Below are 82850 nucleotides of genomic sequence, written 5' to 3'. Positions count from 1 at the left end.
CCTTGCGCTACTCGGTTTAATTGAGGCCGTTGCTATAGAATGATCAGGCGATACCCCTTGCGCTACTCGGTTTAATTGAGGGCGTTGCTATAGAATGATCAGGCGAATATACTGATTGCTCTAGGCTGATAATAAAAACATAAAAAGCACTTGATACTGTGTAAATCAACAGTATACTTAGCCATGAGCACTGAGTGCATATACAGTTAAATAAAAGTACGATCACACAAATCTGGAGATAAAATGAGTCAGGATAAAAACAAAGATAAAGCATTAGCTGCAGCTCTTGGACAAATTGAAAAACAATTTGGTAAAGGCTCAATCATGCGTTTAGGTGATGATGCAGCATCGATGGAAATTGATTCTGTTTCAACTGGCTCATTAAGTTTGGATGTTGCGTTGGGTATAGGTGGTTTGCCCTACGGCCGTTGTGTTGAAGTTTATGGTCCGGAGAGTTCGGGTAAGACAACCCTAACCTTACAAGTTATTGCCGAAGCGCAAAAACAAGGTAAAACCTGTGCATTTATCGATGCCGAACATGCACTTGACCCGACCTATGCCAAAAAACTCGGCGTGGATGTTGACAACCTGCTTATTTCTCAGCCGGATACTGGTGAGCAGGCATTAGAAATCTGTGACATGCTGGTGCGCTCTGGCGCCGTAGGAGTGGTGGTTGTCGATTCCGTTGCTGCGTTAACACCTAAAGCTGAAATTGAAGGCGATATGGGTGATTCTCACATGGGACTTCAAGCTCGTTTAATGTCGCAAGCATTACGTAAATTAACCGGGAACATCAAACAGACCAATACTATGGTTATTTTCATTAACCAAATCCGCATGAAGATCGGCGTTATGTTCGGTAATCCGGAGACGACTACGGGTGGTAATGCACTTAAGTTCTATGCTTCAGTGCGTTTAGATATCCGCCGTATTGGCGCGATTAAAAACGGTGAAGAAATTATTGGTAATGAAACACGCGTAAAAGTGGTTAAAAATAAAGTCGCGCCACCCTTTAAGCAAGCAGAGTTTCAGATTCTATACGGTAAAGGTATTAACCATTTCGGTGAGTTGGTTGATTTGGGCGTTAAACAAGAATTTGTTGAAAAAGCGGGTTCTTGGTACTCGTACAATGGCGCTAAAATTGGTCAAGGTAAGAGCAATGCAAGCCAGTATTTAAAAGACAACCCGGCATCAGCCGAAGAGCTTGAAGCTAAAATTCGCGAAGCGTTAATGCCGAAAGCAGAAGTCATTGAAGAAAAAAAATCTGCTGAAGAGGTTTAATTCAGTAAATTAAACCTGTATTGATATTTTATAGGCTACAAAAAAGGCGTGATATTTCACGCCTTTTTTGATCGCCCTATCGCCGTTTGTGACGACTAAGGCGATATTCATATTAATGATAAAAAGCATAAGTCTTAGACAAATATTATCGAAGCCGCCATTAATAGAATCAATTTTATTTTGTTATTAGTCTCCTTTCTTAATGGCAGTTAATTCAATAAAGGCTGTGCTTGAGATAATGATTCACTTCCTAATAAGCGCTATGTAGATTTTTGGCTCCCATTTTGACTGTCCCGTCATACTCCCAAAAAACAGTTCAGGTTAAAAATAATAGTGACAGAAGCACAAATGCTTTCATTATTAATGTAAATTAAATTGATCGTTATACCAAGTGCATTAAAGTGGTGATCTTGTATTGCGCCGGAAAAATTAACGCTAGCAAGGCATTAGTTGCAGGAAGTAGTTATTCTCCTTTCACAAAATCGTATGGAACGATTTTGAACAGCTTTAGCTGGCCACGAAGTGGTGAGGGACAGGATGTTCTGAATACAAAATCGTATGGAACGATTTTGAACAGCTTTAGCTGGCCACGAAGTGGTGAGGAACAGAATGTTCCGAATAAAACTCATAATGCAGATAGCGTTAATTTTAACCAGCAAGACTGATTATATTTTTAATGCATTTGGTATTCGTTAGCTTCTTTGCCCTTTTCAAGTGACATGCTATATTAAACCTCATTTATTTTTAACTTATTTGACGTTTTTTTATTGATCCATAGAATAACGGAACAGATACTTCATATGGAATAACTCATGATCAAATCAACTAATGAAATTCGCCAGGGATTTCGCGACTTCTTCGTTAATAAAGGCCACCAAAGTGTCAGTAGTGGTTCACTTGTCCCTCACGATGATCCCACCTTGCTGTTCACCAATGCCGGCATGAATCAATTTAAAGATACCTATATTGGTACCGAAAAAAGGGCTTATACCAAAGCCACATCGAGTCAATGCTGTGTGCGCGCCGGAGGTAAGCATAACGATTTAGACAATGTGGGTTACACCGCACGTCATCATACTTTTTTTGAGATGTTAGGGAACTTTAGCTTTGGTGATTATTTTAAGCGTGAGGCGATTGGCTTTGCGTGGGAATATTTAACCGTTGAATTGGGGCTGCCAAAAGATAAGTTATGGATCACTGTCTTTGATGAAGATCTTGAAGCCGAAAAAATATGGATCGAAGAGATAGGTGTGGATCCTAAGTGCGTATCACGTATTGGTGCAAAAGATAACTTTTGGTCAATGGGAGATACCGGTCCGTGCGGTCCTTGCAGCGAAATATTTTATGATCATGGTGAAGATGTTTGGGGCGGTCCTCCAGGTACACCCGGAGAAGATGGCGATCGTTATATCGAGATCTGGAATATTGTCTTCATGCAATACAATCGTCATGCCGATGGCACCATGGAAAATTTACCTAAACCTTCTGTGGATACGGGGATGGGGCTTGAACGTATCTCTGCGATCATGCAGAACTGCCATTCAAACTATGAGATTGATATTTTTCAGAGTTTAATTAAAAAAGTTGCCGAAGTAACAGGGGCAAGCGATCTGGAAGACAAATCTTTACGTGTTGTGGCTGATCACATCCGCTCATGCGGTTTCTTAATTTGTGATGGTGTAATGCCTTCCAATGAAGGACGTGGTTATGTTTTGCGTCGAATTATTCGTCGTGCAGTACGTCACGGTCATAAATTGGGTGCGAAGGACATTTTCTTCTTCAAAATCTATGACGAATTAATTAATCAGATGGGTGACGCTTACCCTGAACTATCCAAGCAACGTTTATTTGTGGAAAAAATATTACGCCGGGAAGAAGAGCAGTTTGCAAAAACGCTGGATCGTGGTTTACAGATCTTAGACGGTGAACTGGATAATATTAAAGGTCAGGTGATCCCCGGTGATATTGTTTTTAAACTCTACGATACATTCGGCTTTCCTGCTGATTTGACTGCCGATATTGCCCGTGAACGCGGTTTGACAATTGACGAGGCTGGTTTTGATAAAGCTATGGCTGAGCAGCGTAAACGTGCGCAGCAAGCAAATAATTTTGGCATAGATTACAATAAAACCCTGATTATCGATCAAAAAACTGAATTTATTGGTTATGAAACACTGCAAGGTGCGGCGACGGTCACTCACTTAGTGGTGGAGGGGGCTTTTGTTGATTCATTAAAAGAAGGTCAAAGCGGACAAGTTATTCTATCAACAACGCCATTTTACGCTGAAGCTGGTGGTCAATGTGGTGATGCTGGTAAGTTAATACTTACTAATGGCATATTTGTGGTGACCGATACTAAAAAATCCGGTGATGCATTTGTGCATAGCGGTTATATCAGCATGGGATCACTGAAGGTTAATGATAAAGTGCATGCAGAAGTTGATCCAGCCCGCCGTCAGTCTATCGCGTTACATCATTCTGCTACCCATTTATTACATGCGGCGCTGCGTAAAACCCTAGGTGAACATGTTACCCAAAAGGGCTCCTTGGTCGATGCGGATAAATTACGCTTTGATTTTTCCCATTTTGAAGGGCTGTCTGCGGACATTTTGTCTGAAGTGACTTTTTTGGTCAATGAAGCAATTCGTAATAACCATGAAGTTGTGACTAAATTAATGGACATAGAAGAAGCTAAGGCTTCTAACGCTATGGCCCTATTTGGTGAAAAATACGATGAAATGGTACGTGTTGTACAGATGGGGGACTTCTCAACTGAGTTGTGTGGTGGTACTCATGCCAAGCGGACAGGTGATCTGGGATTGTTTTTGATTCGCTCTGAGTCGGGTATTGCTGCCGGTGTTCGTCGTATAGAAGCGACCGTTGGAGTCGCTGCGGATCAGGTGATTTCGGAGTTACTCGTCGAAGTTGATAAAGCTTGTGGTCTGGTTAAAGGGGATCAGTTTAATTTAGGCGACAAAATAGAACAGCTTGTGGATCGCAGCAAATTATTAGAAAAAGAGGTCGCAGAGCTTAAAGCAAAAATTGCCAGTGCAGCGGGCGCAAATCTGATTGATAATGCCATTGAAATACACGGCGTAAAGGTTGTTATTGCAAATATCGAAGGAATAGATCCTAAATTATTGCGTGATAGTGTTGATCAAATGAAAAATAAAATGCAATCGGGTATTGTTGTTTTAGCAACCGTCGCAGCCGATGATAAGGTCAGTTTAATTGCTGGTGTGACTAAAGATTTAATCAAAAAAGTGAAAGCCGGCGAGTTAGTTAATCTTGTTGCCGGTCCTGTTGGCGGAAAAGGGGGCGGTCGTCCGGATATGGCCATGGCAGGAGGTAACAATCCTGCTGCTTTAACTGATGCACTCGCATTAGTGGCACCCTGGTTAAGTGATCGCTTGTAATAGGCAGATTTGCTATGTAAATAGCTTGAAGATATGGGAAATAACGATGGCATTATTAGTTCAAAAATATGGTGGAACCTCGGTCGGTAACATTGAGCGCATAAAAAGCGTGGCTGAAAAAATCAAAAAAACCAAAGAAGACGGTCATGATGTTGTGGTTGTATTATCCGCCATGTCGGGTGAGACAAATCGTATGATAGCGCTCGCAAAAGAAATAACAGCAAACCCAAGTCCTCGTGAAATGGATGTGTTATTAACCACTGGCGAGCAAACTACCATTGCACTTTTATCAATGGCATTACACAGTTTAGGTCTTGATGCCGTCTCTATGACAGGTGATCAAATCCGTTTAAAGACAGATGCCTGTCACAGTAAGGCGCGTATTTTAGATGTTGAAACAAAAAATATTAAGGCGCATTTAAAACTTGGACGGGTGGTTGTCGTTGCAGGTTTTCAAGGTCGCTCGGAAGCTAATGATATTACTACGTTAGGCCGGGGAGGCTCGGATACGTCTGCGGTCGCCATTGCTGCTGCCTTAAAAGCGGATGAATGCCAAATTTACACCGATGTTGACGGTGTTTATACAACTGATCCGCGTGTTGAACCCAATGCTCGCCGTTTAGATAGTATTACCTTTGAAGAGATGCTTGAAATGGCAAGCTTAGGCGCTAAGGTTTTACAAATTCGCTCAGTCGAGTTCGCTGGAAAATATAATGTACCACTTCGTGTCCTATCAAGTTTTAAAGATGGTGGCGGCACGCTAATCTGTTATGAGGAAAATAAAATGGAATCTCCCGTCATTTCCGGTATTGCGTTTAATCGTGATGAAGCTCGTTTAACCTTATCGGGTGTACCAGATCAACCGACCGTTGCAGCACAAATTCTCTCGCCTATTGGTGATGCGAATATCGATGTGGATATGATAGTACAAAATACGCTCGGTAATGGGAAAACAGATTTCACTTTTACCGTGCACCGTGACGATTATGAGCAAACCAAGGAACTATTAGAGAAGGTATGTGTCTCATTACATGCTGATAATGTTCAGGGCAATAAGGAAATAGCAAAAGTTTCTGTGGTGGGCGTTGGCATGTGGAACCATCCGGGTGTTGCTAAAATAATGTTTGAAACACTGGGGCAAGAAGGTATTAATATGCACCAAATTGCAACGTCAGAAATAAAAATCTCAGTGTTGGTTGATAGTAAGTATCTCGAACTTGCTGTGCGCGCATTACATAAAGCCTTTAAACTTGCTGACGACCCGACAGAAGAAAAATAAATTTTGGGATATGGTGCAGTAAAAACACAGGCAAGATAGCCGGTGCTGGTCCATACTTGATTTCAATGGATAGATTAATCCTAACAGGAGCTGGGGCATGCTTATATTAACACGCCGAGTTGGTGAAACACTGATGATAGGCGATAATGTTACCGTGACCGTTTTGGGCGTAAAAGGTAATCAAGTAAGAATTGGTGTAAACGCACCGAAAGAAGTATCGGTTCACCGCGAAGAAATTTATATGCGGATTCAAGCCGAAAAAAGCGATGAATAATCAATAATAAGAAGCAATAAACATATTATTCTTTTTAAAGGGCCTTTAGGCCCTTTTTTTTTGATTTAAAATGATTTTTAACCCGTTATACCAATCCGCATAAATATCTGACCTATCTTACTTGTTAAAATTAACGCTAGCGTCGTTGTTTTCAATCCCAATAGCCAGCTATTGCTCAATCAAACGTCTTGCTATCATTATTTTTTCCTTCGCAATTTTAGAGCATTTACTTATGCGGATTGGTATTAGTTGGAAGGCGCTGTCCAATTCCATCATATTGTCGGCTTAATTTGAAAGAGGCTCATCCGTTTCTAACTCTATGTCCAGACCCTTATGGGGTATAAAAGCTCGGATTGGGAAGCTAATTAACCGATTTAGTGCAATAAATAAGCAAACAGAATTGAGTTGTCAAAAAGTGTTTGACTTGTTTTTAGAACGCCGTACTATGTGCCCCACAAGACGACGGTGGGGTGGCCGAGTGGCCGAAGGCGCTCCCCTGCTAAGGGAGTAACGGGTTTGTAGCCCGTTCGAGAGTTCGAATCTCTCCTCCACCGCCATTTCTTGTAGATTCTTAAAGCGGGTGTAGCTCAGCTGGATAGAGTACCTGGCTACGAACCAGGTGGTCAGGGGTTCGAATCCCTTCACCCGCACCATCTTTTTTTGCAGAAAGTGGTGAGCACTAAGAATCAAAAATTAAAAACAAAAGAATATCGCGGCGGGTGTAGCTCAGCTGGATAGAGTACCTGGCTACGAACCAGGTGGTCAGGGGTTCGAATCCCTTCACCCGCACCATTCTTTATAAACTTACCCATGTAAGTTTTTTTGTTTTTAAGGGCTTTATAATATTAAATCCATTAATATTATACACTATGCGGGTGTAGCTCAGCTGGATAGAGTACCTGGCTACGAACCAGGTGGTCAGGGGTTCGAATCCCTTCACCCGCACCACTTTTAAGCACTGCCTCTAACTCAATATTTACAATCTTAAATCCCCTGTAATCTTTATAATTCATTAAGTTACAATAAAAACAAATTACATTTAGATCATAAAATTATCACCAAAATATATTTATATTTTTTCTACATTACTTTTCTTTTTTGTGTTGCACCTCTCTTTTTATAAAGTCTATGCCTCTATAGCGCTACGGATATCTGATTTTATAGAGCATACTGATATATGCTTTTATGGAAATACTGAATGTTTAAACTAACGGTTATGAACTATTCACATTTGAGGTAAAAAAAAGTACACTTAATATGCTGTTAAGGTGCTGTTTAATGCACTCATGTATATTAGGTTAGCTTTATATCAAGGAGTTGATAGATAAAAAACATTATTTTTGAATATTTATTCATTGTAAGGCGTTTATTAAATGTATCGATTAGATCAGTGTAGAAAAGGATAGAAGAACTATGGATATCACTCAGTTACTGTTTACCGCGTTGCAATTGTTGGGTCTTGGGATGGGCTTCGTCTTTCTGTTTTTAGGTTTATTGATGGTTATTGTCATTTTGATGGCAAAATATATGCCAGCAGAGCAACCTAAAAAAACGACTCAGCAAAATTCAGCGAAAAAGAACTCTACAGAATCTACAATTAATCCTGCAATAATAGCCGCTATCACCACGGCTGTGCACCAATATCACAAAACTAAAACCGCATAATAGGAAATGAAAAATGAAGGATCAAGTAAATATGTCTAAGCCTCTTGGCATCACTGAAGTTGTCCTACGCGATGCGCATCAATCATTATTTGCAACACGCATGCGCACCGAGGATATGTTACCTATTGCGGAGAAGTTGGATAAAATTGGTTTCTGGTCATTGGAAACATGGGGTGGAGCTACGTTCGATTCCTGTATCCGTTTCCTAGGGGAAGATCCATGGGAGCGACTGCGTGCTTTAAAAGCTGCCATGCCTAATACGCCGCAGCAAATGTTATTACGCGGTCAAAACTTATTAGGTTACCGCCATTATGCCGATGATGTTGTTGAAAAATTTGTAGAGCGAGCCCATACCAATGGTGTGGATGTCTTCCGCATATTTGATGCAATGAATGATGTGCGCAATTTTGAAACTGCGGTTAAATCTGCGGTTAAAATTGGTGCGCATGCCCAGGGTGCTATTTCTTATACCACTAGCCCTGTGCATACGGTTGATAACTGGGTCGATATGGCAAAACGCCTTGAAGATATGGGATGTCATTCTTTATGCATTAAAGACATGGCGGGTTTATTAAAGCCTTATGTTGCAGAAGAATTGATTACAAAAATCAAGGCAAGCACCAATATTCCATTAGCATTACATTGTCATGCAACGACCGGGCTCAGTATCGCAACGCACCAGAAAGCGATTGATTCAGGTATTGATATTATTGATTCTGCCATTTCTTCTATGTCGATGACCTATGGACATACTCCCACTGAAACACTTGTTTCAATTGTTGAAGGTGAAGCGCGCGATACGGGGCTGGAACTGCCTAAACTCGCTGAGATATCCGCTTACTTTCGTGATGTCCGTAAAAAATATGTGAAATTTGAAGGCGAATTAAAAGGTGTTGATCCGCGCATCCTGATTGCCCAAGTACCTGGCGGCATGTTAACTAACATGGAAAGCCAGCTTAAAGAGCAGGGTGCTGCAAACAAGATGGATCAAGTGTTGGCGGAAATCACCGCCGTGCGTAAAGATCTTGGTTATATTCCGCTGGTTACCCCGACTTCTCAAATTGTTGGTACACAAGCTGTTATTAATGTATTGATGGGTGAGCGTTATAAAAATATAACTAAAGAAACTGCCGGCGTGTTAAAAGGAGAGTATGGTGCAACACCTGCCCCTGTTAATGCTGAACTGCAGGCGAAAGTATTAGATGGCGGAACTGCAATTACTTGTCGTCCTGCTGATAATATTGCACCTGAGATGAAAAGTATCCAAGCAGAATTTAAGAAACTTGCTACTGAAAAAGGCATTAAAATTGCGCAACATGAAACCGATGATGCATTGATTTATGCTTTATTCCCTGAAATTGGTCTTAAGTTTTTAGAAAACCGTAATAACCCCGATGCATTTGAGCCCGTACCCAGTGCTGATGATCTTAAGCCAGCGGCAGCCAAGGCGCAGCCAGGTGCTGCTGAAACTTATTCAGTGGCGGTTGATGGGCAATTATATACTGTCCAAGTTGGTCCTGAAGGCAGTGTCGAGGGGATCGCACCAGGATCGCCGAGCGCAACCTTATCAGCAGCAACGGAAACAACAACGACAGCGACAGCGACAGTGATGAGCGAAGAGTTACCTGCACCATTGGCGGGTAATATCTTTAAAGTGTTAGTCAGTGAAGGTGAAAAGGTTGAGGAAGGAGATGTGCTATTGATAATGGAAGCGATGAAAATGGAAACTGAGATTCGTGCACCAAAATCAGGCGTGATCCAAGGCGTTTTTGTCAAAGAAGGTTCTTCTGTTGCCGTGGGTGAAACCCTGTTTAAAATAGCTTAAGGAAGATAACGTGGATTCATTAGCAACACTTTGGGCAGATACGGGTATAGCACATTTTGCATTTCCTGATCTGGTCATGATTGCTGTAGGTATTTTATTATTATACCTCGCAATAGTACGTAAATTTGAGCCGTTGTTGTTATTACCAATTGGTTTTGGTGCAATATTAGCAAACATACCGAATGCTGGTTTTACTGAGCCGGGCGGCATACTTTATTATATCTACCATGTAGGTATTGAAACCGGGGTTTTCCCGTTAATTATCTTTATGGGTGTTGGAGCTCTCACGGATTTTGGTGCTTTAATTGCGAATCCTAAGACCTTGTTTTTAGGAGCTGCGGCTCAGTTTGGTATTTTTACTACATTATTTGGCGCTATTTTACTTAATTTAGTGCCTGGTTTTGAATTTAGCCTGCAGGATGCTTCTGCGATTGCGATTATTGGCGGTGCCGATGGCCCGACTGCTATTTTCTTAGCATCTAAGCTTGCGCCTGATTTGCTTGGACCGATTGCCGTTGCCGCTTATTCATATATGGCACTGGTACCGTTGATCCAGCCACCTATTATGCGTGCTTTAACGACTCAAGCTGAACGTGAAATCAAGATGGAACAGTTACGTCCTGTCAGTAAGAGGGAAAAAATTATTTTCCCGATGGCTGTATTATTAATGACTATTCTATTTTTACCGGCAGCGACACCGCTTGTTGGCATGTTCTGTTTAGGTAACTTGATGCGTGAGTCTGGTGTTGTTGAGCGTTTAAGCAATACCGCACAAAATGAGCTTATTAATATAGTCACTATCTTTTTAGGCTTGGGCGTTGGTTCAAAGTTATCGGCAGATAAATTCTTAAATCTGGAAACCTTAGGTATTTTAGGACTGGGCGCGATTGCCTTTTCTATCGGTACCGCATCAGGTGTGCTAATGGCAAAACTGATGGGCAAATTTTCCAAAGATAAAATCAACCCGTTAATAGGTGCGGCAGGGGTTTCGGCTGTTCCAATGGCTGCGCGAGTTGCAAATAAGGTTGGTTTAGAGGCAAACCCTCATAACTTCCTATTAATGCATGCGATGGGGCCCAATGTTGCGGGCGTACTTGGTAGTGCCGTTGCAGCGGGTGTGCTTTTAGCAATCGTCGGATAACTTAGCTCTTCTATTAAGTTTTTGTATAAAGGCCACTTATTGAGTGGCCTTTTTTATGGGTAAAGGGGTTTTATTTGTGGTCTGAATTAATGGTTTTGCTGGTCAGTAGTTTTGTTTCTGCTACTTTATTTCCCGGCGGATCTGAATTGTTACTGATTTATTATGTGAAAAATAATCCGAGTGATCTCTGGTGGTATTTTAGTGCTGTGACACTGGGTAACAGTTTAGGTGCACTGAGCAGCTATTTTTTGGGTTTTTATGTCTGCGGTGGAATGCAACAAGCGAAGTCTAAGTACTTAAAAACGTGGGTATTTTGCCAGAAATATGGCCTGTGGGCCTTATTGTTAAGCTGGTTGCCGGTTGTGGGGGATTTTATTCCCCTGGCGGCAGGGTGGCTAAAACTGCCCATCTTTCGCTCTATTTTATTGATAACATTAGGTAAAGCATTGCGTTACGCCGTTATTACATTGGCCACACTGTCATTAATCTAAGCCTTTTTTTATCTTTCTACCCTGAGCGACACCTATTTATATGTTGTTTGACGCTTATTATTTTTTTGAACTTGTAAATGGTATCTTTATTAAGGTACTCTGCTGAGACTTTTCGTTATTTCAAAGGGTAAGCTCTTGTCTCTCAATTTTAATCAGCGTTTAGCTGTTTTTGAACAACAATCAGAATCTCTTGAAGGTTTTGGCCGCGGTATTGAACGTGAAGCTTTGCGTGTGACGTCCGATGGGGGCTTATCACAAAATAGCCATCCCTATGCTTTTGGCAGTGCTTTATGCCACAGTACTATTACTACTGATTATGCTGAAGGTCTATTAGAGTTTATCACTCCCGTCGCTAAAGATGTCGATCAGCTATTTGCCTATTTAAATGATGTTCACCATTATGCTGCTAAAAATTTAGAAAATAATGAAACATTATGGCCTATCAGTATGCCCTGTTTTATTAATAATGAAGACTCAGTTGAACTTGCCCAGTTTGGTTCATCTAATGTTGGTAAAATGAAAACAGCCTATCGTCAAGGGTTAAAAAATCGTTACGGCAGTATGATGCAGGTCATTGCCGGAGTGCATTATAATTTTTCCTTCCCGGATGTTTTTTGGGAGTCTTGGGCTGAAATCAATCAATCACCCTTAACCGGAAAAGAGGCTCAGTCTGCCGGTTATATGGGGTTGATCCGGAATTACTTGCGCTTTGGCTGGGTTATTCCTTATCTGTTTGGGGCATCTCCGGCACTTTGTAAATCATTTTTACAGGGTAAAAAAACCGCCTTCGAATTTAAAGAAGCGTGCTCAGGAACGCTCTATTTACCCTATGCAACTTCGTTGCGTATGAGTGACTTAGGTTATACAAGTAGCGCTCAATCTTCACTTGATATTTGTTATAACAGCCTTGATAAGTATATCGGTTCAGTGCGCCAGGCGTTAACCCAAAAAAATCCGGAATTTGTTGAGCTAGGTATCAAAGAAAATGATAAATATATTCAACTAAATGACAATGTACTGCAAATTGAAAATGAGCTGTATGCTTCGATTCGTGCAAAACGGGTGCAGAAAGAGGGTGAAACACCTTTACAGGCATTAGATGCGCGCGGTATTGAGTATGTTGAAATCCGCTCTTTAGATGTAAATCCATTTTCTGAAGTAGGTATAACAGAAGAGCAGGTAAATTTCTTAGATCTGTTTCTTACCTGGTGTGCGATCACTCCCTCTGAAAATATTTCTAAATTACAATCGGAGCACTTTTCGACAAATTTAAATAAAGTGGTGACGGAAGGTCGCCAGCCTAATTTAATGCTGGAAATTGATGGAAAAGAGCAGAATGTAGCGGCCTGGGGGGATTGGTTAACGGGGCAGTTAAAAGATCTTGCTGTGGTAATGGATAAAGAAAGTGCTTCAGATCGATATCAGAATGCCATTGCCCATATTGCCCCTCGCTTTGCTGCGCCAGAACTAACCAGTTCTGCACGCATTTTAAAAATCATTAAAGAGGGTCATTTAGATAATGGCCGATTAGCATTAAATTTATCGAAAAGTTATAAAGAGCAGTTAATAGGGCATAACTACCAGGTTTGGTCTGATGCTTTCTTTGAAAATGAAAAAATAATCTCTGAGAAAAAACAGAGAGAGATAGAAGAAAGTGACAGTCTTGATTTTGATGGATACCTGCACAACTATTTTTTAAATGCACAAAAAAAATAGTGACGATAAGGTTATAAAAACTTAAGTTATGACCCAAATGACCGAAGATGCAGAAATCTGCATCTTCAAGTTGTTTGGGTATAGCGATGTGTAAAACTAACCGATCTGTTTGTAGATGCGCTGTTAACAGCGGCATAATTGGCGTTGCATGTTCACCAATAGATCCTAAGATTAAGCGGATTGCTGCTACTCAATATAATAGATTTTTATAGGTTGGTTAAGCGTATTTTTGAAAGGATATTTAATGAAAATTAAACATAAATTAATATATTTAATCAGCGTCCTGATATTAACGTCATGTGCCACCCCACCCCCTAATAATCCAGATAATGTTTGTGATATTTTCACTGAAAACAGAGATTGGTATAGTGCGTCTAAAGAGATGAATGAAAAATGGGGCACCCCAATTCATGTTCCTATTGCAATAATGTATCAGGAGAGCAGTTTTAAGCATAATGCAGCGCCACCAATGCAATACTTCTGGTTTATCCCCATTGGCAGAGCAAGTGATGCCTATGGTTATGCTCAGGCTAAGACAATGACTTGGGATGATTATCAGCGCGAAACCGGCAATAGCTGGGCGGATCGCGATGATTTTGATGATGCCATCGATTTTATGGGGTGGTTTACCTATAAAACCCAGAAAATAAATGGCGTGTCCAAATGGGACGCTTATGGGCAGTACCTCAATTATCATGAAGGCTGGGGTGGCTATCAGCGTGCCAGTTATAGAAAAAAAACTTGGTTAACACGGGTCGCTAAAAAAGTGGATAACCGTGCCAATCAATATGCAAGGCAATTAAAAACTTGTCAGGATAATTTAGATTCCAGCTGGTTATGGCGGTTATTTTTCACTTAACCGTTGATTAAAGATATTTTCAAAAAGGAGTTCCAATGCCATTATTAGATAGTTTTACCGTTGATCATACGGTTATGAATGCCCCTGCGGTGCGCATAGCGAAGACCATGCAAACCCCGAGTAAAGATACCATCACCGTCTTTGATTTGCGTTTTACAGTGCCCAATGAAGGTCTTCTGTCGGAAAAAGGGATCCATACCCTAGAGCATCTTTATGCGGGATTTATGCGCGATCACTTAAATAGCCCCGATGTCGAAATTATTGATATTTCGCCAATGGGTTGTCGAACTGGATTTTATATGAGTTTGATAGGGAGCCCAAGCGAGACCGAGGTTGCCAATGCCTGGTTAGCGGCGATGCGTGATGTGTTAGCTGTAGAGCGTCAGGAAGAGATTCCTGAGCTTAATAAGTTCCAATGCGGGACTTATGCGATGCACTCGCTTGCCGAGGCAAAAGAAATTGCTCAAGCCGTTATTGATGCCGGCGTTGGCACTAATAAAAATGCAGATATCGCCTTGTCGGATGAACAATTAAAGCAGCTATAATAATAACTGCTGGCAATTGAACAATACTAAGATAGCAATCTAGATTGCTATCTTAGTATAAAAAAGCAGTCCGCCTTTTATGATGGATTTATCAGGACAAACTGTCTCTGGTTTTTTTGTAAAGCTGCGGCATCACTCTGACCAGTTTAACCTTATTGTTTTCTACTTCTAATATTTCCATAGGATAACCGCAGATACGCGCACTGATATGCCCTTTAGGTATCTCTTCAAGATATTCTAAAATCAAACCATTCAAAGTACGAGGCCCATCCGTTGGCAACTTCCAGCCCATCTCTTTATTGATATCGCGAATACCCAGACTACCTTCAATAATATAAGAATTATCTTTTTGCTTGTAAATTTCCTGCGAGCTGTGCGGCTCCTGTGTAGTCGTAAAGTCACCCACGATCTCTTCTAAAATATCCGCCAGTGTGACTAACCCCTGAATATCCCCATATTCATCTACGACTAAACCGATACGTTCTTTATTATGCTGAAATTTAATCAGCTGGGTATTTAAAGCAGTGCCTTCGGGAATGAAATATAATCCTCTCACGCTGCGCAACAGGCTTGTTTTTGTGAAATCTCCTTTGAGGAGTATCAAGAGCGAATCGCGCGCATGCACAAAACCTATCGCATCATCAATGGTATCCCGATATAAAAGCGTCATAGTATGAGTACGATGCTGTAACTGTTTGAGAATAGTCTCCCAATCATCGTTAATATTGATTGCGGCAATCTCATTGCGCGGAATCATTATTTCGTCAACGGTGACCTGTTCCAGCTCTAATATGCTCAGTAACATCTGCTGGTGATGCGCAGGAATCATTGAGCCGGCCTCATGCACCACTGAGCGTAATTCATCGCTTGATAGTGCTTGATCATCCGTGTGGTTAACATTGACACCAAAAATGCGTAACAGGGTATTTGAAATACCATTGATTAACCACACCAACGGGCTGAGTAATTTTTGTAATGGGCGCAAAATAAATGAACTTGGAAAGGCAATTTTTTCCGGGTAAAGCACGGCTAAGGTCTTTGGGGTCACTTCGGCAAAGATCAAAATAATTAAAGTGAGTATGCCGGTCGCCATAGCAATACCGGCATCACCAAATAAACGTTGACCTATGATGGTGGCAATCGCTGACGCTAAAATATTAACTAAATTGTTACCTATTAAGATCAGGCCAATTAGTTTGTCCGGTTCTTTGAGTAAGTTTTCAACGCGTATTGCTACTTTGTTTTTACCCTTTGCAAGGTGCCGTAAACGATAGCGATTTAATGACATCATGCTGGTTTCTGAGCTAGAAAAATAAGCTGAAATAATAATTAAAATTCCAAGGGTGATCAGTAATCCACTAGTGGGTATGACGTCCAAATGTCCTCTCTTTGTATTCAATAAAAAATTAACGGGTTTTAGGTCTGCGATAGTAGCGAAAAAATGAGCATAAAACAAAAACGATTATTTTAATCGGCTAAAAAGAGTCATTGAACCGCTTTTTTACCTCATTTATCAGCCCTGAAGTTGATTCTTCTCACTGAGAGTAAAGTAAAAAAACTGGATGTTAGGTTTAGGACAGTAGCGAAAAAATGACCATAAAACAAAAACGATTATTTTAATCGGCTAAAAAGAGTCATTGAAGCGCTTTTTTACCTCATTTGTCAGCCCTGAAGTTGACTCTTCTCGCTGAGAGTAAAGTAAAAAAACCGGATGTTAGGTTTAGGATAGTAGCGAAAAAATGACCATAAAACAAAAACGAGTGTTGTTTAGTTCAGTATAATTTCACGGACAAATCGACTGCCAAAATAGGCAAGGGTTAATAAAGAAGAGGCAATGATAGTAGTATAAACAATCAATTGTCCTCGCCAGCCTTTTGTATAATGTCCCCATAATAAAATCGCATAAACTATCCATGCGATTATCGACAGGATAGCTTTATGGGCATTGCCCTGCGCAAACATATCATCCAGGAAAATAAACCCGGTTATTAGAGTACAACTTAATAGAATAAAGCCAATAAGAATAAACTGAAATAAGATTTTTTCGAGGGTCATTAAAGGCGGCATATTGGTCATGGTTAAGGGGCGTTTATGATTTTTTAAGCGATAATTTATGTAGGCAAGTTGTAACGCTAACAGGCTGGCAATGCTCAGAATTGCATAGGCTAGTAGCGCTAAAAGAATATGTGAACCAATGGCCGGGTGTATTTCTAAATGGGTAATAAAATGGCTTGGAAAATGTGCAACGGCAATAAAATTCATAATATTGAACCCAAATATTACCGGTAACAAAACCCCCGTATTAAGGCGCTTACTCATTATCGCTGACAGTAAGGCGATTAAGAATCCAATTAAAGACACCACATTTAAGATCGGCAGGCTTTGCCCGTTGATTAAGAATATATTTTGATATAACCAAATCACGTGAGTAGAAAGTGCGATGATGGTTGATCCAATAAGCCACTTGTGAAAAGGTCTTGCCCGATTAAATAATATATTGACCGCTAAGCCACCACCGATCAAATAAAAAGTAGCTACAATAAATGCCCAGTAATCCATATCAACCCACTCTTGTTATTTATATTGCTGTTATTATAGTAACCCATCAATTGGTTATCTTCTAGGGTAACAATTGGACCGGCGTTCGACTTTTCCGCTTTGTCATAAAATTATTAGATATCAACATATTGTACCTGATAGCTTATTGATTTAAGGCGACCTAATTTTACCCCCCTTATTGTACGCTCAGCTTTACGCTTAAAGTAGTGAAAATCTCTTCTTTATTAATTGCTTGAGGTGTTGGAAGTCTCCCTTAATATTATGGCACAGGGATCATAAGGAGATGATCACTGCAAACGCCAGATAATCGGCTGTCATCTACAAATTACTCCACCTAATTAGTCAAATTGCTATCAGCGCTGGCTAAGAATGCTTTGCCGATTCTAATTGCTTGTTATTGCACGCGCAGGTCACGGTGAATCTGCATATTCAGGTAGTATGGGTATTGATAAGTGCGTATAATAAATTTTATTTTTAGCAACGAGAGCTGAGTATGTTTGAGAATTTAACCGAACGACTGTCGAAAACCCTGAAAAATGTCAGTGGCAAAGGACGCTTAACCGAAGATAATATTAAAGATACCCTGCGTGAAGTGCGTATGGCTTTACTCGAAGCCGATGTTGCGTTACCTGTTGTTCGTGATTTTATACAAGCGATAAAGACACGTTCTGTTGGACAAGACGTTGCTAAAAGTTTAAGCCCCGGCCAAGCTTTCATTAAAATTGTTCAAAATGAGCTTGAATTGGCAATGGGGGAAGTTAACGAATCATTAGATCTTGCCACTCAACCTCCGGCTATTTTATTAATGGCGGGCTTGCAGGGGGCGGGTAAAACAACCTCCGTTGCTAAACTTGGCCGATTATTAAAAACCCGCGATAAAAAAAGTGTGTTAGTGGTCAGTGCCGATATTTATCGTCCTGCTGCAATCAAACAGCTGGAAACACTTGCCGCTGAAGTGGGTGTTGAATTCTTTCCCAGTGATATTACGCAAAAACCGATTGATATTGCTAATGCGGCGATCGCTTACGCTAAAAAGAAATTTATTGATGTTGTGATTGTCGATACTGCCGGTCGTTTGCATGTCGATGGCGAAATGATGGATGAGATTAAAGATCTTCATCAGGCCATTAAACCTATTGAAACACTTTTTGTTGTTGACGCTATGACCGGTCAAGATGCAGCCAATACCGCTAAATCTTTCAATGAAACATTACCCTTGACGGGCATTATATTAACTAAAGCCGATGGTGATGCGCGCGGTGGTGCAGCACTTTCTATCCGTCATATTACGGGTAAACCGATTAAATTTATCGGTATGGGCGAAAAAGTGGATGCGTTAGAGGCTTTTCATCCAGAGCGAATAGCCTCACGAATTTTAGGCATGGGTGATGTTCTTTCATTAATCGAAGAGCTTGAAACCAAGGTAGACAAAGAAAAAGCGGAAAAATTGGCGCGTAAAGTTAAAGCCGGTAAGGGTTTTGATTTAGAAGACTTTCGTGAGCAGTTAATACAGATGAAAAGTATGGGCGGCATGACGGGCATGATGGATAAATTGCCGGGCATGGGGAAACTGCCTAGCGGTGTTAAAAATCAAGTTAATGATAAAAGTACCGATCAGATGGAAGTGATCATTAATTCGATGACCAAAAAAGAGCGCGGCAAACCAGAAATAATTAAAGGTGGGCGTAAACGCCGGATCGCAGCGGGCTCTGGTACACAAATCCAAGATGTGAATAGATTATTAAAACAATTCATGCAAATGCAGAAAATGATGAAAAAAATGTCGGGTAAAGGCGGCATGCGCAAAATGATGAGCAGTATGCAGGGTATGATGCCGCCTGGTGCGGGTGCGCCTCCAGGACGGAGATGATTTAAAAAAGAATCAGCGCTTTAATCTTTTTTATAGTCTACTCAATAAGCCCAAGTTGATTGTTTTTATAGTCTTCTTGGGCTTTTTTGATTCGTTGGATTGTGACTTTAGTCGCTTAACTGCGGTGAAAGTGTGATTTATATTGTTCTTTTGCCTGATAAGAGTATAATTTTGCAGCTTTCTACAAAAGCAGGTGGTCAGAATATTCTGGCTTACGACGTTTAATAATTAATAGAGGACGATATGGTAACTATTCGTTTAACTCGTGGTGGCGTTAAAAAACGCCCATTCTACCAAGTGGTAGTAACTGATAGCCGTAGCCCGCGTGACGGTTGTTTCCTTGAAAAAGTAGGCTTCTTTAACCCTACAGCACAAGGTCAAGCAGAAAGATTACGTTTAGATACAGATCGCATCAACCATTGGGTTGGTCTTGGCGCACAGCTAAGTGATCGTGTTGCTAAACTTGTAAAAGATAACGCAGTAGCTGCTTAATTGCAGTTAGGTGAGGGGAGTTCGGTGAGCAAAAAAGCAGAACCAATTGTAATCGGCAAGTTTGGTGCGGTTCATGGTATCAAAGGCTGGTTGAAAGTTCACTCCTACACCGATGATCCTGAAAGCATTTTTGAATATAAGCCTTTGTTAATGAAATCAAAAGGGCAGTTTCAAGAAGTTAATATAGCGGATTGGAAATGTCACAGTAATGGTTTTGTTGCAAAAATAGTCGGATTTGATGTTAGAGAAGAAGCACAAGCCTTAGTCGGTTTAGAGCTGCTCGTTGACTCAGATAAGCTTCCTAATTTGGAAGAAGACTTCTATTGGCGTGATCTAATCGGGTGTCAGGTTAAAACTGACAATGGCTACGATCTGGGTGTTGTCACCGAGATCATGGAAACAGGCTCAAATGATGTGCTTGTTGTAAAAGCCAACTCGAACGATGCTTTCGGACACAAAGAACGATTAATCCCGTTCATCGAAAAGCAAGTAATTTCCAATGTGGATATTACGAGCAAATTAATTCAAGTTAATTGGGAACCTGATTTCTGAATACCCTAGGAGAAAAGTGATGTGGATAGGGGTTGTAAGCCTCTTCCCGGACATGTTCCGGGCCATTAGCGACAATGGGGTAACAGGTCGAGCGGTAAAAAATAAGCTGCTTTCTATTCAATGTTGGAATCCTCGTGATTTTACTCTGGATAAACATAGAACGGTTGATGATCGTCCCTATGGTGGTGGGCCTGGTATGTTAATGATGGTGGAACCTTTAAGGGATGCCATTTTAGCTGCCAAACAGGCTGCAAAGGAAGCAGGGCACGAGGCAAAGGTGATTTATCTTTCTCCTCAAGGCAAGCGTTTAGATCATTGTGGCGCGCAGTTATTATCAGGCTCTGATGCTTTGATATTAGTGGCGGGGCGTTATGAGGGTGTAGATGAGCGTTTAATAGAAAGCCTGGTTGACGAAGAATGGTCAGTCGGTGATTATGTTTTAAGTGGTGGTGAGTTGCCAGCCATGATTTTAATTGATGCTGTGGTGCGTTTTGTACCCGGTGTGTTAGGTCATGTGTTATCAGCCGAGCAGGACTCCTTCGCGGATGGATTGCTTGATTGCCCCCACTATACGCGACCTGAGGTGTTAGATGGAAAACAAGTGCCAAGTGTATTATTAAGCGGTGATCATGAAAAAATTCGTCTTTGGCGATTAAAACAAGCACTGCAACGCACGAAACAAAGAAGACCCGATTTATTAAATAACCTAGCTCTGACTGACGAGCAAGCTAAATTGCTTGCTGCACTGGAAAGTGACTCCGACTGACCAGCGATGTTATTGGCTAACTAGGTAATAAAGGTATTAAAATGAGCAATATTATACAAGCAATTGAAAAAGAACAAATGCGTAGCGATATGCCTAAATTTGCACCAGGTGATACTGTTATTGTACGTGTTCGCGTAAAAGAAGGTGAAAAAGAGCGTCTTCAAGCATTTGAAGGTGTTGTTATTGCTAAGCGTAACCGTGGTTTACACTCTGCATTTACCGTTCGTAAAATCTCGTCGAATGGTGAAGGTGTTGAGCGTGTATTCCAAACTCACAGCCCAATTGTAGGAAGCGTTGAAGTTAAACGTCGCGGTGTGGTTCGTCAAGCTAAGCTTTACTACTTACGTGAACTTACTGGTAAGAAAGCGCGTATCAAAGAGAAGCTTGGTAAGAAGTAATTTCTTGTCAAATTGTCATACAGCAAAGCCTGTTTAGATTGGCTTTAGCTTTAAAAGCTCGCAGATTGCGAGCTTTTTTTTGTTCTTAATTAACCTAAAACAGCAAAATGCATAAACAACTTTATCGTTATCTGGTCATTTTTATCGGCGGCCTGAGTATTTTACTGGGCTTGTTGGGTATTATTCTGCCACTCTTGCCGACTACCCCTTTTTTTATTTTGGCACTGAGCTGTTTTGCTCGTAGCTCCCCTTATTTCCATCAAAAGTTACTAAAGACTCCCTACCTGGGCGCAACTTTGCAAGATTGGGAAAAACATAAAAAAATTGATAAAAAGCGTAAATCACAGATCTATTTAGTGGTGCTAAGTAGTTTTATGCTCTCTATATTAGTCCTAAGAGAATCTCTTTTATTACAATTATTACTGCTTTTAATCATGTCTGTTTTGCTGTTTTTTATTCACCGCATTGATGAAAAATAATCCCTGATAGATACTCTTAGCTACATAATAAAGGTAAACGTTCACTTTCTATATTGGGGTTAAATACCGGCAGAGTAATAATAAAACGCGTAAATAAACCCAGCTGAGATTCAATTTCTATACTGCCATGGTGCTGCTTAATAATTTGCGTGCAAATAGTTAAGCCAATTCCCAGACCAAAGTGTCCTTCTCTTTTTGTGGTGTAATTCAGTTCAAATATTTTATCCAGATTATGTGCCGGTACCCCAGGCCCATTATCTTCGATAATAACTTGAATGCTGGGTGCTTCATCATAGGGCAGGTAGACAGTAGATATTCTTATCATCCCGGTGTCACCCGTTGCATCTATCGCATTTGATATTATATTTGTCCATACCTGTTCTAACTCTATTGGATGACACTCAATTTTAGGTAATTGCTGGTACTCTTTAATGACGCTGTAATGCTTTAATTTATTTTCAAAGATAATTAAAGTCTCTTCCAGCCCCTCATGAATATCAGCCAGCTCTGAGACCGGACTATCTTGGGCTGCATAATGTTTTAAACTTTTAACGAGATCTGCAATGCGTGAGGCGCAGGCATTACTACTGCGTAAAATACTACCAACTTGATAGAATTTATCTAATAATAAAATACTTTCCCGTAAATTCCGGTTATTTTCCAGCGGGATCTGCTGATCGTCTAAGTCCATGTTGATTAAACATTTGGCGAGCTTTTTATCCTTTATTTTAGGCAGTAATTGTTTCGTTCTTTGGCGAATTTCTAAGGTTGACAAAGGTACTAAGCTCAAACCCTGCTGCAGGGTTCGCCGTGCAAGTTGAGAAAAAGGGGTGTTATCATTACAACCGAGCAGGGTAAATATAAGTTCTTTTAATGAATCTGAGCCACGTAAAATGGCGGCGACGGGATTATTAAGTTCATGGGCAACACCGGTAACTAATTGCCCTAATACCACCATTTTTTCACTTTCGATAAGTTGATTGTAAGCAAGGTCTAAAGATTCCAGAGTTTCCTGCAGGGCAAGTTCAGTTGATATGCTATGTTGTAAACGGCGGTTGAAATTACGCAGTAATAAATTAGTGAAAGGGGCTAAAAGTGCTGTGTTTGATTGCATAATTTGTGAAAAAATAGTGTTATCAACTTTCAAAACTTCTGTTTCAACCAGAGTAATACCGGTACTAAAAGCAGGTTCTCCAGTTAAAAAGGACATACCACCCACCATAGTACCCGCCTGCATAATAGTAATATCCTGAATCTCTCCATGGGCATTACGCTTCTTAAGTAATACTTCTCCCTTGGTAATAAACCAAAGAAAACAATTTTTTTCACCTTCGCGAGTGAGTATATGATTTGTGCTGTAACGACGGCGAATTTTATACTGATCACCTGTTTCTAATACTTTATATAAGGATTTTATTACCAAATGGGATAGTTCAGAGTCTGAATAAAGAGAATAATCAAGAAATTTTTCTTTGAAACTTGAGGAATTAGACAGCTCAGGTTTATTCAATAAGCGGGTTGTATCAACAATACTGTTTTTGGGGAATAGCTGACGCTGCTGATGGTTTATTTTATAACGGCTTACCTGCTGTTGAATAACAGTGATCAGTTCCTGCGCTTGATAAGGTAAAGTTATAAAATAATCGATATGGCCCTGATTGATATAATCAATAAGCTCGGTGGCGCAAGGAGTCGTAGCATAAACAATTTTACCCATTGTGTTGGATTGCGATCGCTTTAAAATTGACATCGCATTGCCATCTGCAAATGTTTGCGCACAAAGTATTAACGCTATATTTTGCTTATTTTGTAAGATCAACTGCTCTGCTTGAAATAAGCTTGTCGCTTGCAGTAATGTTAAACGTGTCTTTAAGGGCTGAAGATCTTCAATGATTTGAGCAAGGCGCTGTGGATCACTATCTGCACATAGCATAGTTAACATAGGCACAGTCTCTAGAAGTAATATATTACTGAGTATATACCCATGATACTTCAAGATGTAAAGTCAGCAAGGAAAATGGTGCCGAGATGCTAGGCATAAAATTGAAGGTTAGTTATTCTACATAGAGATTTTATAACAAAGCAGATTGGTACAATTTTCCTTGCCCTACGGGGCGCTAGCTCGAAAACCAGCGCTGCGTTGCACCAATCGGAAAGGGAATAACCATTACCTCATGTTGCGTCTTGCTCTGATCGAAGACCTTGCGCCTGACAAAGCATCTTGAAGTAACATGGGTATATAACGATAGAGGTAAGAAATAAGCGTCTCAGCGTTTATTTTTGGCTGTTATAAAAATTAAATTTTTTGTAAATATGCTTTTGTGAGGATTATGATAAGCTTAATACTTTTATGTAAACAAATTGTCCAAAAATAAAGAGATCACATGAAAATAACATTACCTGAATATGACAAGGCGCAAGTATTAGTAGTTGGCGATGTCATGTTAGATCGATACTGGCATGGACCAACGGCTCGAATCTCCCCTGAAGCGCCAGTACCGGTGGTTAAAGTTGAGCAGATCGAAGAGCGTCCGGGGGGAGCTGCCAATGTGGCCTTAAATGTTGCCGCGCTGGGTGGTAAAGTCAATTTGATTGGTCTGGTTGGCATTGATGAAGCGGCCAATGTACTGGTAAAAAATCTTAAATCAGTCCATGTAAATACAGATTTTGTGAGCGTGCCTAATTTCCCGACTATTACTAAGTTAAGAGTATTAAGTCGTCATCAACAATTATTACGTTTAGATTTTGAAGAGGGATTTGAGGGCATAGACAGCACTGAGATTCTAGAAAAAATGCAAACGAGTCTAACACGCCAGCCAAGTGTGGTTATCCTATCTGATTATAATAAAGGCTCTTTGGCTGATATACAGACCATGATTCAGCTGGCCAAAAAATTCAATTCATTGGTGTTAGTGGATCCCAAAGGATCTGAATTTGAAAAATATCGTGGTGCGACCCTATTGACCCCAAACCTTGCCGAATTTGAAGCGGTTGTGGGTAAGTGTCATTCCGAGAAAGTCTTGGTTGAGCGTGGACTGGCATTGATTAAGGAATTGGATCTTGAGGCGTTACTCGTGACACGCAGTGAGCATGGCATGACGTTATTAAGAGAGGGACAAGCGCCATTGCATCTCCCAACGCAGGCGCAGGAGGTTTATGATGTTACCGGTGCGGGTGATACGGTTATTTCTGTTTTAGCTTCGTCATTGGCTGCAGGCAGTTCATTTGAACAGGCTTGTACCTTAGCAAATGCCGCTGCAGGCGTTGTGGTCGGTAAAATTGGTACTTCAACGGTTAATACTATTGAATTGGCGAATGCGGTTTATAGTCAGCAGGAGATTGGTTTTGGTGTGCTTTCAGAAGAACAACTAAAACTGGCTGTCAAACTTGCTCAGCATCGCGGTGAGAAAGTGGTGATGACCAACGGCTGCTTTGATATTCTTCATGCAGGTCATGTATCCTATTTAAATACGGCACGCGAACAGGGTAACCGTTTAATTGTTGCGGTAAACAGCGATCAATCGGTGCGCAACTTAAAAGGGCAAGGGCGTCCTGTGAATTCCGTTGATCGTCGTATGGCGGTATTAGCCGGATTGGGGGCAGTTGATTGGGTGATCGAATTTACTGAACAAACACCACAGCGCTTGATCGCTGAGATTTTGCCGGATCTGCTGGTTAAAGGCGGAGATTATCAACCGGAAGACATTGCCGGAGGAAAAGAAGTGATTGCTAACGGTGGCGAAGTGCGTGTTTTACAGTTTGAAGAGGGCTGTTCAACCTCTGAAATTATCAAAACGATTCGTAACAATCCGTAACAAGCCATAATCTCACAAGACGACAGCTAATAAAAAGGGAGACAGATTGTCTCCCTTTTTGATCCCACTTTTTGCTTAAATTTAATTTTTTAACGTTCAGTTCATTATACTAAGCAAATCTAGTGTGAATGAGTCGACATTAAGATTTTGCTGAGACGTCAATTAAACCGTTAGAAATATCGATAATATCTTGTTCGGCCAAAGTGCCTGCAGAAAACTTAAGCTGTAACATATTGATAATATAGTCATAACGCGCATTAGCTAATTGATTTTCAGATTCGTATAGCGCGCGCGTCGCATCTAACACATCAACGATAGTACGGGTACCCACTTCAAAGCCAGCTTCTGTTGCATCCAGGGCACTACGTGAAGAAAGTACTGTTTGCTCATAGGCACGAAGAGAGCTGATTGATGCGCTGACATTGTTATAACCTCTATTGATCTGTGCTTCTGTACTGCGGAAGGTTTGTACTAAATCTTCACTGGCATAAACATAATTATATTGTGCTTGTTTGACCTGCGAGCTGATACTGCCCCCGGTGTAAATCGGCACATTTAAGCTCAGCCCGATAGTGCCGTTGCTAATATCGGTATCACTATTAAAGTCTTTATCATAGGAGGTGTTGTTGTAACCTACTCCAGCGCTTAAATCTAAGGTGGGTTGATGACCTGTTTTGGCTAAATCAATTTGCATTTTAGCCAATTCTTTAACAATGCGTTTGCCATGCAGCTCCAAGTTAGACTCTAATGCTTTGTTGCGCCACAGAGACACATCACCTTCAATTTTAGCTGCGCTAAAGGTCTTGGTATTCAGGTAAGATACATTATGGACATCCGCACCGGTTAATTCGCGCAGCGCATAATAGGTATTCGCGAGGTTATTTTCTGCGATGATTTCATCGGCCGTCGTTCTGTCGTATTCGGCTTGCGCTTCATGCACATCGGTGATCGCAATTAAGCCTACTTCAAAACGTTGTTGAGTCTGCTCAAGCTGGCGTTCTACTGCGCGTTTATTCGCTTTAACTGATTTTACCGCTTCATTCGCACGCAAGACATTAAAGTAAGCCGTTGATGCTCTAAACAGTAAATCCTGTGCAGCCAAACCATAAATGCTGGCATATTGTGTTGCTTGTTTCTCAGCAATGCTTAATTGTTGCCAATATGAACCATTATAAAGTGATTGGCTTAATTCAACATTAGCCCCTAATTTTGAATTATTTAAGTTATTATTATTGTAATTGGTATAACCTGTGGTTAGTCCAAAGCCAATTTGCGGTAATAACGCTGCGTTTGTTTCTGTCACTTTTTCTAAATAGACATCATACTGCGCTTTGCTTTTCAGAATAACAGGATCTTTGATTTTGGCGGTTTGGTATACTTGTAATAAAGTATCAGCTTGAACAGAGTAACTGTAGCTGGTCAGGGCAAACAATGCCGCGAGAGTAAATTTTTTTATGGCCATGTTAATAAATCCTATGAGTGTGCTAGCTGCTTCAAATTTAGTGACAGATTAAGTGTAATATAAAACATTCAGGTTAGGTGTTTTTCTAAGGAATAAAAAAATGAACGTTCATTCAGGTGGAAGTGTATTTTATAATCAAGATGATGTACAAGTATTATCGAAAGAATCTTTATATAAAGGCTTTTTTGAATGTAATTTATATACATTAAAACATAAATTATTTGCAGGTGGCTGGAGCCCCGAGATAAAACTTGAGTTTTTTGAACGCGGTCATGCAGCTGTATTATTACCCTATGATGTAAAAAACGATACCGTGGTATTAATAGAGCAGTTCCGTTTTGGTGCAATGGCAGGTGACAAATCCCCGTGGTTATTCGAATTAGTGGCAGGGATCATTGAGCAGGATGAAGTGGCCGAACAAGTGGCTAAGCGTGAGGCCTTTGAAGAAGCGGGTTTAACCGTCAAATCATGCCAGTTTATGCTTAATTATTTAGTCAGTCCGGGCGGTACAACGGAACAGATCGATCTCTTTATCGCGAATGTAGATAGCACTGAGGTGGGAGGGTTATATGGGCTCGCGCATGAAGGAGAAGATATTCGCGCCCACGTTGTACCAAGAGAAACAGCCTATCAGTGGGTAAAAGAAGGGAAAATATATAATGCAGCGACTATTATTGGATTACAATGGCTCGAACTAAATAAAGACAATTTAACAATTTAATAATTTAACGCCTAAAAATGTAAAAATATAACGTAATTTCTGATTTATCCGTAATAATCCCGGTAGTTAGATCGCAAATTTACAAGTAAATAGCGCATAATCTCATTTTTTGAGCATTTTTTTTAAAAACCTAACTAAGCAAATGGTAAAATTATTCACTTAAGTTATAACGGCAATTATATTAAGGTCTGATCATGTGTATTAGCAAATATTGCAATCATTAACTCTGGGTGAAATTATGAACATTAACCAATCTTGCAATATCCATTAATCTACGAATGAAAGTTATGAGCATACAAGCCGCAAAATTAAGATCCGATCAGCAGGGTTGTTTACAACTTCTGCAAATCACAGATACCCATCTTTTTTCCGATCGGAACAAAGACCTGCTTGGTATAAAACCTGCTGAAAGTTATGAGGCTGTGATTAAACATGCAGCTCGTTACTCATCCAAGTGCCAGGCTGTTTTATCCACGGGAGATCTGTCTCAAGATCATTCCCAACAATCTTACCTTGATTTTACCAAGCAGATAAAAACCTTGAATTTACCCTGTTACTGGTTGCCCGGTAATCATGATATGCAATCGGTGATGTTGCCCAGCTTTTTGCAGGAGGGACTCGCGCAGAGCAAGCAAATTGTTAGTGATTTTTGGCAAATTATTTTACTGGATTCACAAGTTGAAGGTGCGCCCCATGGTTTTTTAACCGAGCAACAACTGAATTTTTTACAGCAAGCTTTGAGCGATCATCCCGACAAACATACTCTAATTTGTGTGCACCATCATGTTTTACCGGTTAAATCAGCATGGTTAGATCAGCATATTCTAAAAAATAACCAGCAGTTTTTAGAACTCATCAAGTTACATAAAAATGTACGTGCCGTGCTATCGGGACATGTTCATCAGGCGGGAGATATTGAGTTTAATCAGGTGCGCTTTCTAACCAGCCCATCCACCTGCCTGCAGTTTAAGCCCAATTCCGAGGATTTTGATGTTGATGATAGTGCGCCCGGTTACCGCTATTTAGCGTTACATAAAAATGGTACTCTTATGACTAAAGTTGAACGCATAGCACATGGAGCATTTAGCCCCAATAAAGAAGCTACAGGCTATTAATGCAGAAAATTTTATTATCCCTACACGGTTATCATAGTTCTCCCGGATCTTTAAAAGCGCGACAAATGTCCGCTTACTTAGCAGAGCACTTCCCCGAAATAAACTTTGTCTGCCCGCAACTCCCCTGTCAGCCTGCGCTGATGTGGGCGCTGATTGAGTCTGTTTTTGAGCAAGATAAGGGCATGGAAATCGCTATTATGGGCAGCTCATTGGGGGGCTATTTAGCCGCAAAAGTGAGTGAGCAATATGGGGTGAAAGCGGTGTTAATAAATCCGGCTGTTTTTCCTTATCGTTTACTGCGACAATACGCAGGAATGCAAACTCACCCTTATACGCAAGAGTCTTATCAAATAGATGAAAACTACCTGCAGCAGTTAAGAACATTAGCGGTAAAAGAGCAGAGAGATCCACAAAAATGTTGGGTTTTATTACAAAAAAAGGATGAAGTTTTAAATTACCGGGAAGCCTTCGATAAATTTCAACGCTGTAAAATAACCTGTGAAGAGGGGGGCGATCATAGTTTTATTGGTTTTGAACGTTTCTTACCTGATATAATTAAATTTTTATTTTAGTTATTAATCTCTTCAAATAACTCTCCCCGTTTTTCCAATATAGGCACAAGTATGAGCGACTCATACAATTCAGGTTTTATTTTAGTGTTTAACTTTTTAAAATAACTGCCTGTTTTTCCAATATAGGCACGAGCATGAGCGACCCATACAATTCAGATTTTATTTTGCTGATGAATTTTAAGTGATAATTGGTTAAAATGACTCCCCGTTTTTTCAATACGTTTTTTCAATACGTTTTTCAATATAGGTACAAGCATGAGCGACCAATACAATTCTGATTCCATTGAGGTCTTAAACGGTCTTGATCCCGTTCGCCACCGTCCAGGAATGTACACCGACACATCACGTCCGAATCATCTTGGTCAGGAAGTTATCGACAACAGTGTGGATGAAGCGTTAGCGGGGCATGCTGCGACTATCCAGGTGATTTTACATCAGGATCAATCCTTAGAAGTTATTGATGATGGACGTGGCATGCCGGTTGATATTCACCCTGAAGAGCGCATTTCAGGTGTTGAGCTTATTTTCTGTAAATTACATGCAGGTGGTAAATTTTCAGGTAAAAATTACGAAATCTCCGGCGGTCTTCACGGCGTTGGAATCTCCGTGGTTAATGCATTATCAAAACGTGTTGATGTGAGTATTCGTCGTGATGGTCAAGTTTATGAAATTGCCTTTGAAAATGGTGAAAAGGTTGAGGAATTACACGTAACGGGGACGTGCGGAAAACGTAATACAGGTACCACAGTACATTTTCATCCTGATCCCGCTTACTTTGACAGCGCCCGCTTTTCAGTGTCCCGTTTACTGCATCTGTTAAAAGCCAAAGCGGTTTTATGTGCGGGCCTTTCCATTAAATTTAAAGACAAAGTAAATAAAAATGACTATCAGTGGTGCTATCAAGATGGTTTAAATGATTATTTGCTGGAAGCTGTTGCAGACAATGAGTTATTACCACCTAAGCCCTTTACCGGTAATTTTTCCGCAAAAAGTGAAACAGTGAATTGGTCGGTAGTGTGGTTACCCGATGGCGGGCCTTCAATTTCAGAAAGTTACGTCAATTTAATACCGACAGTGCAGGGCGGTACGCACGTTAATGGTTTTAGGCAGGGGCTGCTGGATGCGATGCGTGAGTTCTGTGATATTCGTAACCTTCTACCGCGTGGTCTAAAATTAAGCCCGGAAGATATTTGGGACAGATGTGCCTATATCCTTTCGGTTAAAATCAAAGATCCGCAGTTTGCCGGGCAAATAAAAGAACGACTCTCATCAAGGCAGTGCGCCGCTTTTGTTTCCGGTGTGGTAAAAGATGCCTTTAGTCTATGGCTCAATGCGCATGTTAATGAGGCCGAGTTACTGGCTGAATTTTGCATTAATAATGCCCAGACCCGAACACGTAAAAGTAAAAAAATTGCCCGTAAAAAAATCACTCAAGGCCCAGCTCTTCCCGGTAAACTGACCGATTGCTCAACTCAGGAACCGATGCGCGGGGAGATTTTTTTAGTAGAAGGTGATTCGGCTGGTGGCTCTGCAAAACAAGCGCGGGATCGCGAGTTTCAAGCTATTATGCCGTTACGGGGGAAAATCAAAAACACCTGGGAAGACGACTCTGACATTATTTTAAATTCTGAAGAAATCCATAATATATCGATAGCGATAGGGATTGACCCTGCTTCTTCGAATTTATCCGGTTTACGTTATGGAAAAATCTGTATTCTTGCCGATGCCGACTCCGATGGCCTGCACATCGCGACGCTTATCTGCGCCCTGTTCGTTCGTCATTTTAGAGCTGTCGTTGATGCCGGGCATCTGTTTGTTGCGATGCCGCCATTATACCGAATCGATGTCGGTAAAGAGGTTTATTATGCCTTAGATGAAGCAGAAAAAAACGGGGTGTTGGATCGTATCGAAGCGGAGAAAAAACGCGGTAAAGTCAATGTTCAGCGCTTTAAAGGTTTGGGTGAAATGAACCCTCTGCAGTTACGTGAAACGACGATGGATCCTAATACCCGTCGTTTAGTTCAGTTGACCACCGAAGGCGCTGAGGAAATGTTAGAAATGATGGATATGTTACTGGCGAAAAAGCGCGCAGGAGATCGTAAGGTCTGGCTTGAAGATAAAGGTGATATGGCATCGGTTGATTAAATGACCCGCGCTCACTACAAATTAATCGTGTAAAAACAGGCGTGTTTATCATTGGCTTATCTTGATTGATAGGTTGCTGATAATGAGCATATTTGAATTTTAAATAAATGATTCACCCTGTTACAGAGTGAATCATTTATTTTTTTAGCGGGTTTTAAGCCATTAAAGAGTGACGGCTAGACTGCGGCTAATTGTGCATTGCTGCGCTGGCAGATAGCGCCGCTGCGGGTAACGGCATTAAGTACCGCCTGCAAAGAGGCGGTGACTATATCGTGGCACTTGGCCGCTGCACAGTAACGCGCGCCTTGAACGCTAAGTTGCACATAGGCGATCGCTTCGGCCTGTGCATTTTCAGCCCCTTTTCTGCTTGGCAGGGCATGCTCGCTATAATCGATTAATACAATATCACTTCCGATTGACGCACTTAGCCCTTTGACAAAAGCATCTAGAACCCCTTTACCCTGACCATTAATAGTCACTGCACCGTTATTAGTATCGAGTATCTGCGCCTCTAAACTGTCTGCGTTACTTTGACGGTTAAGCTGGTAGTTGTCGATACTGGCGGTTTTCTGTGCGGCTAAATAAGTACTGGAAAAAATATCGTGAATGATCGTCGCTGAAACTTCACTTTCTGAGCGTTCGGCATGCTGTTGTACATGCGGACTAAAGTCAACCTGCATCCAGCGCGGCATTTGTATACCGTAGTCCTGCTCCAGTATATAGGCGACTCCACCTTTTCCTGACTGGCTATTGATGCGAATAACCTGCTGATAAGTTCGCCCTAAATCGCGCGGATCAATCGGCAGATAAGCCACTTGCCATTGTGTTTCTGGTTTCTCTATTCGCTGCATTGCATCAATCGCCATACATTTGTTAATCGCATCCTGATGGCTGCCAGAAAATGCGGCAAAAACTAATTCACCGGCGTAGGGATGACGAGGGTGTACGGCTAATTGTGTGCAGCGCTCAATGGTTGCAATAATACGGTCCATATCAGAAAAATCGAGTTGCGGATCAATGCCCTGACTATATATATTCATCGCCATCGTCACTATATCCATATTACCCGTGCGTTCACCGTTGCCAAGTAATGTTCCTTCGATACGATCAGCACCGGCCAGTACACCGAGCTCAGCGGCAGCGACACCGCAGCCGCGATCATTGTGAGTATGTAAACTGATGGAAACTGATTCACGGTGGCTGATATTGTCGCAGATCCATTCAATTTGATCTGCGTAGACGTTAGGCGTTGATGTCTCAACCGTCGAGGGTAAATTAATAATTACCTTGTTTTCGAGTGTTGGCTGCCAAACATTAATGACTGCATCACAGACCTCTAAGGCATAATCCCTTTCGGTGCCGGTAAAGCTCTCGGGCGAGTATTGAAACGACCACTTGGTCTCGGATTGAGCGGCCGCAAAATCCTGCATCCATCGCGCACCTTGTATGGCAAGGGTTTTAATTTCATCGCGAGATTTTTTAAATACCTGTTCTCGCTGCACCGTTGAGGTTGAGTTATATAAGTGCACTATGGCTTTTTTTGCGCCTTTTAAAGCGGCAAAACTGCGTGCTATTAAAGGCTCGCGTGCCTGCGTTAATACTTGGATCGTGACGTCGTCAGGAATTAAATTCTGTTCAATTAACTGCCGGACAAAATCAAAATCAGGTGCCGATGCTGCGGGAAAACCAACTTCAATTTCTTTAAAGCCGACATCAACTAACAGTTTAAACATATCAAGCTTCTGGCTTGGGCTCATCGGTTCAATCAGAGCTTGATTGCCATCGCGTAAATCAACACTACACCACAGAGGTGCTGTTTTGATACTTTGATCTGGCCAGCGTCTATCGGTTTTTGGAATGGATGGATAGGCGCGATATTTTTTATGGTTAAAGCTAGCGTTGATATTCGACACGAGTCATTTCCTTGTAATCATTGGCAGTAAAGAGATGAATTTGCGAGTTGGTGCACCTTGGTAAGGTGTTAACCGCCCGTTTCCGGTAAGAAACTTCGCTCGCTATCCATGTGTTAATACCAAATCCATTAATTTTATGTTCATTTATGCTGGTTAAAACACATGCTAGCTGCGTGATTGATTTGATTCATAACATCCTGTTATTCCCCACTTCGTGGCCAGCTAAAGCTGTTCAAAATCTGTTCCAGACGATTTTGTATAATTAGAACAACTAGTTACTGCAATCAATGCCTTGCTTTCATGCGTTTTTCCTGCGCCTAAACAGATCACTTAATTAGTGGAATTGGTATAATTTTAGAGCGAGTTGGTGCACCTTGGTAAGGTTATAACCGCCCGTTTCCGGTAAGAAACTTTGCTCGCTGTTCATGTACTAACTATAGAGTGAATAGTGTAGTGAGTGGTTGCAAAGTAACTCTTATTTTTAACTTATTGTGCAATAAATCACTAGTTAATATGCTATTGTTAGATAAAAACTCTACGTAGGTGAAATTTTATGCAGGAACGTATTAAGTTAGACCGTATTGACAAGCATATTCTCAGACTGATGCAGGGAAATGCTCGCATTAGTAATCTGGAATTAGCTGATCGGGTTGGCTTATCACCAACGCCCTGTTCACGTCGTGTGAAACGTCTGGAGGAATCGGGAATCATCGATAAACATGTCACTTTATTAAAACCCTCGGTACTGGGTTTAAACTTGATTGCTATGATTGGTATCTCAATGGATCGCCATACACCGGATCGTTTTGATAACTTTGAACGTGCGATTGTCACGCTACCCGAAGTACTGGAGTGTTTAATTGTAACCGGGCAGTCTGCTGATTTTTTGTTAAAAGTAGTCGTACGCGATATGCAGCATTATGAACAGTTTTTACTCGGGCAATTAACTAAGCTCGAAGGTGTTACCGGTGTACATTCAAGTTTTGTATTAAGAGAAGTGGTCAAAAAGACTGAATTGCCACTGGATTAAGTTATTTTTCGCGACTAGTGCTATCGGACCTAAGTTTGCATTATATATTCATGATCTAATTTCATCATCCCGTTCAATAGAAAAGGGTTGGACAATTAGATTATTTACGCGGACTTATATCGGCGTCTTTACTCTGTGTGGCGCTGCCCTCTGTGGGGTGCGCTCCGCGCACCAATTGCCAATGCTTGCGGTGCATAGAATGCACCCTACAACTATTTTAGCCTTTACTCTGTGTTCTCTGTGGTAGTGCTTTTAAGTTTGTTACAAAAATCACCACGCACACTTGATCATAAATACGAACATTCATTTTGATGCGTGGTGCATTTTTTGTAACAAACTTAAGTCCGAAGACACTAGCGCTTTAGTCATCGGAGTATATTGATTAAATTTAACTTTTCCATCTGCAAAACTTAAATATCCTGCCGGTTAAACAACATTAGAAAAACAGGTGCGTCTTATTTAAGTAATGATATGATGGGCATTTAGACGTCTAAACGTCCATTTTGCAGTTGGTATGGAGAATGTTATGAAGCAATATAAAAGAGTAAATCAATGGGTATTCGTTATCTTTCTTTTCATTGGCTTAACGGCTTGTAGTCAAGAAAACAGTGCAATATTAAAGGTCGGTGCGACGGTAGGCCCTCATGCTCAAGTGGTTGAAGCTGTCGCTAAGGAAGCGGCAAAACAAGGGCTAACAGTTGAAGTCATCGAATTTTCAGATTATATCACCCCCAATTCAGCATTAGCTGGCGGTAGTTTAGATATTAATAGTTTTCAGCATCAACCTTTTTTAGATAGCTACAATAGTAATAATGATACGCATCTGGTTCCTATCGGAAAATCTATTCTTATGCGCATGGGGCTCTACTCGGCTAAATATCATTCCCTTACGGATCTTCCTGATAATGCTCTCATTGCAATTCCTAACGACCCGACTAACGGAGGAAGAGGTCTCCTTCTTTTAGCTGATTCAAAACTAATTACACTAAAACCCAATGTCGGTTATGAAGCGAGCATTAAGGATATAGTTGAGAATCCAAAGCATCTCGAATTTGTTGAACTTGAAGCGGCGCAATTACCAAGAAGTTTAGACGATGTGGATGCAGCAGCAATCACTATGAATTACGTCATGTCAGCCGGCTTAAATCCTCAAAAAGAAGGCATTTTTCTTGAGCCGCAAGATGCACCGTTAGCCTTAATGGTGATTACCGTAAGAGCCGAAGACAAAAACAATGCCAGTTACAAAAAGTTTGTAGAAATTTATCAGTCTCAAGCGATTCGTGATTTTATAGAAAAGACCTTTAAAGGTACTATAGAACTGGCTATTTAATGCTGATTGTCTATTAAAAAAAATAACTTAAATTGTAGTGTGAAATATTAACAAGGCCGCAGTCTTCTTTGTGAATGGAAAAGAGTAATACTCTAATTTATTGTCCAGCATAACGAAGATCGCGCGTTAATGCCGGTCAGCAGCCGCGTATTTTCTAGTAAGCCGAGTTTTACAATTTAAGACCCTGAGCCAGATCCTTGTACTGCCCGAAAAAAGTTTTTAAATAATCAATTAATAAGCGCAATTTTTTAGATTCCGCGCCACCGGATGGAAATACACCATAAAGATCAATATCATTAAGTTGGTATTCACCAAGCACTGATTCCAGAGTGCCTGCCTGTATTTTTGGCCAGGCATCATAGATTGGAATACGGCCTAACCCATGCCCGCCTTCAACAAAAGCGGTGCGTGCGGCGGCATTATTAGTACTGATCCCCCCTTTGACTTTGATACTAAATGAGCGATTACCTTTGCTTAACTCGATCGTACTGGAGGTGAGTTTGTAGATAACCCACTCATGGGCAGTTAAATGAGCAGGGGTGGTCGGATAACCGTGCTTTTTAAAATACGCGGGTGCGCCACATAAACAGGTGCTTAGACTGAAAAGTTTACTGGCCTGCAAACCCGAATCCGGTAAGGGGGCACCGCGAACAGCAAGATCGATCCCCTCCTTAATAACATTCACGACTTCATCGGTGAGTTTCAAATCCAGATCGATTTTAGGGTAAAGCGTTCGAAAAGCATTTAATGCCGGAACGATGATCTGCAGACCCAAATTGACCGGACAGGTTATTTTTAACAAGCCTTCTGGTTCATTTTTTAAATTTTCAATCTGCTGCTGGGCGGCCGATGCCTGCTCGGCAATCACCCTGCAGCGTTGGTAATATTGTGAACCCGCTTCCGTTAAGGTAATAGATCGCGTGGAGCGATTAAGCAGCTTAATAGCTAAATGGGTTTCAAGCTTTTTAATGTGGTAACTCACCACAGCACGCGATAAACCGATATGTTTGGCCGCGGCACTTAAACTGCCTTGCTCTACTACTCGGGCAAAAACAATCATACTTTTGAGTTGCTCAAATGAAATGTCCATCATTTCTCTTCAGTGCTAATAAAGAAGGGTATTGTATCAATAATTGAAACAATGATGTCAATTATGTCTGCATTGTTAAAATTACTACACGGGCATACACTGTTCAGGTCAATTAATCACACACAATCTATTTAAGATTACATAAAAGGATTAAAAATATGAATGCTAAGAAAATATTAATGGTATTAACTTCACACTCTGAACTGGGCAATACGGGCAATAAAACTGGGTTTTGGATAGAAGAGTTTGCCGCACCTTATTATATTTTTAAAGATGCAGGGGTCGAAATTACTCTGGCTTCACCAGCTGGTGGACAGCCACCTATCGATCCAAACAGTGATACCGAAGATTTTCAAAGTGACTCAACTCGCCGTTTTGCCAAAGACAGCGACGCGCAGCTGCAATTAAAGAACACTAAAGTGTTAGCAGATATTAATGCAGCGGATTATGACACTGTTTTCTACCCTGGTGGTCACGGCCCATTATGGGACTTGACGGAAAATGCTGATTCAATTAGCTTGATTGAATCATTTTTAACCGCTAACAAACCTGTTGCTGCCGTCTGTCATGCGACTGCTGCGTTGCTTAATGTTAAAAGCCCTGACGGCGAGTTTGCAGTTAAAGGTAAAGTCGTTTCAGGTTTTACCAATAGCGAAGAAGAAGCCGTACAGTTAACTGATATTGTGCCTTTTTTATTAGAAGATGAACTCGTTAAACGCGGCGCAGAATATCAAAAAGGTGCCGATTGGTCAGCCTTTGCGGTACAGGACGGACTGATTATTTCGGGACAAAACCCGGCCAGTTCAGCCTTGGTTGCAGAAAAATTAATGAAGCACCTGACGACACAAAAGTAGCTTAAATAATAGCCGATTAAATTAGAGAAATTTCAATGTGAGCAACTAAACTAAGTTGCTCACATTGCCAATAAACAGTAGGAAGTAATATGTTAAATTTCAGTTTTCAAAATCAGACACGTATTCATTTTGGTGAAGGTCAAATCGATAAACTCTCTACCGAGATCCCAAAGGATGCCAAGGTTTTAGTTGTTTATGGTGGTGGTTCCATAAAAAATAATGGCGTTTATGATCAAGTGGTCAATGCGTTAAAAGATCATACTTGGTTTGAATTTTCAGGCATTGAGCCTAATCCAAAGTACGATACTTTAATGAAAGCACAGGCCGTGATTAAGAAGCATGATATAGATTATATAATGGCTGTTGGTGGCGGTTCCGTGGCTGACGGTTGTAAATTTATTGCGGCAGCGGCGCTGTTTACGGGCGATGATCCCTGGGATATTCTGGCTAAACAACAGCCGATAGAAAGTGCCTTGCCGATCGGTGTTGTGCTGACCTTACCGGCAACCGGTTCAGAAACGAATGCTAACGCCGTGGTAACACGCGATGGTAATAAACTACCCTTTATGAGCCCTGCTGTGCGCCCGCAATTTGCCGTGTTAGATCCCGCAGTCACCTTGTCGTTATCGGATCGACAAATCAGTAACGGTGTGGTGGATGCGTTTATCCATACGATGGAGCAGTATCTTACCTATAATGTTAATGGAAAAGTACAAGACCGTTTTGCGGAAGGTCTATTACAAACCTTGATTGAAGAGGGGCCTAAAGCGCTGCAACCAGAAACTAAAGATAATCTTGACGTCCGCGCTAATATTATGTGGTCTGCCACTATGGCATTAAATGGTCTGATTGGTGCCGGTGTACCGCAGGATTGGGCTACCCATATGATAGGCCATGAGCTGACGGGCGCTTACGAGATTGACCATGCCCGTACTCTGTCGATTGTTTTACCTGCGGTAATGAAAGTGCGCCGGACAGCAAAACATGAAAAACTGCTGCAATATGCAGAGCGTGTTTGGCATATCACCCAGGGCAGTGAAGAGCAGAAAATTGATCAAGCTATCGCACTAACGGAAGATTTTTTCAAGCAGATGGCTATGCCTGTTCATTTGTCAGATATCGAATTAGGCGCTGCAGATATTGATATTCTAATGGCTAATCTGGAAGGTCATGGCATGGTGGCTTTAGGTGAAACGAAAGACATTAACCTTGAAATCAGTCGCCAAATATTAGAACAAGCAAGTTAATAATCATTTTCTATTTCTTGATACTTTATTCGGGGAGAGTTTTCAGCGCTGTTATGGCTGAAAACTCTCCCTATTAAAGTGGAAAGATACCCCAGCACCGATAGGAATCCTTTATGAGTCAAACTAAACTAGTCAACCGCCAATTCTTATTAGGGTCACGTCCGGTTGGCGCACCCGTCCGCGGTGATTTTAATCTGGTTGAAACAGCTATCCCTGCCATTAAACAGGGCGAGGTGTTATTACGCAGCGTCTATCTTTCTTTAGATCCTTATATGCGTGGTCGTATGAGCGATGCCAAATCCTATGCGCCACCTGTGGCGGTTGGGGATCCTATGGTCGGTGGGACAGTATGCCGTATTGAACAGTCACTTAATGCCGATTTTGCAGTAGGGGGTTGGGTTGTCGCATTTGCCGGATGGCAAGATTATGCGGTCTCTGACGGTCAGGGGCTGCTTAAAATTGATGCCAGTTTGACCCATCGATCCTATGCGCTGGGTGTTTTAGGCATGCCCGGTTTAACGGCTTATATGGGCTTACTGGATATTGGTCAGCCGCAGGCCGGTGAAACCGTGGTGGTTGCCGCAGCGACCGGCGCAGTCGGTAGCTTAGTAGGACAAATCGCTAAATTAAAAGGCTGTAAAGTGGTCGGGATTGCGGGCGGTGCAGAAAAGTGCCAGTACGCGGTTGAGCAGCTGGGTTTTGATTTTTGTCTGGATCATAAATCGGAAAATTTAGCGGAGCAATTAAGCGAGGCCTGCGATCATGGTATTGATGTCTACTTTGAAAATGTCGGCGGTAAGGTTTTTGATGCCGTTTTCCCATTATTAAATACGAAAGCACGGATTCCAGTCTGTGGTTTGATCTCGCAATATAACGCCACCGAGCTTCCTGATGGTCCCGATAGACTTTCTATGCTGATGGGTACTTTGTTAGTGAAGCGTATTAAAGCGCAGGGTTTTATTGTTTTTGACGATTATGGTGATCGTTATAATGAATTCAGTGAAGCGATGAGTGAATGGGTAAGTGTCGGAAAAATTAAATATAAAGAGCAGATTGTCGATGGTTTAGAGAATGCGCCATCTGCCTTTATCGGGCTGCTGCAGGGTGAAAACTTCGGTAAGTTAATAGTCCGAGTCGGACCTGATAATTTACAATAACCGATAATTTAATTTATATCGTCAATAAAAAAACCGCTTAAGTTACCATTAAGCGGTTTTTTATTAAACAGTTATAATCCTGTCTATCCCATCGACAGTCAATATTCTCTCTTCAAGTAGTTTGCTGGGCATTTTAATTAATGCTTATGCCGAATCGAAAATAGGCAAGTTTAGCCCGCTCTTCATTCAGGTTTTTAGCGCTTAAGGTGTGCGTTGTATTCAGCCATTCAGTGGATCACTCATTAAGTTCAAACCGGAAAGCAAAAAGTTGTTCTGAAATCACTTTATCCTCGCCCTGCAGCGCGGGCATAAATAATTCTTGGTTAATAAATGCCAGTACAGCATCATCCAAAAGGGAAAATCCGCTAGAAGTCAGTATCTTAGGGTTTTTGGGCCGACCTTTTTTGGTGACTATTAATTTTACTACTACCCGGCCTTGCTGGTTACGCAAAATAGCGCGTTGCGGGTAGACGGGTTTGCGACCGGAAACAACAATAGCTTCCTGCAATACGCCTTGATTTTCTGTGCTGCTAATGGGAGATGGGCTGTTTTCCGGAGGGGATTTTTTTACAACCGCCTTCTTTGTCGCGCTGCTGCTTGTTGGCGGTAAGAGGGTGACTTCGGGGCTTTTTTCGATTTTACTCGGTTGCTCTTTTTCCTTGGTAATTATTTTGTCCATTGCCGGTTTCTGGTGAAAAACGGCTGCTTTTAAATTCGCCACATTATCGGTGCCGGGCTGTGCAATACTTTTCATTAAGGTCTGCTTTCTTAACTTAACGTCTGATTCAGACAGCATTAAGCTTTTTGCTGTCTTTTTTGGCTGAGTTTCTAGCGCTTGTGCAACTTTTTCTACTTCTGGCCGCGACGCAACGACTGTTTCCTGGCGGGTGGATTGCTCCTCCAGTTTGTCAGGTTGGGAAATAAACTGGACTTGAATTGATTGCTTTCCGGAATTGAGTGGCGGTGTTGTGATGCGCTTGGGTTGATCAATAGAAAGAAAAATAAAACCATATAAAACAAGGCTGATAATAAAAAAGGGGAAATAAAAGCTAGTCGTTTTCATGCGCCACCATCACTCTCACTGGTCTTTTTCGGTTGCAAAAGCAACCTGTTGGAATCCGGACAAGCGTAGTTTATCCAAAATTGATAAAGCGACACCTAAATCGGATTTTTTGTCACCACGTATCAATATGGGTGATTTCTGCTCTTTTTTCTCTTTTTGCAAGGTCATAACTTGCGCCAACATTAGCGCTTCTGTGGTTATTTTATCATTAATAAAAATCTGATTTTTGTTGTTTATACTAATAATTAATAGCTCCTCCGTTTGTTGGCTGTTATCAACTAACTGCGGTAATTCAATATTAATACTGCTTTGCATGGTCATTTTAAGCATGACAAAAACAAAAAAAATCAGTAATAAAAAAATAACATCAAGCAAAGGTAGTAACTCAAATCGGGCCGGTTGTTGCAAACCTTTCTTGCTTAATTTCATCGAGTATTTTTCCGGAAAGATTCTTTTTGTACCTGCCGGTCAGTGTCTTGACGCTTTTGTAATTCAATCTCATCAACGCCGAAATATTCCTTCTCTTCATTAATTGCGCTGGTATACATCTCGACCAGTGATTCCTGCGAGGTTTTATGCAGCTCCCTCATCTCATCATGAAGATTAACTTTCACTTCATCTGTCCCCTCTTTAAACTCGTAATGATAAGGCATTTCACTGTCTTTCTGCACTGCGTACTTAAACTCCTGCTCGTTATCCTTGGCTGTACGACTTCTTCGTTCTTGAGTTTTCATAATCTCACTTAGCTCATTGGTGATAAGGCTCTTTTGATGACAAATATGATAAAACTCACTGCCCACACCTTCCAAATGCAGCGTCAGTTTTTGCAGTAGCGAGCGAAATAGATTAAAGGGTAATAAGGCCAATAGCGCAACCGATAAACCCATCGCAGTTGACACTAAAGCCTGCGCGATACCTGCAACAACCTCGGTGGGATTATCGACGCCCTGTACACCGAGAATATTAAAAGAGTGAATAATACCCAATACTGTGCCTAAAATGCCCAGCATCGGGGCAAGGGTTATCACGGTATCGAGTAAAGTTTGCCCGCGGGACATATTGTGGATTTTCCGTTCTGCGTAGGATTCCATTTTGTTATTGGGCGAAAATGGCAGGGCATTGATACCAAATGCCAACATATTTAAAGCCGGTGTATCTAAACGTTGGCATGCGAGCAGTGCTTTGGTTTTTTCTTTTTTATTTAAATAGGCAAAACAATCGAGCAGCGGCAAGTGTTCTTTCTTAAAGTAATAATGGAGCCAAACAAAACAACGCTCCAGAGTGACAACAGTGGTTAAAAAAGAAGTTAATAGTAACAACCACATTATCAGACCACCCTGTTGAAACCATAATGGCATCGCTTGATCGAGTTGCTGCACAACAGAAAAAATGGCCGCGATAATGGTTGTGCTGTCTATTGCCATACTTTATTTATTCCTATTTCTATTATTAATGCTAATGCGTTACATAAAAGACGATTAATCGTTGCCCAGATGTTTTTTAACCGGGCTGATATTTGCCAAACTGATTTTATCATTGGTTTTGATTATATCAGCATTAATGGAAAAGTATGTGGCTAGATTTTTATGATTAAGTACCTGTTCAGGCGTGCCATCTGCAATAATAGTTCGCCCTGAATTAGCCTTTCCTGAGCCATTATTGAACTCAGTCTCCCCGAGCAATATTAAACGATCACAATAGCTTGCCGCAAGATTAAGGTCATGAAGTGCGGTGATGGCTAACTTTCCCGATTGGGTTAATGATTGTATTAACTGCAGGGTTTCTATCTGGTGACATATATCTAAGCTTGCGATCGGCTCATCGAGTAAAATAGTGGGTGCTTGCTGAGCCAGTGCGCGGGCGATAATAACCCGCTGCTTTTCGCCACCGGATAAGGTGGTTACCAAGCGCGTTTTAAGGTGGATTATATCGGTTTTCAGCATCGCCTCTTGAATAAGCCGGGTATCTTCGGCTGTTTCTAACTCAAAGGGGCCGAGGTAGGGGGTTCGTCCCATCGCGACCAGAGCCTGTACGCTAAAAGCATAGGGCAGCTCAATCGACTGCGGCACAAAGGCTAACTGTTTGGCGATAGCGCGCCGCTTTTGCACATGAATGTCGAGCCCATTAAGGGTCACTGCCCCCGATTGTTGTTTTATCAAGCCTAACAGCAGCTGTAGCAGGGTACTTTTACCCGAGCCATTGGCGCCGATTAAACCGATAAATTGCCCGGTTTTAAAGTCTAAATTAATATCCGTTAATAACGGCTTTTTATCATAGGAAAAAGCGAGCTTGGTACAACTTAAAGGCGACATAAATAAAGCTCCACTAACTTAAAACAAAACGCTGTTTAATTAAAAGAAACAGAAAGAAAGGCGCACCTAATGCCGCCGTCACCACGCCCAATGGAATAGCTTGCTCACTAAAAAAGCTGTTTAAAAACAGATCTGCGCCAAGCAGAGTAATTGCCCCGCCAAATAAACAGGCGGGCAACAGGTAACGGTGCTCGGGGCCTAATAATAAACGTAAAATATGCGGCACAACCAAGCCGATAAAGCCTATTCCACCGACCACCGAAACCGATGCTCCGACCATCGCGCTGCTGATAATTAAAAGATTGCGCCGCGTTTTGCGCACATCAACGCCTACCGAGAGAGCATGCTGCTCACCTAACAATAACAGATCTAATTGTTTGCTATAAAATAGCAGTAATACAAATCCGCTCAGGACAATCGGCAGAATAATAAAAACATGATCCCAGGTGCGACCATCAAGTCCGCCCATGGTCCAATAAATAATCATCCGTGCGACATCCCAATTACTCAGGGATAAAGCCAATAACAAAGAGGTGGCAGCCACATTAAGTGCGCTAATGGCGACGCCTGAAAGCAGCAGGGTAGCGACATTGGTTTGCCCTCTGCTGGAGGCTACGCGGTAAACAATGCTTAAGGAAATACCCGCGCCGATAAAAGCAAACAGTGGAATAGCCCAGGCGGAAATAAGGGAAAAACCCAGATAAATCGCTATTACGGCCCCTAACGAGGCTCCCGATGAAACACCTAATACGGAAGGGGACGCCAGAGGATTACGGAACATGCCCTGCATCACCAGTCCGCATAACGCTAAACTTGCACCGGCAAACAGGGCAATAATAACGCGCGGTAAACGAATATCGACAATAATACTGTGCTGCCAGTTAGGAATATCACTGTCTGATCCAGCAAACAGTGCCTGTTTGAAAATAGCGCCAATATGGCGTAATGAAATATCAGCAGGGCCCTGTAACACCCCGGATATGGTCAGAACAACAACCAGCAGCATTAACAGTATTAGCACTAAGCGTATGCTGGTTAAATTAGTGAACATAGTTTTTCTCTGAATAACTTTGTATTTCTGAATGCAGCAGTTGCGCGATCGCCTCAACGCCTTTAATACGGTGTTGGGAAACACTTCTGAGCCAAGTGCCGGGGACGGCATAAATATGATTATTTTTCACTGCGGGTACATCTTTCCAAGCTCTTTTATTTTTTAAAATAGTGCGTGGTGAGGTCTGGTCATCTGTCTGGTTAAAAACCCATTGGTTCATTACAATCACATCGGGTTGTAATGAAATAGCCAGCTCTTCACTGATTTTATTTTCACCGTCGGCAATAATACCCTTAGCAACATTAAAACCACCGGAGAGTTGAATCGCTTCATCCATTAAAGAGTTTCCGCCGACGCTGTAACCGTTGAGGTCGTAATATAATACGCGTGGTGGTTTTTTATTCTTCACCTGCATTTTAATAAATGCGATGCGTTTTTGAAGAGCGACAATCATGGCCTCACCGGCGGCTTTGGTATCGGTGACATTGGCGATAATGCGAATATTATTAAAAATATCGGCAAAAGAATTAAATTCGCTGAGACGCACAATGGCAATGCCGCTGCGCAGCAGGTAACGCACGGTTTCAGGATTGCTGTAGGAAGCGACAAACACTAAATCAGGTTGTAGCGCGAGCATAGATTCAATCTCCCCCTGCGTACGGTAAATGCTTTTATCAAAAAAACCAACAATATTAGACATACTGGGAGTATCAACATAACTGCTCACTGCAACCAAACGTTGCGGGTTGATTAAACCCGAGAGAATATGATCGGTCGCTAAAGTGGCTGAAATAATGCGCACGGGTGGTTTTTTTAAAATAAATTTAATACCCGTGGTATCTATTAATGTTTTGGGGAAATTTCGGCCCTGTATTTGGGTGGTAAAGTTACCCTGACCTTGGTCGAAAAGAGCAAATATTTGCCCTTTTTTAAACTGGATCAGCGTAATAAAAAATACTAAAAGAAGGGTGAAAACGACTAGTTTTAGATTATTCATTTCACCCTCTTTTATTTAACTATAACTTATTGAAAGCTTACGCCAACATAGGCAGTACGCTCTGCTGTGTTATAGCCGCTAACCTCTTGATAGTCTTTATCAAGCGCATTTTCCAGACGGGCATTAATAGTGATATGTTCCTGTACCTGATAAGCCGCGCCAAGATTAACGACTGTATAGTTATCGAGTGTTGAATCATCACTGTCTATACGTGTACCAGTATAACGGACACCAATATTGGCACTTAGGTTTGATGTGTATTTATAATTAGCATTGATGCTAGCAGCATGTTTTGCTCGGCGAGCCAATTCATTGCCTTCACCATCATCCGTCTCCATAAAAGTGTATCCGGTATTAACTCGTAATTTATTGCTCACTTTTACTTGACCGGTAAATTCAACACCACGTGAAGTTGCTTCATTATCAAGATTGCTATATGTATTTGATCCATAGGTGATCATATCGGTATAAAGTGAATCAAAATAGGTCAAATCGATATAAGCATCGGCATTAACAAAGTTATACTCTACACCCGCATCCCAGCTGCGGCTTTCTTCTGGAGTCAGATCCGCATTACCGCTATAATAAGAAGTTTCACCGTACATTTGACCTAAAGAAGGGTTTTTCACGCCTGTACCGTGACTGGCATGTAGGCGTGTACCGTCGCTTACCCAGGCAGAAATATCAAGATGGTAAGTGTTGGTATCATCGAATTTACTGTTAAAATCACTGCGAAGGGCGGCATTCACAAAAATTGTTTTTTGCCAGTCAACGCCATATCCTAAAACAACCGCCGATGCTTCAATGCGTTGTTTTTCATCCATTGACCAGCTTTGATATTTTTCATTTTCGTGTTCGGCAATAAATGAGATTCTCTGTGTATATCCGTTGATTGTATTGAGGTAATAATCACTCTGTAGATCAGTTTTTACTTTTTGTCCTTTATATTCAGAGGTACTTGTGCTGCCTGAAAAGGTTTCATTTTCTGAATCAGAAAAGGCGACTGAAAGTCGGTTTTTCCATTGATTGTCCAGTAGATTAAGATGTGTATTTAATTTTGCCTGATGCTGTTGGTTGGTGGAATTGGCATCAATTGAAAAACCATCGTATTCTGTTTCGGCATCGCTGTAACGCAGCACCGTATCCACTGCGAAAATATCGGTAAATTGATGGCCGGCTTTTATGCTGACATTTTGATTTTTGTAACCGTCGTCATCATTATCATCGAGATCAACTGCTTTTGAGCTTATGCCGTCTGTTTGCAGGTTGCCGGCAGAAAGTGAATAATGGCTGTTGCCCTTAGCACCGCTAAGAGTGACATTTTCTTTATGGTAGTTATTTCCCCCAATCTCGATACTAGCCGTTGGATTAAACCCAGCCTTGCCTTTTTTAGTGACAATATTAATCACGCCACCCATCGCATCACTGCCCCAAAGTGCACTTTGTGAGCCTTTTAAGACTTCAATGCGCTCAACATTATCGGCCATCAATGTTGCAAAATTATAACCACTGCTGATGCTGGATAGATCATTAACTTCAATACCGTCAATAATCACTAAGGTTTTATTGGAGTCGGAACCGCGAATAAAAACGGAGGTTATACCACCAGAACTACTAACACTTACACCAGGTACATCCCGTAACAGTTCAGCCACAGTGCGCGCCTGATTATCTTTTATATATTGTGCATCAAGCACGGCCACTGAGCTGCCACTTTCAATACGTTTGGTTTCGACGCGACTGGCAGAAATAACAATATCGTTCTGAGTGTTTTGTGTTTCTGCTGCAATAAGTGGTGCGCTGAACAGTGTTGATAAAGCTAAGGCTATCGGAGTGTAATATAAGCGGGGCATAATTCTTCCTTGATATTTTTATTTAAAATAAGAAGAAAGTCTGTTGTTCGGGATTTTACAGTAAGGTAGTGGCCTTATATATAATACGCTGAGCATCAAAGACTTTCTTTGGCTCGCCACCATTACGAAGACCCTAATCAAACTGGAAAAACATTTCCGATTGTTGGGTTTTTTACGTTCCATTAAGCCGACCCGTTTAATGGACAGTGACGCTCTTTATGCTGGTATCTGACTCCCGTTTTTACATTGAAAAACGGACACAGTTGCGGGGGCAGTGCATGCTTGTTTTTAGTAACGTTTAAAGTTGTTAAAACATGCTTCCCATTTAATCATCGCGTTAAAAAGGCGATAAACATAAAGAAGGGCGATTATAGGTAAATATAATCGACTGTCAATAAGTCAACCAACCAATCAACCCACCCAAAGCGCGAAGGACAGGTTGAATTGTCATAAAATAAATTGCTTCACCAGCGTTTATGATAAGCCTAAAAAGTTGATCTCAGATGCCTCTAAGAGAGTTCATCCCAGTTTATTTCGTCAGCAAGAATACGTTCATTAGCGATGTAGTGTAAAAAGTCACCGCTGTTGATCAGGGTCTGTGGAGAGGGATTTAAAATCATCGCATCGCCATTTTTAAAATGGCTGAAGGCAATGACCATCATCGCATGGTTAGTTTTAAATCGGCTAAAGAGCAGCTCGAACTCAATGGGTTTTTTCAGTTCAGGTGTTTGCACACAATACAGTGTCGCCCCGGTTAAGGTTGAAAGTAAGTGCTTGGTTACCTGGCTTGAGCCCGGATCCTGCATGCTGCGCACCATCATTTGTGCGCTGCTATCAATACTGCATTCAATTTGCGGGCAGTGGACCTTTAATAAATCGGCTTTAGTCTTATCAAAAAAATGCGCAGAGATGTTGGCATTGGAGTTGGTGTAGGTGGAGATACAAAGTGCAATAGATAAGGTTTCATCATCGGATTTACCATCAATAATAATACGTTCTGCGTTACTTAACGCGATACGATTAAGTTCTTCGTTATCGGAAAAACTACGTAAACGCACAAAAGAAACCTCATCATTATCCGGAAAGGGGTTGTTTATCTGTTCGGTAACGCACAATAATATTTTTCGTTTTTGGCGTTTTTTATCACCGAGAATCAACTGCACTATCTGCTCCGTTGATGAGGCATCCCAACCTAATAATAAAATATGATTAGTATAATGATAAAAGTTACTCGTACCGTTCATGTTTTTTCTCGCTAGATTTATAAATAGTTGTGTTGTTTTTCCGATAAAAGAGGCGAAAACGATCAGTCCCGATGGGATTTGCACAAAGGCGACAATCGCTTTCCCCATCCCGGTTGTCGGGCTGAAATCCCCAAAACCAACCGTGGAAACTACCACCATATTGTAATAAATAAAGTCCATGGGATGCCGGGTTAATGCACTTTCCCCGGCAAGCAAAAATAACAGGTAAACACTGATTGCCTGCGCCAGCACAAGCAAAAACATGGTCGGCCAGGTTAATTGATGTGCCAGGCGCCGAAACAGCTTTTTAATGCGTCTAAGAGGAAGCATTATCATCTAATCTTTAGTGGTCATTTGCTTGGGATAAAAAGAAACGATAAGCCTGATTATCTGTTTCATCTTTATAGTTGTAACCCAGTGCGTCTAAATGTTCACTGAATGCATCAACCCCTTCATCGAGTTCAAAACCGGCAAGAACCTGTCCATAAGCCGCACCGTGATTGCGGTAATGGAAGAGCGTGATATTAGCGTGAGTGCCAAGCATGTTTAAAAACTTAACCAGCGCATTAGGCTGTTCAGGAAATTCGAAACTGTATAAACGCTCTTTTATAGCACCGACGGGGGCGCCACCGACCATATAACGGACATGCAGTTTGGCCATTTCATCATGGCTTAAATCGGCAACAGCATAACCTGATTTGTGCAGTTTTTCGGTCAGTGCTAGCAGTTCATCAACGCCTTGCGGGGTGCGTACGCCAACAAAAATATTGGCGTCTTTACGCGAATTTAAACGATAATTAAACTCGGTAATAGCACGACCATCGAGCTGATTACAAAAGGCTAAAAAAGCGCCCTGTTTTTCAGGAATAGTGACAGCCAGTATGCTCTCTTTCTGCTCACCTAATTCGCAACGTTCGGAGATATAACGCAGGGAATGAAAGTTGAGGTTGGCTCCGCTTAAAATAGCAGCCAGGTGTTGATCTTTAACGTCGTGTAGTTGACAATATTTTTTTAAACCGGCCAATGATAAGGCTCCGGCAGGCTCCGCAATAGCGCGTGTATCTTCAAAGATATTTTTGACGGCTGTACAGATTTCATCACTGCTAACGGTGATCACTTCGTCCACGTATTGCTGACATAAACGGAAGGTTTCACTGCCAATGGTTTTAACCGCAACACCGTCGGCAAATAATCCAACTTTATCTAAGGTTATCGGGCTGCCATGTGCCAACGCCGCTTTTAAACAGGCTGCATTATCAGGCTCAACACCAATCACTTTAATATGGGGTAAAAGCTGTTTGATATAAACGGCGATACCGGCCAATAAACCACCGCCACCAACGGGCACAAAAATTTTATCCAAGTGCGCATTTTGCTGTAATAACTCTTTGCCGATAGTGCCTTGCCCGGCAATGACATCGGGATCATCAAAAGGAAGAATTGGGGTGTAATTATGTAATTCAGCCAGTTCTTTAGAATGTGCGCTGGCAGCATCAAAAGCATCACCAAATAATACTACCTCGGCACCAAATGCCCGCACTGCGCTGACTTTTATCTCGGGAGTGGTGCAGGGCATAACGATAGTCGCTTTTATCCCCATTTTTTTTGCTGAAAGCGCAACACCCTGCGCATGGTTACCCGCCGAGGCGGCAATCACACCGCAGCTTTTTTGCTGATCGGTTAAACTGGCTAATTTATTATAGGCACCGCGTAATTTAAATGAATGTACGGGTTGCTGATCTTCACGCTTTAATAAAATGTGATTATTAAAGCGCTTTGACAACTTATTTAACGGTTGTAATGGTGTTTCTACGGCTGCTTCATAAACAGGAGCAAGTAAGATTTTTTTTAAGTATTGTGCTGCGGATAATTCTGTCATTGCGCTATCAACCCTCTATTTATGTTCAACTTTGTTCGCAAATAGCTCACCTAAGCGTGTTACTGAGCCTGCGTGAAGATCTTCTGCAAAATGAATACTCTCTTTCGGGAATAAAGCCACCACGGTACTGCCAAGTTTAAAGCGGCCCATTTCAGCGCCTTTTTCAAGGGTAATATTCTGATTTTTGTAATCCCAATATTGGAGCTCTTTGTCTGCATTCGCCGTCAGTGTGCCTGACCAAACCGTTTCGATGCTGGCCACTATCGTCGCGCCGACTAAAACCATTGCCATCGGGCCTAGGGCTGTTGAAAAAATGGCCACGGCCCGCTCATTGCGGGCAAATAAATTGGGGACATTTTGCGCCGTTAATGGATTAACTGAGAAAAGGTCGCCGGGAATAAAAATCAGCTGTTCTAGTTTGCCGGTGATCGGCATATGAATACGGTGATAATCTTTAGGCGCTAAGTAAATCGTAGAAAACAAACCATCATCAAAGGGCGCCGCAACATCATCTCGTCCGCCTAATAGTTCTCGGAGGCTAAAATCATGCCCTTTAGCCTGAAAAATACGGCCTTCTTTAATATCGCCCATCTGGCTGATACAACCATCCACAGGGAGTGCAAGATTATCTTCACCGGCGATAATCTGTCGCGCTTCCGGTTTTAGTTCACGGGTGAAAAAATCGTTAAAAGTTTTAAAATGCTCAGGGGCTGAGTATTTCGCTTCACTCATATCAACGTTAAAATGGTTGATGAATTTTTTTATTAAAAAAGTGCTTAATTTACCTGCTTCCGCAGCGGCTAATTTACCTAACAGGCGCGATAATAGCTTTTTTGGCAGCAAGTATTGCCCAATAATTTTAAGTTGGTCAATCATGATTTTCTCTTTTTTTTAATCTATATACCGAAAATTGTACCTAAATCTTTTGAACTATAAAGGCGCGGTTAATCATAGGTATTAGGTGGACGGTGACGCGCATTTTTTGCGTCATCCATGGTCTCTAAAATACGTAAAAAGCTACGATAGCGAGCATTATCTATTTTTCCCTCGGCAACGGCTTCAACCAGTGCACAACCGGGATCTATTTGATGTTTACAATCGCGGAAACGGCATTGTCCTAAAAAGGGACGAAATTCGATGAATCCAGTCGCAATACGTTCAGGCTCTAAGTGCCATAATGAGAACTCACGAATGCCCGGGCTGTCAATAAGATCACCTCCGTCGGGGAAATGATAAAGGCGTGCCGTGGTCGTGGTATGTTTACCTAATCCGGAATTTTCCGAAATTTCGGCCGTAGTGGCTTCAATTTCAGGTAATAACAGATTGACTAAGGATGTTTTACCTACGCCCGACTGACCGACAAAAATATTAATTTTATCTTTCATGGCACTTTTAAGCCCTAATAAGCCGTCGCCGTGCATCGAGCTGTACAAAACCTGATAACCAATATCCCGGTAACTTTGTAATTCCTGATCTATTAATTTTGCTGATTGTTCATTCAACAAATCACTTTTATTTAAAACGATAATGGGCGTAATGCCAATATCTTCACAGGCAATCAGGTAGCGATCAATAATATTACGAGAAAACTCAGGAGCTATGGAGCTAACGATAATAATATGGTCAATATTGGCCGCGATAGGTTTTATACCATCATAATAATCGGGACGTGTGAGTACCGTTGTACGCGGATGTACCGCTTCAATCACGCCACTGATACCATGGTAAGCCTGATTGCCCGCACGCCATACAACCCGGTCACCGGTTACCAGAGATTTGATGGCTCTGCGCAAATTACAACGTTCAATTTTTCCATGCTCATCTTCAACATCTGCATGTTGTCCAAAACGACTGATCACTATGCCTTCCAGCTGCGGACCAAGTTCAGACTCGTCCCATTGTTCGCTGTTATCTTTAGTTAAACGTTTTTTCTGATTAGTTTGAACGCGGCGCACTTGATTTTTACTGAGTCGTTTCTTCTTGGTCACAGGTTTCCTTAGCTATCACTCATTGTGTTAATACCGTATCATACTATATTAATTTAGAAATGCGGCTCTCTTGTAGCGAAAAGGATCAGAATAACGATGAATAAAAATAACCTGGTATGGATTGATTTGGAGATGACCGGTTTAAATCCAGATACGGATAAAATAATCGAAATCGCCACTATCGTGACTGACAGTGATTTAAATATTCTTGCACAAGGGCCTGAATTTGTTATTCATCAGAGTAATCAAGCACTTGATGCGATGGATGAATGGTGCACAACGCAGCATGGTAAATCAGGTTTAACGGATCGTGTGAAGAGCAGTCAAATCAGCTGCGCGAATGCCGAACAAGCAACCCTCAATTTTTTAAAGGAGTGGGTACCAGAAGGGGCCGCACCCTTATGCGGTAATAGTATCGGCCAAGATCGTCGTTTTTTAGTGCGTCAGATGCCGGCGTTAGAAGCTTATTTTCATTACCGTAATATTGATGTCAGTACCGTTAAAGAACTGGGAAAGCGTTGGGCGCCGGAAATGGTTAATGAGCATAAAAAAACAGGCGCTCACACTGCGCTTCAAGATATTAAAGAATCAATTTCTGAATTACAGCATTACCAAAAACATTTCTTTAAGTTTTAAATGTTTTTTTGGGCAGACGGACGATGTCTGCTCAAAAACTCAGCAAACAAGCACTAGTCAATGAAAAATCAGCAGAAAAAGCTTGCATTCATTTACTCCATAATTATAATGCGCACCTCATAACAAGCAGGTATCTTCCAACATGCCTAAAAATTTGTTATGAAAATAAGATGTGATGCGGTACTAGTTTGGTTTGTTGAGTTCAACCTTGACAAGAATTGACTGGAGTTACGAGCTTGCTTGTAAATGCTAATTCATGTGATGCGGTACTAGCTCAGTTGGTAGAGCACGACCTTGCCAAGGTCGGGGTCACGAGTTCGAGTCTCGTGTACCGCTCCAATTTTTCCTTTATAGGAAAAATTAATGCTTATTAAAAATGTGATGCGGTACTAGCTCAGTTGGTAGAGCACGACCTTGCCAAGGTCGGGGTCACGAGTTCGAGTCTCGTGTACCGCTCCAAATTTGAAGTGATTGGTGTTCAAAATATAGAACACGACCTTGACCATAAGAGTCGGGGTCATGAGATGTTTTTTAGTCTCGTGTGCCGCTCCAACTTCTTCTTGAAGAAGTAAAACTAAAAGTGATAATTTGATGCGGTACTAGCTCAGTTGGTAGAGCACGACCTTGCCAAGGTCGGGGTCACGAGTTCGAGTCTCGTGTACCGCTCCAAATTCACTACCTTTATTGTTCCACTCCTCCCCAAAAGTAAAAACTTCAGTCAGTAATATTTCTATATTTATTATTTATAGCTATTTTCAGTTCAGTTGGTAGAGCACGACCTTGACCAATAATAGCCGGGGTCACTAGTTGTTTTTTAGTCTCGTGTACCGCTCCAAATTCACTACCTTTCCTGTTTTAAAATTCCAAACATAAAATTCCAGCTAGAATATTTCTATATCTGTTATGCATAGCTATTTTCAGTTCAGTTGGTAGAGCACGACCTTGACCAATAAGAGTCGGGGTCATGAGCTGTTTTTTAGTCTCGTGTACGGCTCCAATTTTTAAGTGATTAAATGTTCAAACTATCGAACACGGCCTTGACCAATAATAGCCGGGGTCATGATGTGTTTTTTAGTCTCGTGTACCGCTCCAAATTCACTACCTCTCCTATTTTGAATTCCTTGTTTTAAATTCACCAAATATAAAACTGCAGTTAGTTATATCTCTATATTTGTTGTTTATAGCTATTTTCAGTTCAGTTGGTAGAGCACGACCTTGACCAATAAGAGCCGGGGTCATTAGTTGTTTTTTAGTCTCGTGTACCGCTCCAAATTCACCAAATATAAAACTGCAGTTAGTCATCTCTCTATATTTTTTGTTTACAGCTATTTTCAGTTCAGTTGGTAGAGCACAACCTTGACCAATAAGAGCCGGGGTCACTAGTTTTTTTAGTCTCGTGTACCGCTCAAAATTCACTTACCTTTGTTGTTCCACTCCTCCAAAATTTAAAGTATCAGTCCGCAATATTCTTTTGTTTGTCATTTATATCTATTTTTTTAGTTCAATTGCGATAGCGCAATTTTGAGCGTATGAGTTGGGACCATTATCTTTTTTTTATATCAGTCCGATTTATACCAATCCGATTAATATCAATCAGCCGCCAATTACTACTTTAAAACGGGTATGACATGCTCAGAATTATATTAATGCGCAACGGGATATCAGGGAAAAAAATCATTGCTGACGGCCAATTGATATTGGTTATTAATAATATATTTCTCTTATTAGTGGTTAGCTAAGGCAGAGGATTATTTTAAATCCAGTAAAAAACGGCTATTTTAGCTCTGCTGTAATAAATGTTTTTTATCATTCTTTATATAAACACTCGATCCTCAGAAAGACTTTTTATTCATGTCTGATTTATAAAATGTTGTTTTTACTGTGTTTTTTATGTTATTTTGATGAAGTGCATCTGTTTTTATAAGAGATAATCATTTGTGATTGTGTTAAATTATTAGCACCTGTTAGGTTATAAAAAGAATAATTTTAATATCATTTTTTAATTAATCATTTAGATTCTTCTTTATTTTTTAGCAATTCATTGGAAAATTATGCATTGCTCCTCGGTTGTGCCTATAGGTGACAGAATTTTATGCAGGCCCGTCTAAACGTCTGATTATCGGGATCGTCTTCCTGAAATACTGCTTCTGGAAGTAAAATAAAAGCAATTTTAAAATCGGACTCCAAATTCAGAATAAGAACCCGGATAACTAATATTATGCAATTTATTCCTTTCGTTAAATATACATCCTGCGGCAATAGTTTTGTTATTGTCGATGAGACCGAGCAGACTGTGCTCAGCGAGGATGATATGTCCCGTTTCGCATTTCAGGCGACCAACATCAGTTTTGGTGTAGGTTGTGATAATCTGCTGATCATTCAGCGTTGTAATAAATCATCACTGCAATCAATTAATCTTAGCCGGGACTACTGGACGCGACCTCCACAGGAAGAACAGGCTGAATTCTTGTTTCGAATGTTTGAACCGTCGGGTGAAGAAGCGCTGTGCTGCGGTAACGGTCTGATGTGTATCGCCAGTTATTTATTGGATAAACATGGTATAAGTAACGCTTCCATAATGACCGAGATCCCTCTGGCAACGCCTAAGGTTATCAATATCGGAGCAGAGGATGACCAGATCGGCAGTTGGGTTAATCTTGGGCATCCGCGATTAACGCCACCAGAATTGGTGGACTTTGAATACGCAGGTCAGGTTGCTCCAGCCATTCATGAGATGCAGGAGCTAGTCGTGAAGTTTCGCGCCGGTGATCTGAAGGCTTACACAAACGATACCGAGCTACGTATCAGATCATTGCTGGTGTTTACCGGTGAACCCCATCTGGTGATCTTCCCCGATAGTGACTTTTCCGCACCGGAACAGGCGGACTATATTTTTGCCGGATCCGGTCAAGATGCTGAACGTCGCGAAAGCTTTGGTTCCTGGCTGATCGAGCATATCGGCAACTATATAAACAATCGGATGCGGCATATTTTTCCTGCGGGCATAAATGTTAATTTTGCCCGTCGTCTTGCTTCAGGGGAGATAGAAAATCGTTGTTTTGAACGGGGTATCAATAGGGAGACCTTAGCTTGTGGGACCGGTGCGTTGGCGGTCGCTTATATCTATAGTCTGATGGAAAACCTTAATATCTCAGATATTGACGTGTTACCTCATCGTTGCCGTTGGCATGATGAGCAGGCAAAAATTCGTATTAAACAGAATTCCGACGGCTGGAAGATAAGCTCTGATCCGGTCATGTTATTTGATGCTGTGTACCGTCTGCTCCCAAAAAACAGCAGCTTGTCAGAAGTATTAAATAAGGATCAAGATGGAATAGTGACTGAAGACCGGAAACAGGTGGTTTAAGTGCTTATGAAAATACGCCCGGTCACTATTACCGCATTATTGATGTTGCCTCTGAGTCTGACAATTACCTATTTATTGCTCAGTATGGGGGCTGTTTTCTCAGATAAGCTGACCTATCTTAAACAGGGTATGGCAGAGACAGCAGAACTTCAGGCGCTGTTATGGTCGCTATTGGCAGGTGTGCTGGTTCTGATCATATTTAATCTGTATCGCCCGGGAGCTCGATTCTGGCTGGAAAAAAAGCCTGCTGCGGGCATAAGTCTAGTGCTGGGCACCGCACTATTTACTTTCCTGTGGTTATATATAAAACCGCTTTACAATACAAATACCATGCCCGATGCCTTGCCTGAGTTGCTGGCGGCAGGGGGTACGGCGATCTTAATTGCTGCACTGATCTGTCTCGAAGTCTCTTTTGTATTAATCTCCAGACTCACTGCCCGGGCCAAGACCAATCAACAGCAAAAAGAGGGCGTGGACTATCGGCTGATGCGGCCGGCAATCTTTGCCTTTCTATTCGGAATAGATCTGTCGATGGCTTTTATTCCGCTGTATATGGGCAAAATGGAAGAAGATTTTTTCGGGCTATCCCAAAATGTGATGATGGGGCTGCCGATTTCCGTTGAGTTTTTTTGTGTTGGTGTGGCGATTCTGCTGGCGGGCGTCTGGTTTGACCGGCGCGGCTGGCAGGAACCTTTCTATGCGGGACTGGCACTGGCAACGCTCGGTGCCCTGTATTCCTGGATGGCTCCCGATGCCCTGCATTTTATCCTTTCCCGAGGGCTGGTTGGTCTGGGTTACGGTCTGGTGCAACTGTCCTCGCACGGTTTTGTTATTCGTAATACGGATAAATCCACTAAGGCGCAGGGAATGTCTCATTTGGCTGCCGGTCTCTATGCCGGCAGTCTTTGTGGTGCCGCCACCGGTGCGGTGATGGCCGAACAGTTCGGTTACGAGGTGGTGTTCCTCAGTGGAGCGGTGATTATTACTTTAGTAGTAGTGTATAGTCTGCTGATCCTGGGTTATCCCGCCACGACGCCAAGCAAAACTAAAGCCGTGCCGCTGCAACATGCCGGAAAGTCAGTCTTGCGCCGCTTCTTGCTGGACAGGCGAGTGCTGGCTGCCATCTTTTTCAGCAGCATGCCAGCATCTATTGCCGTGGTGGGTTTTCTTAACTATTTCAGTCCGGTTTATCTAAATCGACAAGGTATCTCGGAATCCACCATAGGTCAGGTGTTGATGCTCTTTGGTGTCTGCATCGCGGTGCTTGCCCCAAGAGTTGGACGGCTGATAGATGCGACCGAAAATAAACAACGACTGGTGCTGATCGGCAGTCTGCTGGGGGCGAGCGCATTCCTTACTTTCAGTATCTGGGACGGGCTGCTGGCGACAACCATTGCCATTTTTTTGTTGGGATTATCCAACTGTCTGGTACTATCGGCGCAGAGCGTTTTTCTGCTCAAACTGGATATCACTCAGGAGCTCGGTGAAGGCAAGGCGATGGGTATATTTCGTGCCTCCAGCCGCATCGGCCAAATGCTTGGGCCGATCATTTTCGCCTGGCTGTTTCTATTCGAGGATGTGAGTATTGGCATCACTTATCTGGGGCTGGCATACATCGTCATGGCCCTTATTTTTATCTGGTTGACAGGTCGTGATGCCGATCAACAGCAGCAAATACAGGAAGAAACTTCGTAGTATGAATACACTTAATAAAGACGACTGTGTCACGGGAAATGACTCTTTGATCGAATACTATATGGCTGAGATCAGAAAGCGCCTGCCGGTTGTAGACCGAACATTGGAGTTGTACGGTGAACTGTCGCTGAGCGAATATCTTGACGTGGTGACTGAAACCGCCAGCGAGCGCTACCAGTCAGCCGACGATCTGGCTGATGCTGTTTATGAATATGCCTTACCCCTGCTGGGTGAGGAGGTCGCCGTAATGGCGCGGGAAGAGCTGAAACAGAGCCCGGTGGTGCTGACGGCTAACCACCATGGCGTTGACTACTTCGCCCAATCGGTGCAGGGAACACTGCTGTTCAGTCAGCGCAAACTGCCCAATGGTCAAAAGGCTAAGACAGTGCCTGTGCTGGCCTGTGGCGCTATTCCATTGAATAACCTGACCTATCCTCGCGGGATATTGTGTTATGATACAACTGAGTTTAAGCGTGCTGGAATACCTATCCGCTTGCCTCTCTTTCCAAAACGTCGACAAAACGAGACTGTCTCGTTGACAGGACCTTTTGAGAAAGGAGCTGTTGAACGAGCGGAAAAGTCCACTCGTAAAATGGTGGGTGATAATTTAATCTTAGCTGCGACTGGCAAGGCTTTAATGTCGGTGTTGGAATCTGAATATTCTAGCCCGAAAGTATTGGGCCTTTCTTCCTACTCAGAGCAGGCTGTTGTGATCAACAGTCTGCTCTGGAAACGGCTGTTTCACGATGGTGAGGCATCGCAGTTATTATATTTGGAACAAGAAGAGATTGTTCGTACCTTATTGGTCCGTGATCTTAGGTCGGCGACCTCTATGGCATCGCTGTTAATGCTGGATGCGGACTTTCTAAAAATACTGCTTGCTAACCTAGATGATGCGCGAGGTTGTTGGCAATCCGAAGGGCTTGAAAACCGTATTCTGTCTGCGGATTCTTTACGGATTAATCCGACTAAATCTACAGGAAGTTTTCTATTTTGGTGGATAGACGATGCAGGGCGAAGAGTCCCGCTTTTTTTGGATAAAAGTTCTGATCTACTATGCTTAATAGGGATCAGCGAGTCAGGAGTGCAGCACAAAGTAGAGTTGACAGCAAGCAACCTGATAGATAGCTTGGAGACTAAAAGGTTGATACCGTCGACCTTTACCTGTTTCTTTGTATTGGCTTTTGCTCGAGGTGTAACTTGCGCGGGTGGTTATTATCAAGCCGATTACCTGCCAGTTATTCAGCAGGGGCTCGTAAAGTCTATCGAAGAACATGGCAGACATAGGTCGTTGATCCCGTATATTCAGGGAATACCTACGGATAAATATTTGTCAGGTATGCAGACAGTTATGCGCAAATGGGCGCATGGTGCCTTACACCCAGTTGGCCAGTTAGAAATGATAGCGTCAGAGATGTCGCTTAATGACCATATCAGTAACATTGTCGAGATGACCGTACATGACGCACATAAGGCATCTTTGGTAGAAACAGTCGCTGATGCAGCTCCAGATCAAGTCATATCTGAGGATTGGTATGCTCAGTTGGCAGATCAACTAGGATGTTATTTTGCTGGCAACGTAGTAACTGTCTGATCTAAGGCTGAGTACTTAGATAATTAGAGAGGCTCTACTTGTATAACAAAGTATTAATAGATCATAACTATAGGCGGAATTACCATGTATTGTATTCGAAACGTTCTCTACATTTTTATTTGTGCTCTTATAAGTTTCACCAGCATAGCTGAGGTAGGAGATAAGCTCTCTTTTAGCACTGACCCCGTATTAAATGACGGAAAGCGATGGCGTATTGGCTATTACGAGGGAGGGGAATATACCGACTACCAAAAAGAGTTTAGCGCCACTGTAAAGGGGTTGATGAAACTTGGCTGGATTGAGGATCAAGTGATCCCTGCTCAGCAGGGTGAAAATACAGATCTTCTCTGGAAATGGTTAGCAACACAGATTAAGAGTGATTATATCGAGTTTGTTTCGAATGCGCACTATTCGGCTGGCTGGGATGAAAAGCGGCGTAAGCAGTATTCTACAGAAGTAATTGATCGACTTAAGGGTAAGCAGGATATTGATTTAATGATAGCAATGGGAACCTGGGCAGGTCAAGATCTGGCAAATGATCGCCATACAACCCCCACGTTGGTTTTGTCTGCCAGCGATCCTCTGGCCGCTGGCATTATCAAAAGTGTTGATAACTCTGGTTATGAGCATTTACATGCAACGCTTGATTTAAATCGATTTGCTCGTCAGGTAAAGCTTTTCCATGAATTGGTAGGATTTAAGCATTTGGGAATCGCTTTCGAAAACAGCGCCAGCGGCCGGAGTTATGCTGCGATTGATTCGATTGAAATACTATCAAAGGAACGTGGCTTTGAAATTGTTCCCTGTTATACGCAGAGTGATATCAGTGAAAAGGCGATAGCTGAAGCCAGTGTGATCTCTTGCTTTGAGCTGCTTGCTAAGAGTGCTGAAGCAATATATGTGACCAATCAAGGTGGTGTGACTTCTAACAGTATTCCTAAATTAGTAGAGATTGCTAATAAGTACCGGATACCAACATTCTCTCAGTCTGGTGCCGAGGAAGTTAAATATGGATTTCTATTGAGCCTGTCGCGCGCAGCATTTCGCTATTTAGGCGATTTTCATGCCTCCACAATTGCTAAAGTCTTCAATGGCGCGAAGCCTGGGCAATTGGCTCAACTTTTCGAGGAACCTCCAAAGGTGGCACTGAATCTGAAAACAGCAAAGATCATCGGTTTTAATCCTCCCCTTTTATTACTGGGAGCAGCCGATGAGATTTACCACGAAATTCAGAGCAGAAAATAATATAAAAAATCGGCTATTGATATTAGCTGCAGGCAGGAGTACTGATAAATCATGAAAAAAATACAAAGAATTTCTATCTGGCTGGTGCTGTGCTGCACTGTCCTGACGGCGATTGCGAATGCTGGGGATTTTAGCAGTCGTCCGCAATCTCAGCCAGATCAACGCTGGCGTATCGCTTACTATCAGGGTGGTGACTACAAATCTTATTATGATTATCTGTATGCAACGGCCAAAGGTCTGAGCCAGCTAGGCTGGATTGAACCATTTTATCTACCTGACTTTCCCGAGAAAGATAGCAAAAAATTGTGGCAGTGGTTGTCGCATAATATTAACAGCCAGTATCTGGAATTTGTTGCCGATGGCTACTATTCAGCCGGTTGGAACGATATTGCCCGCAAAAAAACTCGTAAAAGCCTGACCGGAAGGCTCAATAAGAGCAACGATATTGATATGGTTTTTGCTATGGGCACATGGGCGGGGCAGGATCTGGCCAATAATCTTCATCGGGCACCCACTATTGTCATTTCTACTTCGGATCCCCTGCATTCTGGTATTATTAAAAGCCAGAATGATCCAGGTTATGATCATATTTTTGCCAGTTACGATCCTCATCTTCTATCACAACAAATACAGGTTTTTCACCAGCTGATCGAATTTAAAAAATTGGGCGTGTTTTATGAAAATACAGTCAGTGGCAGAAGCTACGCGGGTATGGATTTTATCGAGCAGGCCTCGGCAGAGCTGGACTATGAAATAGTGCCTTGTTATACCCAGAGTGATATTGCTGATCAACAGCGGGTGGATCAAAGTGTTATAGAGTGCTTCGATAAGCTGGCAGAGAAAGTCGATGCTCTTTTTGTTTCCACTCAAGGGGGGGTAAACGCCGAAACCATCCCCAAGCTTGTAAAAACCGCTAATCGCTTTGATATTCCAACATTCGCACAGAATGGAGAACTGCAAGTGCGTTATGGTCTCCTGATGAGTCTGATCCCGCGCTCGGGAGCCGGGCCGGAAGGAATGTTTGTGGCTGAAAATGTCGGGCAAATAATCAATGGTGCTAAACCGCGCAATCTGAAACAGCACTTTGAGGGGGCGTTCAGTATGATCATGAATATGAAAACTGCAGAAAAGATAGGTCTGTACGTCAATGCCGACCTGCTTGCTGCAGCGGATAAATTATACTGGCAGATTGAGCTTCCGCAATGATTTTTACTTCGCTGAAATTTAAGGTGATGGCGCTGATCCTGTTGGTGCTGGTGATCACCTCTACGGCTACTTTGTACTTTACTCAACGTGATGTCGGTAAGGCTATGCTTCGGGCGGAGCAGTCATCGGCTGAAAATGTGCTGCAACTGGCCGAACTGAATATTCGCAGTAGTTATGATCAACTGATCAGTGACAAAATTGAGCTGCTGACACAGTTAAAAATAGAGATGGTACAGACTGCCAAAATAAGTAATTCTGTGCTGCGTGAATTTATGCAGCTGAGTCGAGATGGCAGTTTGCCCGAAGAGGAAACGCAGCAAAGAGCAAAGCGCTGGCTATCTAAAATTGATTATCCTAACGGTGACATTTTTCTGTTTGATCACAAGGGTACTATTCTTGCTTCTAATCAAGCGGAGCTCGATGGTGCGGCGATTAATGGTATTCGGGATGTTAAAGGGCGTTTGATTTATGAAGCCATGCGGAACGATGAGCTGGGACCGCGCGGCGATACGGCGATTTTTTCCTGGCATAAACCAGGGCGAACAACGCCGGGTCAATTTATGGGGCAGTTTATGCCCGTCAATGGCTGGCCCTGGACCCTGGCTGTGATTGTCAACTTTGATAATGTTGAGCAGGAAAGCCAGCGTAAGATGGACAGTATTATTGCTACCCTGACCCAGACTTTTACTAAGATTCAGATAGCAACAACCGGCTATGCTTTTCTCTTTGATGGCGATAAACAAATTCTTATTGCCCCTCCGGGAGATCGCTTAGATAAGTTTAGGGACCCGTCTCTGCCGCGATACAGCAGCGTACTGGATAATATTATTGCCGCAAATGGCAAAAATAAGAGCGCCCTCAGTTATCACGATCCCTTTTCCGGTGATCGTGAGGTCGAAGTTTTCACCAGCTACTTTAAAGCATTCGACTGGTATCTGGGCGTGGTCGTCCCGAAGGCCGAAATCAAAGCACCGGGTAAAAACCTGATCAAGCGGCAGAGTATTATTATTGCCCTGATTTCTCTGCTAGGTTTAGCTGCCGCACTGCTTATGGTGTTTCGTATATCTCGTCCGCTGAACACCCTGGCGTCTTATGCTAAGGCATTACCAACCCAGGATTTCAGTCAGCAAAACCCCGACACCATAAAAATTAACCGTCTGGCGATGAAATATAGCGATGAAGTGGGACGTCTGGCAGAGTCTTTTGTCTTTATGGAGTCATCTATTCGTAAGAGTATCCAGCAGGCACTGCATGAAAAAGAGATCGCGGTAAAGGCCAGCCAGGCTAAAAGTGAATTTCTGGCGACCATGAGTCATGAGATTCGTACCCCAATGAACGGCGTGCTGGGTATGACTGAGCTGGTGCTGGAAACCGAACTGAGCAGCGAACAGCGTCGTTTTATGGAAATGATCAAATCCTCCGGCTTCGGATTGCTGGATATTATCAATGATATTCTGGATTTTTCTAAAATTGAGGCGGGTAAACTGCAGATTGACAACCACCCCTTACAATTGCAGGAGTTGATTAAGCATTTGGTTACTTCGCTTGACCCTCTGGCTAAGAAAAAAGGATTACAGCTAAATTACAATTTGCCCCAGGAAATGAATACCTGGGTGCTGGGCGATAGGATTCGCTTGCGCCAGATATTAACTAATCTTATCAGCAACGCGATTAAGTTTACTCAGCAAGGCGAAGTTTTGGTGTCTGCGGTTATTTTTGAACAGTCGGAGACGGCGTTATCATTGCAGATTCGAGTGCAGGATACTGGCATAGGTATTGCGCCTGAGAATCAGAATAGGATTTTTGAGTCATTCTCTCAGGCTGATAGTTCGACCACCCGTAATTATGGCGGTACTGGGTTAGGCCTTGCTATATCCAAACAATTGATAGAAATGATGGGGGGAAGTATCGGCTTTAGCAGTGAGTTAGGTCACGGAACTACTTTCTGGTTTGACCTTAAATTAAAGCCTACTGATCAGACTTTGAGTGATGGTGCTTTGCCCGTAAGCACGATCGAGAAACAACCGATAGCACTGCAGGGTAAGATACTACTGGTGGAAGATCATCCGGTTAATCAGGAATTCGCTGTGCAGATTTTGAGTGGTGTAGGTGTCGAGCTGGATGTGGCCGGGAATGGTGTCGAAGCACTGAAGCGATTACAAGAACAGCACTATGATCTGGTATTGATGGATTGTCAGATGCCTGTGATGGACGGTTATCGGGCAACGGCTCTAATCCGTCAGAAAGAGCTGGAAAAAGGATCGCCGCGTCTGCCGATCATTGCCCTTACCGCAAACGCTATGATCGAAGATCGCCAGCGCTGCATCAGTGCAGGTATGGATGATTATCTGTCCAAGCCATTCAATAAAGCGCAAATCGTGATGCGGCTGCGGCGCTGGCTTCCGGATGCTTCAGGCTCTATTACCGTTGTTGAGCCTGTGGTTGTTAAGGACGCGACTGCGACAGAACCTATGATGATTAAGGACGCGACTGCGACGAAGGCTGTTGAGTCTGAAATGGTTGCTGATAAAACGACGGCTACAGAAGCTGCTGAGCCTTCGGATGCGCCGCTGTTGCTTGCAACTATTGCGCAGCTTCAGGAGATGGATGATAACGATGGTTTCTTTAATCGTATTATTGAGGCTTATCTGGAAAAGTCTCCTGTTGATATCGAACAGTTAAATCAGGGGCTTGCAAGCTCCGATCCTGAAGCGCTACGCAAGGCAGCCCATAGCTTCAAATCCAGTAGCTATAATCTGGGTGCTCATAAGCTGGCTGAATTGTGTAAAACGCTGGAAAAAAGGGTGCGGGATAAAGATCTCGAGCAGGCAGCATCGCTGTGCACAAGTATCGAAGGAGAATATCAACGGGTCAGGAAGGCATTAATTAAAATTAAAGAGAACAATAATGCAGAAAATTCAGATGAACAGTGGAGCCATTAAATTGACCAGAGTATTAGTGGTTGATGATGATGTCACAGCCCGGCTTATGGCCCGTCAGGCGTTGAGTAAAGAAAACTTTGCTGTTATAGAAGCAAAAGATGGCTTTGCTGCATTAGAATTATTTGAGGCGGTACAGCCGGATATTGTGCTGCTGGATGTTGAAATGCCGGGCATAGACGGTTTTGAAGTCTGCAGGCAGCTGCGCCGTTTTCCCTGCGGTAAATTAGTACCGATACTGATGGCGACCGGACAGGACGATCTGGATTCGGTACGTCAGGCTTATGAAGCAGGTGCCACTGATTTTGTCACTAAACCCTTCAATTGGAAGATTCTGGCACACCGATTGCGCTACATGGTAAGGGCCAGTGACACTACCGAGCAATTACAGGAATTGCAGAAAAGTGAATCACGCTTAGGTAATGCGCAACGCATCGCTCGTCTGGGCAATTGGGAGTGGAATCTTCAGAATAATGAAATTTACTGGTCAGAACAGCTTTTTCATATGCTGTGGTTTCGTCGGGGGGTTGCTAAACCAAGCTTTCGCGGTTTTATCAGCAGACTGCCACCTGGCGAACGAAAAGAGTTCATGGTCTGGGTTCATCGGCTGCGGGATAGTGCTAAGGGAGAGCAGCGAGGGGGCTGGAATCATAGTATTAATCAGGCTGACGGCAGTCGCCTGCATGTACAGCATCAGGCTGAAGTGTTCTATGACGAAAACGGTGCTGCAAAGGTGTTATCGGGTACCGTGGTTGACGTCACTGAATTGACACAAGCGCAAGACCAAATCCTTCAATTGGCTCACTTTGATAGCCTTACTGGATTAGCTAATCGTAATGCCTTTCGGAAACGGGTTGAGCTAGCCATGCAACGGGCACAACAGTATGGTCACCTTGGGGCCGTTTTATTTCTGGACTTGGATAACTTCAAAAGAATTAACGATACCCTTGGGCACAGCATCGGTGATCAGCTTTTACAGGAAGTGGCCAAACGGTTAACCGATATTGTTCGCGGCAGCGACAGTATCTGCGGTACGAATTTTAACCATGCAATAGATGATAATCTGATTTCCCGTCTTGGCGGCGATGAATTTACAGTATTACTGCCCGAGATCGGAAAAATAAAAGATGCGGAATATGCAGCTAAACGAGTACTTAATGCGATCGGGGACAGTATTAACCTTTCTGGTCATGATATTGTTGTCACCCCCAGTATTGGTATAGCTATCTTCCCTAATCATGGTGAAAATGTTGATAACCTGCTTAAAAATGCCGATGCCGCAATGTATTACGTTAAGCGTGCGGGCAAAAATGACTATGAGCTATTCGTTAACTCCATGAATGTTGTGGCGAAACGTCGCCTGGAACTGGAAAGTTTTTTACGGCACGCTATTGATAATAAAGAGCTTTCGATCAACTACCAGCCGCAGGTTGATATTCCGACCGGGCGCATTACCGGTGCCGAAGCCCTGCTTCGTTGGAATAGTGCTGAACTTGGAATGGTTTCTCCTGTTGAATTTATTCCGATTGCGGAGGAGACCGGATTAATTTCGCCGATCGGTGAGTGGGTGCTCAGAGAAGCATGTCGTCAGGTAAAAGAATGGCGAGATGACGGCTTGCCTGAGATTCAGATTGCAGTGAATATATCAGTGCAGCAGTTCGCTAAACAGAGCCTTGATAAACTGGTATCAAAAGTGCTGTTAGAGACTGGCCTGCCAGTCCATTGTCTGGAGCTCGAGATCACTGAGAATATGTTGATGGACGATGTTGAAGGTGCTGTCGAGACCTTACATAAACTGAAAGACTTAGGTATTAATCTGGCGATAGATGACTTTGGCACCGGCTATTCAAGCCTGAGTTATCTGAAACGTTTCCCGATTGATAAGCTTAAGATTGACCGCTCCTTTATTACCTATGTGACCACTGAACCTAGCGATGCTGCGGTTACTCAGGCGATCATTTCGATGGCACATAATCTGGGGCTAACAGTGATAGCCGAAGGTGTGGAAGAGGTATCTCAACTGGAATTTTTACGTCAGCATCATTGCGAAGAAATGCAGGGCTATTATTTTAGCAGACCGCTGATTGTATCGGATATGGAAGATTTGTTGCGCAGCCATAAAGGCTAGCCAGCGTTTTAATCTTGCAGAAACGAATAGAAAGAGGCAGCTGACTTGAGTCAGCAATACCTTCTCCTAGATTAAATAAGTTAAATAAGCAAAAAGTGTTGCAGTTACGATGATCTTTTTTAGTTTCGGTGTAACGCACTCCTTCTTCATTCACCCTCTTGATTCGGTCTATCTTTTTATTTTTATTGCCGGCTGTTTGAGAGTAAAAGTGACAATTTGAGGGTTATGATCCGATGTTTCAGTTGCCCAGCTTGCGCTATCCACCACCCGTAACCCGCGATAATAAATATGATCTAAGGGCTTGCCAAAAACAGTAGTACGCTGATCATATTCCATTAATGCTTCCTGAAAACCCGCCCGTTGTAATATTTGTGCAACCTGCTCTAAGCGCGGAGCAGACCAGGTATTAAAATCGCCACTGAATATTACGGGTCCTGCATGAGATTTAATCAGTGTTAGGTAAGGTTGTATCTGATCAACAAGAGGGGCGGCCGTAAAAGTAAAATTTACCCCGTGAATATTGATAAGTAATAATGAACCCGGAAGGTTATCTAACGGATAGATGGTTGCTAATCCTGTTTTTGGAATAATTGTCCAGGGTTCACCGTAACGTGTACCGCAAACATAACTGGGTGCAACTTTACTGAGAGTATTCACTCCATAGACAACATTCTGATATTGGAAAGCGTTATTTTGAAAATAAAATAAGCTGTTAATCCTGCTGAAATTTATAAATTCGGGAGAATATTTTATCTCCTGCAGGGTAAGCAGGTCAGATTTTTGACTCCATTTTTGCAGCGCTTTTTGCCAGTTTATATTTTGTTGTTTGAAGATATTCCAATTCAACAGGGTAAAGGGAAGTTCGAGTTTTTGTGCTGAACCGGAAACCGGTTTTACTGCCGCAAGTTCAGGACAGCTTTGTAAATAAAGCTGTCCATTATTATCCGATACGGTTAAATGCTGAGCTGATTTGGGGAAAGTCGTCAATAGTCCGATCAGGATAATCAAGGTTGGTAAATAAACAGCAAGTATCATTTTTGTTGATAGAAGTGTGAGATTGCGTTTCATCTATTCATCTTCTTATTGATGGCGAGGGATTATACGGTTATATTAGGCGTTCTGTTCATTAATATTTAAGTCATCATTATGCCATTAGAAAGAACACTTTCAATCATTAAACCCGACGCCGTAGGTAAACACCTTACTGGTACAATTTTAGAGCGTTTTGAAAAGGCTGGCTTACAGCCTGTTGCAATAAAAATGGTTCGCCTAAGCAGTGAGCAAGCCGAGGCTTTTTATGCGGAGCATAAAGGCAGAGTATTTTACCAACCCTTAATTGATTTTATGACTTCCGGACCAATGGTCGTGCAGGTTTTACAAGCTGAAAATGCGATCAGTTTATATCGTGAAATGATTGGTCAAACCGATCCGACCCAAGCGGCTACCGGTACAATTCGTGCCGATTTTGCTGAATCTACCCGCTGTAATGCGGTGCATGGATCCGATAGTCCCGCTTCTGCGGCAAAAGAAATCGCCTTCTTTTTTAGCGATGATGAAATATGCCCGCCAGCAGCAGATTAACAGTAACGGAAAGTAGCCAGTTTTATGAATGATATTGTTATCTTGTTAGAGCATTATGGAGTCACTATTCAGGGCTTGTTGATAGGTTCATTTTTATGAATGATATTGTCATCTTGTTAGAGCATAGCCCTTCATACCTTTATGGAGTAGTTACTATTCTGGGCTTGTTGATAGGTTCATTTTTAAATGTAGTTATCTATCGTTTGCCGGTGATGATGGAGCGGGAATGGAAAGCGGAATGTGCGGATTCTTTTCCCGATGCCAATATCAAGATTGAGCCGGATGCGTTTAATCTTGTCTTACCTCATTCGCGTTGTCCAAACTGTCAGCATTTGATTGGTCCAACGGAAAATATCCCGGTGATTAGCTGGTTGTTACAAAAGGGCCGCTGCAAGCATTGCAGCTGTAAAATCAGCAAACGTTATCCAAGTATTGAATTATTAACTGCGATATTGTCCTTGGCTGTTGCTTATCTGGTGCCGTTTGGTTGGCCATTATTATTTGCTTTAGTCTTTACCTGGATATTAATAAGCCTGACTTTTATTGATTTTGATACCATGTTATTACCCGATAGCCTTACGCTGCCGTTATTGTGGTTAGGTCTGTTAATAAATGTTTCCGGCACTTTTACCGATATAAGCAGTGCGGTGTTAGGCACGATCTTTGGTTATTTAACGCTTTGGTCTATCTATTGGGGATTTAAAATTGTTACCGGCAAAGAGGGAATGGGATACGGTGATTTTAAACTGTTAGCGGCTTTAGGAGCCTGGTTCGGCTGGCAGGCATTACCGCTTATTATTTTACTGTCCTCTTTTTCCGGGGCGATTATCGGTATTGTTATTTTATTAGCCTCCAAGGATAAACAGAGCCGGCCAATGCCCTTTGGTCCCTATCTTGCGGTTGCGGGGTGGTTATTTCTGGTTTACGGGGACAGGTTAACTGAAATCTATTATTCACTGGTTTTATAATGTCGAATGACACGCAGCAATACTATGATCAAAAATGGATGGCCTACGCCCTTTCTTTAGCAGATAAAGCCGAGTCATTAGGTGAAATCCCCGTTGGCGCGGTTATTGTTAAAGACAATCAAATAGTGGCGGAAGGTTGGAATTTGTCCATTATCAACCATAATGCCTGTGCTCATGCGGAGATCATGGCAATACAAAGTGCGGGTCAAAAAACACAAAACTACCGTTTAATTGACTGTACATTATACGTCAGCTTAGAGCCCTGCGCGATGTGCGCGGGTGCATTAGTGCATGCGCGCATTAAGCGTCTTGTTTATGGTGCTGGTGATTATAAAACAGGTGCTGCGGGCTCAGTATTTAACCTTGTGCAGAGTGAACAATTAAATCATCAGCTGGAGGTCACTGCAGGTGTTTTGGCCGAGCAAAGTGCAGCAAAAATAAGCGCCTTTTTTAAACGCCGCCGTTTAGAAAAAAAACTGTTAAAAAAACAATTAATTGATTCTACTCTGCCCGTTTAAAAAATGAATTATCGAGCTAAAATTGAATGCTTTCATTCTTAGTACATAGCTTGATTTATGACTAGTGCCTTCGGACTTAAATACGAACATTCATTTTGATGATCAAGTGTGTGTGGTGCATTTTTTGTGAAAATTTTAAAGGAACTACCACAGAGGCGCTACGCGCTACACAGAGTAAAGGCTAAAACAGAAGCTGGTTATTATTTTGTATTTTCCTTCTTTAACTCGGTGTCCTCTGTTGATGAAGAAGAAGCGAACTGTTGATACCATTCAACTTCACTGATTAAATCCTGCGTCGATTCTAACTGATCAATAAAAGTTAAGCCGTTCAAATGATCTAATTCATGCTGAAAAATACGGGCAATAAAACCCGTTAATTCTTGTTGCTGCAGATTACCTTGCCGGTCAACATAACCGACACTAATCTGGTTATATCTTGGTACTAAACCGCGTATACCGGGCACACTTAAACAACCTTCCCAGCCTTTTACTTTCTCACTGGAATAATGCAATATTTCAGGGTTAATGATCGCTGTTGGTGCCATTAATGGCGCGTATGGGTAACGGGCATTGGGTTTAGAGCTGATAATGAAAATGCGCACACTATGATAAATTTGGGGTGCAGCAATACCGACACCACCGGCTTCTGATACCGCCAACATCATTTGAGCAATTAACTGCTGGCATTCATCGGTAAGCACATTTTCAACTTCGGTCGCTCTTTGCCTCAGTACTGGATGGCCTAATTGAGCAATGGCATAGGTGTTTTTTTTAGCTTGATTCATTAGCTTTAGTCTTTTGTCTTAATCGTTACTTCAATATTTTTACTCTCGCCGGCAAACCATTTTTGAACGTAGATAGATCCTAAAATAGGCGGCAGCCCATTTTCGGGGACTTCTTTATAGCGAATACTGTTTTTATTGTGCTTTTCAAATTCGAATTGAATTACTTTCTCAGACATAACTAATTCATCCTTTATTTAACGTTTCACTGCATTGTATAAGTGTTCATAAATAAATTCTAGTGTGCAAGGTTTGTCAGTCGATATTCAATGAATATATCTGCTTTATTAAGGACTGATAAACGCCTAATTCAAACGGGTGACTCAGATCGGTTTGAGCGTGGTAGCTGAGTAGATCTGGTCATGGTTTTGTAAGATTCTAAATTGCTTTGGAGTTTTTGCGAGTTAGGTTTCTATGGCGCTTAGGGGCAAAGCGAGATAGAAAATATTACTATTACGCCCTCAACTAATGACAAAAACTACTATTTCACTACATTGAGCTTTTGAAAGAAATAGTGATAGTATCTCAATTTACTGATAAACAAAGAGGCAGTCCTTTGACCCCATTATTAGAGCGTGATGTCCATCTATTTGACCTTGATAATACCTTGTATCCCCCTGAAAATGCCATTTTAGAGCAAATAGCCCCTAGAATGCGCAGTTTTATTAGCAATGAACTAGCTATTTCCATTGAAGAATCTCATGTGCTGTGTGACAGCTATTATCAACGTTATGGTGGTACGATAAGAGGGATTCAATTAGATTATCCAAGTGTCGATCTTAATAAGTTTTCTGAGTTCTCTCATCAGGTTAATTTAGATGAGGTTGAAAAAGCAACAAAGCTTAAAGACGCATTACATGCACTTAAAAAATCACGTTATGTGTTTACCAACTCGCCACTGCCTTATGCAACAAGAGTCTTAAAACATATTGATTTATATGACTGTTTTGATGGTATTTTTAGTGTAGAGCTGACTGATTACAAAATGAAACCTGATCCTCATGCATTTAATACTATTTGCCAGCACTTTGGTTTTGAAGCCTCTGATGCTGCTTTTTACGATGACCAGATATCAAATATTTTTACCGCAAAAGCTTTAGGAATGCGTACTATTTTAGTTAACCGAAGTGATATTGATAAACATGATGCCTGTTATAAAACGGAAGACCTACCTCGTTTTGTAGAATCGTTAATAAAGTGATTTTCCACAGTGCCACATATTATCGTTGCTGTGGCTGAGTGATTTTGGTCATTTTTAGTAAGTTTTTGGCACGCTTTGGAGCGAAAGCGACTTAGATTTATTAGATCTAAAAAAATAACACTTTATTCATTATTTTTTTATCGACCATTTGAAATGTTCAATAATTCAATAATTCAATAATTCAATAATTCAATAATTCAATAATTCAATAATTCAATAATACGATAATGAAGATATATTTTTATGTAGACAAAATCTGAATAACTCCTTGTTTTAAATCGTTATTCACACTTTATTTCCGAATGATATAAAAACGGTACAATCAACCTACAACCCTGCTAACATTAGTTTTTCATAATAATTGCAATGCAAAAAGTGCAAGAGTGAAGATTAACTTGTTTTTCACTCAATGGGGCTGCTTAGCGTTTGCAGCTCTGACATTATCATTAGATATTATTCAGACTCTTCGTCAGCCACCATTGAGCCTTACTTGCCTGTTATTTTATTTCGTTATATCTGCTGTCGCGACTTCAGGCTCTTCTTTGGGCTCTGCCCGTTTCTTTTCTTGAGCTGCCTGACGTGCTTTTTCAGCTTCCAGTTTGGCTTTCGCGGCGAGTGCTTGCTCAGCTGCAAGCTTGGCTTTAGCAGCCAGTTTTTGCTCAGCTGCAAGCTTGGCTTTTGCGGCCAGTTCGATTTTTTGTTCAGCTGCAAGCTTAGCTTCTGCGGCCAGTTCGATTTTTTGTTCAGCTGCAAGCTTGGCTTTTGCGGCCAGTTCGATTTTTTGTTCAGCTTCCAGTTTGGCTTTTGCTGATAGTTTGCTTTTTTGTTCAGCCTCCTGTTTGGCTTTTGCGGCCAGTGCGATTTTTTGTTCAGCCTCCTGCTTGGTTTTTTCGGCCAGTTTGCTTTTTTGTTCAGCCTCCTGCTCGGCTTCTGTGGCCAGTTCGATTTTTTGTTCAGCTTCTAGCTTGGCTTTGGTGGCCAGTCTGCTTTTTTGTTCAGCCTCCTGATTAGCTTTTTTTGCCAGTTCGATTTTTTGTTCAGCCACCTGCTTGGCTTTTTCTGCCAGTTCGATTTTTTGTTCAGCCTCCTGCTGGGCTTTTTCTGCCGGACTGCTTTTTTGTTCAGCTTCGAGCTTGGCTTTTGCTGCCAGTTTTTGTTCAGCTGCAAGCTTGGCTTTTGCTGCCAGTTCGATTTTTTGTTCAGCTTGCCGTTTTGTTCTCTCCGCGACAAACCAGGTTAATGTTTTGAGATATTGACGGATATTGTTGACATAATGTTGGGCTTCCCGGCCTCGCGCATAACCGTATCGGGATTGGCTATACCATTTTTTTTCATGAAGCAGTGGCAAATTTTCTTTAACATCTGACCATGCATCAGGATTTTGTTTTCTTTTCAGGGTGATCCGCCTGGCATCCATTACATGCCCGTAACCCAGATTATAACTGGCTAATGCAAACCAGATTTTTTCATGTTTGGGAATACTCTGGGGTAGACGCTTAATAAGCAGTGTTAAATAGTCAGCGCCCCCCTTGATACTTTGCGCAGGATCTAATCTGTTTTTTATGCCGATATAATCTGCCGTATCAAGGGTTAACATCATCAGGCCGCGCACCCCCGTGGGTGATTTTGCTTTGGGATCCCAATGCGATTCCTGATAACTGACCGCGGCGAGTAATAACCAATCCACCGTCGATGTGGCATGTTTTTTAAATAAACTTTCAAATTCAGGCAGGGTGCTTTGGTTGCGTCGTAAAAATACTTTTGTATCAACAAAATCAAACTGCCTGACATGACCAAAATATTTTTCTTCAAGCTTAGCGATGCTCTGGTCATCGTATCTGTTACCCATAAATTCAATGATGGCAGAGTACAGCGTATCATCTTGATGACGCTTCAATAACCAGGCGACAGGTTGCTTTTCCGAGATCGTAAAGGCTTCCGTTAAAACCGGATAATAACGTTGTTTTTGCGCCAGTGTTGAGCTGTTAACAACGGCAAAGGTAATTTCTTTTTCGGCGACCTTTCGCAGTAAGGTCTCCTGATCTGCGTTTTCTAGAATATTAACTTCAAGTTCAGGCATGGTGCTTAACAGCTTTTCCAGTGTTTCCTGATGGCTGCTATCTTTAAGAACAGAAACCGGGGCATTAATGTCAGCGGCTTCCCGAGGACGATAACTGCCCTTGCGATAAACTAATTTTTGAGAGGCAAAATAATAGGGAGGTGAGCTGCGATATTTTTGTGCTCTTTTGGGGGTTAAGGTGAGGCCCGCAGCGAGAAAATCTACTTTGTTATTATCTAAAGCCTGAAATAACGCTTCGAATGTCGGGTATTCTTTAATGGTTAATTTAACCTTCAGGTCATCGGCGAGTTGTTTGCCCAGTTCATAGTCAAAGCCGCTGTAAACACTGCCGTCAAAACTATAAGTTAAGGATCCATTAATCGTCCCCATCATGATATCACCCCGCTTTTGAATGTTTTCTAAGTGAGTGGTCTGTAAAAAAGGGTTGCAGGCGGTTAGCAATAACAATAAAAAACTAAAAGAGAGCCAGGCTATTGGTTGCTTAAATTTTATAAAAGGCATTTTTAGATCCATATAATGATTTTTGAGTGGAGTCGTCTGGATTTCCAGGGAAATGTTGCGAAGATAACATTATCAAAAATAAATTAAGTTCGACTATAGAGGGTTTCTATTTAATATAAAATGCTTTATGCATATAATACGGCTATTAATACCAATTATGTCAAACAGGTCTGGATGTGAAGGCAATTCTATTAAAAATAGAAGAGCCTAACTGTAACACTTTTTCGTTGTAATTGGCGTAACCCAAGTTCATTTATCTATCTTATGAGAGAAATTACCTATGGAAATTTTGCGTGGGGCTCCCGCCTTATCGACATTTCGTGTTAATCAGTTACTAAAAAACTGTGAGGCATTAAATCTACCTGTAAAAGATATATATGCAGAATATATGCATGCAGCTGATTTAACTGAGACTTTAAATGACCAAGAATTAGAGGTACTGCAAAAACTATTAACTTACGGGCCTAAAATTGCAGAGCATGAGCCGCTAGGTCAGTTACTCTTTGTTACACCACGTCCGGGCACCATTTCACCCTGGTCCTCAAAAGCGACTAATATCGCCCATAACTGCGGACTTGCCAAGGTGGCACGCTTAGAACGCGGTATTGCTTATTACGTTGAAACTACGTCGGCACTAACGCTCGAGCAGATTAAAACCTTATCTGCATTATTGCACGATCGTATGATGGAAGTCGTACTGACTTCATTTACCGATGCCAAAAAACTGTTTGTACAGGGTTCTCCCGCTAAGATGAGCAGTGTTGATGTATTAGGCGGCGGGCGCGTTGCTCTTGAAGTTGCCAATAAAAGTCTGGGCCTTGCATTGGCCGATGATGAAATTGACTACCTGGTAGAAAATTTTATTAAACTGGGGCGTAATCCCAACGATATTGAATTAATGATGTTTGCACAGGCAAACTCCGAGCATTGCCGCCATAAAATATTTAATGCAGATTGGACTATTGATGGCGTAAAACAGCCTAAATCTCTGTTCAAAATGATCCGTAATACGCACGAAAAAATGCCTGATTTTGTATTGTCTGCCTACAAAGATAATGCAGCTGTGATGGCGGGAGAAAAAGCGGGTCGTTTCTTTCCAAGTGTTGATGAGCGTGAATATGGCTATCACCATGAATATATCGATATTCTGATGAAAGTTGAAACCCATAATCATCCAACGGCTATCTCTCCTTTCCCCGGCGCTGCGACCGGCTCCGGTGGTGAGATTCGTGATGAGGGCGCAACGGGTATCGGCTCTAAACCAAAAGCGGGTTTAGTGGGTTTCTCTGTTTCCAATTTGCGTATTCCAGAATTTGAACAACCCTGGGAAACGGATTTTGGCAAACCTTCGCGTATCGTTTCCGCATTAGATATTATGCTTGAAGCACCGCTTGGTGGCGCTGCATTTAATAACGAATTTGGTCGCCCTAATATCCTCGGTTATTTTAGAACCTACGAAGAACAGGTAGAAAGCCATAACGGTTTAGAGATTCGAGGCTACCACAAACCTATTATGTTAGCGGGCGGTCTGGGTAATATTCGTCGTAGCCATGTGGAGAAAAAAGAGGTGCCGGTCGGCGCTAAATTAATCGTTCTAGGTGGCCCGGCAATGAACATTGGTTTAGGCGGCGGGGCTGCTTCCTCAATGGATTCAGGATCTTCATCAGAAGCCTTAGATTTTGCTTCTGTGCAGCGTGAAAACCCGGAAATGGAACGTCGTTGTCAGGAAGTTATCGACCGCTGCTGGCAGATGGGTGACGACAATCCAATCCAATTTATTCACGATGTTGGCGCGGGCGGTCTGTCCAATGCTATGCCTGAACTGGTTAATGATGCCGGTCGTGGTGGTAAATTTAATTTACGCGCTATTGCTAACGATGAAAAAAGCATGGCACCCCACGAAATCTGGTGTAATGAATCTCAGGAACGTTATGTGTTGGCCGTTAAGCCTGAAAACCTCGCCGTATTTGAAGCTATCTGTCAGCGTGAACGTGCTGAATATGCGATTATTGGTGATTCCACCGAAGAAATGCAGCTGACTCTGCATGATTCAGAATTTGATAACTATCCCATCGATATGCCCCTTGAAGTGTTATTAGGTAAAGCGCCTAAAATGCATCGTGAAGCGACTACCCAAAGCGCACAGGGTAAAGCCTTAGATTTATCGGGTGCAAGTATTAAGGATGCCGCTGAGCGTTTGCTGCGCTTGCCGTCGATTGCCGAAAAAACATTTTTAATCACTATCGGCGACCGCAGTGTGACAGGCCTTGTTGCCCGTGACCAAATGGTTGGCCCCTGGCAGGTGCCGGTGTCTGACTGTGCGGTAACCGCTGCCAGCTACGATACTTACTTTGGTGAGTCAATGGCAATCGGAGAGCGTGCACCCGTGGCACTGCTTAATTTTGCAGCCTCGGCACGTTTAGCGGTGGCAGAATCAATCACTAATATCGCCTGTTCTGATATTGGTGATTTTAAACGTATTAAACTCTCTGCTAACTGGATGTCTGCAACGGGTCACCCCGGCGAAGATGCTGGGTTATATGCTGCTGTCAAAGCGGTCGGTGAAGAACTCTGTCCTGAACTGGAATTGGCTATTCCGGTCGGTAAAGATTCAATGTCGATGAAAACACGCTGGCAGGAAGGGGATATTGATAAAGAAGTTATCTCACCTCTGTCGTTAATTATTACGGCATTTGGTGCGGTCAAAGATATTCGTAATACGGTCACCCCGCAGTTACGCACCGATCAAGACGATAGCAGCCTTATCCTGATTGATTTAGGTAATGGTCTAAACCGTCTGGGTGGTTCATCACTGGCACAGGTTTATAAACAACTGGGTGATACGACGCCCGATGTTGAGAGTCCCGGCCAGCTAAAAGGTTTCTTTAATGCACTGCAAACCTTAGTAGCAGAGCGGAAGCTGCTTGCTTATCATGACCGCAGTGACGGCGGTTTATTTACGACGATCGCTGAAATGGCCTTTGCAGGGCATTGCGGTGTGACGGTTAGATTGGATCAGCTTGGCAGTGATGATTTTGGCGCGCTTTATAGTGAAGAGTTGGGCGCGGTTATTCAGGTCTCTGCTGAAGATAAAGAAGCGGTATTAAATATACTGGCAGGTCATGGTTTAGCGACAAATTCAATGGTCATTGGCGGACTTAATAATAGCGATCAAATCGAATTTACCCGTGATGGAAATGATGTGCTGGTTGGTTCACGTGCTGAATTCCGCGGGATTTGGGCAGAAACTACCCATAAAATGCAGGCATTACGTGATAATCCTGCATGTGCTTTACAGGAGTTTGAGCAAAAATTAGATGATAATGATCCTGGTTTAAGCGCCAACTTAACCTTTGATATCAACGAAGATGTTGCGGCTCCTTATATTGCAACGGGTGTTTTACCGCGCATGGCTATTTTGCGCGAGCAGGGAGTCAATTCACAGCAGGAGATGGGTGCTGCTTTTAATCGCGCTGGTTTCTCGGCAATAGATGTTCATATGAGCGATATTTTATCGGGTGATGTGCAGCTTGCTGACTTTGCAGGTTTGGTTGCTTGTGGTGGTTTCTCTTACGGTGATGTATTAGGGGCGGGAGAAGGTTGGGCTAAATCAATTTTATTTAATGCTCAGGCACGGGATCAATTCCAGACATTCTTCGAGCGTCAGAACTCTTTTTCCTTAGGTGTGTGTAACGGTTGTCAGATGTTATCAAACCTGAAAGAATTAATTCCGGGTTCTGATTTATGGCCGCGTTTTGTACGTAATAACTCGGAACGTTTTGAAGCACGATTCAGTCTGGTTGAAGTACAAAAAAGCAATTCATTGTTTTTAAATGAAATGGCGGGGTCAACTATGCCGATTGCGGTTTCACATGGAGAAGGCCGTGTTGAAGTACAAGATCAGGCACATTTAAAAGCCATCGAAGCAAGTGGCTCAGTTGCCCTGCGCTTTATTAATAACTATGGTGAGCATACCGAGCAGTATCCCGCTAACCCGAATGGATCGCCAAATGGCATTACTGGTCTGACCTCTAAGGATGGCCGTGTTACGCTTATGATGCCTCACCCTGAGCGTGTTTTTAGAACGGTTGCAAACTCTTGGCATCCGGACGAGTGGCAGGAAGATAGCCCATGGATGCGGATCTTTAGAAATGCGCGTAAGCAGTTAGCTTAAACAAAAATTAGCTTAACTGCACAAAAAAGACAAGGGGAGAGGTTAAGTTCTCCCTTTGTACTTGCATTAGATTTTACTTATTGATTTAATAGTGATTATTTTTTAAGTAAGGTTTTTTTTGTCTAATTCTATTGGAAATGTATTATATCTGGGTCAGAATCTACCCCTTGCTGAGGCATTTTTTAACTCATTTACTGCGGATAAAAAAACAGATAGCTATCAAGTTTTTCATTTAGTGAGTGAAGAGCAACTCTTGCTTACTTTATTGGAAAATAGTGTTAGCCACCTGATTTCAGAACTCCCCATTAATTTAGAAATAAAAGATAAAATCCAAGCAGATTTTCCCCTATTAAAGACAACCTACCTGAATCCTGATGACCAAGCCGAAGAGACCGGGTTATCCGTTGACCCTGAGAATGTTTTTACTGATGAGGTTCAAATCGTCTTAGACTCTCTCAGTATTCCTATCTATTTTAAAAATAAAGAAGCGCAATATTTAGCCTGTAATCGCCATTTTTCCGAGCTGCTCTGCCTCACGCCAGCTCAAGTTATCGGAAAAAAGTTAGCTGATCTATTGGATTCCCCTTTAGCCGATGATATCGACAAAATAGATCAAAAAATGTCTATTGAGCAGCAGATTGTCCTGCATGAATCCGCGTGGATCAATAAGGCGGGTGAACAGCGTGATCTTCTTTTTCAGAAAGAGTACAGCGCCGACAAAAAAATTCAAAGTGGACTTGTTTTTGATATAACCGAGCTTAATAAATCAAAATTTTTCTTAGAAAAAGAGCGTGTCATGCTGCGTACGACTGCTGATACTTCTCGGGACATTATCTTTTTTAGAGACTTAGAAGGGCTATTGTTGAGTTGTAATAAGCAGTATGAAAAATTTACTGGTGGTTTGGAAAAAGATATTGTGGGCAAAAGCGTGTTTGCCTTTCTTCCATTGGATGAGGCAATATTAGCGGCACAACGCGACAAATATATTATAAAAAATAATAAGCCTTATACATGGAAGGGTTTTTTTACCGCGCACGATAATGAATGTTATTTTCTTGAAATAAAAAAATCACCTATTCAGGATAAAGATGGAAATGTACAAGGGGTCGCAACTGTCGGACGGAATCTGACCGAGCAGCTAAGAATGCAGAAGCGTCTTCAAATTACCGATGTTGTATTCGAACACAGTAGAGAAGCACTGATCGTAACCGACGGGAACGGTCACATCATTTCAGCCAATGATCATGCCTGTTTTCTTTTCGGCTATAGTAAAGACCAGCTGTTAGCGCAAGAGATTAACCTATTGGCTTCTACTAACTATAATGATGAGTATTATAAAAATATTGAGCAGGTTTTAGAAACAGAGAGTTCCTGGCAGGGAGATATCACCTATCGCACTAAGAATGGTAATGTTTATTACGCTTGGTTAGAGGTCTATGCGGTGGAGCACATTCATGAAAACAGCATTGACCGGATCTATTCTTATACGGATTTAACGCATTTTCAAACAACAGATAAAAAAATCAGCTTCTTATCAAAACAGGATCCGTTAACCGGATTATGTAATCGAATCTCCCTGTTCAGCCGATTGGAAGATAAAATAACACGCGCTAATTATCAAGAGAGCGCAGTAGCGGTAATGTTAGTTGATATTGATCATTTTAAGGAAATTAATGATCACTATGGTCATAATGCCGGTGATAAGGTTTTAAAGGAGGTTGCTGAGCGTCTAACCAACTGTGTTTCCGGAAAAGATACTCTGGGTCGTTATGGTAATGACCAATTTATTATTATCATCGACGAATTAGTCAATGAATTCGATGCTGCTATGGTTGCACATAAAATAGCAGAGCAGTTTAGCCGCGCGTTTATTATAGAAAACAGTTATACAAATCTTAGCGCAAGTATAGGTATCAGTGTTTCCCCTGATGATGGGACGGATGCTGGTACCCTGTTTCTAAATGCTGAAAATGCGATGCAGCGTGGAAAAAGCGACAGAAATGCAGCATTCAATTTTTATACGGCTAGCTTGACGGTTGGTTTAAATAAAGAGTTCGCATTAGAACAAGAGTTAAAGCAGGCATTATTGTCAGAGCAGTTTGTTATGTATTACCAGCCGCAATTCGATTTTAATAACCGCCAAATTGTTGCGCTGGAAGGCTTACTGCATTGGCATCACCCCGAGCGTGGAATGTTGACGCTGGAGCGCTTTTTGAGTGTGGCTGAAGGCTGTCATTTATTAGTATCGATAGGTTGGGAAATTATTCGTAAAGCTGGTTTACAAGCGGTTGCCTGGGAAAAAGCGCAGATTAAATTTGGCCGGATTGCCATTAATCTATTCACCATACAATTATCTCAAATTAGCTTCATTGCCGAGCTGCAAACAATTTTAAAAGAAACCGGCTGCTCAACCGGGCAGCTTGAATTTCTAGTGGATAGGACTGTTCTGCAGCACGCCACAACAGATATTCTGTCGAATCTGGATAATCTTAATAAAATGGGCATTACCTTAACCATAACGAATTTAGGCATAGACGCTAATGTTCTCGATTTGATTCATCGTCTGGGTGTTAAAAACTTAAAAATATCAGACTCGCAGATTAACAGTGGTTCAGGCATTTTAGCGAGCGAGCTACAATTACAATGCTTTAAATTTTTTGCCCGCAGCTTAAGTCTTAATGTCGTCAGTGATGGTCTCGACACTGCCGAACAAGCAAACTTTGTTCAGGAAAAAGTGATGAGCGGCCCTGAAGCCACTTTTTACCTGCGTTGCAATAAACGCAAATAATCACGGTCTTTAAAATTCATTTTCCAGTTTGGCTACTTGTGATCAGGTGTGGGTAAAGGTGAGAATCATTTGTTTTTTTAAATGCTCTGCGCTTCATTAATCACGATGCTGAGTATCCCGAGCAGTATTTTGATTACTGCTCGGATCTCTAAGGATAGTGTTGTTCCGCTTATTATTCCTCACCCTGAGCGTGTCTTTAGAACGTTCTTGCACCCGGACGAATGGCATGAAGATAGCGTGTATGCGGCTATTGAGAAACGCGTAAGGCGTTAGTTTACGCGCAAATAACTAATTTTACTGCATAAGAAATAGCGTAACGATCGCAGAAAGAGAAGGTAGAATGTTAGTTCTCCTTCACCCCTTGTATTAGGTATTGCTTATTGATTTAATGGTGATTATTTTTTTGCAAGTAGAGGATTTTTTTTGTCTAATTTTATTGAAAATGTATTATATCTAGGTGAGAACATTTCCCTTGTTAATACATTACTTCACTCACTAAATGAAAAAAAAGATAACTATCAGGTTTTTCATTTAGTGAGTGAAGAGCAACTCTACCTGACTTTGTCGGAAAATAGTGTTAGCCACCTTATCTCAGAATGGCCCCTTAATTCAGATTTAAAAGATAAAATCAAAGCAGATTTTCCCCTATTAAAGACAACCTACCTGGCTGCAGATGACCACTCCCAAGAGATCGGATTATCCTTTGAACCTGAACATATTTTTACTGATGAGGTTCAAGTCGTCCTGGAGTCTCTCAGCATTCCCATCTATTTTAAAAATAAATACGGACAATATTTAGCTTGTAATCGCCATTTTTCAGCGCTGTTTAATCTCTCGCCTGATCAAGTTATCGGAAAAAAATTAGCGGATATATCAGTCTCATCTTTAATTGATTTATCAGGCTCTCCTTTAATTGATGATATCGACAAGATAAATAAAAAAATATTTATTGATCATCAAGTTGTCTTAGATGAATACCCGTGGACTGATAAGGCGGGTGA

At 42.0% G+C, this 82850-nt stretch carries 63 protein-coding genes, 7 tRNA genes and 1 riboswitch; of the genes, 49 read left to right on the top strand and 21 right to left on the bottom strand.

The annotated features are described in order from the left end of the window. The first annotated feature begins 243 nt into the window (after nt 1-243). The 15 genes from recA to luxS all read left to right on the top strand — a co-directional run bounded on the left by recA (nt 244) and on the right by luxS (nt 14492). A complete protein-coding gene (recA, locus tag CXF72_RS02445) occupies nt 244-1281 on the top strand; it encodes a recombinase RecA (protein WP_101036642.1) in 1038 nt (345 codons plus the stop codon). Nucleotides 1282-2093: 812 nt separating this feature from the next. Further along, a complete protein-coding gene (gene alaS, locus CXF72_RS02435) occupies nt 2094-4697 on the top strand; it encodes an alanine--tRNA ligase (protein WP_101036639.1) in 2604 nt (867 codons plus the stop codon). 46 nt (nt 4698-4743) lie between these two features. After that, nucleotides 4744-5976: an aspartate kinase gene (locus tag CXF72_RS02430; RefSeq protein ID WP_101036638.1), complete on the top strand. Its 1233-nt coding sequence runs from the start codon at nt 4744-4746 to the stop codon at nt 5974-5976. Between the two features lie 97 nt (nt 5977-6073). After that, nucleotides 6074-6250, top strand: a complete 177-nt coding sequence (csrA, locus tag CXF72_RS02425; RefSeq protein WP_101036636.1) for a carbon storage regulator CsrA — start codon at nt 6074-6076, stop codon at nt 6248-6250. 464 nt (nt 6251-6714) lie between these two features. Continuing rightward, nucleotides 6715-6807, top strand: a tRNA-Ser gene (locus CXF72_RS02420). 19 nt (nt 6808-6826) lie between these two features. Further along, nucleotides 6827-6903, top strand: a tRNA-Arg gene (locus CXF72_RS02415). A 62-nt stretch (nt 6904-6965) separates the two neighbouring features. Next, nucleotides 6966-7042: transfer RNA gene (locus CXF72_RS02410), tRNA-Arg, on the top strand. A gap of 79 nt (nt 7043-7121) precedes the next feature. Further along, nucleotides 7122-7198 (top strand) — tRNA-Arg (locus CXF72_RS02405). Between the two features lie 465 nt (nt 7199-7663). Further along, a complete protein-coding gene (locus CXF72_RS02400) occupies nt 7664-7915 on the top strand; it encodes an oxaloacetate decarboxylase subunit gamma (protein WP_101036634.1) in 252 nt (83 codons plus the stop codon). Nucleotides 7916-7946: 31 nt separating this feature from the next. Next, nucleotides 7947-9740 carry a sodium-extruding oxaloacetate decarboxylase subunit alpha gene (gene oadA, locus CXF72_RS02395; protein WP_101036650.1) on the top strand — a complete coding sequence of 598 codons (1794 nt, stop codon included), beginning with the start codon at nt 7947-7949 and terminating at the stop codon, nt 9738-9740. A 10-nt stretch (nt 9741-9750) separates the two neighbouring features. Further along, entirely contained in the window at nt 9751-10881 is a 1131-nt protein-coding gene (locus CXF72_RS02390) for a sodium ion-translocating decarboxylase subunit beta (protein WP_101036632.1), read from the top strand. Between the two features lie 74 nt (nt 10882-10955). Further along, on the top strand, nt 10956-11372 hold the full coding sequence (locus CXF72_RS02385; protein WP_232784858.1) for a YqaA family protein: 417 nt from the start codon (nt 10956-10958) through the stop codon (nt 11370-11372). A gap of 135 nt (nt 11373-11507) precedes the next feature. Further along, nucleotides 11508-13088 (top strand): glutamate--cysteine ligase, encoded by a 1581-nt coding sequence (gene gshA / locus CXF72_RS02380; RefSeq protein WP_101036630.1) that lies wholly within the window; start codon nt 11508-11510, stop codon nt 13086-13088. 244 nt (nt 13089-13332) lie between these two features. Beyond that, on the top strand, nt 13333-13947 hold the full coding sequence (locus CXF72_RS02375) for a transglycosylase SLT domain-containing protein (protein ID WP_101036627.1): 615 nt from the start codon (nt 13333-13335) through the stop codon (nt 13945-13947). 35 nt (nt 13948-13982) lie between these two features. After that, a complete protein-coding gene (luxS, locus tag CXF72_RS02370) occupies nt 13983-14492 on the top strand; it encodes an S-ribosylhomocysteine lyase (RefSeq protein ID WP_101036625.1) in 510 nt (169 codons plus the stop codon). A gap of 91 nt (nt 14493-14583) precedes the next feature. Here the strand turns inward: luxS and CXF72_RS02365 are convergent, their stop codons facing one another. Both CXF72_RS02365 and CXF72_RS02360 read right to left on the bottom strand, forming a co-directional pair. After that, nucleotides 14584-15870 (bottom strand): HlyC/CorC family transporter, encoded by a 1287-nt coding sequence (locus CXF72_RS02365; RefSeq protein WP_101036623.1) that lies wholly within the window; start codon nt 15868-15870, stop codon nt 14584-14586. 389 nt (nt 15871-16259) lie between these two features. After that, complete coding sequence (locus CXF72_RS02360; RefSeq protein WP_101036621.1) at nt 16260-17051, bottom strand: cytochrome C assembly family protein; 792 nt, start codon at nt 17049-17051, stop codon at nt 16260-16262. A gap of 493 nt (nt 17052-17544) precedes the next feature. On the opposite strand from CXF72_RS02360, the gene ffh reads away from it, so the two are divergent. The 6 genes from ffh (at nt 17545) to CXF72_RS02330 (ending at nt 21608) form a co-directional block, all read left to right on the top strand. Continuing rightward, nucleotides 17545-18921, top strand: coding sequence for a signal recognition particle protein (gene ffh, locus CXF72_RS02355; protein ID WP_101036619.1), 1377 nt, complete (start codon nt 17545-17547; stop codon nt 18919-18921). A 243-nt stretch (nt 18922-19164) separates the two neighbouring features. Next, nucleotides 19165-19413, top strand: a complete 249-nt coding sequence (rpsP, locus tag CXF72_RS02350; RefSeq protein ID WP_011771605.1) for a 30S ribosomal protein S16 — start codon at nt 19165-19167, stop codon at nt 19411-19413. Nucleotides 19414-19437: 24 nt separating this feature from the next. Continuing rightward, the gene (rimM, locus tag CXF72_RS02345; RefSeq protein WP_101036618.1) at nt 19438-19965 is read left to right on the top strand and encodes a ribosome maturation factor RimM; all 528 of its coding nucleotides are present in this window, start codon (nt 19438-19440) and stop codon (nt 19963-19965) included. 19 nt (nt 19966-19984) lie between these two features. Beyond that, complete coding sequence (gene trmD / locus CXF72_RS02340) at nt 19985-20731, top strand: tRNA (guanosine(37)-N1)-methyltransferase TrmD (protein WP_101036616.1); 747 nt, start codon at nt 19985-19987, stop codon at nt 20729-20731. A gap of 41 nt (nt 20732-20772) precedes the next feature. Further along, a complete protein-coding gene (gene rplS / locus CXF72_RS02335) occupies nt 20773-21129 on the top strand; it encodes a 50S ribosomal protein L19 (RefSeq protein ID WP_101036614.1) in 357 nt (118 codons plus the stop codon). Nucleotides 21130-21236: 107 nt separating this feature from the next. After that, a complete protein-coding gene (locus CXF72_RS02330; RefSeq protein ID WP_101036612.1) occupies nt 21237-21608 on the top strand; it encodes a DUF454 family protein in 372 nt (123 codons plus the stop codon). Between the two features lie 16 nt (nt 21609-21624). Here CXF72_RS02330 and CXF72_RS02325 read toward each other — a convergent pair whose 3' ends face one another. Further along, complete coding sequence (locus CXF72_RS02325; protein WP_101036610.1) at nt 21625-23550, bottom strand: ATP-binding protein; 1926 nt, start codon at nt 23548-23550, stop codon at nt 21625-21627. Nucleotides 23551-23992: 442 nt separating this feature from the next. Between CXF72_RS02325 and hldE the strand changes: the two genes are divergently transcribed. After that, entirely contained in the window at nt 23993-25423 is a 1431-nt protein-coding gene (hldE, locus tag CXF72_RS02320; protein WP_101036608.1) for a bifunctional D-glycero-beta-D-manno-heptose-7-phosphate kinase/D-glycero-beta-D-manno-heptose 1-phosphate adenylyltransferase HldE, read from the top strand. A 139-nt stretch (nt 25424-25562) separates the two neighbouring features. On the opposite strand, the gene tolC is transcribed toward hldE, so the two are convergent. Next, on the bottom strand, nt 25563-26885 hold the full coding sequence (tolC, locus tag CXF72_RS02315) for an outer membrane channel protein TolC (RefSeq protein WP_101036606.1): 1323 nt from the start codon (nt 26883-26885) through the stop codon (nt 25563-25565). Between the two features lie 100 nt (nt 26886-26985). On the opposite strand from tolC, the gene nudF reads away from it, so the two are divergent. The 4 genes from nudF to parE all read left to right on the top strand — a co-directional run bounded on the left by nudF (nt 26986) and on the right by parE (nt 31438). Next, entirely contained in the window at nt 26986-27606 is a 621-nt protein-coding gene (gene nudF / locus CXF72_RS02310; RefSeq protein ID WP_101036604.1) for an ADP-ribose diphosphatase, read from the top strand. A gap of 287 nt (nt 27607-27893) precedes the next feature. Next, the gene (gene cpdA / locus CXF72_RS02305; RefSeq protein ID WP_232784857.1) at nt 27894-28721 is read left to right on the top strand and encodes a 3',5'-cyclic-AMP phosphodiesterase; all 828 of its coding nucleotides are present in this window, start codon (nt 27894-27896) and stop codon (nt 28719-28721) included. After that, nucleotides 28721-29293, top strand: a complete 573-nt coding sequence (locus CXF72_RS02300; protein WP_101036601.1) for a YqiA/YcfP family alpha/beta fold hydrolase — start codon at nt 28721-28723, stop codon at nt 29291-29293. Before cpdA ends, CXF72_RS02300 begins: the two co-directional genes overlap by 1 nt. A gap of 255 nt (nt 29294-29548) precedes the next feature. Then, the gene (parE, locus tag CXF72_RS02295; RefSeq protein WP_101036599.1) at nt 29549-31438 is read left to right on the top strand and encodes a DNA topoisomerase IV subunit B; all 1890 of its coding nucleotides are present in this window, start codon (nt 29549-29551) and stop codon (nt 31436-31438) included. A gap of 176 nt (nt 31439-31614) precedes the next feature. Here the strand turns inward: parE and leuA are convergent, their stop codons facing one another. Further along, nucleotides 31615-33351 (bottom strand): 2-isopropylmalate synthase, encoded by a 1737-nt coding sequence (leuA, locus tag CXF72_RS02290; protein WP_101036597.1) that lies wholly within the window; start codon nt 33349-33351, stop codon nt 31615-31617. A gap of 553 nt (nt 33352-33904) precedes the next feature. Between leuA and CXF72_RS02285 the strand changes: the two genes are divergently transcribed. Both CXF72_RS02285 and CXF72_RS02280 read left to right on the top strand, forming a co-directional pair. Next, nucleotides 33905-34381 (top strand): Lrp/AsnC family transcriptional regulator, encoded by a 477-nt coding sequence (locus CXF72_RS02285; RefSeq protein WP_101036595.1) that lies wholly within the window; start codon nt 33905-33907, stop codon nt 34379-34381. A gap of 526 nt (nt 34382-34907) precedes the next feature. Further along, nucleotides 34908-35711: a MetQ/NlpA family ABC transporter substrate-binding protein gene (locus CXF72_RS02280; RefSeq protein ID WP_101036593.1), complete on the top strand. Its 804-nt coding sequence runs from the start codon at nt 34908-34910 to the stop codon at nt 35709-35711. Between the two features lie 169 nt (nt 35712-35880). Here CXF72_RS02280 and CXF72_RS02275 read toward each other — a convergent pair whose 3' ends face one another. Further along, on the bottom strand, nt 35881-36801 hold the full coding sequence (locus CXF72_RS02275) for a LysR family transcriptional regulator (protein ID WP_101036590.1): 921 nt from the start codon (nt 36799-36801) through the stop codon (nt 35881-35883). A 158-nt stretch (nt 36802-36959) separates the two neighbouring features. Here CXF72_RS02275 and CXF72_RS02270 point away from each other — a divergent pair, with 158 nt between their 5' ends. The 3 genes from CXF72_RS02270 to CXF72_RS02260 all read left to right on the top strand — a co-directional run bounded on the left by CXF72_RS02270 (nt 36960) and on the right by CXF72_RS02260 (nt 40059). Beyond that, a complete protein-coding gene (locus tag CXF72_RS02270) occupies nt 36960-37655 on the top strand; it encodes a type 1 glutamine amidotransferase domain-containing protein (protein WP_101036588.1) in 696 nt (231 codons plus the stop codon). 89 nt (nt 37656-37744) lie between these two features. Then, nucleotides 37745-38902, top strand: coding sequence for an iron-containing alcohol dehydrogenase (locus CXF72_RS02265; RefSeq protein ID WP_101036586.1), 1158 nt, complete (start codon nt 37745-37747; stop codon nt 38900-38902). A 113-nt stretch (nt 38903-39015) separates the two neighbouring features. Continuing rightward, complete coding sequence (locus CXF72_RS02260) at nt 39016-40059, top strand: NADP-dependent oxidoreductase (RefSeq protein WP_101036584.1); 1044 nt, start codon at nt 39016-39018, stop codon at nt 40057-40059. A gap of 235 nt (nt 40060-40294) precedes the next feature. Here the strand turns inward: CXF72_RS02260 and CXF72_RS02255 are convergent, their stop codons facing one another. From CXF72_RS02255 to rsgA, 11 genes are all read right to left on the bottom strand, one after another. Then, nucleotides 40295-41122 carry an energy transducer TonB gene (locus tag CXF72_RS02255; RefSeq protein ID WP_101036581.1) on the bottom strand — a complete coding sequence of 276 codons (828 nt, stop codon included), beginning with the start codon at nt 41120-41122 and terminating at the stop codon, nt 40295-40297. A 15-nt stretch (nt 41123-41137) separates the two neighbouring features. Next, on the bottom strand, nt 41138-41551 hold the full coding sequence (locus tag CXF72_RS02250) for an ExbD/TolR family protein (protein ID WP_101036579.1): 414 nt from the start codon (nt 41549-41551) through the stop codon (nt 41138-41140). Then, on the bottom strand, nt 41548-42546 hold the full coding sequence (locus tag CXF72_RS02245) for a MotA/TolQ/ExbB proton channel family protein (protein WP_101036576.1): 999 nt from the start codon (nt 42544-42546) through the stop codon (nt 41548-41550). The genes CXF72_RS02250 and CXF72_RS02245 overlap by 4 nt, the downstream gene beginning before the upstream one ends. A 54-nt stretch (nt 42547-42600) precedes the next feature. Further along, on the bottom strand, nt 42601-43434 hold the full coding sequence (locus tag CXF72_RS02240) for an ABC transporter ATP-binding protein (RefSeq protein WP_101036574.1): 834 nt from the start codon (nt 43432-43434) through the stop codon (nt 42601-42603). A gap of 13 nt (nt 43435-43447) precedes the next feature. After that, on the bottom strand, nt 43448-44485 hold the full coding sequence (locus CXF72_RS02235) for a FecCD family ABC transporter permease (RefSeq protein ID WP_101036572.1): 1038 nt from the start codon (nt 44483-44485) through the stop codon (nt 43448-43450). Beyond that, nucleotides 44475-45482, bottom strand: a complete 1008-nt coding sequence (locus tag CXF72_RS02230; RefSeq protein WP_101036570.1) for an ABC transporter substrate-binding protein — start codon at nt 45480-45482, stop codon at nt 44475-44477. Before CXF72_RS02230 ends, CXF72_RS02235 begins: the two co-directional genes overlap by 11 nt. A gap of 26 nt (nt 45483-45508) precedes the next feature. Then, nucleotides 45509-47335 (bottom strand): TonB-dependent receptor plug domain-containing protein, encoded by a 1827-nt coding sequence (locus CXF72_RS02225; RefSeq protein WP_101036568.1) that lies wholly within the window; start codon nt 47333-47335, stop codon nt 45509-45511. 202 nt (nt 47336-47537) lie between these two features. Then, nucleotides 47538-47708, bottom strand: a riboswitch (cobalamin riboswitch). A gap of 136 nt (nt 47709-47844) precedes the next feature. Beyond that, nucleotides 47845-48909, bottom strand: a complete 1065-nt coding sequence (locus CXF72_RS02220; protein ID WP_101036567.1) for a potassium channel family protein — start codon at nt 48907-48909, stop codon at nt 47845-47847. A gap of 13 nt (nt 48910-48922) precedes the next feature. Continuing rightward, a complete protein-coding gene (ilvA, locus tag CXF72_RS02215; RefSeq protein WP_101036565.1) occupies nt 48923-50458 on the bottom strand; it encodes a threonine ammonia-lyase, biosynthetic in 1536 nt (511 codons plus the stop codon). 15 nt (nt 50459-50473) lie between these two features. Then, nucleotides 50474-51334, bottom strand: a complete 861-nt coding sequence (gene asd, locus CXF72_RS02210; protein ID WP_101036564.1) for an archaetidylserine decarboxylase — start codon at nt 51332-51334, stop codon at nt 50474-50476. 68 nt (nt 51335-51402) lie between these two features. Then, the gene (gene rsgA / locus CXF72_RS02205; protein WP_101036562.1) at nt 51403-52446 is read right to left on the bottom strand and encodes a small ribosomal subunit biogenesis GTPase RsgA; all 1044 of its coding nucleotides are present in this window, start codon (nt 52444-52446) and stop codon (nt 51403-51405) included. A 90-nt stretch (nt 52447-52536) separates the two neighbouring features. Here rsgA and orn point away from each other — a divergent pair, with 90 nt between their 5' ends. The 11 genes from orn (at nt 52537) to CXF72_RS02145 (ending at nt 67256) form a co-directional block, all read left to right on the top strand. Continuing rightward, entirely contained in the window at nt 52537-53082 is a 546-nt protein-coding gene (gene orn / locus CXF72_RS02200) for an oligoribonuclease (protein WP_198552478.1), read from the top strand. 263 nt (nt 53083-53345) lie between these two features. Next, nucleotides 53346-53421 (top strand) — tRNA-Gly (locus CXF72_RS02195). A 44-nt stretch (nt 53422-53465) separates the two neighbouring features. Then, a tRNA-Gly gene (locus CXF72_RS02190) sits at nt 53466-53541 on the top strand. A gap of 134 nt (nt 53542-53675) precedes the next feature. After that, nucleotides 53676-53751: transfer RNA gene (locus tag CXF72_RS02185), tRNA-Gly, on the top strand. 1549 nt (nt 53752-55300) lie between these two features. Continuing rightward, a complete protein-coding gene (dapF, locus tag CXF72_RS02175) occupies nt 55301-56449 on the top strand; it encodes a diaminopimelate epimerase (protein ID WP_101036556.1) in 1149 nt (382 codons plus the stop codon). Between the two features lie 6 nt (nt 56450-56455). After that, a complete protein-coding gene (locus tag CXF72_RS02170) occupies nt 56456-58144 on the top strand; it encodes an MFS transporter (protein ID WP_101036646.1) in 1689 nt (562 codons plus the stop codon). Between the two features lies 1 nt (nt 58145). Further along, nucleotides 58146-59738, top strand: a complete 1593-nt coding sequence (locus tag CXF72_RS02165) for a hypothetical protein (RefSeq protein WP_101036554.1) — start codon at nt 58146-58148, stop codon at nt 59736-59738. A gap of 84 nt (nt 59739-59822) precedes the next feature. Next, on the top strand, nt 59823-60983 hold the full coding sequence (locus tag CXF72_RS02160) for an ABC transporter substrate binding protein (RefSeq protein WP_101036552.1): 1161 nt from the start codon (nt 59823-59825) through the stop codon (nt 60981-60983). Nucleotides 60984-61034: 51 nt separating this feature from the next. Continuing rightward, a complete protein-coding gene (locus CXF72_RS02155; RefSeq protein WP_232784856.1) occupies nt 61035-62189 on the top strand; it encodes an ABC transporter substrate-binding protein in 1155 nt (384 codons plus the stop codon). After that, nucleotides 62186-65131 (top strand): cache domain-containing protein, encoded by a 2946-nt coding sequence (locus CXF72_RS02150; protein WP_101036547.1) that lies wholly within the window; start codon nt 62186-62188, stop codon nt 65129-65131. Before CXF72_RS02155 ends, CXF72_RS02150 begins: the two co-directional genes overlap by 4 nt. Further along, on the top strand, nt 65097-67256 hold the full coding sequence (locus tag CXF72_RS02145) for a putative bifunctional diguanylate cyclase/phosphodiesterase (protein ID WP_232784855.1): 2160 nt from the start codon (nt 65097-65099) through the stop codon (nt 67254-67256). The genes CXF72_RS02150 and CXF72_RS02145 overlap by 35 nt, the downstream gene beginning before the upstream one ends. A gap of 168 nt (nt 67257-67424) precedes the next feature. Here CXF72_RS02145 and CXF72_RS02140 read toward each other — a convergent pair whose 3' ends face one another. Continuing rightward, nucleotides 67425-68324, bottom strand: a complete 900-nt coding sequence (locus CXF72_RS02140) for an endonuclease/exonuclease/phosphatase family protein (RefSeq protein WP_101036545.1) — start codon at nt 68322-68324, stop codon at nt 67425-67427. Nucleotides 68325-68402: 78 nt separating this feature from the next. Between CXF72_RS02140 and ndk the strand changes: the two genes are divergently transcribed. From ndk to tadA, 3 genes are all read left to right on the top strand, one after another. Then, nucleotides 68403-68837, top strand: a complete 435-nt coding sequence (gene ndk, locus CXF72_RS02135) for a nucleoside-diphosphate kinase (protein ID WP_101036543.1) — start codon at nt 68403-68405, stop codon at nt 68835-68837. A gap of 95 nt (nt 68838-68932) precedes the next feature. Beyond that, a complete protein-coding gene (locus tag CXF72_RS02130; protein ID WP_101036541.1) occupies nt 68933-69805 on the top strand; it encodes a prepilin peptidase in 873 nt (290 codons plus the stop codon). Beyond that, the gene (gene tadA, locus CXF72_RS02125) at nt 69805-70323 is read left to right on the top strand and encodes a tRNA adenosine(34) deaminase TadA (protein WP_101036539.1); all 519 of its coding nucleotides are present in this window, start codon (nt 69805-69807) and stop codon (nt 70321-70323) included. The genes CXF72_RS02130 and tadA overlap by 1 nt, the downstream gene beginning before the upstream one ends. 200 nt (nt 70324-70523) lie before the next feature. Here the strand turns inward: tadA and def are convergent, their stop codons facing one another. Together def and CXF72_RS19505 are read right to left on the bottom strand one after the other, a co-directional pair. Beyond that, nucleotides 70524-71108 (bottom strand): peptide deformylase, encoded by a 585-nt coding sequence (def, locus tag CXF72_RS02120; RefSeq protein ID WP_101036537.1) that lies wholly within the window; start codon nt 71106-71108, stop codon nt 70524-70526. A 5-nt stretch (nt 71109-71113) separates the two neighbouring features. Further along, nucleotides 71114-71284 (bottom strand): hypothetical protein, encoded by a 171-nt coding sequence (locus tag CXF72_RS19505; RefSeq protein ID WP_198552477.1) that lies wholly within the window; start codon nt 71282-71284, stop codon nt 71114-71116. Between the two features lie 377 nt (nt 71285-71661). Between CXF72_RS19505 and CXF72_RS02115 the strand changes: the two genes are divergently transcribed. Beyond that, nucleotides 71662-72306 carry a pyrimidine 5'-nucleotidase gene (locus CXF72_RS02115; RefSeq protein WP_101036535.1) on the top strand — a complete coding sequence of 215 codons (645 nt, stop codon included), beginning with the start codon at nt 71662-71664 and terminating at the stop codon, nt 72304-72306. A 502-nt stretch (nt 72307-72808) separates the two neighbouring features. On the opposite strand, the gene mltF is transcribed toward CXF72_RS02115, so the two are convergent. Next, nucleotides 72809-74887, bottom strand: a complete 2079-nt coding sequence (mltF, locus tag CXF72_RS02110; protein ID WP_232784854.1) for a membrane-bound lytic murein transglycosylase MltF — start codon at nt 74885-74887, stop codon at nt 72809-72811. A 280-nt stretch (nt 74888-75167) separates the two neighbouring features. Here mltF and purL point away from each other — a divergent pair, with 280 nt between their 5' ends. From purL to CXF72_RS02095, 3 genes are all read left to right on the top strand, one after another. Beyond that, nucleotides 75168-79061 carry a phosphoribosylformylglycinamidine synthase gene (purL, locus tag CXF72_RS02105; RefSeq protein WP_101036532.1) on the top strand — a complete coding sequence of 1298 codons (3894 nt, stop codon included), beginning with the start codon at nt 75168-75170 and terminating at the stop codon, nt 79059-79061. A 118-nt stretch (nt 79062-79179) separates the two neighbouring features. After that, nucleotides 79180-81849: a sensor domain-containing protein gene (locus CXF72_RS02100; RefSeq protein ID WP_101036530.1), complete on the top strand. Its 2670-nt coding sequence runs from the start codon at nt 79180-79182 to the stop codon at nt 81847-81849. 423 nt (nt 81850-82272) lie between these two features. Continuing rightward, the coding region (locus tag CXF72_RS02095; RefSeq protein WP_157823174.1) for a PAS domain-containing protein at nt 82273-82850 on the top strand (578 nt) is incomplete at its 3' end.

The organism is Psychromonas sp. MB-3u-54 (genome assembly GCF_002836415.1).
Classification (GTDB): domain Bacteria; phylum Pseudomonadota; class Gammaproteobacteria; order Enterobacterales; family Psychromonadaceae; genus Psychromonas.
Note: the sequence above shows the minus strand (reverse complement) of the source record. Positions and strands in the feature narration are given on the sequence as shown.

Excerpts from the sequence above, each read along its gene's own strand:
- recA (WP_101036642.1), top strand. The coding sequence starts at position 244 with ATGAGTCAGGATAAAAACAAAGATAAAGCATTAGCTGCAGCTCTTGGA.
- alaS (WP_101036639.1), top strand. The coding sequence starts at position 2,094 with ATGATCAAATCAACTAATGAAATTCGCCAGGGATTTCGCGACTTCTTC.
- CXF72_RS02430 (WP_101036638.1), top strand. The coding sequence starts at position 4,744 with ATGGCATTATTAGTTCAAAAATATGGTGGAACCTCGGTCGGTAACATT.
- csrA (WP_101036636.1), top strand. The coding sequence starts at position 6,074 with ATGCTTATATTAACACGCCGAGTTGGTGAAACACTGATGATAGGCGAT.
- CXF72_RS02400 (WP_101036634.1), top strand. The coding sequence starts at position 7,664 with ATGGATATCACTCAGTTACTGTTTACCGCGTTGCAATTGTTGGGTCTT.
- oadA (WP_101036650.1), top strand. The coding sequence starts at position 7,947 with ATGTCTAAGCCTCTTGGCATCACTGAAGTTGTCCTACGCGATGCGCAT.
- CXF72_RS02375 (WP_101036627.1), top strand. The coding sequence starts at position 13,333 with ATGAAAATTAAACATAAATTAATATATTTAATCAGCGTCCTGATATTA.
- luxS (WP_101036625.1), top strand. The coding sequence starts at position 13,983 with ATGCCATTATTAGATAGTTTTACCGTTGATCATACGGTTATGAATGCC.
- CXF72_RS02360 (WP_101036621.1), bottom strand. The coding sequence starts at position 17,051 with ATGGATTACTGGGCATTTATTGTAGCTACTTTTTATTTGATCGGTGGT.
- ffh (WP_101036619.1), top strand. The coding sequence starts at position 17,545 with ATGTTTGAGAATTTAACCGAACGACTGTCGAAAACCCTGAAAAATGTC.
- rpsP (WP_011771605.1), top strand. The coding sequence starts at position 19,165 with ATGGTAACTATTCGTTTAACTCGTGGTGGCGTTAAAAAACGCCCATTC.
- trmD (WP_101036616.1), top strand. The coding sequence starts at position 19,985 with ATGTGGATAGGGGTTGTAAGCCTCTTCCCGGACATGTTCCGGGCCATT.
- rplS (WP_101036614.1), top strand. The coding sequence starts at position 20,773 with ATGAGCAATATTATACAAGCAATTGAAAAAGAACAAATGCGTAGCGAT.
- CXF72_RS02330 (WP_101036612.1), top strand. The coding sequence starts at position 21,237 with ATGCATAAACAACTTTATCGTTATCTGGTCATTTTTATCGGCGGCCTG.
- CXF72_RS02325 (WP_101036610.1), bottom strand. The coding sequence starts at position 23,550 with ATGTTAACTATGCTATGTGCAGATAGTGATCCACAGCGCCTTGCTCAA.
- hldE (WP_101036608.1), top strand. The coding sequence starts at position 23,993 with ATGAAAATAACATTACCTGAATATGACAAGGCGCAAGTATTAGTAGTT.
- tolC (WP_101036606.1), bottom strand. The coding sequence starts at position 26,885 with ATGGCCATAAAAAAATTTACTCTCGCGGCATTGTTTGCCCTGACCAGC.
- nudF (WP_101036604.1), top strand. The coding sequence starts at position 26,986 with ATGAACGTTCATTCAGGTGGAAGTGTATTTTATAATCAAGATGATGTA.
- cpdA (WP_232784857.1), top strand. The coding sequence starts at position 27,894 with ATGAGCATACAAGCCGCAAAATTAAGATCCGATCAGCAGGGTTGTTTA.
- CXF72_RS02300 (WP_101036601.1), top strand. The coding sequence starts at position 28,721 with ATGCAGAAAATTTTATTATCCCTACACGGTTATCATAGTTCTCCCGGA.
- parE (WP_101036599.1), top strand. The coding sequence starts at position 29,549 with ATGAGCGACCAATACAATTCTGATTCCATTGAGGTCTTAAACGGTCTT.
- CXF72_RS02285 (WP_101036595.1), top strand. The coding sequence starts at position 33,905 with ATGCAGGAACGTATTAAGTTAGACCGTATTGACAAGCATATTCTCAGA.
- CXF72_RS02280 (WP_101036593.1), top strand. The coding sequence starts at position 34,908 with ATGAAGCAATATAAAAGAGTAAATCAATGGGTATTCGTTATCTTTCTT.
- CXF72_RS02275 (WP_101036590.1), bottom strand. The coding sequence starts at position 36,801 with ATGGACATTTCATTTGAGCAACTCAAAAGTATGATTGTTTTTGCCCGA.
- CXF72_RS02270 (WP_101036588.1), top strand. The coding sequence starts at position 36,960 with ATGAATGCTAAGAAAATATTAATGGTATTAACTTCACACTCTGAACTG.
- CXF72_RS02265 (WP_101036586.1), top strand. The coding sequence starts at position 37,745 with ATGTTAAATTTCAGTTTTCAAAATCAGACACGTATTCATTTTGGTGAA.
- CXF72_RS02260 (WP_101036584.1), top strand. The coding sequence starts at position 39,016 with ATGAGTCAAACTAAACTAGTCAACCGCCAATTCTTATTAGGGTCACGT.
- CXF72_RS02255 (WP_101036581.1), bottom strand. The coding sequence starts at position 41,122 with ATGAAAACGACTAGCTTTTATTTCCCCTTTTTTATTATCAGCCTTGTT.
- CXF72_RS02250 (WP_101036579.1), bottom strand. The coding sequence starts at position 41,551 with ATGAAATTAAGCAAGAAAGGTTTGCAACAACCGGCCCGATTTGAGTTA.
- CXF72_RS02245 (WP_101036576.1), bottom strand. The coding sequence starts at position 42,546 with ATGGCAATAGACAGCACAACCATTATCGCGGCCATTTTTTCTGTTGTG.
- CXF72_RS02240 (WP_101036574.1), bottom strand. The coding sequence starts at position 43,434 with ATGTCGCCTTTAAGTTGTACCAAGCTCGCTTTTTCCTATGATAAAAAG.
- CXF72_RS02235 (WP_101036572.1), bottom strand. The coding sequence starts at position 44,485 with ATGTTCACTAATTTAACCAGCATACGCTTAGTGCTAATACTGTTAATG.
- CXF72_RS02230 (WP_101036570.1), bottom strand. The coding sequence starts at position 45,482 with ATGAATAATCTAAAACTAGTCGTTTTCACCCTTCTTTTAGTATTTTTT.
- CXF72_RS02225 (WP_101036568.1), bottom strand. The coding sequence starts at position 47,335 with ATGCCCCGCTTATATTACACTCCGATAGCCTTAGCTTTATCAACACTG.
- CXF72_RS02220 (WP_101036567.1), bottom strand. The coding sequence starts at position 48,909 with ATGCTTCCTCTTAGACGCATTAAAAAGCTGTTTCGGCGCCTGGCACAT.
- ilvA (WP_101036565.1), bottom strand. The coding sequence starts at position 50,458 with ATGACAGAATTATCCGCAGCACAATACTTAAAAAAAATCTTACTTGCT.
- asd (WP_101036564.1), bottom strand. The coding sequence starts at position 51,334 with ATGATTGACCAACTTAAAATTATTGGGCAATACTTGCTGCCAAAAAAG.
- dapF (WP_101036556.1), top strand. The coding sequence starts at position 55,301 with ATGCAATTTATTCCTTTCGTTAAATATACATCCTGCGGCAATAGTTTT.
- CXF72_RS02170 (WP_101036646.1), top strand. The coding sequence starts at position 56,456 with ATGAAAATACGCCCGGTCACTATTACCGCATTATTGATGTTGCCTCTG.
- CXF72_RS02165 (WP_101036554.1), top strand. The coding sequence starts at position 58,146 with ATGAATACACTTAATAAAGACGACTGTGTCACGGGAAATGACTCTTTG.
- CXF72_RS02160 (WP_101036552.1), top strand. The coding sequence starts at position 59,823 with ATGTATTGTATTCGAAACGTTCTCTACATTTTTATTTGTGCTCTTATA.
- CXF72_RS02155 (WP_232784856.1), top strand. The coding sequence starts at position 61,035 with ATGAAAAAAATACAAAGAATTTCTATCTGGCTGGTGCTGTGCTGCACT.
- CXF72_RS02150 (WP_101036547.1), top strand. The coding sequence starts at position 62,186 with ATGATTTTTACTTCGCTGAAATTTAAGGTGATGGCGCTGATCCTGTTG.
- CXF72_RS02145 (WP_232784855.1), top strand. The coding sequence starts at position 65,097 with ATGCAGAAAATTCAGATGAACAGTGGAGCCATTAAATTGACCAGAGTA.
- CXF72_RS02140 (WP_101036545.1), bottom strand. The coding sequence starts at position 68,324 with ATGAAACGCAATCTCACACTTCTATCAACAAAAATGATACTTGCTGTT.
- ndk (WP_101036543.1), top strand. The coding sequence starts at position 68,403 with ATGCCATTAGAAAGAACACTTTCAATCATTAAACCCGACGCCGTAGGT.
- CXF72_RS02130 (WP_101036541.1), top strand. The coding sequence starts at position 68,933 with ATGAATGATATTGTCATCTTGTTAGAGCATAGCCCTTCATACCTTTAT.
- tadA (WP_101036539.1), top strand. The coding sequence starts at position 69,805 with ATGTCGAATGACACGCAGCAATACTATGATCAAAAATGGATGGCCTAC.
- def (WP_101036537.1), bottom strand. The coding sequence starts at position 71,108 with ATGAATCAAGCTAAAAAAAACACCTATGCCATTGCTCAATTAGGCCAT.
- CXF72_RS19505 (WP_198552477.1), bottom strand. The coding sequence starts at position 71,284 with ATGTCTGAGAAAGTAATTCAATTCGAATTTGAAAAGCACAATAAAAAC.
- mltF (WP_232784854.1), bottom strand. The coding sequence starts at position 74,887 with ATGCCTTTTATAAAATTTAAGCAACCAATAGCCTGGCTCTCTTTTAGT.
- purL (WP_101036532.1), top strand. The coding sequence starts at position 75,168 with ATGGAAATTTTGCGTGGGGCTCCCGCCTTATCGACATTTCGTGTTAAT.